Here is a 100,994-nt window from a genome sequence, read left to right on the forward strand (position 1 = left end):
TCAGAGTTTCAGCTCTTAAAAACTGAGACAATAGGGGTGTAGCTCCAATTGGCAGAGCAGCGGATTCCAAATCCGCGTGTTGGGAGTTCGAATCTCTCCACCCCTGCCATCTTTAAGAAGGCCTCAGCAGAAATGCTGAGGCCTTTTTCTATATCTATTGCTCATACTACCATTACGAATGGTAGCGGAGAGTGATTTATCCCATCAGCTCAAAGAGTGCGTTGATAATCGGCTCTTGATAGCGATTTTTCTTACAGCACAGACCTAGTTCAAATGGTCTTACGCTACCAATATTTAGCCTCTCAACTTTATCTTTGACTGGGCTGTTATCGATCACCACATCAGGTGCGATACCGACGCCAAACCCTAATGCAACCATGCTAACGATAGCCTCATGCCCTGCTACTTGCGCATAGATGTTGGGCTTTAATTTGTGGTACCGAAACCACTGCTCAACTCTTTCTCGTGCTGTCCCGGAATCAGGAACAATAAATGGCACCTCATCCCATTCTGCTACGGGTGCACTCAAACTTTTACTAAAACTGGTTGCTAATGTCGGTGTAATGATTGACAGAGGGACCTCTCCTATCCGTGTAAATGCCAGCTTATTCGGTAGCAAATCTGGTTTTGCAGCAATGGCTACATCCACTTCATCATTTAAAACTTTCTGGACTGCTTGTGCAGGGTCACCCGTTGAGAGTTTTATTTCAATTTGAGGGTAGTTGAGCCGAAATTGGCTAAGTACTGTTGGTAGGTGGCTATAACTGGCTGTCACCGAGCAAAACAAACTCACTTCACCCACCAGTAAGGCGTCATCATTATCGGACAGTGATTTTAGGTGCTGCCAATCTGACACCATGTTGACAGCAACGGGGTACATTTTTTTTGCTGCATTGGTCAGTTCGACACTGCGATTGTCTCGTATGAAAAGGGTTTGACCTATATCGGCTTCTAAGCGCTGAATAATTCGGCTTAAAGTCGAAGGGCTAACGTGATTCATTTGCGCTGTTTGATGGAAGCTTTTCGAGTCGCAGAGGTGAACAAAAAGCTGGAGATTTTTTATATTCATTATTGTCTTTTGCGTCATGTTGCATTTTTTGCAAGGTGTTGTTGATAATATATCACTTTAAGCAACAACTGACCTGATTTAGACTGTTTTTATCGGGTTAACACCTACATGGATTAAAAATCACGGAGAATGTCGAGATGGCAAATTACTTTAATACTTTGAATTTACGTGAGCAGCTTGCTCAGTTGGGTGTATGTCGCTTCATGGACAAAGCCGAATTTGCAAACGAAGCAGATTACCTGAAAGGAAAAAGTGTTGTCATTGTTGGCTGCGGCGCGCAAGGGCTAAACCAAGGCTTGAATATGCGTGACTCTGGCTTGACTATCTCTTATGCATTGCGTCAGGTGGCAATTGATGAAAAACGTCAATCATATCAAAACGCAGTAGATAATGGCTTTGCTGTCGGTAGCTATGAAGAGCTTATCCCTAGCGCTGACTTGGTGATCAACCTTACCCCTGACAAGCAGCACTCAAATGTTGTTGAAACCGTTATGCCGTTAATGAAAGAAGGGGCGGCGTTGGGGTACTCACACGGTTTTAATATCGTTGAAGTGGGTCAGCAGATCCGTAGTGATATTACCGTTGTCATGGTTGCGCCTAAGTGTCCTGGTACTGAAGTACGAGAAGAGTACAAGCGTGGTTTTGGCGTACCGACGTTACTAGCGGTTCACCCTGAAAATGATCCTCAAGAAGAAGGTTGGGATATCGCCAAGGCTTGGGCTGCAGGCACAGGTGGTCACCGTGCAGGTTGCTTAGAGTCTTCATTTGTAGCTGAAGTTAAATCCGATCTAATGGGTGAACAAACCATTTTATGCGGCATGTTACAGGCAGGCTCTATCGTTTGTTATGAGAAGATGATTGCTGAGGGCATTGATGCGGGTTATGCCGGAAAATTGCTGCAATACGGTTGGGAAACAATCACCGAAGCACTGAAGTTTGGTGGCATCACCCACATGATGGATCGCCTTACAAACCCTGCCAAAGTGAAAGCATTTGAGCTGGCTGAAGAGCTAAAAGATCTTCTACGCCCACTGTATAACAAACACATGGACGATATTATTGTTGGCGATTTCTCGGCAGGAATGATGGCAGACTGGGATAACGACGATGCTAACTTGCTGCGCTGGCGTGCAGAAACTGGTGATACGGCGTTTGAAAATTACCCAGATAGCGACATTGAAATCACGGAACAAGAGTATTTCGATAACGGTATTTTAATGGTTGCGATGGTAAAAGCGGGCGTAGAGCTGGCGTTTGAAGCCATGACTGACTCGGGCATCATTGAAGAGTCAGCGTACTACGAATCACTACATGAGCTGCCATTGATTGCTAACACCATTGCGCGTAAGCGTCTGTATGAGATGAACGTGGTTATCTCTGACACCGCTGAATATGGCAACTACCTATTTGCCAATGTCGCGACGCCATTACTGCGTGAAAAATTCATGCAAGATGTGGGTAGTGATGTGATTGGACAAGGGTTAGGTGAGCGCAGTAATCAGGTTGATAACAGCACACTGATTAATATCAATGACGCGATTCGTAATCACCCTGTTGAGTGGATTGGTGCTGAGTTGCGTGGTTATATGACTGACATGAAAGACATTGCGGTTGGCGGTTAAGTCCCGCTAAAGAATAAAAAACCGGCATGAAGCCGGTTTTTTTTGTCGTTCTACTGCTGGTCATCAGAATCAGTAGGGGCAAATCTCGACTCTAACGCCGATAGTTTACTCTCAAGCTCAGTCAATTTCTGCCTTGTGCGCAATAACACCTGAGTTTGCACATCAAATTCCTCACGGCTGACTACGTCAAGCTTGCCTAGTTGTGCCTGAATGACCTGCTTCACCTTGTTTTCAACATCATTGCCGAGCTCTTTTACTGGTTGCGGCATCGCGTCCTGGATTTGCTTGGCAAGAGATTCTAGTTTTTTTGGGTCGATCATTTTCTCACTCCTTGAATTTCGTTTCCCCATTGTAAGCAATGGTTCTCGGGATGTCCTGAGTAGACCGTACTTTGTGTAAAAAAGGCGACCAGCGCCGCCTTTCTCTTTTCATCAGCTCACGTTAGATTGAATCTTTAGCCTCTTCAAATACAGGTAAAGGTCTATGTTCCGAGGCGAGGAAGGTGTATATCACGGGCAAGACAAACAAGGTAAAGACAGTACCGATTGCCAAGCCAGAAACAATCACAATCCCAATACTAAATCGTTGTGCCGCTCCAGCACCAGTCGCGTGCATGAGTGGTATTAATCCGGCAATCATAGAGACGGTGGTCATCAAAATTGGCCGCAGACGTACCTTGGCAGCCTCTTTAACGGCAGCAAAGCGATCCATTTGATGGTGCAGTTGTTGCTCCTTGGCGACCTCACAGATAAGAATGCCGTGTTTGGTTATCAGTCCAATCAGCGTAATTAGGCCAATCTGAGAGTAGATGTTCATTGATGCCGCCCCCCAAGCAAGCGCAATCAGTGCCCCACTAACTGCTAAGGGAACCGAAACCAAGATAACTAAGGGATCGCGTAAGGATTCAAACTGAATCGCAAGGACGAGAAAAATGACGGCAAGCGCCAGCAAAAAGGTGGCATAGAGAGCATTACCTTCACTGACAAACTGTCGCGCTTCGCCCATAAAATCATATTGATAGCCAATGGGAAGAGTCTGAGCGCCTTCACGAGTAAACCAGTCAATCGCATCGCCCATCGCCACGCCTGGTGCTGGTACTGCGCCAATGCTGGCAGAGTTAAGTTGGTTGAAATGGGGCAGAGTTTTTGGTGCTGCAATAACATCGATAGTGATGAGGCTTCCTAATGGCACGACTTGCCCATCCGCGGCCCGTACATAGTAACCGTTAAGCTCCTCTGGGTTGAGACGAAATTGGCGCGCGACTTGTGGAATAACTTCATAAGATCGGCCAGCGATATCGATGCGGTTAACATAACCATCAGCCATCATGGTGCTAAGAGTGGTTCCAATCTCCTGCATTGTGATGCCGTACGCACCAGCTTTGTCCTTGTCGATATTGAGCTGCATCGTCGCCGAGTCATAGTTTAAATCGAGGGTTGAATAGACAAAATAAGGGCTACTTTGCACTTTGGTTAGCACTTCGCTGGCCACTTGAAATAAGCTTTCAAACGGGTTGGGCGTTGTGATGACAAATTGGATGGGCAATCCAGACCCCGCTCCGGGCAATTCAGCCATTTGGAAGGTGGTAACATTCATGGCCGGAACATCTCTGATTAAGCCCGACACACGATTGACCACATCAGATTGACTCGCTTCTCGTTCACTCCAAGGTACCATTGAAGCAATGCCAAAGGCCTGATTAGATACAGGCACGCCAGAAAAAACCTGTGCAAACTTCACTTCCGGCTGATCGCTTAGGACCTGATTGACATCATTCATACTGTTTTCAATGAAATCAAGGTTGGCATTTGCCGGCGCGGTTCCTATTAACATCATCACGCCTTTGTCTTCTGAAGGGGCCAGCTCGGTTGGAATAAAGCGAAACAGTATTGGTAGGCATGTAAATACAATCAGTGCAAAGAGGACGATTGCAGGGCGGCGTGCTAAGACACGATCTAACAGTCGAGCATAACCGTTGGTGATACTCTCCAGTAGGCGATGAACAAGGCTTTCAAAGCGGCTCGGCTGCTGATGGGCTTTTAGCAACTTAGAGCACATCATTGGCGAAAGGGTTAGCGCGATGATCCCAGAGACAAATACAGCGCCAGCTAATGTAAGAGCGAACTCTTTAAACAGTGATCCGGTGATGCCGCCCATGAGTGCAATGGGTGCATAAACCGCGGCTAGGGTAAGGGTCATTGAGATAACTGGTACGGCAATTTCGCGTGTACCAATAATCGCGGCCCGAAACGGAGTTTCGCCGAGTTTAATGTGTCGATCCACATTCTCCAGTACGACAATCGCATCATCGACCACCATGCCAATGGCCAATACCATGGCCAGCAGTGTCATCAAGTTCCATGAAAAGCCAAACATCTGCATTAAAACCGCGATACCAATCAGAGATAATGGAATCGTGACGATAGGAATGATAACGGCGCGGAAAGAACCTAAAAACAAGGTGATAGCGATCAAAACGATCAATGCGGCTTCAACAATCGTCTTAATGACCTCTTGAATTGACTCATTGATGGCCACCGTAGAGTCGTATAACACCGCCATCTTGATATTATCGGGCATATTCTCCGTTAATGCGGGCAGTAACGCATTAATGTCTTTTGCAATATTGATGGGATTGGCGCTTGGGGCGGCATTGATGGCTGCGACTACAGCCTCTTGACCGTTAGCAGACGCACGATACGTATCGTGGCTCTTCTCCAAAGATACTGTTGCAATATCGCCGATGCGGATGACTTGCCCGTCTCTCTCTGCGACAACCAATTGCGCAAGCTCTTCAGCGGTGCTGACTTGGGTATTGGCAGAACCGTTATAAAGCACAAACTCACCAATTGCTTGCCCTGTCGCCGATTGGTAATTATTGGCACTCAGGACATTAATCGTATCACTCGCAGTAAGGTTGTAAGCGGCCATTTTTGCTGGGTCTAACCAGATACGTAGGGCGTAGGCGATACCACCATAGAGGTCGATCTTGGATACCCCGTTGACCGTAAAGAGTTGCGGTTTGGTGACCCGCTCGAGGTAATCGGTGATTTGGCTTGCATCGAGCGCTGGGCTGGTAAAACCAATATACATCACTGCCGTGGTTGAACCGGTCGACATAGAGACAGAGGGATCTTGGGCCTCGCGTGGCAGTTGCGAACGCACTGAATTGGTTTTAGCTAAAATATCTGACAACGCGGCATTTGGGTCGGTGTTTAACGCCATTGTGACCGTAATAGTGGATAGCCCCATCACACTGGATGAGGTCATGAAGTCAATATTGTCAGCCTGTGCAATCGCCTGCTCTAAGGGTTGAGTAATAAAGCCCTGAATCAAATCGGCACTGGCGCCATAGTAACTGGTGGTAACGGTGACCACGGTATTGGTCATTTCAGGGTATTCGCGCACCTGCAGCTTAAAAATAGCTTGTAACCCAAGCAGAGCGATCAGAAAGCTGATTGCCATCGCCAGCACAGGACGACGAATAAAGGTGTCAGTAAATCGCATCATCTTATCCTGTTATAACTGTGGGGTTTGGGTTGGCGGTGTAAGGGCATTGTTTTCAACAATGCGTACCTTGGCACCATTGCTTAAGCGCACCTGCCCTGATGTGACAATTTTATCTCCCGACGCAACGCCAGCTAAAATATGTGCGACTGCGCCTTTTCGTTCACCGACACTGATCACTGATTGCGTTACTCGCTGTGTACCATCATCATCTTGCGCTACGATGTATACGTTACTGCCATAGAGATTGAAGCTAATTGCGGTTTGCGGCAATACGATCTGCTCCGCTAATGCAGGTAGAATGATGTGTGCACGGGCAAACATACCAGAGCGAAGCTGCCCATTACTGTTAGGGATGTCGGCTTGGACTTGAATCAAGCCGCTCTGATAATTGACCGCCGGTTCAATGGCGCTGATGGTGCCTTCAAAGGTCTGCTCGGGGTAGGCATCAACAAAAATCGCCATTTTTTGCTGCAGCGAAATGTCAGCCAATTGGGTTTGTGGGATAGTGAAACGCAGGCGCATAATGCTGATATCTTCTAAGCGCACAATGTCATCACCAGGCTGAAGGTATTGACCTAAAAAAACATTGCGTAAGCCGACAATCCCCGCAAAGGGCGCTTGAATAGAGCGGTGTTGAATGGTCTCTTGCAGTGATTTTATGTCAGCACGCAGGGCCAGAAAGTCAGCTTGAGCTTCATCAAGGGCCTCTTTGGCGACCGAGCCTTTTTTAAATAACCCTTGGTAACGCACATACTTAGCCTCAGCAGCGGGCAGACGTGCCGTGACGCTTTCTAAGTTGGCCTTTTGTACATCAGCATTGAGTGAGATCAGTGGCTGGCTCTTGATAACGTTTGCACCTGAGTCAAAGTCGATATTCTCGATAATGCCAGCCACTTCCGTCGTTAAGGTGACGCCTTGATTCGGTTCAATAAAACCAATAACTTCAATGATCGGCACCCAATCAGATAATGTTGCTTCTAGGGCGGTTACTGGAAACTCCGGCTCAGGCATACTCGCCATGTGATTGGCAATCATTTTCTGTTTATAGAGATTAAAGCCAATCACGCTACCAAATAGCAATACAGCTAGGCATAGCATGCCAAAAATCCATTTTTTCATTGTATCGAGTGCTCCAAAATAGAGGTAGAAATGGCGTCCCAACACGCTGCCGTGCAAAGGGAGATCGCATCATCATCGAGTTGGATTTGATGCGAATGATGTTTTTTTCCTAAACTGATGGCGGGTTCAAACCCCAGCATGAATAGTGCTGCGTTGGGGAGCGGTTTTAGGCTCTTGACCTGTTTGCCATGTTCAAAGAAAGCGGCAAGTAGCGGAAATATTAGCTCTTGCTCGTCACATTTAAAGGGACGAGGGAGGTGAGAAAATTGGCCATGATTGATGATCGGGGCTTGCGCGCTTTGGCTCATCTTCCATAGGTTTTGCCACATCGCTTGATGCTGTTGCTGCAAGGGAGTAGTGGTATCGATGTTTTTCTGCATATGTTCTGCAACACGCTGTAAAACATACTTATACAACTGGCTTAGCAGATCTTCTTTGTCGGCGAAGTAGGTGTAAATACTGCCTGCTGCGATATTGGCCTCTTTGGCGATCATTGCCATGGATAGACCAGCAAAGCCATATTGTGCTAGGAGCATTTCTGTGGCGATAAGAATCCGTTCTTTTTTGGTTGGCATGGCGTTGCCTAGATGTTGAATGAATGTTCATTTAGATTACATGGGCTAATGTTCAGCATGCAAGCATTAATTGTAGTGATTTTGTTGACCCGCGGAATTCGCTTCGAGATAGACATTGCAGCTCAGCCAACTACAATGCTGTTCACAACAACTGAAAGGTGTAATAACGATGAAACTAAATCCTGCCCAAAATGAAGCCGTGAAGTTTGTTTCCGGCCCATGCCTTGTTTTAGCGGGGGCGGGATCGGGGAAAACACGTGTTATTACCAATAAAATTGCTTATTTGGTGCAGCAGTGTGGATATAAACCGCGCCAGATAGCTGCTGTTACGTTTACCAATAAAGCCGCCCGAGAGATGAAAGAGCGGGTGGCGCAAACCCTTGGAAAGAAAGAGTCAAAAGGCTTGATGGTCTCGACCTTTCACACCATGGGGCTGGAGATCATTAAGCGCGAGTATAAGTTGTTGGGCTTAAAAAGCAGTTTTTCTCTGTTTGACGATCAAGATCAGATGGCGCTGTTAAAAGAGCTAACGGAAAAGCAGCTTGATAACGATAAAGATTTACTTAAGCAGTTGGTACATACCATCTCCAACTGGAAAAATGCCATGTTATTGCCTGAGCAGGCGAAGGCGCACGCAAAGGGTGAGCAAGAGCAGCTCTTTGCGTTTTGTTATGACATGTACCAAAAGCAGATGAAGGCGTACAACGCGCTAGATTTTGACGACCTCATTTTAATGCCCGTGTTGTTGATGCAACTTCATCCAGAGGTAAAAGAGCGTTGGCAGAGTCGCATTCGTTACTTATTGGTCGATGAATATCAAGATACCAACACCAGCCAGTACTTATTAGTGAAATTGCTCGTTGGTGAGCGGGCGCGCTTTACCGTGGTTGGCGATGATGACCAATCAATATATAGCTGGCGTGGTGCGCAGCCTGAAAACTTAGGCTTGCTGCAAACAGACTTTCCGGCCCTAAAAGTGATTAAGCTCGAGCAAAATTACCGTTCAACAAAACGTATTTTGAAAAGTGCCAATATCTTAATTGCGAATAACCCACACTTATTTGATAAGCGCCTGTTCTCGGAGTTGGCAGAAGGTGATGCATTAAAAGTACTCACAGCCAACAATGAAGAGCATGAAGCTGAGCGCGTTGTTGGTGAATTGATTGCGCACCGCTTTATGAATAACAATGATTATAAGGATTACTCTGTTCTGTATCGTGGTAATCACCAGTCTCGCTTAATTGAAAAAGCGATGATACAGAACCGTATCCCATACAAAATATCTGGCGGTACTTCCTTTTTCGCCCGCGCTGAAATCAAAGATATTATGGCGTATTTGCGCTTACTCACTAACCATGATGATGACAATGCATTTTTGCGCATTGTTAATACGCCGCGCCGTGAAATTGGCCCTGTCACTCTGGAGAAGCTTGGTACTTATGCCAATATGCGTGGTAAGAGCTTATTTGAGGCCAGCTTTGAACTCGGCTTAGAGCACCACCTGTCGGGGCGTGGACTGGATGCGCTGCGTAAGTTCACTGACTGGATTGTTCGTCTTGGTGATAATGCTGAGCGCGGTGATACGGTTGCTGCGGTACGTGCGCTGGTGCGCGATATTAATTACGAGGATTGGTTGTACGAAACATCGCCGAGCCCTAAAGCCGCTGAGATGCGGATGAAGAACGTCTCTGATCTCTATAGCTGGATTGTGGCTGATCTGGAAGGCGATAACTATGACCAACAAGAGCGCAGCCTAAAAGAGGTGGTACAACGTTTGACGCTACGTGACATGATGGAGCGAGGTGAGGATGACGATGATGCTGATCAGGTCCAGCTGATGACCCTGCATGCCTCCAAAGGTCTTGAGTTTCCATATGTTTACTTGATTGGGATGGAGGAGGGTATCTTGCCGCACCAAACAAGTATTGATGAAGATAATGTTGAGGAAGAGCGTCGCTTAGCTTACGTCGGGATCACCCGGGCACAGCGCGAGTTGACCTTTACCCTATGTAAAGAGCGACGTCAGTATGGTGAGTTACTCAAACCGGAACCCAGCCGTTTTCTTGATGAGTTGCCGCAAGATGATTTGCAATGGGAGCGCGATAAGCCGAAAGTAACGGCAGAAGAGCGCATGGAAAAAGGCCAAACGACCATTGCCAACCTAAGGGCGAGCCTGTTTAAAAAATAGTGGCAGTCAGTGTGTACTGACTGCCACTCAAGATAAGACAAGGCAAGAGATAACGTGTTTCGATGTTATCTAGTGAGAGGGCTGGTGGCTTGTGCCAACCATGCCTTATCTTCCTCGTTGAGTCGAGGCGATACGTCATCCCACACCCTTTGGTGGTAATCGTTTAACCAAGCCAGTTCGCGGCTGGTCATTAGTGAAACATCGATAAGACGTTGATCAATAGGAGCACGGGTCAGTGAGGCAAAACCAAGCACTGTCATATCACCCTCGGTTGGGATCTCGATAACCTGTTCAAGGTTTTCGATGCGGATACCAAAGGCATCAGCGCGGTAATACCCTGGTTCATTTGAAAACACCATCCCAGGTTGCAGTGCGATAGGGTTCGGTACTTTCGAGATCCGTCCTGGCCCTTCATGCACATTCAGGTAATGCCCTACACCGTGACCTGTGCCGTGATCATATTCATACCCCTGTGCCCATAGATGTTGTCGAGCTAGCGTATCAAGCTGGTTGCCTGTCGTGCCGTAAGGGAAGCGAGCTGAAGCCAGACTGATGTGTCCTTTTAGTACCAATGTGAAAGTACGTTTGATCTCATCGCTTGGGTTACCAATGGCCACCGTACGGGTGATGTCCGTCGTTCCATCAAGGTATTGTCCACCAGAATCAACCAGATAGACATTGTCCTCAACCAATTCTCCGGGCGCTGACGGGTCGTGTCGGTAGTGACACATTGCTGCATTACCGCCAGCCGCAGAGATAGTATGAAAGCTCATCTCTTTGCAGGTTTCATCTTCTTGACGCAAGGCCCATAACTTTTCAGCGAGTTGATGCTCATTTGGACGTTGTCCCGCTGTTAGCTCACGATCTATCCAAGCGAGAAAGCGCGAAACAGCGACGCCATCGCGCACATGGCTCGCCTGCATTCCTGCCAACTCAGTGCTGTTTTTACACGCTTTAGGGAGCAGGCAAGGATCGGCTTGTTCAACCACCGTCGCGCCAGCATCCACTAAGGTCACCTTAGTCCATGCATTTGCCGTGGCGGGGTCAACCAGCACGTGTTGGCCAGTCAAAGCGATGAGGCCAGCTTTTAGCTCAGCCGGTGCTCTTACTGTTACACCTTGGCCTACATGGTCAGCAAAGGCTGCTGGCAGGCGTGTTGCATCGATATAGAAGTCGAGGTGACCGTTGGCATGCAGGATGGCATGGCAGAGAAGGACGGGCAGACACTCGATATCGGTACCGCGGATATTCAATAACCAAGCAATGCTGTCGAGGCTGGTTATCACTGCGGCATCGGCATCTTGAGCGGTCAACGTTGCCGCGAGCTCAGTGCGCTTCTCAGCACAGGATTTGCCAACGCTTTCCATCGGCATTAACAGCGCATCAGAGAGAGTTGCTGCTGGTCTGTCGGCCCATAGAGTATCAATAGGGTTATTATCAATGGCGACCAAGGTTAGTTTGTCTGCATGCGTCGCGCATTGCGCTTCCCACCATGCGCCATTGTGCATGCGAATATCGACGGCGATTTTACTGCCAGCAGGCAAGGTATTTGCCGCCCAAGTCATTGGCGGCTCTTCAATTAAATGGCAGTAATCAAACAGCGTCTCAGGTGTTTGCTTGCGGACTTGAACGGTGTAGCGGCCATCGACAAAAATCGCCGCGCGCTCGCGCGTGATCACGGCTGCACCCGCCGAGCCAGTAAAGTCTGTTGCCCATAACAGGCGCTCGTTGTGAGCAGGGATATACTCGCCGAGAAACTCGTCCTCGTGAGGAATAATAATCGCATCCAGATCGTGTTGGATTAACCAGTCACGCAAAAGGCTGACTCGTTCTGTGAGAGGTGTATGCATCAGTTGTTCCTTCAATCGTTTTATGTCTTCACGACAGCGTTAAAGCTAGCGCGTTTGTTCTGTGGGTGCAAACGTTTAGCTTGAGATGCGCCGATCGCTTGTGATGTTTATAGCTGTGTCTTGGTCATTGTCATTAAAGATGCTTGCATCGCTCTATAATCAGAGAGCGCAACCAGCAGTGAGCCGGGTCAGATTCTTGGTCTTGGCCCCAAAACAGCGTATAGGCCATTGGTGGCAGTGGGTAAGGCAATGGCAATATCACCAAGTTGAGTTGTTTGGCGATCAAGGCACCAAAGTGGCTGGGTGAGGTAAAGACCAGATCAGTGTGTGTGGCGATGGAGGCGGCACTATTAAAATCCGCGACACAAATGGCGATATCACGATACTTGTCTTGCTCAGCCAGCTTAAAGTCGAGCAACCAACGATCATTGCCATCGACACCGCAACGCGCCTGAACATGGCGTTGATCAAGGTAAGCTTCTAAGTCCCAGTGCTTTTTTAACGCCGGGTGGTCGGGGCGAACTAAACAACACTGGTGATCTCGATACAGTTCATGTGAAGCAATGCCTTGTGGTGGAAGCATGGTTAATTTTGCATCGCTTGGGTGAATGTCCTTACCCGTAATCCCAAAATCAACCTCTCCATTCAGGATCTTTTGAAATGACTGTTTACCCCATTGCTCAGTATCGAGAGTCAATTGTGGGCCTAAGCTGAACATGTCACTAATAAAGTGCGGTAGCGCCAGAGGGTAGATACTTTCGACCAGTGCCATTTTGTAGTGCCGCGAGCTTAATTTGGGATCAAACTGTGGTGGTTGAGTTAACTTGTCGATATCCCCCAATATGCCCTGTAATGCCCCTTGCATGTGGCGAGCCCGAAAGGTGGGCTGTAGGCCGTGAGAGGTTCGAGAGAACAGGGGATCGTCGAACCACTCGCGCAGCTTAGCGAGGTTCTTACTGACAGCGGATTGACTGAGATGAAGTCGACTGGCTGTACGAGTAACACTTTGCTCTTCTAAAAGGACATGCAAGCAGATTAAAAGATTGAGGTCGACGCGCAGAAGTGTCTTTAAGGGCATAGTGATATTCCTATGGGTAAAAACATTTGTGACTATAAACCATTTTCAATCATAACGCCTCATCTCTACACTAGCGATAAATTTACAAGGAAGGGGGATTTATGGTCCATCACTCACCACAACGTACGATGTTGTTTCTGTTTTTCTTGGTGCTATTTAGTCCATTAGCCATTGATATCTACCTGCCAGCATTGCCCGCGATGGCGAACGAGTTTCAAGTGTCTGAGGTTCGTGTTCAAGATACGGTAACCTGGTTTATGCTCAGTTTTGGTTTGGGGCAGCTAGTGGCTGGCCCATTGGCCGATCGTTTCGGACGTCGCCCGATAGCGTTATTTGGTATTGCGCTTTATGGAGTGAGTTCATTGATGGCGTATCAAGCTGAGCAGCTCGATGGTTTATTGATTGCGCGCTTATTGCAAGGCATTGCTGCTTGTGCCACCTCGGTCGCGGCCTTTGCGTGTGTACGAGACAGCTTTGGTCCCGAAAAAAGCGGTAAGATGATTAGTTACCTTAATGGAGCCATCTGCTTTATTCCAGCCCTTGCTCCAATTCTAGGTAGTTATCTCACCATACAATATGGCTGGCGCAGCAACTTTACGTTTATGGCAGGATTTGCAGTGCTAGGCCTATTCATTACTGGCTTTGGCTTTCCTGAAACTCGGCCACCGTCGTCATCTCCGTCGGTGCTGTTTAGCTGGTCGCGATACCGTAGCGTTTTGAGTCATGGTCAGTTTTTGTTTAACGCGACCTTGTGCTTATTAGCCATGGCAGTGATTCTGGCCTATGTGACCACGGCGCCAATGTGGTTAATGAATGAATTAGGCATCAGTATGGAAGCCTTCACCGGTTGGTTTGGTATTAATGCGGCGTTGAATATCTTAGGAGGGTTCATTGTTGCGCCTGTTTTAATGGACCGCTTCGGAACACGAAAGGCACTCTACATTGGGCTTATGCTCATAATCTCTGGCGGATTTTTAATGTTGAACGGGGGCGTGACACCATGGTGGTTTATGTTGCCTATTTTCATCAACTCGGTAGGCTTTGCCATTGTACTGGGCGCAAGTGCAGGTAAAGCGTTAGCGCCATTTGGTGATAAAGCGGGAACGGCCGCGGCACTGTTAGGGCTGCTTCAAATGACAGGGGCTGGTGTCTTGGTGGGGGGCTTGCAGCGTTTAGATCTCAATGCGCCGCAGCTTTTGGTTATCCACATGTTTCTTATGGTCCCAGCGTTGTTGTTGCTGATGCTACCTGCAGGTCAGCGTTGGCATCCAGCGAGTCAAAATTAAATCATACACTCAGATTTGTGCTGCTCGATGAGGCATGACCCGCTTTTAGCGGGTCATTTTTTTATCTATTACTCAGCGCAATGCATTAAGAGGCGTGCTTTTTCATCGTGCTCTTGCGAGGTCGCCATTGTTGAATGAGCAGACCAGCCACAATTAGGATTAACCCAACCAGCGTAGAAGGGTGAATGGCTTCACCAATTATCGTCGCCAGCAGTAACAGTGAGATAAAAGGGGAGACAAAAATGAGATTGCTGATCCGGGCGGTATTGGCAGTGTACTTTAAGGCATTGAGCCATAAGACAAAGGTGATGCCCATTTCAAACAAGCCCACATAGCTAACTGCGGCCCAGCCTTGCCATGGCACCGCAGGTAATCCGCCTTGCCATATGCAAAGTGAGATTGAGAAAGGCAGCGAGAGTAAAAAGCTCAACAACACCCCCAACACTGGGTCGGCATCGTTTTTGGCATTTAAGATCCAATATGTTGCCCACAACAGGGTTGAGAGGATTGCCAATGCGACGCCGCTGGGGCTATCAAAGGCCATGCTAAAGAGGTTGCCTTGTGTTGCTATCACCAATACACCGATGTAGCCCAGCGCACAAGCCATCCAATCCTGGCGGCGAATTTTTTGCCCTAAAAAGAGTGCCGCCATTAACGTGAGGGTGATCGCCCAGCTGTAATTGATGGGTTGCGCTTGCGAAGCGGGTAATCGTTCGTATGCTTCAAACAAAACAATGTAGTAGATAAACGGATTCACTAAGCCTAACAGTAGGTAGTAACCCGGCTTGCTTGAGAAGGTAGAACGAAGTTGATTGAGCTTGCCTTGTACTTTCGCAATCAGCAAAAGGGCTAGCGTCGAGACCACGCTGGCGACGGCCAACATCGCAATGGGGGTGAAATAACTCAAGGTTATTTTGAACGCCGTGGCCACGGTTGACCATAACAGCACCGCACTAAGGCCATATATCAGCGCCAGCTTTTCATTTTTCACAATATGTCGTTCCATCGGGGCAATAAAGTTAGTTGATGATTATGCCGATAAAGCAACGTTGTGCCAAAAGAAAGGCAACGCATTGACAAGTAAAAGGTTTATGACTGGACATTCATCCAGTGCTCACTTAGCCTTATCAGATTGGTTGTATCAGAGAGATAGAGATGATCCCGTTCACGCTAGAGACTTGGGTAGCAATGGCTGCCAGCAGTGCATTTACAGGGGCTGTCGCGGCATGGATTGTAAATAATCGTGCCCGTCAGCGCGAGGCGTTATTAAAGCAAGAGCGAAATGCTGCCCAGGCGCTGGGTGATGAGCGTCGCAGTCAATTGCAGGCTCAGTTGCTGGCACGTCAAACCGAGCTGGATGAGATGGATGTGGTTGCCGATCGGCTCAATGGCGAATTACGCCAAATGCACGCTCGCTTGGCCAGTGCTGCAGAAAAGTTACGCCAACTGGAGAGCATTAAACAAGAGCGCCAGCACTATCACGATCAGTTGGATAATGCGCGCTCCGCGAATGCCGGATTGGAAGCGGATTTGCGTGAACAAGAAGCGCGGCACAGTGAAGAGCATAAAGCGATGCAGGAAAAACTGCACTTGCTCGAAAATGCCGAGCAACGCATGCGCGAGCAATTTGAGGCATTGGCCAATCAACTCTTTGAGCAAAAATCGCGCAGTGTCGATGAACAGAATAAACTTAGCCTCGAAGGGCTGCTTGGGCCACTGAAGAGTCAACTGGAAGGGTTCCGTAAGCAGGTAGACGATAGCTTTGGTCGTGAAGCGCAAGAGCGTCATACCTTAGTGCATGAAATCAATAACCTCAAGAAACTGAATGAGCAGATGGCGCAAGAAGCCATTAACCTGACCCAAGCGTTAAAAGGGGATAACAAAGCACAGGGTAATTGGGGGGAAGTGGTGTTAGCCAAGGTGCTGGAGAGCTGTGGCCTGCGTGAAGGCTACGAGTTTACCACCCAAACCAGCTTGACCAGTGTTGACGGCAAGCGCTATCAACCGGATGTAATTGTCAATTTACCCCAAGAGAAACAAGTAGTCGTGGATGCCAAAATGTCACTGGTGGCGTATGAACGTTATTACAATGCCGATACGTTCGCTGAACAAGAGTTGGCGTTGAGTGAACATGTTGCTTCATTGCGTGGCCACATGCGTGGACTCAGTAAAAAAGACTATCAGCAACTGCAAGGCATTCGCTCGCTCGATTACGTCTTGATGTTTGTGCCTGTTGAACCGGCCTTTCAAGTGGCAGTGGCGGCCGAGCCTGCATTGGTTAGCGAGGCGATGGAGCATAATATTATGTTGGTTAGCCCAACCACCTTGATGGTGGCACTGCGAACCATCGCCAACCTATGGCGCTACGAAAATCAGAACCAAAACGCCAAACAGATCGCCGATCGGGCTGCCAAGCTGTACGACAAACTCCGTCTTTTTGTTGATGATATGGAGCAGGTAGGGCAGAGCCTAGATCGTGCGACGCAAGGTTATCGAGGCGCAATGAACAAGCTGGTGGTTGGGCGTGGTAACTTGATTCGCCAGGCGGAAGGCTTTAAGGCCCTTGGCGTTGAAGTTAAACGCAACATTAGTCCTCAGTTGGTTGCTGAAAGTGAAGACAGTGAGTCGATCTAGACGCTTAGTACAGAGATGGAAAAACCGACCTAATTGAATAGAGCTCTGTAACACAATCGAGTAAGATGGCTCTATTGTTAAGAGGAGTTAACATGGTTGATACATCTCATCGGACAGAGCAGGAAACGACGCACTTTGGTTTCAAAACCATAGCCAAGGAAGAGAAAGCGAACAAGGTCGCTGAAGTTTTTCATTCAGTCGCTGCGAAATATGACATTATGAATGATCTGATGTCAGGCGGCATTCATCGCGCTTGGAAGCGCTTCACCATTGATTGTAGCGGTGTTAGGCCTGGGCAACGCATTCTCGATCTCGGTGGTGGTACGGGGGATCTGACTGCCAAATTTTCACGCATAGTGGGGGAGCGGGGTCAGGTCGTTTTGGCCGATATTAACGACTCCATGCTTCAAGTGGGGCGCAGTAAGTTGCGTGATACGGGCATTGTAGGCAACGTTGAATACGTACAGGCCAATGCAGAATCTCTTCCCTTCCCAGATGATTATTTCGATTGCATTACGATTAGCTTTTGTCTGCGCAATGTGACGGACAAAGACAAAGCATTGCGCTCGATGTTTCGAGTGCTTAAGCCTGGTGGACGCTTATTAGTGTTGGAGTTCTCTAAGCCGCTACTGGAGCCCTTATCCAAGGTTTATGATGCTTACTCTTTTCACCTCTTACCCAAAATGGGTCAACTGATTGCCAACGATAGCGAGAGCTACCGGTATTTGGCTGAATCGATACGCATGCACCCTGATCAAGCGACGCTTGAGCGGATGATGCAAAACGCAGGCTTTGAGCATACCAATTACTATAACTTGACGGGCGGTATTGTCGCTCTGCATCGTGGTTATAAATTTTGAGGTGGCGATGAAGACACTGTCGTTACCTACCCCAATAAAAGTGTTGTTGTGTGCGAGTCTAGAGAGTGCACTGAATCACCTTGCTACCGAAGCGAGCGACCCTGTGTTGCGCCGCTTGCGGGGACGTGTTCTGCAGATCACCTTGAATGAGTTATCCCTGACGCTGACCTTCGTCTTTAGTCAGCAAATTGATGTGCTCGGTGAGTATGAAGGCGAACCAGACTGCCACTTATTGCTTGATCTCGCTGTGTTACCACAATTGCAGCAGCAAGCGCGTATTACTCAATTGATTAAGCAAGGGCAGTTGGATGTACATGGCGATCTTGCCCTTGCTCAACAATTTGCCGAGCTACTTCAATTGCTGAAGCCTGACTGGGAAGAGTGGTTATCACAATATAGCGGGGACGTGCTAGCGCACTTACTGGTTTCAGGTGGTCAGCGTCGTGTGCAAGCGTTAAAGCGCTGGCATGGGGAGCAGCAGCGACACATCGCTGAAGTTATCACTGAGGAGTGGCGTTTAGCCCCTGGCCCACTTGAGGTTATGCATTTTTGCGATCAAGTCGATGACTTACGCAGCGCCCTCGCCCAGCTTGAAGTGCGTCTAGAAAGGCTCTGCGTCCAGAAAGGAGAGTCGTGATGACTGCAAAGGAATTACAACGGCTCTACCATATTCAACAGGTGTTACTGAGCTATGGGTTAGACGATCTACTGGCGGATATTCCTCAAGCCGAGAGGGCGCGCTGGTGGCGGCGAGGGCTGTTTTGGGTGCGAAACCAGCATGCTAACTTGCCGCTCGGCGAACGCTTACGCTTAGCACTGCAAACATTGGGGCCAGTTTGGATTAAGTTTGGGCAGATGATGTCAACCCGGCGAGATCTGTTTCCACCGCATATCGCCGACCCTCTAGCGTTACTGCAAGATCAGGTGGCGCCGTTTGATGGTGGCTTGGCCAAAGCGCGCATAGAGGCCGCTCTCGGTGGGCCGGTTGAGACGTGGTTTGATGATTTCGACCTAACACCATTGGCCTCAGCATCTGTGGCCCAAGTACATACCGCGACGCTGAAGCAGACAGGCCGAGAGGTGGTACTAAAAATCATTCGTCCGGATATTTTGCCGGTGATTCAGGTCGACATAAAATTGATGTATCGAATGGCACGTATGGTGGCGCGTTGGTTGCCCGACGCGCGCCGATTACGTCCTGTTGAAGTTGTCGCGGAATATGAAAAGACCCTGCTCGACGAACTGAACCTTATGCGTGAGGCAGCAAATGCCATTCAGTTGCGGCGCAACTTTGACGGCGAGCGCATCTTGTATGTTCCTGAAGTGATCACAGAGTATTGCTCTGAGCACTTGCTGGTCTCGGAACGCATTTATGGTATTCAGGTCTCTGATATCGAAGCGCTCAAAGCCAACGGCACCGACATGAAGCTACTGGCTGAGCGTGGCGTTGAAGTTTTCTTTACGCAAGTTTTTCGTGACAGCTTTTTCCATGCCGATATGCACCCTGGCAATGTCTTTGTCTCGTATGACAATCCACAGGACCCGCAATGGATAGGGTTAGATTGCGGTATCGTTGGGGTGTTGAATCGTGAAGATAAACGTTATCTAGCCGAAAATTTCTTGGCGTTCTTTAACCGCGATTACCGCAAAGTGGCTGAATTGCATGTCGATTCTGGCTGGGTACCCGTCGATACCAATGTGGATGAGTTTGAATTTGCGATCCGTACCGTGTGCGAACCCATTTTTGCTAAGCCACTGTGTGAAATCTCATTTGGGCATGTGCTACTCAATCTGTTTAATACGGCGCGACGCTTTAATATGGAAGTGCAACCGCAACTCGTGCTATTACAAAAAACGCTACTGTATGTTGAAGGTTTAGGTCGCCAGCTTTATCCGCAGTTGGATTTATGGGATACGGCTAAGCCCTATTTAGAGTCATGGATGGCACGACAAGTCGGGCCATTAGCGGTGATTGAAGCGCTAAAAGAGAAAGCGCCATTTTGGGCTGAAAAGTTGCCAGAATTGCCGGAGTTACTGTATGAAAACTTACAGCAAGCTAAGGTAATGAACAAAAAGATAGAGCGGTTATATCAAGATTTTGCTGAGAAAAAGCAGCAGGTTAGTCGTGCAAGGTATCAATTTGGTATGGGAACGACATTCTTGCTGTGTGCAGCATGGTTTTATAGCCATAATATAGATAATATGTCAGGAGCGGCAGCAGGACTTGGTATTTTGCTGTGGTGGCTTGGATGGCGAACACTACGCCGCAATGAATTGAATTAAATTAGAGGGATATTCCATGGGTGGAATCAGTATTTGGCAGCTTCTTATTATTGCACTAATTATTGTGTTGTTATTTGGTACTAAGAAGTTACGTGGCTTGGGTGGTGATTTAGGATCGGCCATCAAAGGGTTCAAAAATGCCATGGAGGACGATAAAACTAAAGATGCCGACTTTAATGACAACGCTGAACAACAAGCGATAGATGAGAAGCCAACCCAGCAGGCTGAGTCGGTGAAGAAGAACGATAAAGAGCAGGTTTAATCGTGTTTGATATCGGGTTTTGGGAACTAATCCTGATCTCGCTGGTTGGCCTGGTTGTGTTAGGGCCTGAGCGTCTGCCCGTGGCCATACGCAATGTTTCGCGTTGGGTACAGGCAGCACGTTCAATGGCGACGTCAGTACGCACGGAGCTAGAGCAGGAGCTAAAAATTCAGGAGTTACAGGAAAACCTGAAAAAGGCCGAGAAAATGAGCATGCAAAACTTGTCACCTGAGTTGCAGGAGTCGGTGGATGAGCTCAAACAAGCTGCAAAAGATGTGCAGCGCCCGTTTCAGGATGCGTCTGAACAGATAAAGCACAGTAATCAGGAAAAAAAATAGATGTCAGTGGATGATTCTCAGCCATTAATCCAGCACTTGGTCGAGTTGCGTGGACGTTTGCTGCGTGCACTCAGTGCCGTGATGGTGTTTTTTTTAGGTTTGGTATGGTTTGCGAACGATATTTATGCCTTTCTATCGGCCCCGCTGATCGCTCGCTTGCCTGAAGGGGCAACCATGATCGCGACGGATGTCGCTTCCCCCTTTTTTACGCCATTAAAGTTAACCTTGGTTGTCTCGGTGTTCCTCGCTGTTCCCGTTATTTTGTATCAAGTGTGGGCATTTGTGGCTCCCGGCTTGTATCAGCACGAGAAAAAATTGGTTAATCCGTTGCTGATATCGAGCTCATTGCTCTTTTATGCTGGGGTTGCGTTTGCCTACTATGTTGTCTTTCCGTTGGTGTTCAGTTTTTTTACTGCGACGACACCGGAAGGGGTGCAAATGGCCACCGATATCGCCAGTTATCTCGATTTTGTTCTGGCTATCTTTTTTGCCTTTGGTGTGGCGTTTGAAGTACCGATTGCGATTATTTTACTGTGTTGGACGGGAGCAACTGATCCGCAAACCCTAGCGAGCAAGCGGCCTTATATTATTGTTGCCAGCTTTGTCGTCGGAATGTTGTTAACGCCGCCAGATATGATATCGCAAACATTATTGGCCATTCCGATATGTATACTATTTGAGTTAGGGCTGTTTGTTTCTCGATTCTATTTGCCAAAGGACGACGAGCAGCCATCATAGAGGCGAGTAGGGCATGATTGATATAGGTGTGAACTTAACGAACTCCCGGTTTGATAAAGATCGCTCGGAGGTTATTTCTCGTGCACTGCAAGCGGGTGTTGAGCACTTGGTGATTACCGGGACCAATATCGTAGAGAGTTTGGATGCAGCACAGCTCTCTACATTGTGGCCGGATATTTGCGTGAGTACGGCGGGTGTGCATCCGCATGACGCAAAATCGGTGTCTGATTTGGCGTTGCCGCAAATCCGTGACTTAGCCCAGCTACCGCAGGTGAAGGCGATTGGCGAGTGCGGATTGGATTTTAATCGCGATTTTTCACCACGACCACAACAAGAAGCCGTCTTTGATGCTCAACTTGCGTTAGCGGCTGAAATGAGCATGCCGGTTTTTATGCACTGTCGTGATGCTTTTGAGCGATTTACTGCCTTGTTGTCGCCATGGCGAAAACAGCTTCCTGCTGCGGTATTGCATTGCTTTACCGGAAACCGAGCAGAACTTGAAGCTTGCCTTGCTCTGGACCTGTATATCGGGGTAACGGGCTGGGTATGTGACGAGCGTCGAGGTACTGAGTTGCGAGAACTCGTGCAGCATATTCCAGCTAATCGCTTGATGATCGAAACAGACAGCCCCTATTTGCTTCCTCGAGATATTCGCCCGAAACCAAAATCCAGCCGTAATGAACCGTGTTATCTACCGCATATTTTAAACACCGTGGCCCAGTGCCGTGGTGATGACCCCGATGTGTTGCAAGCACAGGTAACTCTGAACAGCCGAGCGTTTTTTAATTTGTAATGGTGAGCCCTGCTTATCACGCGCGTTGTTGCGTTATTCGTATTAATCAAGGAAGTGAATTGTGACTACCTCTATCAACCCGAGCTTTCCTGCTCATCGTCCGCGTCGCATACGAAAGTTCGAATTTAGCCGTCGCTTAATCGCGGAGAGTGCGCTGCAAAGCAGTGATCTTATTTACCCTATGTTTATTGTAATGGGTAAAAATCGCCGTGAAACCATTGAGTCGATGCCCGGCATTGAGCGTTTGTCGATTGACCTTATGCTACAAGAAGCGGATTACCTTGCTGCATTAGGTGTGCCTGCTATCGCACTGTTTCCCGTTATTAGCCAAGAGGTTAAATCAAATTGTGCCTCTGAGGCGTTTAATCCAGAAGGTTTAGTGCAACGTGCCGTACGTTTATTAAAAGAGCATGTTCCGCAGCTCGGGGTGATCACCGATATCGCACTGGACCCATTCACCGTCCATGGTCAAGATGGAATCATCGATGAGCAGGGGTATGTGCTAAATGAGGAAACAACCCGACTCTTAGTGAAACAAGCGTTGTCCCATGCTGAGGCGGGCGCTGACATTGTCGCGCCATCTGACATGATGGATGGACGAGTGGGGGCGATTCGCCAAGCGCTAGAGGCAGCCGGGTTTATAAATACCCAGATTATGGCGTACTCCGCTAAATATGCGTCGAACTATTATGGCCCATTCCGCGATGCCGTCGGCTCTGCCGCTAACTTGAAGGGCGCGGATAAAAAGACTTATCAGATGGATCCGGCCAATAGTGATGAAGCGTTGCGGGAGGTCGCGATGGACATCAATGAAGGGGCGGATATGGTGATGGTTAAGCCCGGCATGCCTTATCTCGATATTGTGCGCCGCGTGAAGAGCGAGTTACACGTACCGACATTTGCTTATCAAGTGAGTGGTGAGTATGCGATGCATAAAGCGGCGATTGCTAACGGTTGGCTAAAAGAGCGCGAGTGCGTGCTGGAGTCGCTGCTGTGCTTTAAGCGAGCCGGTGCCGACGGTATTTTGACCTACTTTGCCAAAGATGTGGCGGAGTGGTTAGCTGAGGAGCAGGCAGAAGCTGCCACCCACTTACGTCGCGAGTAAGTGTGGTTACCTAACGGAAAAGAAAAAGGCTTGCCCATGGCAAGCCTTTTTGCGGTTGATGCCGCAGATATATCTATTCGCCTTCAAGGGTCAAACACATTCCGGCATCACTTTGGCGGTGCGCCTCTTCATGCAGAAGTGAGGCGAGCAACGGATGTTGTACTTGCCACTGAGATGGTAGGATTAACTGCCATGACTCCGCTGCTTGGTGTAGTTTTGTCACCAGCAAGGCGCTAGGTTGGCGGCGATGGCATAGTACAATCGCCAGACGAATAATGCGCAATAACACTTGCGCAGCTTCATCATTGATGGCCTGTTGCTGTAACTGGTGCGGTAGCGGGCCCATGCTGTACTTGACGATATCGGCTAACAACTGTGACTGGGCACGTGTATAGCCCGGCAGCTCGATATTGTGGAGCAAATAGGCACTGTGTTCGCAAGCTTGCTTAAAGCCAAGGCTAATACCGATTTCATGCAGTGCACACGCGGCGTGCAATAATGGCGAGATCTCCCTGGCGTGCGAAGTCTGCAGTTGTGCGAGGAGCTCATTGGCGACTTGATTAACCAGCTGTGCTTGTGTTTTATCCAGCTGAAAGCGTGTCTGGATACTGCTCAGTGTGCGTTGGGAGATATTTTCTTGGCGTAAGCCGTCGATCATATCGTAAGCCAACCCTTCCCTTAATGCGCCGCCAGCCAGTGTCATTGCGTCGATCTCAAAGCTCTCAAAAATCGCGATTAGGATCGATAGACCACTGGGGAACACCAATGCACGTTCTAGTGTTAAGCCGGCAATATCGAGGTCTTCAAGCTGCTCATAGTTCATGGCTTGCTTTTGCAGGCGTTTGAGTTTTTTCAAGGTGATGACTTCACTCATTCCCTGCGCGAGCATGATCTCTTGCAGGGCTTGTACTGTGCCGCTGGCTCCGACACAGACATCCCAGCCTAATTGTGCATATTGTTCACGCATAGGGGCTAGAACAGCTTTCGCAGCCTGAATTGCTTGCGCGAAGTTATCAGCAGACAGGCAGCGATCAGAGAAGTACTGCTCAAGCCAAGTTACGCAGCCCATATGGAGACTCTGTAGTGCGATGGCATCGAATTGGCTACCGATAATTAACTCGGTGCTAGCGCCGCCAATATCAACCACTAAGCGACGACCACAGCCACCAGATGTATGCGCTACACCTTGGTAGATAATTCGAGCTTCTTCTTCACCCGGAATGATTTCAACCGCATGCCCCAAAATCTTCTCTGCTTGAACGAGAAAGTCATCTCGATTCACTGCTCGGCGGAGGGCTGCTGTACCCACGATACGAATATGGGCAGGTTTAATATCTTGCAGACGTTCAGCAAATAGCGCTAAACAGTCCCAGCCGCGTTGCATCGCTTCGTGACTTAAGCGTAATTGGTTATCTAATCCTGCGGCTAAACGAACTTTGCGTTTAACTTTTGCTAGCGTTTGGACACTGCCAGCATTATTGCGGATTAACCACATGTGAAAACTGTTTGAGCCTAAGTCAATAGCAGCATAAATGGGAGATACGGTTGTCGTCATAGGTTAACCCTGCTTAGTCGTAGGTCGACGGCGAGGGCGTGAACGGTGTGGTTGTCCCTGACGTTGCTGGGAACCCGTTCTGCGCTTAGTACTACTGTTAAAACGTTCTTTACGCTCTAGACGCAGTGGCGCTGGTAGATCTGTCAGCAGAGCGGCAGAGTTGTAGTTGGTCAGTGGAATGCTGTGTTCAATGTAGCTTTCAATCGCGGGTAGATTGATAGCATACTCTTCACAAGCAAAACTGATGGAATGACCGCTAGCGCCGGCACGACCGGTACGGCCAATGCGGTGAACATAGTCTTCTGCGTCATCAGGCAAGTCGTAGTTAAAGACGTGCGTTACCTGAGGAATATGCAGACCACGAGCAGCAACATCGGTAGCGACCAAGATATCAACACGCCCTTCAGTAAACTCTTTAAGGATGCGTTCACGCTTTTTCTGCGGTACATCGCCAGTTAAAAGACCAACGCGGTGTTCATCGGCAGCAAGGTGACCCCAAATATCTTCACAACGGTATTTGGTATTGGCAAAAATAATCGCACGCTCAGGCCAATCTTGTTCGATCAACGTTTGTAACAAGGCCATTTTTTCATCATTAGAAGGCTGGAATAGTTCTTCTTGGATGCGATGTCCGGTTTTTTGCGTAGGTTCAACCACAACGCTTTCTGGGCTATTCATGTGCTCAAAAGCGAGTTCTTTGACACGGTAAGACAGCGTGGCAGAGAACAACATGTTGCGGCGTTTTTCCGGTGCTGGCATGCGACGGAATAAAAAGCGAATGTCTTTAATAAAGCCCAAATCGAACATACGATCGGCTTCATCGAGCACAACAGCTTGAATATTTCGTAGATCGATCACACCGCGCTTATAAAAATCGATGATGCGACCACAGGTGCCGATCAGAATATCGACGCCGTCTTTTAGACGTTGCTCTTGTTTCTCATACGCCTCACCACCATATGCAAGACCTGCGGTTAAGCCAGTGCTTTCTATGAGAGGTTTAGCATCATTGTAGATCTGAATAGCCAGTTCTCGGGTTGGAGCTAGGATAATTGCCCGAGGTTGATTTTGACGGTGATCCTCTGGTTTCTCCGTTATTATCAAATGGTTAAAAGTAGCAGCGAGGAACGCAATGGTCTTTCCTGTACCGGTTTGCGCTTGTCCTGCAATGTCTTGGCCAGCGAGCACGACTGGCAATGCCAAGGCTTGAATTGGAGTGCAATGGGTGAACCCTTTGGACTCTAAACCTTGTATAACTTTCGGCTCTAAACCGAAGTCGGCAAATTTTTGCTCTGTGATGTGGGTCGTTTTCATGCGTATAGAATATCAGCTTAGGGTTGCAATACGAAACTGAATCAATTCAAATAGAGTATCGTTTTTGCTGGTTTGTTAAAATCAGCACTCTTATGTCAACCTCATGGAGTGGAAGATGAGCGACAAGATAGTGCAGTTAAGTGACGATAGCTTTGATAGTGATGTTATAAATGCTGCTGGCCCTGTCCTTGTAGATTTTTGGGCTGAATGGTGTGGTCCTTGCAAAATGATTGCCCCGATTCTTGATGAAATTGCTGAAGAATACGATGGCAAACTGACCATCGGTAAACTTAATATTGATAATAATTCAGCAACACCACCTAAGTTCGGTATTCGTGGTATCCCAACACTACTACTGTTCAAGGATGGTGCAGTTGCGGCAACCAAAGTGGGTGCATTATCAAAGACTCAGCTAAAAGAGTTCCTTGACGCTAATTTGTAACCACCTGGGCGGCAAACCGTGTATTAAGTCTTGAAAAAAGTCCTTATTCCACGGTTTGTTACTCTTTCTTTGCTAGACGCGCATTAACTTTAGTGCTAAGTTATTGCACGTAAATTATACTATTGTTCATACCTTGACCAGTTCCAACGGTCACCAATCCATTTTAGATTGCACAGAACCCCGATTTTGACAAACAAGAAACCCACCAATATGAATCTTACAGAACTAAAGAGCCGTCCTGTCTCTGAGCTAGTAACGCTTGGCGAAGGCATGGGATTAGAAAATCTGGCACGTCTTCGCAAGCAAGACATTATTTTCGCTATCCTCAAACAACATGCAAAAAGCGGTGAAGACATTTTTGGCGACGGGGTTCTCGAAATCCTCCAAGACGGATTTGGTTTCCTTCGTAGCGCAGATAGCTCATATCTAGCTGGCCCAGACGATATTTACGTTTCGCCAAGCCAGATTCGCCGTTTCAACTTGCGTACGGGTGATACTATCTCAGGTAAAATTCGTCCACCGAAAGATGGCGAGCGCTACTTTGCCCTGCTAAAAGTTAACCAAGTTAACCATGACCGCCCAGATAACGCGCGTAACAAAATCTTGTTTGAGAACCTAACCCCATTGCATGCCAATGAGCGCATGATCATGGAACGCGGTAACGGTTCAACAGAAGACATTACGGCTCGTATTTTGGATTTGGCTTCGCCGATTGGTAAAGGCCAGCGTGGCTTGATCGTGGCGCCGCCGAAAGCGGGTAAAACCATGTTGCTGCAAAACATCGCACAGAGCATCTCGTTTAATCACCCTGATTGTGAACTGATGGTCTTGTTGATCGATGAGCGTCCAGAAGAAGTCACCGAAATGCAACGCCTTGTTAAAGGCGAAGTTATTGCCTCGACTTTTGATGAGCCAGCAAACCGTCACGTACAAGTGGCAGAAATGGTGATTGAGAAAGCCAAGCGCTTGGTTGAACATAAGAAAGATGTGGTTATTCTTCTCGACTCAATCACGCGCCTAGCACGTGCTTATAACACCGTTGTACCTTCTTCTGGTAAGGTACTAACCGGTGGTGTCGATGCCCACGCACTACACCGTCCAAAGCGCTTCTTTGGTGCAGCCCGTAACGTAGAAGAAGGTGGTAGCCTGACTATCATCGCAACTGCACTGGTTGATACTGGCTCTAAAATGGACGAAGTGATCTATGAAGAGTTCAAAGGTACCGGTAACATGGAACTGCACTTATCGCGTAAGATTGCAGAAAAACGTGTTTTCCCTGCCATTGACTTTAACCGTTCTGGCACACGTCGCGAAGAGTTGCTAACGGCCAAAGATGAACTGCAGAAAATGTGGATTTTGCGTAAGATTGTTCACCCAATGGGTGAAATCGATGCGATGGAATTCTTGATTGGTAAGCTCGGAATGAGCAAAACCAACAATGAATTCTTCGATGCGATGCGTCGTCAATAATTGCGTCGAGAGTAGGCATGTTGTGCGACACCCGACATGAATGAATGGGTGTCGTCGAATGGGCTACTATTCGTCATCAGCGTAAAAATCGCTATACTAAAAGCGTCGGTTATCCGGCGCTTTTTGTTTTTTCCGTTCAGGGCCTCACTATGCAGCAAAGGATTTTGCGACAAAGATTGTGTGTGCTGCTTGTCAGCTTGCTGCTGTGTAGCGTATCACAAGCACGTATGCTGTCGGTGCAACAAGTGGATGCTGTGCTCGATAATGAGCAATTGGCAGATACTGAAATTGCATTGAGCTTTATCTTTAATCAGTCTGATACCTCACGTATTACCACAGAGCTTGCGACATATTCACCGCTCGTCCAAGAAGCGTTAAAACTGCGCTTGGTAGAATACGCTGCCACCTTACCCACACTGAGTGAACCGCAACTGACGTGGCTTCACACGTTAGCTGCAGAGCGCCCTCAATACCAAGTTAAACAGCGTGGACAAGGTTATTTGATGGCAATGCCCGCATTTAATTACAGTATGTTGGCGCATGGCGTGGTGATGGGAAATCATCGCCAGCAAGAGGCATTAGAGGCAATGGCAGCTTTCAATCAGGGTGAACTAACCTTGACCGATTGGCTCAACGTGCCGCTGCAGGAGTATTATCCGCGCCGTGATATTTTTATCAGTCACGCCCATGAACTGAACGAAGAAGCCTTGGCACGGCTTGTCGACGAGTTCGGCCCTAAGCGGGATCGCTTGCTTTGGTTGGCAGATAATGCAGTGATAGCCACGCTGGCAGCGCACAGCGCTAATGATGCGCTGTATGATCTGTTGTGGCGACGCCGTACCGATGCGTTTTCTGTTGCAGAGTTAGAACGTTTGGCGAATATCAGTGATGACACTACCGTATTGCAGTTGATCGCAGCGACAGGCAACCCTAGCTTGAAGCATCGCGCGTTTCAACATTTGGCTCGCCTGCAGCCGATGCCACTGGAAGTTCAGTACTTTTTGCTTGCCAAGCTCGATGAAGTCGAAGATGGCTCTTTGGTGGCGAGCCAGCTTGTCTTGCATGGTTATCGAGACTGGGTACAAGAGTTGGCATCGGGCGATAATGGCGCGGTGCGTGCACGTCATTTGCAACAAGCCTTATCAGCAGCAACACGATGATGTGAGTTAACGCAATGATTTGTTGTTCGTTGCGAGGGACAACAGCGTATAATGCAGGTTCAATGAGTGAAATTGGACGGCTATGAAATTTAAGGACTTGCGAGAGTTTATCGCGTACCTCGAGTCGCGCGGTGAATTGAAACGGATATCTCACCCGATAGATCCCCACTATGAAATGACCGAAATTGCCGATCGTACCTTACGAGCGAAAGGCCCCGCTTTACTGTTCGAAAACCCGAAAGGCTATGATATGCCAGTGTTGGCGAACCTGTTTGGTACCCCTGAACGTGTTGCTATGGGTATGGGACGCCAAACGGTGCATGACTTGCGTGAAGTGGGCGAATTGTTAGCCTATCTTAAAGAGCCTGAGCCACCGAAAGGGTTCCGTGAAGCGGTCGATAAATTGCCGCTGTTCAAGCAAGTGATGAACATGCCGGTTAAACGGCGACGCAAAGCGCCTTGCCAAGAGATCGTATGGCAGAATGACGAGGTTGATCTCGATCGTATTCCAGTGATGTCTTGTTGGCCTGGTGATGTTGCTCCTCTGCTCACGTGGGGATTGACGATTACCAAAGGGCCCAATAAAAAGCGGCAGAATCTTGGTATTTATCGCCAACAAAAGATTGCAAAGAATAAGATCATCATGCGCTGGTTGGCACATCGTGGTGGGGCGCTGGATCTGCGCGATTGGATGGAGACTCATCCTGGTGAGCCGTTCCCCGTTAGTGTGGCTTTTGGTGCCGATCCAGCGACCATTCTCGGCGCCGTTACCCCCGTACCAGACACCCTGTCTGAATATGCTTTTGCTGGCTTGCTACGCGGCAGTAAAACCGAGGTGGTGAAAAGTCTCTCCAATGATCTTGATGTGCCCGCCAGTGCGGAAATTGTCATGGAAGGCTATATTGACCCGACGGAATTTGCTGACGAAGGGCCGTATGGCGATCACACCGGTTATTACAATGAGGTTGAACGCCACCATGTCATGACAATTACCCATATCACCATGCGGCGTGAGCCTATCTATCACAGCACCTATACAGGGCGTCCGCCAGATGAGCCTGCTGTACTGGGTGTCGCACTAAATGAAGTGTTTGTCCCTATTCTACGTAAGCAGTTTCCTGAAATTGTCGATTTTTACCTGCCACCTGAAGGGTGCTCGTATCGTATGGCAGTGGTGACGATGAAGAAGCAGTACCCAGGGCATGCGAAGCGGGTGATGATGGGAGTGTGGTCGTTTTTGCGTCAATTTATGTACACCAAGTATGTCATTGTGTGTGATGATGATGTCAACGCAAGGGATTGGCAGGATGTGATATGGGCCATTACAACCCGTATGGATCCGGCTCGTGATACTTTACTGGTTGAAAATACCCCGATAGACTCATTGGACTTTGCTTCACCCGTTGCTGGGCTAGGCTCTAAAATGGGTATGGACGCGACAAATAAGTGGCCAGGAGAGACCGCGCGTGAATGGGGCACCCCCATTGAGCAAGACCCTAATGTGGTTGCGCGTGTTGATGCCTTATGGGATGAGCTCGCTATCCTTGAGCCAAAGGAGTGACGTAATGTACAAAATTCAGCTCTTGCCACAACAGCAGGCCTTTTATGCCGAGGGGCAGCAAACGGTGTTGGATGCCGCATTCAATGCTGAGGTCGCATTTCCTCATCGCTGCCAAGTGGGCGCGTGTGGCGCTTGCTTGTGTCGGATGGTAAAGGGAGAGGTTCGCTATACATTACCGCCGCTGTTGACCGAGCAAGAACAAGCCGAAGGCTGGATTTTTAGTTGCCTTGCGATACCGCAAAGCGATCTGATATTGGCGTTAGATTAGAGGTTAAAATGACCATCGAGTGTAAAGTAAAAGCCGTTGTTCCGTTAGCGCCACATACTTACAAAGTCGTGCTGCAGCCACCCAAGCCAATGGCATTCAAAGCAGGGCAATACATACAAGTTTGCCTATCAGAGCAGGATCAGCGTCCTTTTTCGATTGCGAACCGTCCTGGAGATCCCGACATTGAGTTGCATATCGGTGCAGCAGACGCCAACCCTTGGGCCTTGCAGGTGGTCGAGTATGCGACCACTCAAAAAGCCAATGATGGCGGCGTGGCCATTAGTTTGCCACAGGGAGAGGCCTACCTGCGGGAGTCGAGTGTCAGACCGATAGTGCTGGTGGCTGGGGGGACTGGATTTACTTATGTTCGCAGCATATTACTGCAGTTGTTACAACGACCACGAACAGAGCCAATTTTTGTCTATTGGGGGGCGCGTGATTTCGCGCAGCTGTATGCTGATGCTGAAATGCAAGCATTGGCGCAGCAGCATTCGCACCTCAGTTATGTGCCGATTGTTGAACAAGCAACAGCGGCGTGGAGCGGCAAAGTGGGTAATGTGTTGGACGTTGTGAGCGATGACTTTATTAGCCTGGAAGCCTATGATATTTATCTTTGCGGACGCTTTGAGATGGCAGGCGCTGCCAGAGAGCGGTTTAGCGCCGAAAAAGGGGCCCAGATAGCGCATATGTATGCAGACGCGTTTAGTTTTATCTAGCGAGCGATTGGATTTAGACACGCGCCTATTCATTTACGAGCCATCGCATGCTGGGCATTATTGCTGATGTTCTGACGATAGTGGTGAGGATTAGCTTTTAAGCTCCTCAACAGTGTGCCTATTGCTCGTCATTTTCTGGATTAGCTGATCGATTGAAATTAACCCTGCGCCCCAAAAGACATTAATCAGTAGCATCATTCCCCACAGCTGATGATCATAGAAACCTCTTTCCCACAGTAAGGGGTAGGAGATCACTGCGATGGCATTAAATGCAAAGAGTGCCAATGCCATTGGGCGAGTTAACAACCCTAATACTAAAAAGACCGGCAAAATAAGTTCAGCTGCAGTGCCGAGGTAGGCGGCGAGTTGCCAAGGTAGCAGCGGCACTTGATACTCATACTCAAACAGATATAACGTACTGTCCCATGAAGAATACTTCACCATCCCTGACTTGAAAAACACGATAGAGACCCAGATACGTGTGAAGAGCAGTAGCAGTGGGGTCAGTGGGGTGGTCAGTGTTTTCGTTAGTTGATTTGCTTTATTCAGTAAGGTGATCATGCGACTCCTCCATTAGAGAATAAGTTGAGAAAATCTGCTTTTGTATGAGCTCAGGCAATACCGCCAACATGGCATCGCTGGCTTGCGCGAGTGGTTTTCTTGCTAGCGCTAGCATTATTAATCCATGGCTAGGTTCATCAAGTGTTAATACTTCAATACCTTGTTGGCGTGATTGGACCCAACACACCTCATCTTGAGCTAATTCAAATGGCTCGACGGCATCTTGCTTGGCCATTTGCCACAGCGTCCCCACTGCATAGGAACTGGTAAACAGTTGACCATGCGGGATCAGAATAATGCGGGCTAAGCCCGCTTCTTGGTGAGATTCGACCCACTGGCTGAGGGCTTCAATGGGAAACGGTGCTTGCGTTGCCCCTGCTGCACTGACGCGATCAACGTGCCATTCCAGTGCGGCAAGATCAGGTAGATAAGGGACGGTGTCGATGATCGAAGGGTATTGCTTTAAGGTGTCGGCAAAGCCCGCGCCGTAGTCACTTACGTCACCACAACATAATGGGTGGGTGAGAACATGTTGTCGCGCCAATGGCTGAAAGCACTCAGTGCCGACAACAGCATCGCAAACGGGATAGGTGGCCGACATCACTTCAGTTAAGCTAATGATGAAGTTATTGCGATAGACCTGCAGGCGCTGCTCCACAGAGAAGGTGCCAGCCTGAATGTCCTCGTCAAGCTGGTGGTCTTGATAATGCTGCGCTAGCGCGAAAGATTGTTGCAGTTGTCGAAGTGATTTAGCCATTATGGACCTCGGCGATGATCGCTTGTGCCTTTTGGGCTTCACCCAACAGTGTTGCCAAGGGTGGAATATCCAAATCCCATTCAATTAAAGTTAACGGTATGCCGTGCTTGGCACTGTGCTGTTGCAGCCAGCGCCGATATAACGCCCAAACGGGATCAGACACGGGTTGGCTATGGGTATCAATCCACAGCTCGCCTTCTGGCAACTCCTTTACCGTAAAGCCGGCTAAATGAATCTCTTTCACCACGGCAGGATCAATCGCATCCATGTAATGGTGCGCATCAAAGCCATGATTAAAGGCACTGACATAGATATTGTTTAAATCCAGCAATAGGTGACAGTCTGTACGGCGTTGAACTTCGTTAAGAAACTCCCATTCGGTGTAATCGCCTTGCGCAAAGCTGAGGTAACTAGATGGGTTCTCGATCAATAGGCGCCGCTGCAATGTCTCTTGGGTTTGAGAGACATTGGCGCAAAAATTCAACAGCGCCTCATGGGTATATGGCAGCGGAAGCAAGTCGTTAAAGTGCTGCCCATTAATTGAACTCCAGCTGAGGTGCTCAGAGACAGCGATGGGGTTTACCCGTTCAACGAGCCGTTTTAGCTGCGCAAGATGTGTGGCACTGAGCTTATCCACTGAGCCGAGAGAGAGTCCCACACCATGACAGCTCACAGGATAATGCTCAGCTAACAGAGCAAGGTGCATGCTTGCGTCGCTGCGTGGGTTAAAGAAATTCTCGCTATGGATTTCAAGCCACCCAATGCTGGGCAATTGCTGCTGGAGGTCAAAAAAATGGGGGTGACGTAAGCCAACCCCCACTCTGTGATTAGAATGGCCTACTCGCATTATTCAGACTCAGTGCTGCCGCCTGCGAGACGATCACATAGCCCTTTCGGCACCATAATGAATGCATCGCCTTGACCATCTTCTGTTGAGGTTCCGGCACATGAACTGGTTTTGGTCGCGCAATCATTTTTTCCAGCTTTTGCTACCCCGTAGCATTTCTCTTTTTCTGCCGCCAGCGCTGAGGCGGAGAAGGTTGATGCCCCTAGAGCAATAAGACCAGTAACAGCAGTAGCTAGAGCAATGTTAGATTTTTTCATAACGTTTCCTTTTGGTTTAGCTGATTATTTTCGGCGCTTTTGCGCTCTCGGTATAAAAGAAAGGGTTGTGCAGAGAAATATTTCACAAACCAATAACTTTTTTTTAATCATAGCTCAGCTGATTGAAATGCAGTCAGTTTCTTATGGTCGGTTTTTATTTCAGGTAGGGCGACGTGGTGGGTTGAGGCTGGTATACTTTCGTTTATGTATAAATAACCAGTAATGAGCGATGGACGTTTCTTATCTTTTGGATGGTCTTAACGACAAGCAGCGCGAAGCCGTAGCGGCACCGCTTGGTAATCATTTAGTGCTTGCCGGGGCTGGCAGTGGCAAAACGCGGGTGCTGGTTCATCGTATTGCATGGTTAATGCTGATGGAGCAGGCGACACCGTTTCAGATCATGACGGTGACCTTCACCAACAAAGCAGCAGCAGAGATGCGAGGGCGGATTAACCAGTTGATTGATCACGGCACCGGCGGTATGTGGAATGGTACCTTCCATGGAATATGTCACCGTATATTACGTGCCCATTATCTCGATGCTCAACTTAATGAAGAGTTTCAGATTATTGATAGTGATGATCAACAACGTTTATTGCGTCGACTGATCAAAGCACAGAATTTGGACGAAAAGAACTGGCCGCCTCGTCAGGCTGCTTGGTATATCAATGGCAAGAAGGATGAAGGGCTCCGCCCGCGGCATATTCAAGCCTATAACGACCCGATAGAGCAACAGTGGTTGCAGATCTATACCGCTTACCAAGAAGCCTGCGATCGTGCTGGATTGGTCGATTTTGCTGAAATACTGTTGCGCTGCCATGAGCTATTACGCGACAAAGAACATATTCGTCATCACTATCAAGCGCGTTTCCGTCACATTCTTGTCGACGAGTTTCAAGATACCAACAGCATTCAGTATGCATGGTTGCGTATGATGGCGGGCCCAGAGTGCCATGTGATGATTGTCGGTGATGATGATCAGTCTATTTATGGCTGGCGTGGTGCCAAGGTAGAAAACATTCAGCGCTTTTTGCAGGATTTTTCTGGTGCAGAAACCATTCGCTTGGAGCAGAACTACCGTTCGACCGGCAATATTCTTAATGCCGCAAACCAGTTGATTGCTAACAATGCTGAGCGGATGGGCAAAAACTTGTGGACTGATGGTGCAGAAGGCGATCCCATCTCCATCTATTCAGCGTTTAATGAGTTAGACGAAGCACGCTTTGTGGTCGGTAAGATTAAAACCTGGCAAGAGCAAGGTGGGGCACTGCAAGAGAGTGCGATTTTATATCGTAGTAACGCACAGTCACGTGTATTGGAAGAGGCCTTGATTCAGCAAGGAATGCCATACCGTATTTATGGTGGCATGCGTTTCTTCGAGCGCCAAGAGATCAGAGATGCACTGAGCTATTTGCGTTTGATTGCCAACCGCAACGATGATGCAGCATTTGAGCGTATCGTCAATACGCCAACACGTGGCATTGGTGACCGTACGCTAGAAACCGTGCGCATGGCAGCCCGTGATCGTAATCAAACCATGTGGACAACTTGCCGTCAGTTAATTGATGAACAAGCCTTAGCGGGACGAGCAAAAGGGGCGTTGGCCCGTTTTCTGGAACTGATTGATGCGTTGGAAGATGATACGCGTGAAGATGGCCTGCATGAGCAGACCGATAAAGTGATTCGTCACTCTGGCTTACGCGCGATGTATGAGCAAGAGCGTGGTGAAAAAGCCCAAGCGCGGGTTGAAAACTTAGAAGAGCTGGTGACTGCGGCACGGCAATTTGAGCCACCGGAAGAAGCGGAAGAGATGCCAATTCTAACCGCTTTTCTTACTCATGCCGCGCTGGAGGCGGGGGAAGGGCAAGCGGATGAATTTAGCGATGCTGTACAGCTAATGACGTTGCACAGTGCCAAAGGTCTCGAATATCCGTTGGTCTTTATGGTTGGCGTTGAGGAGGGCATGTTCCCGAGTCAGCGTACGGTTGAAGAAGCTGGGCGATTAGAAGAAGAGCGCCGTCTCTGTTATGTTGGTATGACACGAGCGAAGCAGAAGCTCTATTTGACCTACGCAGAAATGCGCCGTTTATACGGGAAAGATCAATTTCACCGACCTTCGCGCTTTATCCGTGAAATCCCTGAAGAGTACGTTGAAGAAGTACGTATGAAGGCGAAAGTGACTCGTCCTGCTGCACAGGGGCGTTTTAGTGCGACCACCAGTAATGATAATTTTAACCAAACAGGCTTTACTTTAGGGCAGCGAGTCAAACACCCTAAATTTGGTGAAGGGACGATTATTAATTACGAAGGTAGTGGGGCGCAAAGCCGCGTGCAGGTTGCGTTTAATGGCGAAGGGATAAAATGGCTGGTGACGCAGTACGCGAAACTAGAAGCCATGTAATGACTAGCGACTAATCGCTTAAATAAAACAGAAAAGGAGGGGCACCATGCTCCTCCTTTTTTATGGGCTTGTTGCTGATTATAAGGCATCAATCATGTGATTGATGGCGGCGACGATCTCATCGTCGCTACAGTTCATGCACGTTCCCATCGCAGGCATGGCGTTAAAGCCATTAATGGCATGTTCGGTCATCGTGTCGATACCTTGGGCAATGCGCGGCTCCCAAGCGGCGGCATCCCCGGTCGCAGGAGCGCCTGCGATGCCAGCACCATGGCAAGCGACACAGAATGTGGCATAGACTTGATCACCACTACGTGGTTCAGCGGCGACAGCTTCTACCGGTGCATCACCTTCCAGATAGACGGAGCCAACCGGTTTGATGCGTTTTGCAATGGCAGAATCTGACATATCAGCAGCATGAGCTGCACTGAAAAAAAGCAGCACTGTTATGATAGAAAAGAAAATTTGGCGTATTGTTAGTTCCATTAGCTCACCTGTACGTCCGAGTCATTGATTCTATGTCACAAAGCAAAGGATTAATTTGCGAACAAGAAGAAAGTAAAAGGTTGATTTTTTGTAAAGATAAGGTAAGTATATCGCTTAAAATGCGATCGTGAAATATAAGAAAATTATTTGTATGAAGCGTATCATGGCCAATTTGCTCACAATTGCAGCGAAAGAATAAAATTTTGAAAAAAATGCTAGACGCGAGGCATGCTGATCCGTATTATTCAGCCTCGCCGATGGGGCATTGAGCGCCCGTAGCTCAGCTGGATAGAGCGTTGGCCTCCGGAGCCAAAGGTCTCAGGTTCGAATCCTGTCGGGCGCGCCATTTCCAATGGCACGGAAGTAAAGAAATAATGGTGGCTATAGCTCAGTTGGTAGAGCCCTGGATTGTGATTCCGGTTGTCGCGAGTTCGAGTCTCGTTAGCCACCCCATTTTTTAGGTTAATGATGTAGTTCATTACCCTTACGCATAGGAAACACCCTTTCGCGTAGAATACAGTCGGTGAATAGCGCAGCTTGGTAGCGCATCTGGTTTGGGACCAGAGGGTCGGGGGTTCGAATCCCTCTTCACCGACCACTATTTAAGTAAACGCAAATGCGCTTACAGAAAAAATCAGTGGTGGCTATAGCTCAGTTGGTAGAGCCCTGGATTGTGATTCCGGTTGTCGCGAGTTCAAGTCTCGTTAGCCACCCCATTATTTAGGTTGATGATATCTATCATCCCCTTACACCGAGAAGCTTATGCTTTGGTGTTAAACAGTTTTCGGTGAATAGCGCAGCTTGGTAGCGCATCTGGTTTGGGACCAGAGGGTCGGGGGTTCGAATCCCTCTTCACCGACCACTTAAGAAAGCCTCGTCAGAAATGACGAGGCTTTTTTGCATCTATTCCTTTCTATTCCATTTGCGATCTGTTCTTTGCCTGGCGCACAACACATTGCTTTCTACCCGCCGAAAATTGCCCTTACCATTGCAGCGCTTTTTAATTCCATTATGTTGAATGGTGAATTTTTGTACTGTTCATGTCTGTGTTCCTCTCTTACTACTATTTGGTTAAAAACGTCGCATAAGAACCTGTTTTCAGAGTTTCTCCCTGTTGCTTATCTTCTTTATACGCATGTTAATGAAATGTATCTGCGGTTTTATTGATAATCCTATTGCCACGGTATTTATATTTTATGGCTGTTTTCATGCATAATTTAGTGATTAATTTTGATGATGTGTATTATTTATGTGATCTGCATAGGTGCGGAATGAATATTATCTGCTATTTTGTGATGTGTATTAGTACTATCTTAGTGTTTCATATAATTAGACTGGCTGCGCAAATGATTCATAGTTAGTCACTCAAAGTGTGTATTTATTCGACTTTACAGTGTCTAAGTGGTTTTTTATCGCGTCATTGTTGATTTTCTGTGAATTTTTTGCCATTTTAAATACCACTTCTCTGACCAGCATAATTGCAGTTAGTGAATGGATTCAGTATTTCAGACTGGCACAGGAGTGCCTAGCAGTTAGGATCGGGATAATGGCTTTACTTGAAGTGAAGAACTTGCGGATTGAATATCCGTCTCGTCATGGTGTACATGCTGCCGTTAAGGCATTGAGTTTTGATATTCAGCGCGGAGAGATTGTTGGAGTTGTTGGCGAGTCTGGGGCTGGAAAATCAACAGTCGGTAATGCAGTAATTGATTTGCTAAGTCCCCCAGGACGTATCGCAAGTGGTGATGTTTATCTAGATGGTGAGTTGATTTCTAGCTTGTCACCTGCCGCTATGCGCAAGGTGCGCGGTTCAAAGATTGGCTTTATTTTCCAAGACCCAATGACCTCATTAAACCCTTTGTTCACTGTTGAACGCCAACTGACAGAAACCATACTGACAAATTTAGAGGTCACGCCCCAAGAAGCACTGCAGCGTGCTATCAGTCTCATGGAGCAGGTCGGTATTCCTGAGCCAGAACTTCGCATTAAACAGTACCCTCATCAATTTTCTGGTGGTATGCGCCAGCGCGTGGTGATTGCTATCGCGTTGGCAGGGGAACCGGATCTGATTATTGCCGATGAGCCGACAACGGCGTTGGACGTCTCGATTCAAGATCAAATTCTCACGCTGATCCGTGACCTTTGTATCCAGAGAAACGTCGGCTGTATGTTGGTGACCCATGATATGGGTGTGGTATCGAACGTCACCGATCGCATTGCCGTTATGTACCGTGGTGATTTGGTCGAATTTGGACCAACCAAAAAAGTGCTTGGCGAGCCAGAGCACCCCTATACGCATAGTTTAATCTCAGCCGTGCCTCGCTCAGACATCAAACTGGATCGCTTTCCGTTGGTGAACTACATCGAAGAAGCGGGGGAAATGAAGCAGTTGGATATCAAGCAGCATTGGCTGGGTCAAAGCCAGGATCAAAAGGCTTATACCGGTGCGCTATTACAGGTGAAAGAGATTAACTTGCGCTTTATTACCAAAGACTCGCTGTTTAAAAGTCGTCGCCAATATGTACAGGCATCAAATAACGTCAGTTTTGAGGTGATGGAAGGCGAGACATTTGGCTTGGTGGGAGAGTCGGGGTCAGGTAAATCGACCATTGCTCGCGTGATCGCTGGCTTATACCCACCAGATGACGGAACGGTGATTTTTGAAGGGGTTGATCTAACGCAACTTAAAGATGAAAAGGCTCGTCGTCCGATGCGTCGACAGATGCAGATGGTGTTCCAGAACCCTTACACCTCCATGAACCCTCGTATGAAAGTGCAAGACATTATTGCCGAGCCGATCCGCTTTCATCAGCTCACCGACAACGATCGTCAGACGCGACAGATTGTCGCAGATTTGCTCGATCATGTTGGTTTGGGCAGTGCTAGCGGGATTAAGTACCCACATGAGTTTTCTGGTGGTCAGCGTCAACGTATTTCGATTGCGCGGGCCTTGGCGACTCGCCCCCGTTTGCTCATTTGTGATGAGCCAACGTCGGCATTGGATGTGTCGGTACAAGCACAAATATTAAACCTGCTCAAAGATCTGCAGGATGAGCTTAACTTGACCATGCTGTTTATCAGTCATGACTTACCGGTGATTCGCCAAATGTGTGATCGCATTGGCGTGATGCAGAGTGGCACCTTGTTGGAAGTGGCTCCTACAGAGCAGCTATTTACTGCCCCACAGCACGAATATAGTCAGCACTTGATCTCGCTAATGCCTGAGTTTACTGGCATGCGAAATGACGCAGCGGCAGTTTCAGGCAACTAAGAATTAAATAAGACCCAACCACAACATGTAAAAATAAAAGGGAGTTTACTCCCAGCATAAAGGAGTTATGCAATGAAAACACTGAAGAGCAAACTGGCGGTTGCCGTAATGGCCGCTGGGCTATGTTTTGGCGCTGCGGCTGCCGAAATTAAGGTGGCTTATGATGCCGATCCGGTGTCTATGGATCCACATGAGCAGTTATCTGGCGGTACACTGCAGCTATCACATATGGTTTTTGACCCATTAGTGCGTTTTACTCAAGATTTGGATTTTGAGCCACGTTTGGCGACCAAGTGGGAGCGATTGGATGAGAACACGTTCCGTTTTCATTTGCGTGAAGGGGTGAAATTTCACTCAGGCAATGTGATGACGGCAGATGATGTGGTTTGGACATTTGAGCGCTTGAAAGACTCGCCAGATTTTAAAGCCATCTTTGACCCGTTCACCGGCATTGAAAAAGTGGATGCGCACACGGTTGATTTGAAGTCATCAGGCCCTTACCCATTGGTGCTGCAAACCGCGACCTACATTTTCCCAATGGACAGTGCTTTTTATAGCGGCATGACTGAGGACGGTAAAGACAAAGCAGCGATCATTAAACACGGCAGCTCATTTGCATCGACCAATATCTCAGGTACCGGTCCGTTTATCGTCACAGACCGTGAGCAAGGGGTAAAAGTTGAGTTTGAGCGTTTCGCGGACTACTGGGACGTAGAGTCTCCAGGTAACGTGGATAAAATCACCTTACAACCGATTAAAGAGAATGCGACCCGTGTTGCCGCACTGCTCTCTGGTGGCGTGGATATGATTGCACCGGTTGCACCGAACGACCATCGTCGTGTCGAGCAGACGGCAGGTGTTGAGCTGGTCACCATGGCAGGTACACGTCTTATCTCATTCCAGATGAACCAAAATGGTAACGAAGCACTGAAAGATGCACGTGTGCGTCAGGCGATTGTACATGCGGTTAACAATGAAGGCATCGTGAAGCGCATTATGCGTGACTTTGCTACCGCGACTGGACAGCAGAGCCCGAAAGGTTATGCCGGTTACAACGACGCGTTAGTACCACGTTTTGACCTAGATAAAGCAAAAGCACTGATGAAAGAAGCGGGTTATGAAGAGGGCTTTACCCTAACCATGATCGCGCCAAACAACCGTTATGTGAATGACGATAAGATCGCGCAAGCGGTCGCATCTATGCTGTCTCGTATCGGCATCAAAGTTGAACTGAAAACCATGCCGAAAGCACAATACTGGCCTGAGTTTGACCTTTGTGCGGCGGACATGCTGATGATTGGTTGGCACGCTGATACTGAAGATTCAGCTAACTTGACTGAATTCCTAACCATGACGCGTGATGAAGAGACAGGCCGTGGTCAGTACAACTGTGGTGGTTACTCGAATGCAGAAGTTGATCAGCTAATTGTTGATTCAAATGTTGAAACAGACCCTGCGACGCGTGCAGCACAACTACAGAAAGTAGAAGAGCTACTGTATGAAGATGCGGCATATGTTCCATTGCACTTCCAAAACCTAGCATGGGCGGCGAAGTCAAATGTGAAGATTGCACCGATTGTGAATGCAATGAACTTCCCATACTTTGGTGATTTGGTGGTGGAAGAGTAATCTCCATACCCTAAGTGTCAGGCCTGGAATGGCCTGACATATTTAGTTTAAAAGGGACTTTACAATGTTTACGTTTCTGATCAAACGCCTGTATCAGGCACTGATAGTGATGTTTGTGATCAGTCTTGTCGCGTTTGCGATTCAGGACAACCTTGGCGATCCTTTACGTGAGCTGGTAGGCCAATCGGTGTCTGAAGCTCAGCGTCAAGCATTGCGCGATGAGCTTGGCCTTAACGACCCGTTTATGGTCAAGTACGGTCGCTTTGTTACCAATGCGCTACAAGGGGATTTGGGTACTTCATATTTCTTTAAGCGTCCTGCCCTGGACGTGATCTTAGATAAGCTTGTAGCGACATTAGAGCTGGTGTTTGGCGCCGCATTAATTATTGTTGTGGTATCTATCCCCTTGGGGGTCTATTCCGCCATTAAGCCGAAAAGCTGGTTTACTAAAGTGATTATGGCCTTTAGTAGTATTGGTATTTCGGTTCCGGTCTTCTTGACCGCCATTGTCTTAATGTACGTCTTTTCCATTGAACTCGGTTGGCTGCCTTCTTTTGGGCGCGGGACGACGACCAGTCCGTTCGGCTGGCAATCGGGCTTATTCAATCTCGATGGCCTTGCTCATTTGGTTTTACCGTCAGTGGCGTTGGCATCGATTATGTTGCCGCTGTTTATCCGCTTAGTGCGCTCAGAAATGCTGGAAGTGCTGAGTTCGGAATACATTAAATTTGCCAAAGCCAAAGGCTTACCCATGAACAAAATTTACTATCAACATGCGTTAAAAAACACCATGTTGCCAGTGATTACCGTGGGTGGGGTACAGATAGGTACTATGGTGGCGTATACCATTCTTACCGAGACCGTTTTCCAATGGCCGGGTACTGGTTTTCTGTTTTTAGAGGCGATTAACCGCGTTGATACGCCGTTGATTACCGCCTATGTCATTTTCGTTGGCTTGATCTTTGTGGTCACCAATACCATCGTTGACCTCTTGTATGGTTTGATTAACCCAACGGTAAACCTGACAGGTAAAGGAGCTTAGTATGTCTACGAATCAATTGGCTGAGCCAAGTCGTTGGCAACGATTTTTAGCCTCTGATCTATTTTATCATTTCAAACGCGACAAAGTCGCCATGCTAAGTTTTGCCGTGTTTATGGTCTGCTTTCTTTGTGCGTTATTCGCCCCTGTGTTAGCGCCGTTCAACCCTTACGATCCGACCCTGATTGACATTATGGATGCTGAGTTAGCCCCAGTGTGGATGGACTATTCAGACCCACGTTTTCTGCTCGGCACAGACCCCCAAGGGCGAGATATTTTATCGACCATTCTTTATGGCATGCGAGTATCGCTAACCATCGGGATCCTTGCGGTTGGTATGCAGATGGTGCTCGGTATTGTGATTGGACTCAGTGCTGGCTACTTTGGTGGCCGTATTGATAGCTTTTTAATGCGCTTTGCCGATATTCAATTGTCATTTTCTACCATGATGGTGGCGATCATTGTCTCGGCCATCTTTCGTGCTGCGTTAGGGATGCAGTTCTATAGCCAGTATGCGGTGGTGATGTTGGTGGTAGTTATCGGTGTTGCTGAGTGGCCGCAATATGCACGGACAATTCGTGCGTCGGTATTGGCAGAAAAGAAGAAAGAGTATGTTGAAGCGGCTAAAGTGATGGGCTTTAAAGCGCCACGCATTATGTTCCGTCACATATTACCAAACTGTTTATCGCCAATATTGGTGATTTCGACGGTACAGGTGGCCAATGCGATTATGTCGGAAGCGGCGTTGTCGTTTCTAGGGCTGGGCTTGCCGGTCGACCAACCATCGCTCGGCGCTTTGATCAGTATTGGCTTTAACTACATCTTCTCGGGTTCATGGTGGATAACGGCCTTCCCTGGCATCGTGTTGGTTATTTTGGTCTTGGTGATCAACTTGCTCGGTGACTGGTTGCGGGATGTATTCAACCCCAAATTGTACAAAGGTTAAGCGAATCTAACCAAGAAAAGGCAGCACATCGCTGCCTTTTTTATTGCAGGAGAAGAAAAGATAATTATTGAGGTTGATGGTTTCTCTTGTTGTTATTTACGCAGTGAAAGGGTTGGTCGTAATTTACAACTTGTTACACTTGCTTGCTGAGATTAAGCAACTGTTTATTAAGTTCTTTTGTGACATGCCTCCATGTTTTCTTGTAACGCAGCGCAAGCCTCACGTACAATTTAACGGCTGTTATTTACTCATTAATAAAGAAAATCAAATGCTTAATAAAAATAAATTACAATTAGCACTGTCGGTTGTGGGCTTATCGGTCATTTCGACGCAGGCAGTGGCAGATGCACGTGGCTTTGCGATGGGTGGCGTGGGCGTTGCAACGTCAAACTATTTGGCAGCTCCAATGTATAACCCAGCCCTAGCGGCGAACTACGATCGTGAGCGTGACAACTTCGGTATGCTATTGCCGACGTTCTCAGCTGGCGTGCATGATGGCGATGATCTGTATAACAAGCTTGATGCCTTTGCGGACTTAACCGATGAGCTTGAATTTGGAGATGCCAACTCAGCAACAGCGGCAGAGTGGAAAAAGGCACTGCTGGACCTTGATGGTGGTAAAGGCGTGGTTGATGCCGAGCTGGGCTTAGTGATTGCGATCCCGAACCGTTTTGCCAGCATTAGCTTCTTTACTAAAGCTGAAGTGGCAATGATCGTGACACCAGATGTAGATAAGCGTGACCAAGACCTCGTCAATAATGATGGCACGATTAATAGTTGTGACGACGGTAAGAGCCTTGAAGAGTGTATGCAGTCTTCGGCACAAGGCCTTGGCGCGGTGATCGGTGAAGTCGGTTTGACTATCGCGGGTAGCAAGTTGCTGCAATTAGGAGATAAGGATTACCCGGTTTCGTTTGGTCTATCGCCAAAAGCGCAGCATCTTATGGCAATCAACTACACCACCAAGGCATCAGACTTTGATGATGATGAGTTTGGTGATGACTATACTGAGAAAACCGTTTTTAACGCCGATTTTGGTATGACCATTCAGCCCAATGCCCGTACAACGGTCGGTTTTGTGGCCAAGAACTTATTAAAGCAAGAACTTGAAACCAATAACAGTTCAGGCACTGATGTTATGTTGGTTGAACCACAATATGCAGTGGGTGTTGGCTACAACTACGGTTGGGTAACACTGGCCGCCGATGTCGACCTTAATGAACGCCAGTATTTCCGCGACCTAGATTACGCGACCCAGTTTGCGAGCATTGGCGCAGAAATTAACGCTTGGCGCTGGGCGCAAGTGCGTGTTGGCTACAAACATAGCATGACCGATCACAGCGAAGATGTTGTGTCTGCTGGCCTAGGTCTAACACCATTTGGACGCTTTGGCATGGACTTGTCAGCACAGTATGGCGATGACAGCCGCTACGGTGTGGCCGCACAGTTTATCTTTACGTTCTAATTCGCAAAGTCAGCGAGTATAAAAAAAGCGCCTTTTCGGCGCTTTTTTATTAGAACAAGGTAATTAACCGTTAGAAAATCAAGTGACCCATGAGAGCGATAACAGGCAATGTGACCAGGGTACGCAGAATGAAGATCACAAACAGCTCCCATGGTTTAACTGGAATTTTGCTACCGATCAGTAGGGCACCAATTTCAGACATGTAGATAAGCTGGGTTACTGACATCGCGGCAATCACAAAGCGGGTGAGCTCAGATTCAATGCCCGATGCCAGTATTGATGGCAGGAACATATCTGCAAAACCCACCACAATGGTCTTCGATGCTTCAGCTGCGTACGGGATCTGCAACAGCTCTAAGAACGGAATAAACGGCATGCCGAGAATATCAAACACCGGCGTGTTCTCTGCGATAACCAGTGCCACAGTACCGATCGCCATCACTACCGGCAGGACGCCAAAAATCATATCAACGGCGTTTTTAACCCCATCGTTAGCAATCGAACGCAGGCTTTTCACTTGCGCGGCTTTATTTAGCGCTTGCTCAAGACCAAACTGGATTACGCCTTGCCCCTCAGGAAGTGCTTCGAAATCTCTCTTTTGGGTTGAGTTGTCGATGTAGCAATCTTTCTTATTGCTCAGCGGCGGCAGTCTCGGCACAACAATTGCGGCAACAAAGCCGGCTAAACAGACGGTCAGGTAAAACGGGGCGAACAGATGCTCAAGGTTAACTTGGGCGATAACCACAAGGCTGAAGGTAATCGATACTGCAGAGAAGGTGGTACCAATTACCGCGGCTTCACGTTGCGTATATAGGCCATCTTCATATTGCTTACTGGTTAGTAGCACACCCACTGAACCGTCACCAAGCCATGAAGCGATACAGTTAACCGCACTACGACCCGGTAAACGGAAAATTGGTTGCATAATACGGGTGAATAGGGCGCCGACAAACTCGAGCAAACCAAAGTTCAACAGTAGAGGTAACAGCAGACCAGCAAATAGGAAAACCGAGAATAGAACGGGTAGCAGATCATGTAAAACAAGGCCGCCCGCATCTTCGTGCCAGATCATTGCCGGACCGACTTCAGCGTACGCCATTACCACGAAAATAGCGCCGAGTAACTGGACAAGGAACCATGTCGTTGAGGGGTTGAACAAGCCGCTTAGAAAAGAGTTATTTAGAACGAAACGGGGCTTAAGCAGCCGAGTGGCGATAGACATCGCTGCGGTAAAACTGATAATGCCAGTCACTAAGGTAGGTGCAAACCCTTCAAACAGTGATAGCACGGCTTTCGCAAGAACCGCAATGGGAATGGTGATAGCACCCTGATTAGAAATCGGCGCCATAAAGAGAAATACCCCGAGCAACGAGGGAAGAAGAAACATCAACCAGATATTCTTTGATTGTGTTTTGTTGAGTACTTGATCCTGCATACCTGACCTTACTACTTGATCTCAATAAGAAACATTGACTACTTTTTAGCCAATAAGAATAACTATTCACTGACTATCCTTGTTAAGGAGGAGGAATATTACAGTTTTTGATCAATAATTGGAATAGTCTAAATGAAGAAATGACTTAATATTCACTATATCAGGTTTGCTATGCGCGAACTGATAGGCAAGTGATTGTTTCTATTCTGTCAGTGCATGAGGGAGGTGGATAAAAAAGCCTGGTTGTTTTTTGAGCGCTATACCCTGTATGAATATTAAGGCTTGCATGTTGAATTGTTTTGCGTTCGCATTGGCATTGTACCGAAAAAGAAAAAGAGGAGCCTAGCTCCTCTTTGGTGTAGTGGGGTTATCAGATTTGGTTGGCTCAGCGCATGGTAACGAACTCTTCGCTACCCGTTGGGTGAATCGCCACTACAGCATCGAAATCGGCTTTGGTAGCGCCCATCTTCATGGCGACGGCAAAGCCCTGAATCATCTCATCCACAGTAAAGCCGATACCGTGCAAGCCGACCACGGTCTCTTCCTCTCCTGCGCACACCAGCTTCATCTTGCATGGTTGGCGGTGTTGGGTGACGGCGGTGTACATTGCGGTGAAGCCAGAGGTATACACTTTAATGTTCTCTGCACCGTATTTCTCTTCCGCTTCTTGGGTGGTTAGGCCAATCGTGCCGATCGGTGGGTGGCTGAAGACCACGGTTGGTACTAAGTTGTAATCCATCTTGGCATTGGTCTGGCCATTAAACAGACGCTCAGATAATTGACGGCCGGCTTTGACGGCAACCGGCGTTAACTCAATGCCGCCTTCCATGATGTCGCCGACGCAGTAGATGCCTTTGACATTGGTCTGCTGGTATTCATCCACCTTGATATAGCCACGCTCGGTCGTTTCAACGCCAGTGGCTTGTAGGTTTATTTTGTCGGTGGCGGGATGACGACCAATCGCCCAAATCAATTGATCAGTATTGTGGCTGTCGCCATTTTCAAAGTGTAGCGTTAGGGTTCCATCGGCCTCTTTGACCACCTCTTTCGGGATGCTATGGGTATGCAGCGTTGGCCCTTCCGCAGCCATTACCTCGACGAGGGTGTCGACAATCATCGGATCGAAGCTGCGCAGAGGCGAGGCTTTACGAACAAAAAGATGGGTGTCGGTACCTAGGGCGCTTAATACCCCGGCAATTTCAACGGCGATGTAGCCAGCACCAACGACAGCGGTGCGTTTAGGTTGCGTTTCGAGTGCAAAGAAGCCATTTGAATCAATGCCATGCTCTGCGCCAGGAATTGATGGAATTGTCGGTTCGCCGCCAACGGCAATAAGAATGTGGTCTGCGCTATAGTGTTCACCGTTCACTTCGACCGTGTTGGCATTAACGAACTTGGCAAAACCGCGGATAACCTCGATCTTATTTTTGCCGAGCACATTGTCGTAAGCGGTGTGAATACGGCTAATGTAGGCTTCGCGGCTTTCGACCAATTTAGCCCAATCAAAGCCATTGACCTGAAGGTCAAAGCCGTAGTCTTTGGCGTATAGATGAACCGCTTCGGCGATTTGCGCACCATGCCACATGACTTTTTTGGGCACACAACCCACATTGACACAGGTGCCACCTAGCGCATTGGCTTCGATTAGACCAACTTTTGCTCCGTACATTGCCGCACGGTTTGCTGAAGCAATACCGCCGCTTCCTCCTCCAATGCATAGGTAATCAAAATGGGTCGCCATTGTTTTTCTCCTCGTGATTTATTCCTTGCTGACTTTACCAGTGTATCGGCAGCTTGTGCGCAGAGAAAGAAAAAACGCACTGTATAACAGTGCGTTTAGTTACATCTTATCCTGAAACAGGTAAAGCCTATTCAGGCACAACCCAGCGCAGGGTGCTATGGCCATGGTTTGGGGCGATGTGTTTAACTAACCAAGGTAGAATGTCGCGCATTTGCGCTTCAAGCTTCCACGGCGGGTTAATCACAATCATGCCTGATGCAGTCATGCCGCGCTCTTCGCTATCAGGTGCGACGCCCAACTCGATTTGCAGCACCTTGCGGATCCCCTGCTTTTCCAGCCCTTGTAGGATTAAATCCACATTGTCGCGATAAACGACCGGATACCAAATCGCATAGGTTCCGGTGGCCCAGCGCTTATGTGCTTGCTGAATGGCATTGACCACATCTTGATACTCGTGCTTAAGCTCGTAAGGTGGGTCGATCAGTACCAAGCCTCGGCGTTCTTTGGGTGGCAGACTGGCTTTTAAACGGCTAAAACCATCTTCTTTATAGATTCTCACCTGACGATCACCGCGAAATTCTTGCAATAGCAATGGGAAATCAGCGGGATGAAGCTCGGTTAGCACCATGCGGTCTTGGTCACGCAATTGAGCGCGTGCCACGCGAGGTGAGCCGGGGTAATAACGCAGCTGTACGTCATCGTTCAAGGTGCGGATGGCGTCAAAGTAGTCTTCGACACCCGCAGGGAGATCGGTGTTATCCCAAATGCGTGCAATTCCTTCCTTAAACTCACCGGTCTTTTCTGCGCGCTCATCTTGCAAATCATAGCGACCAACACCGGAATGGGTGTCGTGGTAAACGAACGGTTTCTCTTTCTGCTTCAGTGCTTGCAGGATCAAGGTTTCAACAATGTGCTTGATGACATCGGCATGATTACCGGCATGAAAGCTGTGACGATAACTAAGCATAGGGCCACTCTTTGGGGTCAATAATTGGCGTTATTATGACTGATAGTGCGCCAACTTGCAGCCGCTAAGGCGTAAGTAGATTTTTTTTGTACTTGGTCGTTTTGTCGTTTGAGATGCTGCCTATGCTTAAGAAACGCGATACCGTTTAGGTCTGTTAGGCGTAACACAGAGAAATCTATTGAATTTAAGGGAATTAGAACCCATATCTCGAAGGTACTCATTACAGTTAAGGAAGCGTCCATGTCTAATCCATTACTCGAAATGACGGGGTTGCCGCCATTTTCAGCCATTAAGCCGGAACACATTGTTCCCGCTGTCGAGGAAGTGATCGCCCAATGCCGCACGAAAGTTGAAGCAGTACTGCAATCCCCTCCGAGCTGGGAGACGTTATGCGCTCCGTTAGAAGAGGTGGATGATCGCCTAGGTCGAATCTGGTCGCCTGTCGGACACTTAAATGGGGTGAAGAACAGCGCCGAGCTGCGTGAAGCCTATGAAGCGTGCCTACCACTGTTGTCTGATTACAGCACTTGGGTTGGGCAACACAAAGGGCTTTATGCGGCTTATAAGGGCTTAAAAGAGAGTGCAGAGTTTGCCACACTGAGCGTGGCGCAGCAAAAATCGATTACCGATGCGTTACGTGACTTTGAACTCTCTGGGATTGGACTTCCTGCGCAGGAGCAGCACCGTTATGGTGAGATCAGTAAGCGTCTGTCGGAGCTATCGTCTCAATTTAGTAATAACGTCTTGGATGCAACAATGGGCTGGACCCGTATTGTGCATGAGGATGCTGAATTGGCGGGGTTGCCAGACTCTGCACTGCAAGCAGCAAAAGCGTTGGCAGAATCGAAAGACGAGCAAGGATACCTCTTTACCCTTGATATCCCATCTTATCTGCCCGTGATGACCTATTGCGATAACCGTGATTTACGTCATGAGATGTATCAAGCCTTTACCACACGTGCCTCTGATCGCGGCCCAAATGCAGGGCAGTGGGATAACAGCGAAATTATGGCTGAAAAACTCAAGCTCTCGCATGAGCTAGCGCGACTATTGGGTTTCTTAACTTACTCTGAGAAGTCATTGGCGACAAAAATGGCTGAGAGCCCAGAGCAGGTCTTGGGTTTTTTACATGAACTCGCGCTAAAAGCCAAGCCACAAGGTGAACGTGATGTTGCCGAGTTACGCCAGTATGCCAAGGAGGAGTTTGGCGTAGAGGGGTTGGAACCGTGGGACTTTGCCTATTATGCTGAAAAACTTAAGCAGCATAAATACAGCATTTCAGATGAAGAGCTGCGCCCGTACTTCCCAGAACAAACCGTGATTAACGGTCTGTTTGAAGTCTTAAAGCGCGTGTTTGGCATGACAGTTCGCCCACGAGATGGGGTCGATGTGTGGCATGAAGACGTCAGCTTCTATGACATCTTTGATGCTGAAGGCCAGTTGCGTGGCAGCTTTTACTTTGACCTGTATGCCCGTGAGAATAAACGTGGTGGTGCGTGGATGGATGACTGTATTGGTCGTCGTATTACCGCCAGTGGAGAGCTGCAACACCCAGTTGCTTATTTGACGTGTAACTTTAATCGTCCAGTAGGCGGCAAACCGGCCCTGTTTACCCATAACGAAGTGGTCACCCTGTTTCATGAGTTTGGGCATGGCATTCATCATATGTTGACGCAAATTGATGTTGGAGCGGTGTCAGGCATTAATGGTGTACCATGGGATGCGGTTGAGTTGCCGAGTCAGTTCTTAGAGAACTGGTGTTGGGAAGAAGAGGCGTTATCGTTTATCTCGGGGCATTACGAAACCGGTGAAGCATTACCGAAAGCGATGCTAGAGAAGATGCTTGCGGCGAAGAACTACCAATCTGCGATGGCCATTTTGCGCCAGCTAGAGTTTGGTCTGTTCGATTTTACCTTGTATACCGAATATGACCCTGAAGTGGGGGCCCAAGTATTAGAAACGTTGCAGCGCATTAAGCAGGAAGTGGCGGTGGTGCCAAGTCCGGAATGGAATCGCTTCCCGCATAGCTTTAGTCATATTTTTGCTGGTGGTTATAGCGCGGGTTACTACAGCTACCTGTGGGCAGAAGTGTTGTCGGCGGATGCATTCTCGCGTTTTGAAGAGGAAGGCATTTTCAACCCAGAAACGGGACAGTCATTTTTGAACACGATTTTGAGTCGAGGCGGCAGTGAAGAACCGATGACACTCTTTAAGCGTTTCCGTGGTCGCGAGCCGCAAATTGATGCGCTATTGCGCCATTGTGGTATTCAAGGTTAGCCAATAATTCGTAACCCAAAGCCGATGCCTAGCATCGGCTTTTTTGTGTGTTGCTTATAATAATTAGGGTTTTACGTTTCGATTGATGGGGTTTTGCAGTGAAATTAACGTTTCTGTCGATTGAACCTCGTCAATTGCTTGTAATTTATCTATCAACACGTATTGTAATTCTTCAATCGAGCGACACATGAGCTTCACGAAAATATTGTACGCCCCAGTGGTGTAATAGGCCTCAACAACCTCATCGAGGGCATTCAGTTTTTCAAGGGCAGAGTGGTAATCTCGTGCCGCTTTGAGATTGATACCAATAAAGCAACAGACATCATACCCCAGCGCTTTGGGGTTAACGTTCACCTCCGTGCCGGTGATGATGTTTGCGGCTCGCATCTTCTCTACTCGGACATGGACGGTGGCAGGACTGACCTGAAATTGCTTTGCCATGTCAGCGTAGGTATGGCGGGCGTCATCCATTAGTGTGCTGAGAATTGCGCGGTCAAGATCGTCGAGTTTGGCGGTCATCATACTGGCTTAATATCGGGTAAATAAGGATTTAGTTTGCCATTTTTTCGTTGGGTTGTCGGTGTTTTGTTTCTATTTCCTGCGATTTCTTTGGCGCAGGATAGTGTATTGCTTTCGCTATGGCCGGCGTTATTCCTGCGTCAGGATTTGATGCTGACTTTAGGATTAATTGCAGTGCTGGTATTGGTTATTAGCATGCTGGTGGTAACGATTCGGCAAATGCGCCGTAGTGATGCACAATTAAACCGTAGCCAAGCGCTATTTGAAGGTGTGTTTGACCAGAGCTTTCAGCATATCGGTATTGTGGATGAGAATGGGCTTCTGGTCTCTGGTAATTTGGCGCTGCAGGGGATGATTGGTCACGGGCAGGTAAAATATGACCGCCCATTTTGGCGTTGGTCGTGCTGGCATACCGAGGGTGCGGAAACGCTACGTCAAGCGTTTGTACGCGCCAAGATGGGACAGATAACCAGCTTTGAAATTGAACTTAAAAGCTGTGAGCAAGGCATTCGTCTATTGGAAATCAGTTTTAAAGGCATCGATCGAGAAGATGCCGAGGCTGGGCGGCAGATTTTATTTGAAGCGCGTGATATTACCTCGAGACGGCAAACGGAAGAGAAGCTGCGCGACAGTGAAGTGGGCTACCGTTTATTGTATGAGAACCAGCCTGTTATGCTGTTGGCGGTGGATCAGCGCTCGCGTATACAATCTGTGAATCAGTTTGCTGCCGATCTCTTAGGGTACAGTAAGCGTGAGTTGCTGGGCCATAAAGTCACCGATTTTTATGATGGCGATGAAGTGCCACCGCAGCAAATCATGGCACAAAGTGAAGCCGCGGAAACACCTGTATCTCGGCGTGAGCTGCGTTACCGCACCGCTTCTGGTAAGCCGGTATGGATTCGAGAAACGATCCGAATAATGCCGTCTAACTTACAGATGCTGCTGGTGGGCGAGGACATCACGGATAATCAAGAGTTGCGTAGCAAGTTAGAGTATCAGGCCAGTCATGACTTCTTAACCCATCTATTTAATCGTAGCTATTTTGAGTCTGAATTGCAGCGCGTGCTTAAAGAAGTGGCATGCAAGGGTAACTCTTATGCAATGATCTATATCGATATTGATCAGTTTAAAGTGATTAATGATACCGCAGGGCATGAAGCGGGCGATGAGGCATTAAAGCAGGTGGCACTGTTATTGAGTGATATCGCGCCCGTTCGTTCAATTATTTCCCGTTTGGGTGGTGATGAATTTGCGATGTTAGTGCCAGACTGTGGCGAGGCACGAGCACAGGCATTGGGTGCACTTATTTTAGATACCCTTGATAGCAATGAGTTCTTTTGGCGAAATAATCGCTTCAGCTTTAGTGCGTCGCTTGGTATCCGCTTAATTGATCATACCGCAGGCTCACCACAGCAAGTTCACGCCCAAGCAGATACCGCCTGTCATGCTGCTAAAGATGAAGGACGAAATCGGTTACACATTTACCATCCTGATGACGAAGAGCTTAAGCGGCGAGAATTGGAGATGGTGTATGTTAACCGTATCCACGACGCCATTGATGAGCAGCGTTTCGAGCTCTATGCGCAGCAAATTTTACCGCTTGCGCTTGAAAGCAAGATGCATCATTACGAAATTCTTGTTCGCATGCGTGACACTAACGGCGAGATGGCCTCTCCGGGGGTCTTCTTACCAGCGGCGGAGCGCTATAATTTGGCACATTTGATTGACCGTTATGTGGTGGAGCACACTTTGCGTTGGTTGGCGAGTGCACCGCAAGCGTTGGCGCAACTAGAATTGTGCTCGATCAACTTATCGGGTCAGTCGATGGGTAATGATGAGTTTGTTGGCTTCCTTGAACACACCATCCGCTCTTCACCAGTTCCGCCGCAGAAATTGTGTTTGGAAATCACTGAAACGGCAGCGATAGGCAATATGAGCAAAGCAATCTCTCTCTTTTCGCGCTTAAAGAAAATTGGCTGTCAGATTGCCTTAGATGATTTCGGTTCGGGGCTCTCCTCCTTTGGTTACTTAAAGCGCATCCCTGTCGATATCATCAAGATTGACGGCATGTTTGTTCGTGACATTGCTCGGGATGAAATGGATCTTGCGATGGTGAAGGCAATCAATGATTTAGCTAAAACGATGGGCAAGAAAACGGTGGCGGAGTTTGTGGAAGGTGAAGAAATTCTGGCGCAACTAAAAGAGTTGAATGTGGACTATGCTCAGGGCTACTTAATCGGTAAGCCATGTCCGTTACCAGAGTTGGTGGCCAAGTTGTCGCAACAGCATTTACCCATAATACCCAATAATGAAGCAGAGATGGTATAATCGGCGGCTTTAGGTAAGCAAGAGAGCCGCCAGGTGCAGATACAACTACTGACAGAACAGCCTGCCGATGATGCGTCGTTGAGAGCGATAGCCGAACGTTGGGGATTAGAGCATAGCGACAAGGCACTATTTGCCTTAGTACTAACGCCCGAGCATCTTGAGCTGCGCAAAAACGATGAGCCTAAGCTCGGCGCCATTTTTGTCGATTTTGTCGGTGGGGCTGTTGCTCATCGGCGTAAATTTGGTGGTGGTCGAGGCCAGGCGATAGCGAAAGCGGTGGGGCTTAAGCAGGGTAAAACGCCATCAGTATTGGATGCCACGGCAGGACTAGGACGAGATGCCTTTGTGTTGGCTTCTTTAGGTTGTCGTGTGCAAATGGTCGAACGCCACCCGGTTGTGGCGGCACTGTTGGATGACGGTTTGCGCCGTGCCTATACCGATAGTGAGATTGGCCCATGGATGCAGCAGCGAATGACATTATTGCATGCGTCAAGCCAAGAGGCGTTGTCCGTGTTAGCTTCGCAAGCGGAATTTGTCGCGCCAGACGTGGTGTATCTTGATCCGATGTATCCACATAAGAAGAAATCTGCCTTAGTGAAAAAAGAGATGCGTGTTTTCCAGAGTTTGGTTGGTAGTGATGTTGATGCCGACGATTTGTTATCGCCAGCGCTGGCGTTAGCGACGCAGCGCGTCGTGGTGAAACGACCAGACTACGCTGAGCCATTGGATGGCGTTAAGCCGTCGATGATGATCGAGACCAAAAAGAACCGCTTTGATGTGTATGTGAAATCAGCAGGGGCGTAATCTCTTCTCTTTACAACAAAAAACCCGCCTCGTGGCGGGTTTTTTATTGCTTAAGATCTGCTGGGTTTAGCTTGGCAAAGCTAAATTTAGTCCCTGCTTGGCGACGCTTGCCGCTTCTTCAGGTTGCTCCAGTTGCTCCAGTATATCGGCAAGAAATGCAAAGTCAGTGACGCACGGCGCTAATGTAATGGCTTTCTCGAACTGCTGTTTTGCTTCGGCTGGCTTACTATCTCGCAAATAGAGCTGGCCGAGTGTACTAAACAAGACGGCATTCTCTGCATTATGTGATTGCAAGCTCTGCAGCTTCACAATCACCGGATGGTAATCGGCTAAATTCAACAGTGGTAAAAGGCGTAGTGTGCTGTCACTAACGGACTTTTTAAGCTGCTCTTTTAGTATGCTGTAGGCTTGATTGTCGGCTTGATGACTAACCATTAACTCCGTGAAACAACGCAAGATAGCGGCCGTTTGGCGGGTTTGTTTGTTGAGGTTGTGCCAGTGGCTCAGTAGCCCTTCGCTGCCTCGTTGAGCTGTGATGTGTTCCATCAGACCGCATTCAGCTTTAATGTATAACGCTTGATACTCTTCATCTTGGATCAAGCGGGCTTTTTTAAGTGCTGGAAGCAGTTTTAGTAACGGCTGCCAATCGCCAAGGGCTAAATAGCAGTGACGCAATAGATTGAGGATCACTGGATTATTGCCTTGCTGGCGTTGCAACAGTTGCAGTGCAGCCAGTGCCTCTTCATATTGTTTGTTTTCAAACTGTAATCGGGCACGGGTAAGATTGACAGCCAAACTGTTTTTGTCGCTTTTTTCTGCAGCGGCAAGGTGCTTATCACGTAATGCGATTTCACCACGGCTCTGCGCGGCTTCTGCTGCGGTTAGGTAGTTTAGCTGTGGCGCATCACTGTGAGAGGCCCCTTTTAGGGCGAGCTTCTCCGCCTGAATCCAGTCACCTTCGAGCAATTTTGTCTGCCCAGTGGCAGTCAGTGTTCTGGCTTTCTCTTTTTTGCGCCCTTTTACCCAACTTCTGGTACGGCGGAACGTAGAGAAGAGTAGCTTAATGATGTTCTCGACCAAAAAGAACGCTGCTAATAAGACCACCAGTAAAATCATCATGGTGGTTAAGCTCATTTCTAGCGTTTGATTGGCGAAAGAGATCAACACATAGCCTTGATTCCCGGCGATTTGAGGACCCACGATGGCACCGGCAACGAGGGCTGCAACCAGTAATATCAATCGGATCATGGCTTATACTCCTTCGGCGTTATTGATGGAGTTAACCTTTGTGCGTAGGCGCTCATTCATGATGTCAGTCACCATCGGCTGTGCTTGTAACGATGTTGGGTAGTCAACTTCAATGGTCTGCCCGATTAGCTGCTGTAAACGCTCTAGATAGCTTTGAACAGCAGCGTTATCGGTATCAAAGAAGGCTGCTGACCATTCGTGTGCCATCGTCAATGAGACACTGTATAGCTCGTTTTGCTCACGGTATACCGCTTTGATAGCCGTTTCTAGTTTCGACTTAATATTCTCTTTTAAGTAGAAATGCTGATCCGGTGCGAGTAGGGGAATAACGCTACCATCGCGCTTGCGGTAGGTAACAAAGTGCTCACTGAAACCACGTAGTGATGCTTTAAGGTTATCTTGCCAATCGTTTAGGTCGGCAGAGACAGACGTATCAGGTTGGGCATTCACTTCCGGAAGGACCGCATTGGCCAAGGGTAGCTGTTCGATCTGTTGTTGCAGGCTAGTTAATGCTAGAGCGATGCCGTCGCGATCGATGCGCTCAATCGATTTTAACGCGGTAATATCATCGGCTAACGCACGGCGTACTTTGGTGAGACTTGGGTCATTAAGCTCAGCGATGCGTACATCGGCAGATTGCACCAACAAGGTTGCGCTGTTGACATCGTGCTCCAACCACAGTTTACGTCCCGCCATTTTTAGTAGGTAATCGGCTTCAGCAAGCAGCCAATCATTCGGGCGACGGCCCTCTATATCTGCCATAGCGAGTTGCAGGCTAGATAGAGATTGCTCCTGCTGATTGATGCGTACATCAGTCAGTTGACGAATGTCGTCCATGCTGCCTTTTAGCTGGGTAGATAGCTGGCTAAAGCTGCTGACTTCGTTACTTAATGTGGTGGCTTGGCTATTAAGCTGTGCTTTAAGGGCGTCGATTTCGGCTTGTTGTTGTTCGGCTTGTAAGTGGCCGTGGTAGTAGAGTCCACCACCGAGCAATATCACCAAGGCAATGGCAACCATGCCGCTTTTACTGCCTTTATTTTTGGTTGGAGCTGGAGGTGCGACCGGTGGTGGCGTCGACTGGTTATCTTCACTCTTAGTGAGTGTCTCCGTCTTTTCTGTTGCTGCTTCTTTTTCAGGAGCCGTTGTCTCTTTTGGAGACCCTGCTTCCGTCGTCGCTGATTGCTCTGCAGGAGACGTCGGTTCTTTGTTTTCAACCTGGTCGGCTTTGTTGTTTTCTATCTCGCCCTTGCTGTCTTCAGGCGATTGATTCTTATTCGTTTTTTTGTCAGTCATCCGTTTGTCCCGTTCTGCTAATCAGGCTTAGGGTAGCAAACAGTGCGCAATTGGATGCACTGTTTACCGTAAAAACTGTGCGAAAGCCCAAAGTTTGAGCCCGCGTGGCAATACGTTGGCTGGGTACCCAAACGGGTAACGAGCGCAGCCATGTTATATCTTGTGGCGCCAGCCATTGCCAAAGCTTGTCGAGCTGAGCCTGGCTTGTGACGACGATTCCGCTGGTGTCTGGATACCAACGTTGAAAAAAGGCGTGGCTATCATCGACGAGCCATTGGCGCTGATAGGTTTCGCAATAGCTTACCTGTGCTCCCCGTTGCTGCAGGGTGCGATAGAGGGTTTCTCGTCCATCCTGGCCACGCAGGATAAGCACTTGTCGCCCCCCCACTTGCTGTAGCGCCGTTAAAGCTAATAAGCCTTCGCTATCTGCTTGCTGAGGAAAAGTAACCTTTTGGCCGGTTTCTGTCGTAAATAAAGCAGCACTACTGGCTCCAACTGCCATATAGTGCACTGTTTTTGGCCAATTTTCCTTGTGCGCGGTCATAATTTTTGCGGCAAAGGTCACAGCATTTTTACTTACCGCAATAACAATATCATCTGGTTGTAGTTGTTGCAGCTGTGAGACCAGCGTGTCTTCTCCTTGGCCGACTTGTGTGCCCATTATCGGCTCTGCTCTGGCAGGAATACCAGCCGACGCCAACTGCTGCGCCAGTTGCTCGCTATCGGGTGAAGGCCTAACAATGGCTAGCGTCATAAGCGGACTTTAATCTGCGTACAGGCGGTCGAGAATCGCTTTTGCCCCTTGATTCAACAATTGTTGCCCCAAGGTTCGCCCGAGCTGTTCGCCTTGCTCTCTAGGGCCGCGAATCTCTCCTCTAACGATGTGGCTGCCATCGGGTTCGCCGACCAATGCACGCAACCAAATTTGATCACCTTGCAACTCACTATATGAGCCAATTGGCACTTGGCATCCTCCTTGTAAATGGTTATTCATTGCTCGCTCTGTCAGTACACGGGTTGTTGTGTCTGCATCGCCCAAGGGAGCCAGTAAAGCTTTGACGCGCTCATCATCTAGGCGGCACTCAATGCCCACCGCGCCCTGACCAACCGCTGGGAGGCTCTGCTCTGCTGGAATTGCCTCGCGAATTCGGTCCGTCATATCGAGGCGATTTAGGCCCGCGCAAGCCAAAATAATTGCGTCATAGTCACCGTTGTCGAGCTTGCTGAGACGAGTATTAACATTGCCACGTAAGCTTTTGACGATGAGATCGGGACGCGCTTCGCGCAACTGGCACTCACGGCGTAAGCTAGAGGTGCCGACGACGGCGCCAGATGGCAGTTCGTTAAGGCTAGCATATTGATTGGAAACAAAGGCATCACGGGGATCATCACGCTGGCAAATTGTCACTAAGCCTAATCCTGGTGGAAACTCGACCGGGACATCTTTCATGGAGTGAACAGCAATATCGGCACGATCTTCTAGCATCGCATTTTCTAATTCTTTGACAAACAACCCTTTACCGCCCACCTTGGCCAGTGGTGTGTCCAGTATGATATCGCCTTTAGTTACCATTGGAACCAAGACAACGTTCAATAGTGGGTGAATTTTTTCCAGCTCTGCTTTAACATACTCTGCTTGCCATAATGCGAGGGCACTTTGGCGAGTGGCAATACGCAGTGGTTTGTCAGTCATACCTACATCCATTTATTGTGTGAATGTAGCGTATCGTATCACTGCTGTGAGTGCGTACAATTGCTAACTGGAGATTTGTTAAGAAAAAGGCCGTGTTAGCATTGCAATCCCGCGATTTTGTGATTGATGTCTCTTTGCGTTAAAAATGAATCTATAATTAAGCATCGATGATTGGTGTATTAGACAATAGATGCTTGATAACATGGATGATGATGTCTTTTAAAATGCTTGATTCGCATAGTGCATGAGATGGAAATATGTACAGAGAACTTTACCAGTAAAGGTTAAACTGTTATATTGATCACGTTTTTGCCTCGGAATCGCCTGAAATGTCACCCCTTTTGTGAAGGAGGTAGACATTGGCACAATGTGAGTTGGTCTAAAAGATCGCTCTTGGAAGAGTACGTTGCATACCTATATTGAATCATTAATTCGTCGCTATGACACGCATACCGCATTGCGCTTGCAGCGAGCGAAAGCAGCCATGAACCCTATTCAACAGCAGATCTTTGATCTGTTGCCAGTGCTGTTACAATTCAATCACCCCGCTATCCCCGGATATGTAAAGGCGGAGGTGCCTGTTGGTATAGCTGGTTTTCAGCTGACCAAATCTCAAACTCAATTTATTGAAGATTGCCTCCTTACTGTTGATGAGTCAATTGAATCACTGTTGTCTACGCCAGCAAATATAGATGGTCTTTACGCCATGGGGAGTACCTCCTCATTAGGGCAGAGTCAGACCAGCGACTTGGATCTGTGGGTCTGTGTTGATCATGAAATGGCGCAAACTCAACGCGAGCCGTTAGAGCAGAAGTGCAGTTGCATTTCCGAATGGGCGATGGCACAAGGCGTTGAAGCTAACTTTTTCCTGATTGACGAGCAACGCTTTCGTCAAAACTTCTCAGAGGCAATGACCGGTGATAACTGTGGCTCAAGTCAACATTTGTTGTTACTGGATGAATTTTATCGCTCTGCATTACGGTTGGCCGGTAAGCGCTTGCTATGGGTGATGGTGCCGCCAGAAATGGAAGAGTGTTACGACGAGTACGTTACCCAGCTTGAACAGGGGGGGTATTTGTCGCGCCGTGACTGGATCGATTTTGGTGGGTTGAGTCGAATCCCTGCTGAAGAGTATTTCGGTTCTAGCCTGTGGCAATTGTATAAAAGTATCGACTCCCCATATAAATCGGTACTGAAAGCGATTTTATTGGAAGCCTACTCCAGTGAGTTCCCGCATACTCAGCTACTTAGTGTCGACAGTAAGCGACGTTTTTTCGCGATTGATTACGATGACACGCAACTTAATTCTGCGTTTGGTCTAGATGCCTATTACCTGATGCTGGAGAAGGTGACCCGTTACCTTGAGCACATTGGTGATCATCGTCGCCTCGATTTAGTACGACGTTGTTTTTATCTGAAAACACACGAAAAGCTCACCAGAGAGACCTCTAATGGGTCGATGCCATGGCGACGCCGAGCGTTAGAGATGCTAACGCAACGTTGGGGATGGGGCTACACTGTGCTGCATGAGTTGGATAACCGTCGTCTATGGAAAGTAGAGCAGGTCAAGCCAGCGCACAACGAGTTACTTGATGCTTTGATGCTCAGCTACCGTAACTTGATCCGCTTCGCACGTAAAAACAGCATTACCGCGACGATCAGCCCAGAAGATATCAGCATTTTGGCGCGTAAGTTGTACGCGGCATTTGAAGTGTTGCCGGGTAAAGTTGATCTGTTAAATCAGCAGCTCTCTCCCGATATGCACGAAACGGATCTCAGTTTTATTGAAGTTGGCCCTAATCGCAGTATGCCGCAGGGTTGGTATCTGTATAAACAATCGCTGAGCCCTGTTGATATTATTGGTCGAGCACCGCTAGAAAGGAACAGTTACTTAAGTAAATTGGTGGCGTGGGCATTCTTTAATGGCTTGCTGACTGATACTACCCATCTGCACAGCGTCGTTCGTAACGCGAACCTTGATATTGATAAGCTGTATCAGATGGTTAGCGACATGCGAAACACCTTTTCATTACGTCGTGCTAAGCCGGGAATGCAAGCATTAGCGAGCCCGTGTGAAATTCGCCAGTTAGCGATGTTTATTAATCTCGAAAATGACCCTACGACTCGTTTGAGCAGTAAAGCGGTCAAGTTTGACTTTAAAAATACCGACATTTTCAGTTTTGGCGAACAGCAAGCCTGTTTGGTTGGCAGTGTCGACTTCGTTTATCGTAATTCGTGGAATGAAGTGCGTACCCTTCACTTTAGTGGCGAGAACGCCATGTTGGATGCATTGAAAACAGTGTTAGGTAAAATGCACCAAGATGCCATTCCTCCCGAGTCGGTGGATGTCTTCTGTTACAGCAAACACATGCGTGGTTTGATCCGGAATATTGTCTATCAACTACTCGCTGAGTGTATCGAAATGCGCTTACGCCCACTTGAACAAGACAAGCGGCGTCGTTTTAAAGCGATTCGCGTTGCAAATCAGACGCATGGGCTATTCTTTGAACGCCGTGGTGTTTCAGTGCAGAAACTGGAAAATTCCGTTGATTTTTATAGCACGATCTCTAGTACTAAGATTCGTGCTAATAGCGAAATGATGCTGAAGAAGGGCGATCCACGCCCACCAGAGATTGTTGATACGTTCGCAAGTGAGGGCTTAATTCAGTTCTTTTTTGAAGACTGCGACGAAGGGTATAACATCTATATTCTGGATGAAACTAATCGAATGGAAGTGTATCGCCAATGCAGTGGACATAAAGATGATATGGTGCATGGGGTTAGTCAATTCTATACCTCAGCACAAGAGCGTGTGAAACACAGCGCGAACTTTATCAACTTTAACCTACCGCAGTTTTATAGCATTGTTTGCGATGGCCAAGGGGTTGCGCAAATTTTGCCGTATAAAAGTGGCAAGCCTGACGGCGAGATGGCAGAACCGCCGGTTGAATTGCAGCAGGCACTTGGCCGTTAAAGGCAAAGAGAAAGGTCGACATGTTGTCGACCTTTTTTATACTTGATGGCTACCAATTAACAGCTTCAGCAGCATGTATCGTGCACTCTTTTTGTAGCATGGATATTAGTTCGAGACCACTGCGGCTGCAGATCCATGCATCGCCATTAAACTTGAAATGGTAACCGCCGCTTTTCGATGCCAACCAGATTTCACTCATCGCTTCTTGGCGGTTAATCACGATTTGACTGCGATCATCAAATTCCAGTGTTAGAACATTGCCACTGGTTTCGGTTTCAATGTCGGCCCCAGACTCATCAATGCCTTCTTCAATGGCATTAAACAACTCGTCCGCCAGGGCGTGAAATTCGCTGCTATTCATTCGTCTTACCCTATTGCTTTTCCTAGTGTGGGTGCGATTATAGAAGGCATTGGAATGATTATCACTCGATTGCGAAGTAAATAATGATGCAGAGACGATTTTTAGCTCTATTTTTATTGGTAACGCTGGTGATGGCGGGGTGTGGGCAGAGTGGCCCACTGTATATGCCCAAAGAAGATGCGCCAAAAGAACAGCAGTAAAGTAAACACTTAGACAGGGAAGAATAGCATTGGATTTTTTTAATTATCAGCCAGATGGACAGTTGTGGGGCGAGCAAGTGGCATTGGCATCGCTGGCCGAACAATATGGTACGCCACTTTATGTTTACTCTCGAGCGACGCTGGAGCGCCACTGGCAAGCCTTTGATCAGGCAGTCGCCACTCATCCACACTTGATCTGTTATGCAGTGAAAGCCAACTCGAACATCGGGTTACTGAATGTATTGGCCCGCCTTGGTTCTGGTTTTGACATCGTCTCACAAGGTGAGCTTGAACGGGTGATTGCGGCAGGCGGCGATCCGGCTAACGTGGTCTTTTCTGGTGTCGGCAAGACAGAGGCCGAAATGGCGCGTGCGCTGCTGTTGGGCATTAAGTGCTTTAATGTTGAATCCGAGCCTGAGCTATACCGTCTCAATGATGTCGCTGGACGCGTCGGTAAAATTGCGCCGATTTCTCTGCGGATTAATCCTGATGTCGACGCGAAGACTCACCCTTATATCTCTACCGGATTAAAAGACAATAAGTTTGGTATTGCTTTTGACCGCGCGCCAGAAGTGTACCGTTTAGCGGCACAACTTCCTCACTTGGAGATCAAAGGGATTGATTGCCATATTGGCTCGCAATTGACGGAATTGGCGCCTTTTATTGATGCGACTGATCGCTTGTTGGCCTTGATTGATGATTTGAAACATGAAGGTATCATCATTCAGCACTTGGATGTTGGTGGTGGACTTGGTGTGCGTTATAACGAAGAAGAGCCGCCATTACCTGCAGACTATGCGGCTGCCTTATTGGGGCGCTTAGCGTCGCATGCCGATATTGAATTGATTTTTGAACCAGGGCGTGCCATTGCTGCTAATGCAGGCGTGTTGCTAACCCGAGTGGAATACCTGAAGCCAACAGAGCATAAAAACTTCGCCATTGTGGATGCCGCAATGAATGACTTAATGCGCCCGGCGCTTTATTCAGCGTGGCAAAATATCGTTCCTGTGGTGCCACGCCAAGGTGAAGGGCTCGCTTATGATATCGTTGGGCCGGTGTGTGAAACCAGTGACTTTTTAGGCAAGGATCGGGTATTGAACTTGGTTGAAGGTGATTTGCTGGCGGTGCGTTCGGCAGGGGCTTATGGCTTCACTATGGCGTCAAACTATAACTCGCGCTGCCGTCCTGCTGAAGTCATGATCGATGGCGAACAGGTTCACGTCATACGTGAAAGAGAACAACTCGAACAATTGTGGCAAGCAGAGCACCTGCTGCCAGAACAATAAGGAGCATCATGCAGATTCAGTTTGCAAAAATGCATGGGCTGGGTAATGACTTTGCCGTTGTAGATTGTGTTACACAAAATGTCTTTTTTTCACCGGACGCAGTAAAGCGTTTAGCGGATAGGCATCGTGGCATTGGTTTTGATCAACTGTTGTTGGTGGAGCCCCCCTATGATCCAGAGTCAGACTTTCACTATCGGATTTTTAATGCTGATGGCAGTGAAGTGGAGCAGTGTGGCAACGGTGCGCGTTGCTTTGCCCGTTTTGTGCGTTTAAAAGGGTTAACCAATAAGTACACCATTGCTGTTAGTACACAGAAAGGCAAAATGCGGCTCAAAATAGAACATGATAATCAAGTCACTGTGAATATGGGGGTTCCACAATTTGAACCGGCAAAAATCCCTTTTCGAGCCAAAGCTAGAGAGAAAACCTATTTGCTTCGCGCTGGCGAGCGTACGTTGTTTTGTGGTGCGGTGAGTATGGGAAACCCCCACTGCGTGACGGTTGTGGATGACATTGATGCGTATGACGTCGAGCAGATTGGTCCATTAGTGGAGTCGCATGAGCGTTTTCCTGCGCGGGTAAACGCGGGCTTCATGCAAGTGGTATCACGTAACGAGATTAAACTGCGAGTTTATGAGCGTGGTGCTGGCGAAACACAAGCTTGTGGTAGTGGTGCGTGTGCTGCGGTAGCCGTGGGTCATCTTCAAGGGCTACTGGATGAAGAGGTGAAGGTAACGTTACCAGGAGGGGTGTTGCGGATTAAATGGGAAGGAGAAGGCAAGCCACTGTACATGACCGGCCCAGCTGAGCATGTCTATGATGGACAGTTTGTTTTATGAGTGAAACACATACGCTGAGTGAGGAAGAGCTAACTCAGCAACAGCGCGCTGCGGTGGCGGCTTATTTGCAATATGACCCGGATTTTTTCCATCATTACCCGGAGCTACTGGATAGTGTAAAAGTCTCCTGTGAAGCTCGTGGCACTGTCTCTTTGGTCGATATTCAGTTGCGTCGCCTACGAGAGCGAGTTGTTGAGTTGGAAGAAGAGATCACCGGCTTAATGGGGCATGCGCGCAATAATGAGAAAATTTTCCGTCAGTTTGCAGAGATAAATGTACGACTTTATCAGGTGGATAATATTACTCAGGCGCGCTGTGTGCTTAAGACCTTAGCGGAAGGTTTGGATTTAAGTGTTACGTTACGTTTGTTTGATGACCCATGTCCTCACCATGAGATAGATAAAGCATCATTAGGTGCGTCTCGTGTGGCGCAGCTCTCACAACAGCAGGTCTATTTGGGTCGTCTGCAACGCAAAGATGCTGAGCTGTTGTTTGATGTACCGCCGGAGCTGGGATCGTTTGCAGTGATGCCGATCGGACGTGATGCGCCAATAGGTATTCTCGCTTTTGCGAGCAGCGATGGTGGACATTTTCAACCCCAGATGGACACGTTATTTTTGCAACAGCTATCAGCGTTACTCTCCGCATTGATCCCTATTTGGTTAGTGGAGGAGGGGGAATGAGCACCCCCTCCGAACTGCCTGCCTCTCTCCATAAACCGTTAATCGCCTTTTACCAATACCTGCGCGGTGAAAAAGGCTATAGCCGTTACACTGAGCAAAGCTATCAGCAGCAGTTGACCCGCGTCGCACAGCAAATGGTGAAAATGGGGGTGACAGATTGGCGTAAATTGGATAGCCAATGGGTGCGTCAGATTGTAGCGGCAGCGAAGCGAGAAGGCTTAAAGCCAGGTAGCATCGCTTTACGTCTATCGGCCCTGCGCAGTTTTCTCGATTTCTTAGTACGACGACAACGTTTAAAGGCCAATGTTGCCAAAGGCGTGGCAGCCCCACGGCAGGACAAGCCCTTGCCGAAGAACCTCGATGTTGATGAAATTAATCAATTGCTTGCAGTAGATGGTGATGATGCCTTATCGGTGCGTGATAGAGCGATGATGGAGTTAATGTATGGCGCGGGATTGCGATTGGCAGAATTAGTGGGGCTGGATGTGGGCGATATTCGTCTATCTCGCGGTGAGTTGCGAGTGATAGGTAAAGGCGATAAAGAGCGCCAGGTTCCTTTCGCAGGACAGGCCCAAACATGGTTAGGTGAGTGGCTCAAGCGGCGAAAAGCGATAGCGGTAGCGGGTGAAAAGGCCGTTTTTGTCTCCCGTCACGGCACACGTATTTCGAACCGAAATGTGCAAAAACGTATGGCGGAGTGGGGACAGAAACAAGCAGTAAATAGCCATATTAACCCCCATAAGTTGCGCCATAGTTATGCCACTCATATGCTTGAATCGAGTGGGAATTTACGGGCAGTGCAGGAGTTGCTAGGCCACGCTAACTTATCGACGACTCAAATCTACACACATCTTGACTTTAAACACCTCGCGAAGGTGTATGATGAGGCGCATCCACGAGCCAGACGTGACGGTTCTCGTCTGGATGGTAAGCACTCGTCTGAATGAGAAGTAATAGTAATTAAGCGCTAAAATAGGAAGCCAATCATGCAGTTTTATCGTCGCCCAAAGCCCATTAAGGCGATCAGCTTCGATCTTGATGATACCTTATATGACAATGCCCCGGTGATTGCTCGGTTGGAAACAGAGCTGATGCAGTGGTTGTATCAACGCTTCCCGATCACGCAGCATGTTAGTGCAATGCAGTGGCAGCAATTGAAACAGCAGATCGCCCGCGCCTACCCTGAGTTAAGTGAGGATTTAGCGGCGCTGCGACGCGAGACGATTGTTGTTATGCTTAAGCAACTTGGCGTTTCTACGGTGGCGGTGGCGCAGGCTGCGCAAGAAGGGATGGCCTTAGTGGCTGTTATGCGAAATCAAATTGATGTTCCACATGAAACCCATCAGGTGTTAAAGCAGTTAGCGGCCCATTACCCGTTGGTGGCGATTACCAATGGTAACGCTGATATTGCCCAAATTGGTATTGATCAGTATTTTGAGTTTGCCCTACATGGTGGTGTCAATGGTGCCGCTAAGCCAGCCAGCGATCTCTTTGTCTTGGCGACAGAGCGGCTTGGTATTGACATGGGAGGATTGCTGCATGTTGGCGATCACCTCGACAGTGATGTCGCTGGTGCAAAAAAGGCCGGGGCGATGGCATGTTGGATCAATTTACACCATCGCCGTATGCGCTTACGTTCTGAAGGCTTGGCCTTGCCGGATTTAGAAATTACGGCGTTGTCGCAGTTGTTACCTTTGCTGCCAACTTCCGCTTAACCCAGCGTTCATTCCACCATACTGAAAACCCAATCACAGCCGAGCCGATGATGAGTTTAACTAAGTCGGCTTCGCGATTCCAAATCACAATATTCACGATCAGCCCGCAAGGCACTAGTGCATTGTTCATTACCGCTAGCAGCCCAGCATTGACCTGCGTGGCGCCTTTATTCCAGATAAAATAGCCCACGCCAGATGCAATCGTACCAAGGTATATGAGAACCCCCCATTGTGTCAGGGTGGTCGGTAAGGCATGGATGTTGCCTTTGAGCATAAATGCCGGTAAGGCAAAGCAAAGCGCACCGAGATAAAACCAGCCGAATAGGCGGTGTTGCGGCTGTGTAGGTTGAGTGCGTTCAATTAAGTGCTTGTAGCCAACCTGCCCAAGTGCAAAGCAGACATTGGCACCCTGAACAATGAAAAAGCCACGCCAGAACTGCTCGCTGATGCTGGCATATTGAATGATGGCGGTGCCAAGTACAGCCATTACGGCGCTAGAAAGATACCAAGGAGAAAAGCGCCCTTGTAATAGGTCATAGATCAAGGTGACGTATAGCGGCGTGAAGATAGTAAATAGCAAAACCTCGGGTACGCTGAGGTATAAGAAGGACTGGTAGTAAAAGCCGTACATTACGCCGAGTTGAATGCCGCCAAGCAGCATTAAAGGCAGTGCTAAACGGCGTTCAATGCCTCGCCATTGAGTGAGTGGAATAAAGACCATTAACGCGAGAGTGACACGGGTTAGAACTGAAAACCATGAGTCGACCTGCCCAGCCAGGTACACCCCGATTAAACTAAATGAAAATGCCCATAACAGGGTAATTGCTGACAGATATCCCACGTTGTTTACCTCACCTGCTTTAAAGACGACAGTGTATCATTATTCAATCCTGTGCCTTGCTGTATTGCCGGGTAATTATTGTGGTCTGCGCAGTAGACAGTAGTTTGTCACGGTATCGTTAATCGCAGTTTGGCGATAAAGTTCAAAACCAAAGTGTTGATAGAGCGAAATGTTGACGGGATTGAAGGTGTCGACACCACATATATGTTGCTGTTGGTCGCAACGCTGTAGCAGAGGGGTCAATAAGGTGCGCGCGACCCCTTGGCCGCGTAATGTCTTATCAACGTACAGTAGAGATAGGTAGAGGTCTGCTTCCTTTTGCATCTCGTGGATGTTGTGGTTCATGCGTTGTAGTTGATGTTGTACTGAGCGCAATGCTGGCAGGCACCCAGAGAACACCCAGCAGAGATTGAGCCATTCATCGATTAAGCGAGAGGAGCGGCGTGGCTGGGTTAAGTCTTGCCATAAGGCCAGACTGTCTAATGCCACTGAGTTAGCCAAGACAGTACGACGATGACGAGAGTCATTGAGAATCATCTTTCCCACTAAGCAGCAACCTTGATAACGCTGTTCGGGTTGATCTGAGAGCATGGCAAAGAAAGGGTCGTCAGAAAAGGCGTCACAGAGTTGGTTGAGTAACGCCTTGGTGTTGATGCGGTTAACGAGTATGGGGTGTTGCTTAGTTATCAAGCGGCACCATTAGGAGATCGACCGGGGTGACATTGATAAGTTGTTTTGCTGAAGAGAGAATCTTACTCCAAAAATCCTGATGGTGACCACATACGACCAAATCAATATCTTGCTCTTGAATGGCTTCGCAGATTTCATCGCTAAGATCGCCAGCACCAACCAAGCTTTGATGAATGGGGTAGTCGATCCGTTGCTCAAGTGCCTTAAGCTTTTGATGTGCATCGTCTGCCAAGCGCTGTTGAGCATTGGCGAGATTAATATCAATTAAGCCAGTATAGAGTTCGGCATAACTAATATCGATATGGATTAAGGAGAGCTTGGCATCTAACGCTTTGGCCAGTTTCTCCGCTTTTTCAAGTAACAGTTGACTGTCAGCTGTGAGATCGACCGCGACGAGAATGTGTTTATAGCTCATGTTGTTTCCCTCCTGAGTATCACCTTTATTGAGAATAGCACTGAGATGAGGCTAATTCTGTATATATAGTCTCACTTTTTTCTGTTGTCGGTTTACAGTTAAGAAGATTTGAACACGCGCACGGAATGATGCGCCATTGTTTCTGTGGTGTTTCGCGCTTGTGATACAGTTGAGAGTGATTTGCAGTGTGCATAAATTATGCAGAATCGCAGTTGCTTGATTACACTGATTATAGGGAGTAACAAAATGTTAACGCAGGCAATGGTAGATAAGCTCAACGAGCAGGTAAATTTGGAGTTCTTTTCTTCGAACCTTTACTTGCAAATGAGTGCTTGGTGTGAAGACAAAGGATTTGAGGGCGCAGCGCTGTTTTTACGTCGACATGCAGCTGAGGAGATGGAGCATATGCAGCGTCTCTTCACGTATGTTAGCGAAGCGGGCGCAATGCCAATTGTTGGTGCGATTGAAGCCCCGCAATACCGCTATGCCTCATTGGGGGATGTGTTTCGAGAAACGTATGAACATGAGCAGATGATCACTCAAAAAATCAATGCATTAGCTCATGCGGCGTTTACAACACAGGACTACTCAACGTTTAATTTCTTGCAGTGGTATGTCGCAGAGCAGCATGAAGAAGAGAAACTATTTAAGGGGGTCTTAGATAAAATTGAGTTAGTAGGCGAAGATGGTAAAGCCTTGTTCTTTATTGATAAAGATCTTGCTGAGATGGCCCGAAAAGGATCTCAGTCAATAATGGACACACCGGTAGCGTAGGACTCGAATTAATCAAGTAGTCGCTTGCCGGTCAATACAGTGAACCATTGTTTTGGGGGTGAGTATGGTCAGTAGCGATGCACTGATTCTGGCAGTATTTATAGTGGCTGCCGTGAACGTTTCCCGATATATCAGTACGCTTCGTACCTTGCTGGTGGTGATGCGGGATTGTGATCCCCTGCTGTATCAGCAGGTGGATGGACGTGGTTTCTTTTCATCACAGGGAAATGTGCAAAAGCAGATTCGACTATTTCACTATATTCGTAGTCATCGATATGACAATCATCATGATGAGGTGTTTATTGCTAAGTGCGACAAGGTACGTAAGCTTTTCGTTATAGCAAGTGTGTGGGTGTTGCTGTTTTTTGTCGCCATTTTTTTGGGACTATAATGGGAACGCCATCTCCCACAGAGTAGCGTAATGCGCTGAGAGGCTTGGGTACTGGTCGTGCTTGGGGTAGAATAGCACTGAAGATGTAAAAGGATGCCATTTAGCGGCATCCTTTTTTTTATGAAAAGAGCAGGGCAGGGTAAATGACAAAGCAAGTGGATGTAGTGATCATTGGGGCGGGGGCGGCAGGGTTGATGTGCGCAGCTCAAGCAGGTCAACGTGGGCGCTCAGTTCTCTTGGTGGACCATGGCAAAAAACCGGGTCGGAAAATCCTAATTTCGGGTGGTGGAAAATGTAATTTTACGAATTACGACGTGAGTGCCGCGAATTATGTGTGCCGCAACCCCCACTTTGTTAAATCAGCTTTGTCGCAATACACCAACTGGGACTTTATCGGCATGGTCGCTGAGCATGGTATCGCATACGAAGAGCGCGAACATGGTCAGCTGTTTTGTTTAGATTCAGCGAAACAGATTGTCGCTATGCTGCTACGAGAATGTGACCGGCCGACCGTCGAGCAGCGTTATCAATGTGACGTGTCTGAGATTAAGAAAACAGAAAATGGTTTTAGCTTACGCATCAATACCCAAACTGTTGAGTGCCAATCTTTGGTGGTGGCAACCGGAGGGCTATCGATGCCGAAACTGGGCGCAACGCCACTGGGCTATCAAATCGCGGAGCAGTTTGACCTATCACGCGTCCCGACCTGCGCCGGATTAGTGCCGTTTACGTTACATACTCAAGATAAAGCAAACTTTGAACCTCTGTCAGGTATCGCGATCCCTGTGCGAGCAGAAACAGAAGACGGTACCAGCTTCTCAGAAGCGTTGCTCTTTACCCACCGTGGTTTGTCGGGGCCGGTGGTGTTGCAGGTCTCGTCTTATTGGCAACCAGGACAAGCAGTAACCTTTGATTTAGTCCCAGATCAGGATGTGGCAAAGGTGCTAGGTGAGATGCGAGAAAAACACCCAAACCAAAGTTTGAAGAACTCATTGGCGCGCTTGTTGCCAAAACGTTTAGTGGAAGCACTGATAGCGCGAGGTGATGTGGATGATAAACCGCTTAAACAGCTCACGCCAAAACAGCTAACGGAAGTGGCAGAGCGCCTTCATCAGTGGCAGATACGTCCGAATGGAACCGAAGGTTACCGTACCGCAGAGGTAACAATGGGAGGCGTCGATACTGATGCGATCTCTTCAAAAACCTTAGAGTGTAAATCTGTGCCTGGGCTGTTCTTTATTGGCGAAGTGCTGGATGTAGCGGGTTGGTTGGGCGGCTACAATTTCCAATGGTGTTGGAGCAGTGGCTTCGCTGCCGGGCAGTATGTTTAGATCTGAGTCGAAACAATAGAGGTAAGACGATAAGAGCCTGTCAGTATGTCAGGCTCTTATCGATCATACGTAAATGCAGGTGATGCATACATAAGTGCTGGTCGTTGGCGATGAAAAATATGGGTGTTTGGCGTACAATTCGCACCAGATGACCGCATTTATGTCGGATAAAAAGCAGAGCAAAGTCCTTAAAGATATCAGGTGAGACAGATGACCCAACCCGTTCCTTTTTATAAAATGCATAACGTGATTCAGGATTATGCATGGGGAAGTAAAACATCAATCAATACGCTGTTTGGTATTGAGAACGCAACACAGAAGCCGCAAGCAGAAATTTGGATGGGTGCCCACCCAAATGGCTGCTCGCAGGTTGAGGTGGATGGAGAACGGGTTTCTTTGGCCGAGCTGGTCGCACAAGCGCCAGAGAAGATGATTGGGGGAAAGACGCAAGCTACGTATGGTGAATTGCCTTATCTGTTTAAGGTGCTAGCAGCCGAAAAAGCGTTATCGATTCAAGTACACCCTAGCAAAGCACAAGCGGAAGCTGGTTATGCCAGAGAAGAAGCGGCCAGCGTTGCGTTATCGGCGGCAAACCGCAATTACAAAGATCCTAACCATAAGCCCGAGCTTGTCTATGCGTTGACGTCGTATCAAGCGATGAATGGCTTTCGAGAGCTGGATGAAATGGTGGCGCTGTTTGAACAAGTGGCAGTGAGTGCTATTGCAGACTTAGTCGCGGCGTTGAAAGCGGGCGGTGATGGTCAAGCGCTGCAGGCGTTTTTTCATGCGATGCTATCGTTAAGCGGTGAGCGTAAAGATGCTGCGGTAGCGGCGTTGATGGCCTATGCTAAGGTCCAGCAGGCGCAGCCGTTATTTGCCCTGTTGGTTGACTTGGAGCAACAGTACCCTGGCGATATTGGTCTTTTTGCACCGCTGATGCTGAATGTTTTAACCTTACAGCCTGGCGAAGCAATGTTTCTTGATGCCTGTACACCACATGCTTATATCAAAGGGACAGCGCTGGAGATTATGGCGAACTCAGATAACGTACTTCGTGCTGGACTAACCCCGAAGTATATGGATGTCGAAGAGCTGGTGGCGTGCACGCGTTTTGAGTCAATGCCTGCAGACAGCTTATTAACACAACCTGTAGTTGAAGCCGGCATCGAGCATTTCCCTGTTCCGGTTGACGACTTTAAGATAAGCTTTTACCAAGGTGAGCATCAGCTTGAGGTCAGCAGTGCAGAGATCGTGCTTGCGGTTGATGCGCCATTAACCTTAACTTGTGGTGAGACCGTACTCTGTTTGCAAAAGGGCGAGTCCGCTTTTGTTCCTGCTGCGACAGGGCGTTATTCAGCGACCAGCACGGGACGCTACGCGCGCGCGTATAATTAATTGCGACGTGTTCGATAGCAAAAGCCACTTCAAGAAGAAGTGGCTTTTTTGATTCTTAGCGTAAACGCATCGATGTTAGCCTTGGCTGAGTGTGCTTATGCTTTCGGGCGTTTAAAGGCAGCCAATGGCTGATGCTCTCGCTCTGCCAAATAGACTTGTTGAAATTGCTCAAAGTAAGCGAGTATCCGTTTACTGTCATCGTAATTTCCCTGCATGGCAAGGATCGCGGCGCCTATCTCGCAAGTACATAAATACCCTGACTGCTGGTTGCGACGCAATTGATAGCGAGAGGGGGTGTCAAGGTGGATTTGCAAACGGGGTAAGCTTTGCAGCCATGGGCTTTTGCGGACAATCTTCCGTGCTTCTTGCCAAGTCGCATCAATAATTACAAACAGAGGTATCGTGTTAGGCATTGCTGAGTAATGACTAGCAGGGTGCTGTTCGTCTGCAGGAAAAACCAGCCATGGTGTGTAGGCGGGGTCTTGCAATTGGCGCAGTAGCGATGACGGCGGCGTGGTGCGAGACCACATTTCAACGCGACAATGAGGCAAGGTTTGTTGCAGTAATCTGCCAGTATTCGTGGCTTTGTTACTTTCACGGCTATGTTGTAATAATACAAAATGGGATTGCGCTTGCAGGTTTGGAATAACCTCGCATAGGCAGTGATAAGTAAACCCACATCGAGGGCACGGTAGAGGCACGACATTGACTCCGCTGGCAGTTGGTGAATGCCGCAAAATGATAACGTGCCTCTGGCTGGATTGCTATCTCAGTGACAAGCGATGATGCGCGTCAGCTGAAAAACCATGGCTAAATAGCGTGGCCAATGTTGCTTCTTTCGATATCTGTGCGAGCTGTTGCGTTGGGCGATAAGGGTAGCCTGTGATACCAAAACTCACTTGATAGATAGGTGACTCCGGTCTTGTCGTTGCTTTAGTCAGCAGATCGAGCCAATGGTGCTCAGGGTTTATTGCGACGCCAAAGGGCGCAGATATGTCAGTGATACGGCTGTTAAATCGCCATCCTTGCGACAGACCTTCAAACACGAGTAGAGTGCAGCCTTGCTGTTGGCACCAGTCCAGCATAATCAGTAGCTCAGGGTGTCCATCTTGGTTTAAGTCATAGGTGAGCCATTGGTAGTTCACTTCTGGCAGTGTGGTTTTGTGTACGATGAGGTAGCGACGCAAAAGCGCTTCGACTTCAGAATTTTTTTCTGCGACTGCCGTGATATCGCCACGCTGAGGCGCGTGTCGAGGTGGGGCTTGCTTTTCTGTAGTGGTATGGAGTGGGCCCGTCATTAGATCGAGGCGAATGCCGTTTGGTCCGAGGGCGTATCGCTGTTGATTGATGACCTCTTCATGGCTATTAAGTTGATAGCCTTTTCTCTTATATAGACGTTCGCTAATTTGCTGTTTATTTTCATCATGAGTCATGACGACGTGAGCGGTGTCCATACCAAAGGGTTGCCAGAACCCGTGTTCGACAATCAAGCTGTTATCAGCTGCATGATGATGGGTTGTCGTCGCGCTGTAGTCTGCATTCAGTGTTAATGTTGTTGTCAGCTGTAAATTTAAGTCTTGGCTTAAATAGTGCCCCTCCCAACTAGCGAGGGAGCTCGGCGTAGATACGCTAGCACAACCGTATTGCTGCTCGCCATTGTGTGTGTTTGTGACTGTGGCACGCCAGCCATATAGGGTGCGACTGGTCTCGGTATGACAGGACGCTTGTTGTAGGTGGATGGTGTAGTGCGAACTGAGGTAACGGCGAGTGTTGGCTTGCTGTTCGAACCCCTGCAACGCAAACGACTGATTGGGATGCCCGGTCTGATGTCGTGTTAACTGCCCCTTGCCAAGGGTAATGTGCCAGTCACCTTGATGAGCAACGATTTTGGTTGCGGGCTGAGGTTGGGCGCAACTATTCACACTGGTGTGTAACTGGTTGATATGCTCGACCACCAATTGTGCACGCGAGGTGGTTGATGGTGTCGATGCCGGGATTAAGTACCCTGTCATGTCTGCGTAGATCGGCGCAGCTAGAGAGACGGCGGACACCATCTGTTTAGCGTTAGGAGACTGGTTGAGATTAAGCTCATACCCTTGCTGTGCTCCACAAGGGATCAGAGTGTAATGGGTTTGATGGTCTAAAATCTGGCCCTGTAAATTAAATGGTTGATTGGGGTAGTAATTACTTAGATTCTGCGCTGTTGCTACGGTGTCGGAGTGAGTTGATGATGGCAACACCCACGAACTGTAGCTTACAAGGGCAAAAAAGGAGGCAAGAAGTGTTGTTTGATGAATACGCATGATTTCCCCTTTCCGCCGTATGAGATGTGCTGTGTCTGCGCGACAAGCTTAGGTTATTTGTCGGTGGAGAGTATCGCGTACCTAAAAGAGAAAACCGAGAGGTGGGCGTTGTAGGAGGTGGAGTTTGCGAGTGACTTCGAAAGTTGTGAGAGTCTTCTTGGTCAGTGTATTGCGCGTGAATACACTGACCTTGTGTAAATGATTAAGGCGTGATGTCAAATAGGTGCGTATTGAGATAATGTGCGACTGCTTCTTCACGGTTGCTGCCAATAACATCCAAGGTGGGTAGGGCTTGTTTGAGTTTGTCATGCGCCGTGCCCATGATCAGCCCTTTTCCTGCCATTTCAAGCATCTCTTTATCGTTCATGCCATCACCGAAGGCGATACAGTCTTTGAGAGTGTAGCCTTTTAGTGCCGCAACCGCGTCCAATGCCGCCCCTTTTGAGACGCCTTGGCCCATTACTTCAAGGCACCAAGGGGTAGAGAAGGCAATGCTGGCTTGATCCGTGAAGGCTGCGTTAAAACGGGATTCATATGTTGCTAAGTATTCGTGATCCGGGTAGGTAATAAATATTTTTGCAATGTCATTGGTCGGCGGGGTATTTATGTCAAATAGCTCGTAGCTAAAACCACTCTCTTTATGATAAGTACGAAGTTCTTCACTCTCTTTGCTAATCAGCCATTTATCACCTTGGTAAAGATGGATGAGCAGGTTGGGGTCGTCTTTTACCATTTCAATCAGTGACACAACGATCTCGGCATCCACATTGGCGGCGAAAATCAAATTATCGTTGGCGTCATGAACGCGAGCGCCGTTAGAGGTGATCATGTAGGCTGGGATGCCAACGTTCTCTCGGATACGTGCCACATCAAGGTGGTGACGACCAGTGGCAAAGACAAAGTGTTCACCGCGCTCATGAAGTTGGCACAAAATTTCACGGGAGTAGGGGGCGATTTCATGCTCAGGTGTGAGTAATGTGCCATCTAGATCCGATGCAATGATTTTATACATAGGCTACCTTTTTGCTACTGTGCCGAATGACACATCCAATGATGCTTCCATCATACGCTGGAAATGGGGATAAAAAAGGGTTAAATCAGTCGTTGCTTTGTTCCGCTTTTTTAAAGAAGGCAAAAATTTCATTGAGAGCCGCAGTACGAATAGGGTCGGACTCAAATAAAATTTCGTGTTTTGCATTCGCGACAGCCGTTAATTTAGCATCGAGCTGTTTAGCGACTTGTATTTGTATTTCATTGTCAACAATGGCCTCTTTGTCTGCTTGTAGAATGAGTAGAGGGGTGCCCAGTGGGGGCTTAATTTTGCGACATTGCTGAGCGGCTTTCGTGGCCTGAATCACCCATTGTCGACTTGCGCCACCCAAACGTAGCTGAGGATGAGATTGGTAGAGCTGTCTAAACCAGCGATAGCGAGTTTCACTGTGTGTGAGCACATTGTTCTCAAACGGTTTGTTGATGTAGGGGCCTTGTTTAGGGGCGAAACCGGGTTCGCCCTTCCACCAGTCGAGCAGCTGTAAGCATGGCCGAGCAATGCGCTTCATTATCGGAGAGAGAGCAATGCCATACATGGGAGCACAGAGGGCAGCACTGGTAAAGGCGTGCTGAGTCAATAATAAGGTAGCGATGGTGCCTCCCATTGAATGGGCAAGTAAATGGGAGTGTTGGTAACGTGCTGGCTTAACAATGGTGCGGAGAAAGGTGTGTGCATCATCAACAAAGTAATCAAAGCAATCAATATGGCCTAAATCTGCCTTTTCGCTTAAGCGAGGAGAGTGCCCTTGCCCGCGATGATCAAAGGTATAGACATCATAACCTTGTTGGAACAGGTCATAACAGATCTCTTGATACTTCCAACAGGTTTCAACGCGGCCATTAAGTACCACCACGACACCTTGGGCTTTGTGATGGGTAAAGCTCATCCAATAAAGAGGAAGGTTATGTTTACCCATAAAATGCCCTTCGCGCTTTTGTTGCCAAAAGGGGCGAAGTTGGTGGTTTAAAAAGTGCGGGTATGTGGATTCCCTGTCAGCAAATGCGACCATAAAAAATAGCGCTCAGTGGTTATTGACGTAATAAGAGAATAATACACGTTTTAATGGAGAGAATACGAGGGCAAGCTATCACTCTACAGGAGAGAGGTGTTTAGGGGGAAGGGTGAGCGCGCCTTATTTAACGCTTGTGGCCAGAGCGGTGTGGCTATTAGGCAAATGAAACAGAAAGCCTATGCGATAGGTGTCACATTAAGTGGTTGGAAACACAAATTTTTTGCGGAAAGAGAGGTAAACTGCCTTGTACGGCAGGCAAGGCATTTCTTGTCTTGCTTTTTGTGCTAGAGTTGCAATTGAAGTCGTATAAAAACGAGGTATCCATGTACTCTTACGTGGCGAGGCAGCCCATCTTAAACCGCCAACAGAAAACCGTAGGCTATGAACTGTTGTTTCGCGACGGTGAGAGAAATGCCTTCCCCAATGTGGATGTGGATACTGCAACTTGCCGTTTAATTGTCGAGAACTATTTTGCTGGGGGCCATAAGAGTAGCGTGCCACATGGACGTTGTTTCATTAACTTTCCTCAGCAGAGCATTGAACAATTGATCCCAACCATGCTACCCAAAGAGCAGGTTGTGATTGAAGTGCTGGAGACATGCCAACCTACCGATTCACTCTATCAAGCCATTCGCCATCTGCATCAACTTGGCTATGTGATTGCCTTGGATGATTTTGTACCGAGTTCGGACTGGTATCGCTTTTTGCCTTACGTGCATATCATTAAGCTGGATCTGTGCCAGATGTCTTTAGTTGAAGCCTGTGCATTTGTGACGGCTCATCAGGGGCGTAAGTTGAAGTTTTTAGCCGAGAAAGTTGAGACTCATCAGCAGTTTCAGCGCTGCTTGGCGGCTGGTTTTCATTTCTTCCAGGGTTATTATTTCTGCAAGCCTGAAATGGTCAAACAGAAACATATTCATGCGACACAATTAAACACGCTGCAAATTCTACAAGAGCTGTGTAAGCGCAGTGTCGATTTCAACACGATTGAGCGTTTAATCGCGAGCGATCTAACGCTGTCATATCTGTTATTGCGTTATGTTAATGCGAGTGTTCGTTATCGTGCCATAAAAGAGATCACATCGTTTAAGCAGGCGTTAATATACCTCGGAGAGGAGCGGCTTAAACAATTTGTTGGCTTAATGGCGACAGCGCACGCAGCGATTAATAAGCCAAGCGAACTCTACTTACAGTCAATTCTGCGCGCTAAAATGAGCGAAAACCTCGCTTTAGCCAAAGGGCACAAACAAATAACGCATCAAGCCTTTTTGTCAGGATTGTTTTCACGGCTCGACTGTTTACTGGATACATCGTTGGAAGAGCTCGTTGAGTTGTTGCCATTGTCGATGCCAGTGGAGCAAGCCTTGCTTAAAAAAGAGGGAGAGTTGGGAATGATGCTGGGCCTGTTAGATGCCTATGAACAAGCTGATTGGACTTCGGTGGATAACTATTGCCAGCAGTTACACATCTCTTCGCAACATGTTAGCCAGGCCTATCGTGATGCGTTGCATTGGGTGCAGGATTGTCAGCCAGTACCTTAACAGAATGATAGAAATGCACAGTAGCGCTGTGCGTGATATAAAAAAACCGGACGTCGCGTCCGGTTTTTTATTTGGCTTATCCGCCGAAGGTGTAGAAGGTGGCGGCACCTGGACCGACTGGAATGCCCAGAACAAAGACCCATACGTAGAACAGCATGCTCCAACCGACCATAAAGCAGACGGTGTACGGTAGCATGGTTGCGATCAGCGTACCGATACCTAGACGGTTAACATAACGCGTACCTACCGCCATGATTAGGCCAAAGTAGCTCATCATCGGTGTAATAAGGTTAGTGACTGAGTCGCCAATGCGGTATGCCGCTTGAATCGTTTCTGGTGCGTAGCCAACGAGCATTAGCATAGGAACGAATACGGGTGCAGTAATCGCCCATTGTGCTGACGCCGAACCTAGCGATAGGTTGATGATGCCACACATAATAATGAAGCCAAAGAACAGTGCTGGACCTGTAATGCCCATCGCTTCAAGAAAGCTTGCACCGCCCACCGCGATAATTTGACCGAAGTTTGTCCAAGCGAAGAAGGCAACGAATTGTGCCGCAAAGAAAACCAGAACAATGTACATGCCCATCGAGCTCATAGACTTAGACATTGCGTCAATAACATCACGGTCTGTCTTCATGGTGCCAACTACGCGGCCATAAACGTAGCCAGGGATAGCAAAGAACACAAAGATAAATGCAACGATACCACGTAAGAACGGTGAGCCCGCAACGGCACCAGTTTCAGGGTGACGTAGAATGCCCCACTCCGGCACAATGGTCAGTGCTAGCACAGCGGCGACCGCTAATGCAGCAACACCTGCCATTTTAAGGCCTTTGATTTCAAGAGGGGTGACTTCTGTTGCTTGGTCTAGGCTTAGATCTTCAGATGCTTCTTCTTGGTTATATTCACCCAGTTTTGGCTCAACGATTTTTTCAGTAACGTAAGTACCTGCCAGTGAAACAAAGAAGGTAGAGAACGCCATGAAGTACCAGTTTACTTCTGGACCCACCAAGTATTCAGGGTCAAGAATTTGCGCCGCTGTTTCAGTGATGCCTGACAACAGAGGGTCAACAGTACCGAGCAGGAGGTTAGCAGAGTATCCACCAGAAACCCCGGCAAACGCCGCAGCCAGACCCGCAAGTGGGTGGCGACCCAGTGAGTGGAAAATCATAGCGGCGAGTGGAATAAGTACCACATAGCCTAGCTCAGAGGCGGTGTTTGAAATAATACCAGCGAAGACAATGGTAAAGGTGACAAGGCGAGGTGAAGCGCCCATAACCAGTTTACGCATACCTGCTGACAGTAGGCCAGAGTATTCTGCAACCGCAACACCTAGCATTGCCACCAGTACGGTACCAAGAGGCGCAAAGCCTGTAAAGTTAGTCACAACACTCTGTACAATGCGTTGTAGGCCAGCGGCACTCATTAAGCTGACGACGCGAATCATGCCGTCTGCTGCACGACCGCTGGCGCCTTCAGGGCGTGGGTCGACAACCGCTAAGTCAAAATATCCAGCAACACCCGAAGCAAGAATGATGGCCACACAGAAGATGGCGAAAAGTGTAATAGGGTGTGGCAGGAGGTTTCCGAGCCATTCGACGCTGTCTAAGAAGCGAGTAAACAGATTTTTCTTCTGCTTATCGACGGAGATCGATGAAGTTGTTTGCATGTTTTGCTCCATTTTTATTTTATCCCGTCAATGGGAACTAGGTCGGGAGATTACGTCAAATTTGAAATTGTTAAAAAGATATAATTGTGTCTAAATGTGTCTGTTGTATATATTGTGTTTTGGGCTTGTAATGGGCTTGGTATGGTTTGGCTATCAAATTATAGCCAAATGGTGGGTGTAAGTGTTAAAGGCTTGGCTTTATAAGTTTATGATTTTTAAAGTGTATTTTTATTGCTCACTGAGGTCGTCGCACTTTTGAACGCAGGGTTTTTGTACTCTTTCAGTTGCGTAATATATTTTCTGCTGTTTATTAACAGGATTATAACGATTATTTTTGCAGAAAATGTGAATAGATAGCGAATGGTACTATTCGCTGGCAAGGCACTGTTGGTCAGTAGGGTGGTCGGTATATCATGCATAAAATGCTCGGAGGAAGAAAAGCAATGCAAAGAGAAAAAGTGGCTTATTTTGATTTAATGCGTGCAGTTGCTGCGATTGCCGTGGTCACAATTCATGTGCTGGGCCCTTATCGGCATCAATTGGGCATGGTTGCCGACTCCGAATGGCTCACGGCTATCGTCATTAATAGCGGCAGTCGTTGGGCAGTGCCGATGTTTATCATGATTAGTGGTGCGCTATTTTTAAGCGATACTCGCCCTTTTGATGGGGGCTATTATTTAAAGCGACGTGTCGGAAAGGTATTAGTACCTTTTTTGTGTTGGTCATTGCTTTATGCCGGATTGAGTGGCGTGACAATGACGGGATTTGATTTTGCAGAAGTGGCAGGACGCATTAAGGCTCTTCCGTATCATGAAACGTATTACCACTTAGGTTTCTTCTATTACTTTCTTCCGTTGTACCTAGTCGTGCCATTTTTACGCTACCTATGCCAAAACAAAGCCACAGTCATTGTGCCAACCATGCTGTTGCTATGGGGAGTGGCAGTGAGTGCGAATTTGTTGAAAATAGACGGCGTGTGGAGCCATGATATGCTCTTCTACAGCGGCTATCTCTTATTGGGATATTGGCTGTATCAGTCCCCTTCTGCGTCGTGGCGAACATGGGCAATGGTGGGAGGAGGGGTGATGATGGTGACAGCCGTAATGGTCATCATGCCGAGCCTAGCGTTAGGGCAATACACGGTTGGACGTTGGTTATCATATAAAACCATTAATACCGCTCTGATTGCAGCGGCCGTATTTGTCGTGTGTCAACACGGGTACGCTGGTTTATCTGCGAGCTGGAAGCGTAGAGCTAGTGAACTAAGCCGCTATAGCTTGGGCGTGTATCTATTGCATCCACTGGTACTGTGGCCAGTGAGAGAGTTTGATTTGTATTGGGGCCCTGCTTGGTTAGTGATTCCGTTTTGGACCATCGTCGCGGTTCTTTTGTCGTGGCAAGCAACACGATGGCTGGCAGGTCGTCCAGCCATCGCATGGTTGGTGCCATGAATTAGCGTTGTAAAGAGAAGTGGCAAAAACGGTTGCCCTGGTAGGTCAGCGTTCCTTTATCGCCAGGATTAACCGCATAATAGTAGTGGATACCAACTTCAAACTCGCGTTTAGGGCCGCCTTTTACCGGCTGCACATAGATCCAGAAGCGTTCGCTCTCTTCGCCGGGAAATGGGCGCTCGACTTCAATACATTGTTTATCTAGTATTTTAACTAGAATATCTTGCTCTTTTGCCCCAGAGCCAAATGAGTGTCGGTTCAGTGAGAACCATAGGTAGGCGCCGGAAAAAACAAAGAGAACAATCATGATCATAATGAAACTGACGGGCATAGATCCTCCTTTGATGCCTGAAGTGTAACGATATTTAGGGATAGACAACACGCGATAAGAAGAAAGTGTGAAGTCAGCCGAACTATGGCTACTTTTCAGTGAGGGGGCACGAATTTTATGTCATGCATGAGCTCGAAATATCAAAGATTGCCGTGAAGGGTTTGCATCTTATTGGACGCGGGGTAAAGTGAAGATGATGTACTTAGCGACTCATCAGCAACAAAGAGTAGTCTCAGGGAGGTGAGATGGCGGAAATAGATGGAGTAATCAAACGTTCAAGACGTATTGAGTCATTACTACGTCAGCATTATCACGCTGAGGGTAAGGGGCTTCACCAATTAATATCCAGTTGTGAAGAGCGCTTACCGCACGAGTTGATTCCTAAGTTACGCTATATTGCAACGATGCGTAATAAAGTGGTGCATGAAGATGGTTATCGGTTGAGCAACCGGGGAGATTTTATCCGTACATGCAAGTTGTGCGAAAAAATGTTAATGCCGCGTGGTAGCCGCTTCGTGTGGCGTTTAGCTCTCGCTTTGGTCTTTGGGCTAACTGCATCGGCGGCGCTGTTCTACTACCTCATTTGGGACAGGCTAAGCTTAGCACTGCTCTCTACTGTATCTTTGACTTTGTGTTGATCGCACAAGGCGTGCTCGCCTTATCGACGGTGGTCGTCACCGGATAAGAAGGGGATGAAATGAGTGAATGGGTTGTTTTGTATCGCGCCGCGCAACATATTGAAGCGCACATTCTGAAAGGACTACTCGAGCACAATGGCATACCTTGCCGTATTGAGGGCGAGGATCTGTCAGGCGCTGTGGGTGAGTTACCCACGGATGTGCGTGAAGTTCGCTTATTTGTACATCCACTGCAGCTGGCACGTGCACGCTTGCTAATTGAGCCGCCAATGGATAAGCCAGATTGGTACTGTACGCAGTGCGGAGAGTTAAATGAGGGGCAGTATGAACTATGCTGGCAATGTGGCCAGCCACAAAGTGAGTGAACCTTGTTTTGTATCAAACTAAATGGTGAACATGCTACGTATGATTACTGCCCTTAACATAATAGTAATGAATGTCTATAGAGGGTAACATGACTGAAAGCGTTTCTGTCCATGCTCATGCAGTGCTTGCAATGCTTAGCGAGAGTGATATTCCGTATACCGTCGCTGATTTTACTGATGAGGTGGTGCGCAATATGGGCAAAGAGGTAGTATTCCATACCTGTAAGCAACAAGACCTTTCTCTTGCTGAGTTATTGAGTTTTCTAATTTCGCGCGGAAAAGTAGTCCAAGACGGTGAGTTTATTACCGTTAATCAGGATAAAATCTGCCGTCACTAGCACACCTGTCTGCGAGTGAGCCAATCAGCATGTAACGATACAATGCTGATTGGCACCAGATCTCCACCCAGTCATGACATATGTTTATGGCGAATGTCTAATAAAGCGAAGACCCCAAAGAGCAATATTCCCCACTTCTCTCGACCGGAGAGAGAAAGCTTATCGCCAAAGGCTCCGAGAAATATCAGGGCTTGTAAGCCGTGCATCATGAATAGAAAGGCACTTAAAATATATAAGGCAATGGCAGCGTTTCCCGGAAATGGGGACAAGATATTAATCAATAGTATTAACCAAACACATCCCATCGCCAACTTGGCGGCCATTAATAGTCGTTTCATACTTCTTCCCTGTGATATAAGCGATAGCTGAGCTGTCCGGCCTGTTTCTCACGGTGTAAATGCCAAGAATCAGGAACAACGGGGTCTCCAAACTCCTTCTCTGCTTCAATATAGATGATGGCATTTGCAGTAAGCCAGCCTTTTTGCTCTAACTTTTCGATGCACGCGGGCAGTAGGTCTTGACGAAATGGCGGGTCAATAAAGACGATGTCGAAAGGCTGGGCTGGACCATCAAGGAAATTTAGTGCGTCGGTCTGGTTAACTTTTACATTATCAGCCTGTAATAGTTGGCAATTGGCACTGAGTTGATTGGCGGCGCTGCTATTAAGCTCTATCATTTCAACATGCGCCGCAAAGCGAGACAGAGCTTCAAAACTTAAACTACCACTGCCAGCAAAGAGATCGAGGCAGCGCGCTTGATGAATATCATTTGCCAGCCAATTAAACAGCGTCTCTTTTACGCGATCAGTGGTAGGACGTAAACCTTCACTGTCTTGAACAGGTAGCTTTCTACCACGCCAACGACCACTGATAATGCGTACTGAACCGGTTGGCTTGGTCGCATTTTTGCGACGGGATTGCGATGGGCGCTTTGACATAGATTTTTTTGACCGTATAGAAAGTGTTAGTATAACTCAGTTTTTGCACGTGTAAGGCGTGTACCCACTGTTAGGATATTGCCAATGGCAGAAAAAAAGAAACGCGGATTATTCTCGTGGCTTGGTTTTAACAATAATGACCCAGCTGAGCAAGAAAAACAGACTTCAATAGCGGCGGAGGTAGAACAAGAGGCAGATACAACGGCCAAGGATGTCGCTGAACCTGTTCTAGAAAGCGATAGTACTGAAAAAGATGTTGCACAACAAAATAACGATGAAGAAACTGTACTAGAAGCAGAAGCAGAAGCAGAAGCAGAAGCAGAAGCAGAAGCAGAAGCAGAAGCAGAAGCAGAAGCAGAAGCAGAAGCAGAAGCAGAAGCAGAAGCAGAAGCAGAAGCAGAAGCAGAAGCAGAAGCAGAAGTCGTTGTTGCGCATGTAGAACAAGACAAACCGCAACGCGAGGGCTTTTTTGCTCGCTTGATGAAAGGGCTGCAAAAAACCAAAGCCAACCTTGGTTTCGGCTTTTTAGGCCTATTCAAAGGCAAGCAGATCGATGATGAGCTGTTTGAGGAGCTTGAAGAGCAGTTATTGATTGCCGATGTCGGAATGGATACCACGGTTAAAATTATTGAGTCATTAACCGAGAAAGCCTCACGTCAACAGCTTAAAGATGGCGAAGCTCTCTATGGACTCTTAAAAGAAGAAATGGGTGCGATGTTGCAAGATGTCGAACAACCAATGTGTGTGGAAGCGCATAAACCTTATGTCATCTTAATGGTTGGCGTAAATGGTGTCGGGAAAACAACCACCATTGGTAAGTTAGCCAAGCAACTACAGTCTCAAGGCAAATCGGTAATGTTAGCGGCGGGAGATACTTTCCGTGCCGCAGCTGTAGAGCAACTGCAAGTCTGGGGTGAACGTAATCAAGTTCCTGTTGTGGCTCAGCACACCGGTGCTGACAGCGCGTCAGTTATTTATGATGCTGTGGAATCAGCGCGGGCGAAAGGGGTCGATGTAGTGATTGCCGATACCGCTGGTCGCTTACAAAACAAAGCTCATTTAATGGAAGAGCTGCGTAAAATTGTCCGCGTGATGAAAAAGTTGGATGACAGTGCACCGCATGAAATCATGTTAACACTGGATGCAGGTACTGGGCAGAACGCGATTAGTCAGGCCAAGCTGTTTAATGATGTAACACCATTAACGGGGATTACGTTGACCAAGCTCGACGGTACTGCCAAGGGCGGGGTCATTTTCGCAATTGCCGATCAGTTCTCTATCCCAATTCGTTATATTGGCGTGGGAGAAGGGATCGAAGATTTGCGCCCATTTAAAGCGGATGAATTTATTGAGGCGTTGTTTAGCTCGGAGGAGTAAGGCGTGATCCAGTTTCAACAAGTGAGTAAAGTATACCGTGGTGGACGGCAGGCTTTACAGAAAGTGAATTTCCATGTTCAACAGGGAGAGTTGGCGTTGCTAACCGGCCATTCTGGTGCCGGTAAAAGTACCTTGTTGAAGCTGATCTGTGCAATTGAGCGTCCCAGTGATGGGCATGTCATGTTTAATGGGCATGACATTAGTAGTTTACCTCGTTCTCAAGTGCCTTACTTACGTCGTCACTTAGGCATAATATTTCAAGATCATAAGCTTTTGATGGAAGCAACTGCGTTCGACAATGTGGCGATGCCGTTGCGGGCTGCCCATGTGAATGAGAGCGAAGTGAAGCGACGCGTGTCTGCTGCGCTGGATAAAGTGGGGTTGCTGGATAAAGCGCGCTGCTTACCGATGCAGTTATCTGGGGGGGAGCAGCAAAGGGTGGGAATCGCGCGCGCGGTGGTGAACCGCCCTTTGTTATTGCTGGCTGATGAACCCACAGGAAATTTGGATCAGGCGCTCTCACTGCAAATGATGCAACTGTTCGATGAATTTAACCGGGCAGGGGTCACGGTGTTATTGGCAACCCACGATACGGGACTAATTTCGCGCCATCAAGGACGGCATTATACGTTGCAGTCTGGCATTTTGAGTGAGGTGATACGTGGCAGTTAATTTACTTTCTCGGCATAAAAACGATGCTAAGCAAGCGTTGCGTCAGCTGCGAATTCGTCCTCTAGGTAATGTACTGACTGTTGCGGTGATAGCCTTTGCACTGACTTTGCCAAGTTGTCTGTTTGTGTTGGTGAAAAACGTGATGCAAGTACATGCCCAATTACCCCACTCATCGCAAATTTCTGTGTATATGCAAGGTGAGCCTACCGCAGCGGAAAGGGAGCGCTTATTGAAAGCGTGGACAACGTGGGAAGAAGTGAGTGGTGTCAGTTATATTTCTCCGGAGCAAGGCATCGTCGAGTTTTCAGAGTATCAAGGGTTTGCGCAGGCGCTGCCTTTGTTAGATGGAAATCCGCTTCCGGGCGTATTTGTTGTGCAGCCTGTGAGTGATGTTTTGGACGAAGTGTTGCTGCTGGCGCAGCGATTTGCAGCGGAGAACCGTGTGGCTGATGTGCGACTGGATAGTGATTGGATAGAGCGTTTTTCGGCTATTCAGCAGTTGTTGGTTGTTTTGGCAATGGTTTTCTCTGGGTTAATGTTGCTGGTGGTCTTTTTGGTCATAGGGAACAGCTTGCGCCTTCAAGTCGCGAATGAAAAAGCACGGATCCAAATCATGAAATTGGTCGGTGCCACGGATCGCGATATACTGCGTCCTTATCTCTATACTGGCGTCTGGTATGGTGTGGTTGGTGCTACAATGGCTTGGTTACTGGCGTTTGGCACCGTATTACTGGTTGAGAAAAGTGTCAATGCATTAGCCATGGTTTATGGTGCGACATTTTCTTTGCACGGGCTTGGTTTGGAAGAGTCAATGTGGCTGCTTATTAGCGCAGCATTGCTGGGTGTGATAGCGGCACAATTATCAGCTCGGCGCCATTTGCGAGAAATTGAACCTGTATAGTGTTTTTTGGTCAAAATTTTCGGTATGATGCCAAGTTCGCCTAAATACTGTTCATGTTTTATTCATACAGAATGGTTATACTGGTGTATTGAGAGAAGAGAATTGATTACGAGGTTGCAATGACACAAAAGCTGTATCCAATGGCCGTTGTCTCCGCGGATAGTCTAGACGGGTACATTTCATCAGTAAATCGTCACCCAATGCTATCTGCAGATGAAGAGCGTGAGTTGGCAGAGCGTCTGCATTATGAGGGAGATATCGAGGCTGCGAAAGGCTTGATCATGTCTCACTTGCGTTTTGTTGTGCATGTCGCCCGTGGTTATTCAGGCTATGGTTTGCCTATTGCTGATTTGATTCAGGAAGGTAACATCGGTCTGATGAAGGCAGTAAAACGCTTTAACCCTGAGGTTGGCGTGCGTCTGGTCTCTTTTGCGGTGCATTGGATTAAAGCTGAAATCCATGAATATGTGCTGCGCAATTGGCGTATCGTTAAAGTCGCGACGACAAAAGCACAACGCAAATTGTTTTTTAATTTGCGCAAAGCGAAGAAGCGTTTGGGCTGGTTTAGTCACGATGAAGTTAACATGGTCGCTGAACAACTTGGTGTAGAGACGTCAGAAGTGATGGAGATGGAAGCCCGTCTTGCTGCGCAAGATGCGACTTTTGAAGCCCCAAGTGAAGATGACGATAATGGCAGCGCATATACTGCGCCAGTTTTTTATCTGGAAGATAAAAGCTCGGATGTTGCTCAGCACTTTGAAGAAAACAACTGGGAGCGTCATGCTCATGATCGTTTGGCCAATGCATTATCTACACTGGATGAACGAAGCCAGCATATCGTGAAAGCGCGCTGGTTAGATGAAGATAAAGCAACATTGCAGGATCTTGCTGATCATTATGGTGTTTCTGCTGAACGGATCCGTCAGCTAGAAAAAAATGCCATGAAAAAATTAAAGCTAGCAGTGGGCGAGAGCCTTTAAATAGAGCGTTTTAAAAAGAAACCGGCTGAGGCCGGTTTTTTTGTGCCTTTGATCTAGGAATGATCGTTTTGAGAGTGATCCAAGAATGATCAGATCATTCAAAGAGTTGTAAACAGACCGAATGATGGGCTAAGTCGGCTTTCTACCTAGAGCGAACGTCTGTTGCGAATTAATCATTCACAGACTTATCCACAGAATTATTGGATCACCACTACATATTGTGGATCCAAGTGCTTATAACCCCTTTATCAACGCAATCCACAACTTTACCCACAAGTGGTGATAAAGTGATCAGGGTACTTGGCGAAATGTTGATTAAGTGTTAATTAAGGTACGATAGTGATATTACTTTGCGGTACACTGGAATTGATATTGGGTTGAGAGGCTATTTTATGGAACATTTTCAACAAATTAATGTTGTTGATGCTCGGCAGTTACAACAACAGTTAGGCGCCGTGTTGGTCGACATTCGAGATGCGCAGTCATTTCTCCATGCACATGCGGTATCTGCGTTTCATCTAACCAATGATACATTAGTAACTTTGATGCAAGACGTCGATTTCGACACGCCAATTATGGTGATGTGCTATCACGGAATTAGCAGCCAGGGAGCCGCGCAATACTTATTCAATCAAGGCTTTGAAGCAGTTTATAGTATCGAAGGTGGTTTTGATGCTTGGCAGCGAGAACAGTTGCCTGTTGAGAGTTTTGCTTAAGCATGTCTAGGGAGGCGGGGAACGGTATGCTGAAACTGTATGTAATGCGTCATGCACGGCAAGCACAAGCATTTATTGATTATTGTGATAGTCGTGGTTTAGCGCTTACGTTAGCGCCGGATGTGGAGGGAGCCATTGCGATTTGGGTGGTGAACGAAGATCATTGGACAGAAGCTGAGGCTGAGCTGCGTTACTTTCTACAGCACCCTTATGATGCAAAGTACCAAGCGGCGTCATGGCAAATGGCGGATAGCCGTACGGCTAAGTTCAGCTATGCGAGCCCAAACCTCATGCAGTTGTTGCAACAAGGAGCGGGGCCATTCACTTTGCTCGTCTTGCTGATGTCAGTGACGGTTTATCTGTTGTGGTGGTTAGGGTTTCAAAATGCGCTTTTTCGGTGGTTACACTTTCCTGTTGATGCCACGCAATATAGTAGTCTCTGGCGTTGGGTGACGCATGCCATTATGCATTTTTCTGTTCTTCATCTTGCGTTTAATTGCCTTTGGTGGTGGTTGCTGGGGGGAGAAATAGAGCGAAAGTTTGGGGCAAAGAAATTGATCTTATTGTTTATATGCGCATCGGTTATGTCAGGGGTGGGGCAGTTCTGGGTGAGCGGGGTCAATTTTGGTGGTTTATCTGGGGTCGTTTATGCCTTATTGGGTTATTGTTGGTGGATGGGATGGTTAGCGCCACAGCGCGGGCTTTTCTTACCTAAGCCCTATATTGGCTTTATGTTGGTGTGGCTGGTGATGGGATATGTGATGCCAATGTTCAATATTGCAAATACTGCCCATCTTGTTGGGTTAATTACTGGCTGCCTAGTGGCATTTATTGATAGTCAGCGCGGCGGTGAGGCCACGCGATAGCCTGCTATTGATAAAGGTATTTAGTAAAGAGAAGCTCAGTAATGAGCTTTTCGCCAGTCTCAATCAGCAAGAGCTGATTTACTTTATCAAGGCAAGCAAGGCGCAGCTCTTCTCTGCCGGCCAGTGATTTTATCGTTGCGGCACTTTCTTTACCAATAATGTCGATAAGGGCGTCTCTAATCAAAGGATCGTGGCGTTCGACTTTAGCGATTAGACTGGGATCAAGTACCATGAGATCAACTTGTAAACGGAGATAGCCAAGAGCACTACCTTGAGTGATATAGTTAGTTGTAATATCAGGAGAGAGCGTATAATAGGTATAATTTGGCCCTGCTGGTGTCGCACCACGGGCTTGCAATGTGGGCATGAAAAAGAGGCCTAGTAGCAAGACAAAATGTGGTATTAGTATGCGCTGTTGCATTAGCACTATCCATTTTTAAGAAAAAGCAGTTAAGATGATCGACGTTTTTCCAGTAAAGTTAATATTGGAACAACATCAGTAATCAAAAATTGAACCCGTTGAGACTTTTCGTGTTTATTGCTGCATTCATATCGAGTCTTGGCCCGGTTCATTTATGGTAATAGAATAATTAGGGTCTACCAACACTTATGTTGACAATGGTAGATAAATACATGGAAAGATGTCGAATTTAAAGCGGTTGTATAAGCCTTTATTGGAACAGGCTATGTGGTCTCCGCCGACAAAGGTAAGGATTACCTCGGAAAAATCAGCTAGCTGGCTTCTTGAGGCAACATCCCTATCTCGTCGACTTCAACTGCATTGCCAAACTTTACGCGTCGAATTAGTCGAGCAGGGTCATTTGCCTAGCGCTGCGTTAAGTCAGAGTGAGTGTGCGCTCATTGGAAAAACGCCGTGCCTAGAACGCAAGGTGGTACTCTATGGTGATGATGTGCCATGGTTGCTGGGCCGCACATTGATACCGGAAACCACGTTAACCGGGAAAGAGCGCGATGTGGCTCAATTAGGCGAAGTACCTCTCGGGGTTTGGGTTTTTAATCATAAACATGCGTGGCGGGATCGGTTGCAGCTTGCACAGGTTATCGGAGATACATCAGGGCAGCCATTGTGGGCACGACGTTCTCGGTTATGGGTGAATGATAAACCGTTACTAGTTTCGGAAGTGTTTTTAGTGGATGCACCGTTATATCAGGAGTAAGGATACGTGGAGATAGCGAAAGCACAAGCACTATGGGCATTGACTCGAATGGATCGGCCAATAGGCAGCTTGCTGCTGCTATGGCCGACATTGTGGGCCCTTTTTTTGGCGGCTGACGGGTGGCCAGACATTGATGTGGCGTTGGTTTTTATCTTGGGTGTGGTGTTGATGCGCTCTGCGGGGTGCGTGATTAATGACTTTGCTGATCGCCACGTTGATGGTCATGTTAAGCGAACCTGTCAGCGCCCGTTGCCTTCGGGAAGAGTAACGGAAAAAGAAGCCCTTGCTGTCTTTATCGTGTTAGCACTTACGGCATTCTTCTTAGTCCTAACCATGAACCGACTAACGGTACAGCTCTCTTTTGTTGGTATCGCTTTGGCATCGATTTACCCTTTCATGAAACGTTACACTCACTTTCCTCAAGTGATACTAGGTATGGCGTTTGGTTGGTCCATTCCTATGGCGTTTGCCGCCCAATTGGGATATATACCTCTTCAGGCGTGGTTGTTATTTGTCGCCAATGTGCTTTGGACGGTAGCGTACGATACTCAATATGCCATGGTCGATAGGGATGACGATATTAAGATTGGCGTTAAGTCGACCGCCGTTTTGTTTGGGCGCTATGATAAACGCATGGTGGCGATATTGCAGTTACTGGCGCTGGGTGGGTTAGTGTGGCTGGGTTATTGGTCGAACATGAACGTGCCCTTTTATGTTGGGCTATTAGCAGCCAGTGCGTTGTTTGTTTATCAGCAATATTTAATGAAGCACCGACAGCGAGATAAGTGCTTTCAAGCATTTCTTAATAATAATTATGTTGGAATGGTGGTTTTTATCGGCGTGTTACTCAGCATTGTTCTTTAAGTTGTAGGGGCCGCGTGGCCCCTTGTGATTAAAAGAGTCGATTGATCCCATTTAGTGCCGCGACCCGATAAGCCTCCGCCATGGTCGGATAGTTAAATGTAGTGTTGATGAAATAATCGATATTATTTCCGTTGCCATCTTGTTCCATAATGGCTTGGCCAATATGAATAATTTCTGCTGCCCGCTCCCCGAAACAATGAATCCCCAGAATTTGGCGGGTATCGCGATGAAAGAGAATTTTTAAACTGCCAACATCCATGCCCGCGATTTGTGCTCGAGCTAAGTGTTTGAACTGTGCCCGTCCAACTTCGTAGGGTACTTTTTCTGCGGTTAGCTCTTGTTCGGTTTTACCGACGGAGCTAATTTCAGGAATGGTGTAAATGCCGGTAGGAATATGATCAATTAATTGGCCACTTTCGCCACGGCTGATGGCTTGCGCGACATGACGACCTTGGTCGTAGGCTGCGCTGGCTAAGCTGGGATAACCAATGACATCACCCACGGCATAGATATGAGGAATTTCTGTTTGGTAGAGGGCATTTTTGAGTAATTGCCCACGACTATCGGGGATCAATCCAATCGCTTCTAGATTTAACGCATCAGTATTACCAGTGCGTCCATTGGCATACAGAAGGCAGTCAGCACGCATTTTCTTTCCTGACTGTAAGTGAACGACAACGCCATCCTCGGTACTCTCAATTTTTTTATACGCCTCATCATTTCTAATCATTACGCCACTATCAGATAGGTGGTATGACAGTGAATCACTGATCTCATTATCTAAAAATGACAGTAAGCGATCTCGTGTGTTGATTAAGTCAACTTTCACACCTAACCCTCTAAATATCGATGCATATTCACTGCCGATAACCCCTGCACCATAGATAATAATATGGCGTGGATCGTGTTTTAAACGCAGAATAGAGTCGGAGTCATAAATACGTGAATGGCTGAAATCAACGTCCTGAGGGTGGTAGGGACGAGAACCCGTTGCAATGACAAATTTGTCAGCGCTGTACAGCTCTTCAGAGCCGTCAGGTTTTTTAACCGCGATGGTGTGGGAGGTCGTGAAGTAAGCTTCGCCAAATATCAGTGTGCAGTGGTTACGGTCGTAAAAACCTTGGCGCATTTTGGTCTGCTTATCGACGACACTTCGAGCATGATCGAGAATTTGGCTAAATGTGCAGTGTAAGTTTGGTTGATTCTTTGAATATAGTGGGTTGTGATTGTATTCGATGATCCGGCTAACGGCATGACGAAGTGCTTTGGATGGAATGGTGCCCCAATGCGTGCACCCACCCCCAACACTCACTTCTCGCTCGATAATGGCGACACGATAGCCTTCTTTGGTCAGCCCCATCGCTGCGCCTTCTCCACCGGGGCCGCTGCCGATCACAATAGCATCGAAATGATTATTTTGTTTATTCTTCATTGGTGGGCTTTCCTTAGCATTGACGCAACATATTTGGTACCTTATTGTAAACTTTCTTTTGGATAGGTAAATTTTGTTTATAGAATTGCAAGCGGAGGATCACGGAACTTATTCGTTTTTTACTTTTTGCAGTGAACAAGCTTTGTACCTGATTCTTTAATGAAAATTGCGTATAGTGATGGTTATTGTGATAGAGAGTGATATGAATCGGCATGGGAATTCGAGCACAGCAAAAAGAGAAGACACGTCGCAACCTTATTGATGCAGCATTTAATCAGCTTAGTGCTGAACGCAGTTTTTCTAATTTGAGTTTACGTGAGGTAGCAAGAGAGGGCGGTATTGCTCCCACCTCTTTCTATCGTCACTTTAAAGATATGGACGAGCTTGGGTTAACAATGGTCGATGAGGGCGGGCTACTGTTAAGGCAACTAATGCGCCAAGCTCGGCAACGTATCGCTACGGAAGGCAGTGTTATTCGAACATCTGTAGATACGTTTATGGAGTTCTTAGAAAGCAGTCCTAACGTATTTCGCTTGTTGTTACGAGAGCGTTCTGGCACATCGCCTGCTTTTCGGGCTGCCGTTGTGCGGGAAATTCACCACTTTGTTGCTGAGCTCACCGAATATTTGGAAGCGAAAACAGCAATTAGTTATGAAGAAGCTTATGCACAGGCTGAAGCTTCTGTGACGATGGTTTTCAGTGCCGGCGCTGAGGCACTAGATTTAGATCCGGTGCAACGTGCAGAGCTGGCAGAGCGTTTAGTTATGCAGTTGCGTATGATTGCAACGGGCGCGTATTGGTATCGAAAAGAGCGTGAGCGTCAAGCGTTGAAGCGGAGCTCGCCAAACTAATAAAAGGGAAGGGTTAACAATGAGCGGCACACAATTAAGTTCACACCGTAGTATTTTGCTTTTTTCATTTCTTGTTGGCTTAGCGGCCAATGCCAGTATAACTGGGTTGATAAACAGTATTGTGCCGTTTACTGTTTTTAGTTGGTTGACGCTGGGGCTTGCGCTGTACTGCTTGTATACCCTTTACAGCAAAGTGCAGCGGGGAACGGAGAGCCAAATGTTAGCCATGTGTTTGGTGGGCATTTTTGGTTATACCGTAGGATTGAGAACGATCTATCCTGAATTGGGCTCTAACTTTTTTGCTTTGATGTTAACGCTAGGTTTGCTCTTTTGGCTTAGCCACCGCTCTGGTGTTTGGCTTCGAGAACCTAAGTCGTAAAGAAAAAATGGGCCAATGGCCCATTTTTTTATTGTTGTTTGCGCTCAAGAAACACACCCGCTTCCATGTGGTGCGTGTATGGAAACTGATCAAACAAGGCAAATCGAGTTATGTGATGGGTTTGGCTTAGGATTGCTAGGTTGTCCTTCAGCGTCTCAGGATTGCAAGAGATGTACATGATATTGTCATACCCTTGAACCATTTTACATGTCTCTTCATCCATACCCGAGCGTGGTGGGTCGACAAAGATGGTATTGCAATTGTATGTCTTTAAATCGACATTCGCAGCCTGCAGGCGACGAAACTCTCGCTTGCCGTTCATCGCATCGGTAAAGTCTTCGGCAGACATGCGAATGATTTGCACGTTGTCTATCTGATTGGCAGCAATGTTGTATTGCGCTGCCTCAACGGATGGTTTCGCTAATTCTGTTGCGAGCACACGGTCAAAATTTTGCGCCAAGGCAAGGGAAAAGTTACCGTTGCCACAGTAGAGCTCGAGCAGATCTCCTTCGCTATCTCGCGTCGCATCAATTGCCCACTCCAGCATTTTCTGCGCAACCTCACCGTTTGGTTGCGTAAAGCTGTTTTCAACTTGCTTGTAGGTTAGAGTTTTGTCGAAAGCGGTTAGCTTCTCAATGACAAACTCCTGATCTAGTACAATTTTTTGCTTTCTTGCCCGGCCAATGATGTTGAGGTTAAATCCTTCATTATTAAGGCGTTGTTTGAGCGCTTTAGCATCATTCGTCCACGCGTCATCAAGTTGACGATGGTAAAGCAGTGAAATAAGTATTTCGCCGCTCAAGGTCGATAGAAAATCGACTTGGAATAATTTATGGCGAAGGCTTTGGCTTGACTTGACGGCATCGATGAGCAATGGCATTAAGTCGTTGATCAGTCGACTAGCTTGTGGGAATTGATCGACACGATACTTCTGTTTGGTCTTCTGATCGAACATGATGTAGTAGAGGTCATCACCCTCATGCCATACCCGAAACTCAGCACGCATACGGTAGTGCTGGGCGGGAGAGGAATATACATCCAGCGTCGGTGTATCAAAATCGGCAAACATCGCGTCGAGGCGAACAGCCTTGTCATCGAGTTGATTTTGATACTGGCTGATATCAATCTGAGTGTTGCTCATACAGCGAGACCTACTTCTTCACAAAAAGGAGCGCAAATTGTATGAAGCTAAGTGGTTTTGTCCAGTCTTTTTGCTGACTTTTTCACCATCAACAAATCTGTATGGTGGCGGAAGGGGAGTAAGCGTATTTAGAGAATAAATGTTGATAAGAGTAAGAAGTAGAAATGAACTTTAGAAAACCAAGGAATATTAAAGAGCTATGCTATCCGTTTGTGTACGAAGCGGAGATGACGTGTGACTATGAAATTCATGTGGATGAGCTATGTAGTCAGGTAGGGCTGGTTTTAGCCTATTTGCCAGAATCATTCGCTGAAATAAGAGATGACCTAAATAAGTTACAAGAGCTGATATATCACTTGAATGGTTCAGTTCGTGGCAAAAATGGCATATTTGAAGAGGATATTGTTTGGTTAATTGCCCGTTACGACGATTATAATCAGCGCACCAAGGGGCGAATCACCCGCTTTGTATTGCCACAGGGGCCAATGCCTGTCCCTGCTCTGCACCTGTGTCGCACCCATGCAAAGAAAACCGTTCGTTTACTGCATCGCCTAGATGAGTCTGGAATTCACTTTGAACCGACACTGCCACGTTTTGCAAATGTTCTCGCAAATTTCTTTTTTGTGTTAACGGTGTACATAAAGATGGAACTAAACGTCGAAGAGCGGGAGTATGTCAGTATAAATTACTAGCCCTCACTGTGTTAATAACTAAGTGATTTGTATATAATTGCGTCGCTTAAATCTCAGCTGGGAATCCGGTGAAAATCCGGAACTGACGCGCAACGGTGATAGGAAGGAAAAGCTGCGGAACTCAAATTAAAATCATTGGGCGAATTTTGCCTCTTTGATGAATGAGTCGTGGTTGTTTTTATTTTCTTAAGTCCGGATATCAGCTGGTTCACAATATGGTATCAGGATTTCCTGACATCATTCGATTCACGCGTTTATGGATCTAATATGTCTAAAACAATATGGGTAGCCGGATTGCTGCCAATGGCTGCGCTTGCGCAGCAACCCTCTTCTACTATCTCTTCTGATGAAACAATGGTGGTTACCGCCTCTCGTTTTGAACAGTCAATAGATAACGTCATTGCACCTGTTTCAGTGGTTACAAAGCAGGATATTGAACAGTCACAAGCCAAAACGTTAACGGATGTGTTGCGTCGCCTCCCTGGCGTTGAAGTTTCCGTTGATGGTGGTATTGGTCAACGAGCATCACTTTTCTTACGCGGCACGAATTCTAATCATACTCTGGTGTTGATCGATGGCGTTCGTATGAATGATTCGATTACGAGTGGTACTAACCTTAATCGAATCCCTATTACTCAGATTGAGCGTGTGGAATTGATTCGTGGAGCTGGGGCTGCAATGTATGGATCTGATGCGATTGGTGGTGTGTTAAATATCATTACTCGCTCTCAGCGTGGCAGTGAAAGCCGCTCTATTTCGTTAGGTGGTGGTAGTAATGCCTATGCAGAGGCCAGTTTTTCTTCAACAACAGATGTATCGGACAACGGCCACTTAAAAGTGGCGGCAGGCTTTCAACAAACCGATGGCTTTAATGTTAACCCACAACCTGGCTTGAACGATGATGACCGGCATGGCTTTGAAGGCAGCCAAGGGATGATTAATTATGAGCACCAACTTTCTGAGCAGTGGACAGCGTTTAGTTCATTGCGTTGGTTTGACAACACGGCTCAGTATAATCATTGCAAAACTTATGATGATTTTTGGGTTGATTGTATTGAAACAGTCATCGCTGACAATGATAGCCAATCGTTGAATATTGCTGGCCGTGCAGAGTATCAATCGGACAAGTATCGTACGTCGATACTCGCAAGCTATCAGCGTAGCGAGAATGTCGATACGTATAATGGTGGTGCCGTGACTGTCTCGCATCTTGATGTTGAACAAACCAATCTGCAGTGGATTAATCAATACCAAGTCAACTCAAATGTGATCATCAATGGTGGTGTTGACTGGCGAAGAGAGGTGTTAGGTGATGACGCTTTGAGTTGGGGGGGGCCTCATAGTGCCGCAGGTGAAAAGCGTGATGTCACCGGTATCTATGGCGCTACAACTTATACGCTTGCTGCGCTAACCGTCCAAGCGAGTGCACGAGTTGACCAGCATGATGAGTACGATACGTATAATACATGGTCATTAGGGGCGGCCTATCAGTTAAATGCGGCTCATCAAGTGACCGCGTCTATTGGTACCGCTTTCAAAGCGCCGTCATTTACGTCATTGGCGAGCAATCCTGATCTCAAACCAGAAGAGTCACTGAACAAAGAGATTGGTGTGACGGGCTACTATCCGCTATTTGACTGGTCGCTAGCACTTTACGACAATAAAGTAGACAACCTACAGATTTATTATGTTGACCAATGGACACCACACAACCTTGATGCGCGTATTAAGGGTGCGGAGTTGGGGGTTAACTTCAATACCGGTATTGTTCGTCATGCCGTGAATGCTGAATATAAAAAACATGAAGATACAAAGGGTGTACAACTTGCCCGTCGTGCTAGAGATAACTATAAGTGGTTAAGTGAGGTATCTCTGGGGGAATTAGACCTATCATTATCATATGTTTATACTGGTTCTCGTTCGAATTTGCCGACCGATGATCTCAGTCAACTTACAACCTTGTCGAGCTATGGCTTATGGGATTTGGGAGCGGCATATTGGGCAACGCCTGCCTTAGTTATTCGTGGACGAGTCGATAATTTAACGAATGAAAAGTACGAAACCTCAGGAGGCTATCCTTCTCCAGAGCGTGCTTATTACTTATCGATAGATTATCAATTTTAAAATGAACCGCCTGCGGGCGGTTTTTTTGACCCTTTCATCTTTTATTCACTGAGCTTATCATAGCGCCCTATTTGATCCTTGAAGGTGTTGTTCCGTGAAGATCGTTATCTTTGACTCTGGTGTCGGAGGCTTGTCCATATTCCATGAAGTATACAAACGCTTACCAGAAGCAGAGTATATCTATGTGTTCGATAATGAAGCTTATCCTTATGGTGAACTAGATGATGCAATCTTAATATCTAGAACAACGACGATTGTATCCACGTTGGTTGAACAGTATTCAGCTAATATTGTGGTCATCGCGTGCAATACCGCAAGTACGATAGTATTGCCCGTATTGCGTTCTATGCTGACGATTCCTGTTGTTGGCGTTGTTCCTGCCATAAAGCCAGCTGCTCAGCAAAGTGTAAAACGTAAAGTGGGCTTACTGGCTACGCCTGCGACAATAGGACGGCCCTATATTGATGCACTGATTAAAGATTACGCCATGGACTGTGATGTGATTCGGTATGGCTCGACGACACTGGTTCAAATGGCGGAAGATAAACTGAGAGGGCGAGCAATTGACAAGGCAGTATTAAAGGACATATTAGCCCCTTTTGCTGGCGTTGATCAGTTAGTGCTTGGTTGTACTCATTTTCCATTGCTCAAAGAGGAAATCGTTCGGGTACTAGGCGATTCAGTGACAACAGCAGATTCGGGTAAAGCGATTGCTTTGCGAGTTGAGACGTTATTGAAAGGAAGAAAAAAGCCAATCAGCAAAAAGAGAGGATTGGCTTTTTGTACTCGTTTAGACGCCTCAGCAAAAGAGCTTGAGGCGTATTTTAATTTAAACGGATTTGCGGGACTTCAACCACTAAATGCCGCTATTCTTCTTGATGCTTAGGCTCATTAGCCTCTCTGACTTTTAGCTTTCTTCCTTCAAAGTCGGATTCGTTTAACGTCTGAATGGTATGGTCTGCACTAGCATTGCTAACGACAACGAATCCAAACCCTCTTCGTTTTCCTGTGCGTTTGTCTTTCATGAGTCGAACGGCGTAGACTTCTCCATGCTGTTCAAACAGTGCTTTTACGTCACTCTCATTGGCGCGATATGGAAGATTTCCAACATATAAGGTACGACTACTAGCATTGGAATCGTTCTCTAATGGGGGAACAACTTTAGGTATCGTCTTGTTGTTAAATGAAATAAACAACCCTGAGGCAATTGCACCTAAGGAGAAGGCTAACCAACCGGACAGTGCCAAACCTGAGAAAAACAATAAGGCAGCGCCAATAACAGCAGTGAGAGCTGAAGTAATAAGATAAGATGATTTCATAGATTCAATTACGTTTAGTTATATGAACACAAAGTAACGGCCTTAACTGCTCCGCTACATTTATCTTACGTATATTATTGATTAATTTCCAATCGGTAGTCGTTTTGTGTGTATAAATCGCAAAATTGACGGTGATATCGGCACCTTGGTGCTTAATTGGTCAAACGAGTAAGTTATTTAAATAAAAAGGTTGCCAGCAGTAAATTGA

The 100,994-nt window shown here is 47.6% G+C and carries 94 protein-coding genes, 6 tRNA genes, 1 pseudogene and 1 riboswitch; of the genes and pseudogenes, 62 read left to right on the top strand and 39 right to left on the bottom strand.

Features of this window, described 5'->3' with window-relative positions; all coding sequences use genetic code 11:
• The first annotated feature begins 32 nt into the window (after positions 1-32).
• Positions 33-109: transfer RNA gene (locus tag ACKLNH_RS14675), tRNA-Trp, on the top strand.
• Between the two features lie 87 nt (positions 110-196).
• Here the strand turns inward: ACKLNH_RS14675 and ilvY are convergent.
• The gene (gene ilvY, locus ACKLNH_RS14680; RefSeq protein WP_413113012.1) at positions 197-1,069 is read right to left on the bottom strand and encodes an HTH-type transcriptional activator IlvY; all 873 of its coding nucleotides are present in this window, start codon (positions 1,067-1,069) and stop codon (positions 197-199) included.
• 137 nt (positions 1,070-1,206) lie between these two features.
• Between ilvY and ilvC the strand changes: the two genes are divergently transcribed.
• Complete coding sequence (gene ilvC, locus ACKLNH_RS14685; protein WP_413113013.1) at positions 1,207-2,691, top strand: ketol-acid reductoisomerase; 1,485 nt, start codon at positions 1,207-1,209, stop codon at positions 2,689-2,691.
• A 50-nt stretch (positions 2,692-2,741) separates the two neighbouring features.
• Here ilvC and ubiK read toward each other — a convergent pair whose 3' ends face one another.
• From ubiK to ACKLNH_RS14705, 4 genes are all read right to left on the bottom strand, one after another.
• Complete coding sequence (ubiK, locus tag ACKLNH_RS14690; protein WP_413113014.1) at positions 2,742-3,011, bottom strand: ubiquinone biosynthesis accessory factor UbiK; 270 nt, start codon at positions 3,009-3,011, stop codon at positions 2,742-2,744.
• A gap of 121 nt (positions 3,012-3,132) precedes the next feature.
• The gene (locus tag ACKLNH_RS14695) at positions 3,133-6,198 is read right to left on the bottom strand and encodes a multidrug efflux RND transporter permease subunit (protein ID WP_413113105.1); all 3,066 of its coding nucleotides are present in this window, start codon (positions 6,196-6,198) and stop codon (positions 3,133-3,135) included.
• Positions 6,199-6,210: 12 nt separating this feature from the next.
• Entirely contained in the window at positions 6,211-7,320 is a 1,110-nt protein-coding gene (locus ACKLNH_RS14700) for an efflux RND transporter periplasmic adaptor subunit (protein WP_413113015.1), read from the bottom strand.
• Positions 7,317-7,895: a TetR/AcrR family transcriptional regulator gene (locus tag ACKLNH_RS14705; RefSeq protein ID WP_413113016.1), complete on the bottom strand. Its 579-nt coding sequence runs from the start codon at positions 7,893-7,895 to the stop codon at positions 7,317-7,319. The genes ACKLNH_RS14700 and ACKLNH_RS14705 overlap by 4 nt, the downstream gene beginning before the upstream one ends.
• Positions 7,896-8,064: 169 nt before the next feature.
• Between ACKLNH_RS14705 and rep the strand changes: the two genes are divergently transcribed.
• Positions 8,065-10,083 carry a DNA helicase Rep gene (gene rep / locus ACKLNH_RS14710; protein ID WP_413113017.1) on the top strand — a complete coding sequence of 673 codons (2,019 nt, stop codon included), beginning with the start codon at positions 8,065-8,067 and terminating at the stop codon, positions 10,081-10,083.
• 65 nt (positions 10,084-10,148) lie between these two features.
• Here rep and ACKLNH_RS14715 read toward each other — a convergent pair whose 3' ends face one another.
• Positions 10,149-11,933: a M24 family metallopeptidase gene (locus ACKLNH_RS14715; protein ID WP_413113018.1), complete on the bottom strand. Its 1,785-nt coding sequence runs from the start codon at positions 11,931-11,933 to the stop codon at positions 10,149-10,151.
• A gap of 133 nt (positions 11,934-12,066) precedes the next feature.
• The gene (locus tag ACKLNH_RS14720) at positions 12,067-13,011 is read right to left on the bottom strand and encodes a LysR substrate-binding domain-containing protein (protein WP_413113019.1); all 945 of its coding nucleotides are present in this window, start codon (positions 13,009-13,011) and stop codon (positions 12,067-12,069) included.
• Between the two features lie 101 nt (positions 13,012-13,112).
• On the opposite strand from ACKLNH_RS14720, the gene ACKLNH_RS14725 reads away from it, so the two are divergent.
• Positions 13,113-14,297 (top strand): multidrug effflux MFS transporter, encoded by a 1,185-nt coding sequence (locus ACKLNH_RS14725; protein WP_413113020.1) that lies wholly within the window; start codon positions 13,113-13,115, stop codon positions 14,295-14,297.
• Between the two features lie 85 nt (positions 14,298-14,382).
• On the opposite strand, the gene ACKLNH_RS14730 is transcribed toward ACKLNH_RS14725, so the two are convergent.
• Positions 14,383-15,288: a DMT family transporter gene (locus ACKLNH_RS14730; protein ID WP_413113021.1), complete on the bottom strand. Its 906-nt coding sequence runs from the start codon at positions 15,286-15,288 to the stop codon at positions 14,383-14,385.
• A 164-nt stretch (positions 15,289-15,452) separates the two neighbouring features.
• Here ACKLNH_RS14730 and rmuC point away from each other — a divergent pair, with 164 nt between their 5' ends.
• The 9 genes from rmuC (at position 15,453) to hemB (ending at position 23,310) form a co-directional block, all read left to right on the top strand.
• The gene (gene rmuC, locus ACKLNH_RS14735) at positions 15,453-16,931 is read left to right on the top strand and encodes a DNA recombination protein RmuC (RefSeq protein WP_413113022.1); all 1,479 of its coding nucleotides are present in this window, start codon (positions 15,453-15,455) and stop codon (positions 16,929-16,931) included.
• A gap of 92 nt (positions 16,932-17,023) precedes the next feature.
• Positions 17,024-17,791, top strand: a complete 768-nt coding sequence (gene ubiE, locus ACKLNH_RS14740; protein ID WP_413113023.1) for a bifunctional demethylmenaquinone methyltransferase/2-methoxy-6-polyprenyl-1,4-benzoquinol methylase UbiE — start codon at positions 17,024-17,026, stop codon at positions 17,789-17,791.
• A gap of 7 nt (positions 17,792-17,798) precedes the next feature.
• On the top strand, positions 17,799-18,428 hold the full coding sequence (locus ACKLNH_RS14745; RefSeq protein WP_413113024.1) for a ubiquinone biosynthesis accessory factor UbiJ: 630 nt from the start codon (positions 17,799-17,801) through the stop codon (positions 18,426-18,428).
• Positions 18,428-20,074, top strand: a complete 1,647-nt coding sequence (ubiB, locus tag ACKLNH_RS14750; RefSeq protein ID WP_413113025.1) for a ubiquinone biosynthesis regulatory protein kinase UbiB — start codon at positions 18,428-18,430, stop codon at positions 20,072-20,074. Before ACKLNH_RS14745 ends, ubiB begins: the two co-directional genes overlap by 1 nt.
• Before the next feature lie 16 nt (positions 20,075-20,090).
• On the top strand, positions 20,091-20,336 hold the full coding sequence (gene tatA / locus ACKLNH_RS14755; protein WP_413113026.1) for a Sec-independent protein translocase subunit TatA: 246 nt from the start codon (positions 20,091-20,093) through the stop codon (positions 20,334-20,336).
• 2 nt (positions 20,337-20,338) lie between these two features.
• The gene (tatB, locus tag ACKLNH_RS14760) at positions 20,339-20,674 is read left to right on the top strand and encodes a Sec-independent protein translocase protein TatB (RefSeq protein ID WP_413113027.1); all 336 of its coding nucleotides are present in this window, start codon (positions 20,339-20,341) and stop codon (positions 20,672-20,674) included.
• A complete protein-coding gene (gene tatC / locus ACKLNH_RS14765) occupies positions 20,675-21,412 on the top strand; it encodes a twin-arginine translocase subunit TatC (RefSeq protein ID WP_413113028.1) in 738 nt (245 codons plus the stop codon).
• 13 nt (positions 21,413-21,425) lie between these two features.
• Complete coding sequence (gene tatD / locus ACKLNH_RS14770; protein ID WP_413113029.1) at positions 21,426-22,205, top strand: 3'-5' ssDNA/RNA exonuclease TatD; 780 nt, start codon at positions 21,426-21,428, stop codon at positions 22,203-22,205.
• A gap of 61 nt (positions 22,206-22,266) precedes the next feature.
• Positions 22,267-23,310, top strand: a complete 1,044-nt coding sequence (gene hemB / locus ACKLNH_RS14775) for a porphobilinogen synthase (protein ID WP_413113030.1) — start codon at positions 22,267-22,269, stop codon at positions 23,308-23,310.
• A 73-nt stretch (positions 23,311-23,383) separates the two neighbouring features.
• Here hemB and gppA read toward each other — a convergent pair whose 3' ends face one another.
• Both gppA and rhlB read right to left on the bottom strand, forming a co-directional pair.
• Entirely contained in the window at positions 23,384-24,865 is a 1,482-nt protein-coding gene (gene gppA, locus ACKLNH_RS14780) for a guanosine-5'-triphosphate,3'-diphosphate diphosphatase (protein ID WP_413113031.1), read from the bottom strand.
• A gap of 3 nt (positions 24,866-24,868) precedes the next feature.
• Positions 24,869-26,179 (bottom strand): ATP-dependent RNA helicase RhlB, encoded by a 1,311-nt coding sequence (gene rhlB, locus ACKLNH_RS14785; protein ID WP_413113032.1) that lies wholly within the window; start codon positions 26,177-26,179, stop codon positions 24,869-24,871.
• A 115-nt stretch (positions 26,180-26,294) separates the two neighbouring features.
• On the opposite strand from rhlB, the gene trxA reads away from it, so the two are divergent.
• The 6 genes and pseudogenes from trxA to fre all read left to right on the top strand — a co-directional run bounded on the left by trxA (position 26,295) and on the right by fre (position 31,796).
• Positions 26,295-26,621, top strand: a complete 327-nt coding sequence (trxA, locus tag ACKLNH_RS14790) for a thioredoxin TrxA (RefSeq protein ID WP_413113033.1) — start codon at positions 26,295-26,297, stop codon at positions 26,619-26,621.
• A gap of 210 nt (positions 26,622-26,831) precedes the next feature.
• On the top strand, positions 26,832-28,091 hold the full coding sequence (gene rho, locus ACKLNH_RS14795) for a transcription termination factor Rho (protein ID WP_413113034.1): 1,260 nt from the start codon (positions 26,832-26,834) through the stop codon (positions 28,089-28,091).
• 149 nt (positions 28,092-28,240) lie between these two features.
• Positions 28,241-29,251: a hypothetical protein gene (locus tag ACKLNH_RS14800; RefSeq protein ID WP_413113035.1), complete on the top strand. Its 1,011-nt coding sequence runs from the start codon at positions 28,241-28,243 to the stop codon at positions 29,249-29,251.
• Positions 29,252-29,333: 82 nt separating this feature from the next.
• Positions 29,334-30,782: pseudogene (gene ubiD / locus ACKLNH_RS14805) on the top strand (4-hydroxy-3-polyprenylbenzoate decarboxylase); the annotation flags it as partial.
• Positions 30,783-30,816: 34 nt separating this feature from the next.
• A complete protein-coding gene (locus tag ACKLNH_RS14810) occupies positions 30,817-31,080 on the top strand; it encodes a 2Fe-2S iron-sulfur cluster-binding protein (RefSeq protein ID WP_413113037.1) in 264 nt (87 codons plus the stop codon).
• Positions 31,081-31,088: 8 nt separating this feature from the next.
• Entirely contained in the window at positions 31,089-31,796 is a 708-nt protein-coding gene (gene fre / locus ACKLNH_RS14815) for an NAD(P)H-flavin reductase (protein ID WP_413113038.1), read from the top strand.
• 90 nt (positions 31,797-31,886) lie between these two features.
• On the opposite strand, the gene ACKLNH_RS14820 is transcribed toward fre, so the two are convergent.
• From ACKLNH_RS14820 to ACKLNH_RS14835, 4 genes are read right to left on the bottom strand one after another with little or no spacing between them, the layout of a single operon-like run.
• The gene (locus ACKLNH_RS14820; RefSeq protein ID WP_413113039.1) at positions 31,887-32,357 is read right to left on the bottom strand and encodes a DoxX family protein; all 471 of its coding nucleotides are present in this window, start codon (positions 32,355-32,357) and stop codon (positions 31,887-31,889) included.
• On the bottom strand, positions 32,338-33,114 hold the full coding sequence (locus tag ACKLNH_RS14825; RefSeq protein WP_413113040.1) for an HvfC/BufC N-terminal domain-containing protein: 777 nt from the start codon (positions 33,112-33,114) through the stop codon (positions 32,338-32,340). The genes ACKLNH_RS14820 and ACKLNH_RS14825 overlap by 20 nt, the downstream gene beginning before the upstream one ends.
• Entirely contained in the window at positions 33,107-33,961 is an 855-nt protein-coding gene (gene bufB / locus ACKLNH_RS14830; RefSeq protein ID WP_413113041.1) for an MNIO family bufferin maturase, read from the bottom strand. The genes ACKLNH_RS14825 and bufB overlap by 8 nt, the downstream gene beginning before the upstream one ends.
• The gene (locus ACKLNH_RS14835) at positions 33,961-34,218 is read right to left on the bottom strand and encodes a BufA1 family periplasmic bufferin-type metallophore (protein WP_413113042.1); all 258 of its coding nucleotides are present in this window, start codon (positions 34,216-34,218) and stop codon (positions 33,961-33,963) included. The genes bufB and ACKLNH_RS14835 overlap by 1 nt, the downstream gene beginning before the upstream one ends.
• Before the next feature lie 229 nt (positions 34,219-34,447).
• Here ACKLNH_RS14835 and uvrD point away from each other — a divergent pair, with 229 nt between their 5' ends.
• Complete coding sequence (gene uvrD, locus ACKLNH_RS14840; protein ID WP_413113043.1) at positions 34,448-36,619, top strand: DNA helicase II; 2,172 nt, start codon at positions 34,448-34,450, stop codon at positions 36,617-36,619.
• Between the two features lie 78 nt (positions 36,620-36,697).
• Here uvrD and ACKLNH_RS14845 read toward each other — a convergent pair whose 3' ends face one another.
• Complete coding sequence (locus ACKLNH_RS14845) at positions 36,698-37,105, bottom strand: c-type cytochrome (protein ID WP_413113044.1); 408 nt, start codon at positions 37,103-37,105, stop codon at positions 36,698-36,700.
• A 269-nt stretch (positions 37,106-37,374) separates the two neighbouring features.
• Between ACKLNH_RS14845 and ACKLNH_RS14850 the strand changes: the two genes are divergently transcribed.
• From ACKLNH_RS14850 to traF, 10 genes are all read left to right on the top strand, one after another.
• Positions 37,375-37,451: transfer RNA gene (locus tag ACKLNH_RS14850), tRNA-Arg, on the top strand.
• A gap of 31 nt (positions 37,452-37,482) precedes the next feature.
• Positions 37,483-37,558 (top strand) — tRNA-His (locus ACKLNH_RS14855).
• Positions 37,559-37,626: 68 nt separating this feature from the next.
• Positions 37,627-37,703, top strand: a tRNA-Pro gene (locus ACKLNH_RS14860).
• A 42-nt stretch (positions 37,704-37,745) separates the two neighbouring features.
• A tRNA-His gene (locus ACKLNH_RS14865) sits at positions 37,746-37,821 on the top strand.
• A 69-nt stretch (positions 37,822-37,890) separates the two neighbouring features.
• Positions 37,891-37,967: transfer RNA gene (locus tag ACKLNH_RS14870), tRNA-Pro, on the top strand.
• Positions 37,968-38,651: 684 nt separating this feature from the next.
• Positions 38,652-40,376 (top strand): dipeptide ABC transporter ATP-binding protein, encoded by a 1,725-nt coding sequence (locus ACKLNH_RS14875; protein WP_413113045.1) that lies wholly within the window; start codon positions 38,652-38,654, stop codon positions 40,374-40,376.
• 72 nt (positions 40,377-40,448) lie between these two features.
• Positions 40,449-42,005: an ABC transporter substrate-binding protein gene (locus tag ACKLNH_RS14880; protein WP_413113046.1), complete on the top strand. Its 1,557-nt coding sequence runs from the start codon at positions 40,449-40,451 to the stop codon at positions 42,003-42,005.
• A gap of 64 nt (positions 42,006-42,069) precedes the next feature.
• Positions 42,070-43,047 carry an ABC transporter permease gene (locus ACKLNH_RS14885; protein ID WP_413113047.1) on the top strand — a complete coding sequence of 326 codons (978 nt, stop codon included), beginning with the start codon at positions 42,070-42,072 and terminating at the stop codon, positions 43,045-43,047.
• 1 nt (position 43,048) lies between these two features.
• On the top strand, positions 43,049-43,990 hold the full coding sequence (locus ACKLNH_RS14890) for an ABC transporter permease (RefSeq protein WP_413113048.1): 942 nt from the start codon (positions 43,049-43,051) through the stop codon (positions 43,988-43,990).
• A gap of 268 nt (positions 43,991-44,258) precedes the next feature.
• A complete protein-coding gene (gene traF / locus ACKLNH_RS14895; RefSeq protein WP_413113049.1) occupies positions 44,259-45,455 on the top strand; it encodes a conjugal transfer protein TraF in 1,197 nt (398 codons plus the stop codon).
• Positions 45,456-45,525: 70 nt separating this feature from the next.
• On the opposite strand, the gene ACKLNH_RS14900 is transcribed toward traF, so the two are convergent.
• From ACKLNH_RS14900 to ACKLNH_RS14910, 3 genes are all read right to left on the bottom strand, one after another.
• Entirely contained in the window at positions 45,526-46,890 is a 1,365-nt protein-coding gene (locus tag ACKLNH_RS14900) for a YjiH family protein (RefSeq protein WP_413113050.1), read from the bottom strand.
• Between the two features lie 385 nt (positions 46,891-47,275).
• Positions 47,276-48,631, bottom strand: a complete 1,356-nt coding sequence (gorA, locus tag ACKLNH_RS14905; protein ID WP_413113051.1) for a glutathione-disulfide reductase — start codon at positions 48,629-48,631, stop codon at positions 47,276-47,278.
• 127 nt (positions 48,632-48,758) lie between these two features.
• A complete protein-coding gene (locus ACKLNH_RS14910) occupies positions 48,759-49,598 on the bottom strand; it encodes a 23S rRNA (adenine(2030)-N(6))-methyltransferase RlmJ (RefSeq protein ID WP_413113052.1) in 840 nt (279 codons plus the stop codon).
• A 240-nt stretch (positions 49,599-49,838) separates the two neighbouring features.
• Between ACKLNH_RS14910 and prlC the strand changes: the two genes are divergently transcribed.
• Complete coding sequence (gene prlC / locus ACKLNH_RS14915; protein ID WP_413113053.1) at positions 49,839-51,875, top strand: oligopeptidase A; 2,037 nt, start codon at positions 49,839-49,841, stop codon at positions 51,873-51,875.
• 63 nt (positions 51,876-51,938) lie between these two features.
• Here the strand turns inward: prlC and asnC are convergent, their stop codons facing one another.
• Positions 51,939-52,397 carry a transcriptional regulator AsnC gene (gene asnC / locus ACKLNH_RS14920; RefSeq protein ID WP_413113054.1) on the bottom strand — a complete coding sequence of 153 codons (459 nt, stop codon included), beginning with the start codon at positions 52,395-52,397 and terminating at the stop codon, positions 51,939-51,941.
• 33 nt (positions 52,398-52,430) lie between these two features.
• On the opposite strand from asnC, the gene ACKLNH_RS14925 reads away from it, so the two are divergent.
• Positions 52,431-54,722: a putative bifunctional diguanylate cyclase/phosphodiesterase gene (locus tag ACKLNH_RS14925; protein WP_413113055.1), complete on the top strand. Its 2,292-nt coding sequence runs from the start codon at positions 52,431-52,433 to the stop codon at positions 54,720-54,722.
• 33 nt (positions 54,723-54,755) lie between these two features.
• Positions 54,756-55,526 (top strand): class I SAM-dependent methyltransferase, encoded by a 771-nt coding sequence (locus ACKLNH_RS14930; protein WP_413113056.1) that lies wholly within the window; start codon positions 54,756-54,758, stop codon positions 55,524-55,526.
• A gap of 66 nt (positions 55,527-55,592) precedes the next feature.
• Here ACKLNH_RS14930 and ACKLNH_RS14935 read toward each other — a convergent pair whose 3' ends face one another.
• Genes ACKLNH_RS14935 through hemC form a run of 4 tightly spaced genes read right to left on the bottom strand, consistent with a single transcriptional unit; the run spans position 55,593 to position 59,760 of the window.
• Entirely contained in the window at positions 55,593-56,774 is a 1,182-nt protein-coding gene (locus ACKLNH_RS14935; RefSeq protein WP_413113057.1) for a heme biosynthesis HemY N-terminal domain-containing protein, read from the bottom strand.
• 3 nt (positions 56,775-56,777) lie between these two features.
• On the bottom strand, positions 56,778-58,067 hold the full coding sequence (locus ACKLNH_RS14940; RefSeq protein ID WP_413113058.1) for a uroporphyrinogen-III C-methyltransferase: 1,290 nt from the start codon (positions 58,065-58,067) through the stop codon (positions 56,778-56,780).
• The gene (locus ACKLNH_RS14945) at positions 58,060-58,821 is read right to left on the bottom strand and encodes a uroporphyrinogen-III synthase (protein WP_413113059.1); all 762 of its coding nucleotides are present in this window, start codon (positions 58,819-58,821) and stop codon (positions 58,060-58,062) included. Before ACKLNH_RS14945 ends, ACKLNH_RS14940 begins: the two co-directional genes overlap by 8 nt.
• A gap of 9 nt (positions 58,822-58,830) precedes the next feature.
• Positions 58,831-59,760, bottom strand: a complete 930-nt coding sequence (hemC, locus tag ACKLNH_RS14950) for a hydroxymethylbilane synthase (protein WP_413113060.1) — start codon at positions 59,758-59,760, stop codon at positions 58,831-58,833.
• Between the two features lie 406 nt (positions 59,761-60,166).
• Between hemC and ACKLNH_RS14955 the strand changes: the two genes are divergently transcribed.
• On the top strand, positions 60,167-62,734 hold the full coding sequence (locus ACKLNH_RS14955) for a class I adenylate cyclase (protein ID WP_413113061.1): 2,568 nt from the start codon (positions 60,167-60,169) through the stop codon (positions 62,732-62,734).
• A 49-nt stretch (positions 62,735-62,783) separates the two neighbouring features.
• Here the strand turns inward: ACKLNH_RS14955 and cyaY are convergent, their stop codons facing one another.
• On the bottom strand, positions 62,784-63,095 hold the full coding sequence (gene cyaY, locus ACKLNH_RS14960; protein WP_413113062.1) for an iron donor protein CyaY: 312 nt from the start codon (positions 63,093-63,095) through the stop codon (positions 62,784-62,786).
• A gap of 86 nt (positions 63,096-63,181) precedes the next feature.
• Here cyaY and lptM point away from each other — a divergent pair, with 86 nt between their 5' ends.
• From lptM to yigB, 6 genes are read left to right on the top strand one after another with little or no spacing between them, the layout of a single operon-like run.
• Positions 63,182-63,295 (top strand): LPS translocon maturation chaperone LptM, encoded by a 114-nt coding sequence (lptM, locus tag ACKLNH_RS14965; protein WP_413113106.1) that lies wholly within the window; start codon positions 63,182-63,184, stop codon positions 63,293-63,295.
• 29 nt (positions 63,296-63,324) lie between these two features.
• On the top strand, positions 63,325-64,581 hold the full coding sequence (lysA, locus tag ACKLNH_RS14970) for a diaminopimelate decarboxylase (protein ID WP_413113063.1): 1,257 nt from the start codon (positions 63,325-63,327) through the stop codon (positions 64,579-64,581).
• 8 nt (positions 64,582-64,589) lie between these two features.
• Positions 64,590-65,420 (top strand): diaminopimelate epimerase, encoded by an 831-nt coding sequence (gene dapF / locus ACKLNH_RS14975; protein WP_413113064.1) that lies wholly within the window; start codon positions 64,590-64,592, stop codon positions 65,418-65,420.
• Complete coding sequence (locus ACKLNH_RS14980) at positions 65,417-66,103, top strand: DUF484 family protein (RefSeq protein WP_413113065.1); 687 nt, start codon at positions 65,417-65,419, stop codon at positions 66,101-66,103. The genes dapF and ACKLNH_RS14980 overlap by 4 nt, the downstream gene beginning before the upstream one ends.
• On the top strand, positions 66,100-67,050 hold the full coding sequence (xerC, locus tag ACKLNH_RS14985; RefSeq protein ID WP_413113066.1) for a tyrosine recombinase XerC: 951 nt from the start codon (positions 66,100-66,102) through the stop codon (positions 67,048-67,050). The genes ACKLNH_RS14980 and xerC overlap by 4 nt, the downstream gene beginning before the upstream one ends.
• 39 nt (positions 67,051-67,089) lie before the next feature.
• Positions 67,090-67,818, top strand: coding sequence for a 5-amino-6-(5-phospho-D-ribitylamino)uracil phosphatase YigB (yigB, locus tag ACKLNH_RS14990; RefSeq protein WP_413113067.1), 729 nt, complete (start codon positions 67,090-67,092; stop codon positions 67,816-67,818).
• Here yigB and ACKLNH_RS14995 read toward each other — a convergent pair.
• The 3 genes from ACKLNH_RS14995 to ACKLNH_RS15005 all read right to left on the bottom strand — a co-directional run bounded on the left by ACKLNH_RS14995 (position 67,772) and on the right by ACKLNH_RS15005 (position 69,764).
• Positions 67,772-68,659, bottom strand: coding sequence for a carboxylate/amino acid/amine transporter (locus ACKLNH_RS14995; RefSeq protein WP_413113068.1), 888 nt, complete (start codon positions 68,657-68,659; stop codon positions 67,772-67,774). The two genes, yigB and ACKLNH_RS14995, sit on opposite strands and share 47 nt — an antisense overlap.
• 75 nt (positions 68,660-68,734) lie before the next feature.
• Entirely contained in the window at positions 68,735-69,349 is a 615-nt protein-coding gene (locus ACKLNH_RS15000; protein WP_413113069.1) for a GNAT family N-acetyltransferase, read from the bottom strand.
• Positions 69,339-69,764, bottom strand: coding sequence for a universal stress protein (locus ACKLNH_RS15005; protein WP_413113070.1), 426 nt, complete (start codon positions 69,762-69,764; stop codon positions 69,339-69,341). Before ACKLNH_RS15005 ends, ACKLNH_RS15000 begins: the two co-directional genes overlap by 11 nt.
• A 246-nt stretch (positions 69,765-70,010) precedes the next feature.
• Here ACKLNH_RS15005 and ftnA point away from each other — a divergent pair, with 246 nt between their 5' ends.
• The 4 genes from ftnA (at position 70,011) to manA (ending at position 73,655) form a co-directional block, all read left to right on the top strand.
• Positions 70,011-70,538, top strand: a complete 528-nt coding sequence (ftnA, locus tag ACKLNH_RS15010) for a non-heme ferritin (RefSeq protein ID WP_413113071.1) — start codon at positions 70,011-70,013, stop codon at positions 70,536-70,538.
• Between the two features lie 64 nt (positions 70,539-70,602).
• Positions 70,603-70,929: a universal stress protein UspB gene (gene uspB / locus ACKLNH_RS15015; protein WP_413113072.1), complete on the top strand. Its 327-nt coding sequence runs from the start codon at positions 70,603-70,605 to the stop codon at positions 70,927-70,929.
• Between the two features lie 143 nt (positions 70,930-71,072).
• Positions 71,073-72,260: a BaiN/RdsA family NAD(P)/FAD-dependent oxidoreductase gene (locus ACKLNH_RS15020; protein ID WP_413113073.1), complete on the top strand. Its 1,188-nt coding sequence runs from the start codon at positions 71,073-71,075 to the stop codon at positions 72,258-72,260.
• A gap of 210 nt (positions 72,261-72,470) precedes the next feature.
• Complete coding sequence (gene manA / locus ACKLNH_RS15025; protein WP_413113074.1) at positions 72,471-73,655, top strand: mannose-6-phosphate isomerase, class I; 1,185 nt, start codon at positions 72,471-72,473, stop codon at positions 73,653-73,655.
• 95 nt (positions 73,656-73,750) lie between these two features.
• On the opposite strand, the gene ACKLNH_RS15030 is transcribed toward manA, so the two are convergent.
• From ACKLNH_RS15030 to ACKLNH_RS15045, 4 genes are all read right to left on the bottom strand, one after another.
• Positions 73,751-74,356 carry a tRNA-uridine aminocarboxypropyltransferase gene (locus ACKLNH_RS15030; RefSeq protein ID WP_413113075.1) on the bottom strand — a complete coding sequence of 202 codons (606 nt, stop codon included), beginning with the start codon at positions 74,354-74,356 and terminating at the stop codon, positions 73,751-73,753.
• A 63-nt stretch (positions 74,357-74,419) separates the two neighbouring features.
• Positions 74,420-75,958: a hypothetical protein gene (locus ACKLNH_RS15035; RefSeq protein WP_413113076.1), complete on the bottom strand. Its 1,539-nt coding sequence runs from the start codon at positions 75,956-75,958 to the stop codon at positions 74,420-74,422.
• Positions 75,959-76,160: 202 nt separating this feature from the next.
• Positions 76,161-76,970: a Cof-type HAD-IIB family hydrolase gene (locus tag ACKLNH_RS15040; RefSeq protein WP_413113077.1), complete on the bottom strand. Its 810-nt coding sequence runs from the start codon at positions 76,968-76,970 to the stop codon at positions 76,161-76,163.
• An 85-nt stretch (positions 76,971-77,055) separates the two neighbouring features.
• Positions 77,056-77,925, bottom strand: a complete 870-nt coding sequence (locus ACKLNH_RS15045) for an alpha/beta fold hydrolase (RefSeq protein WP_413113078.1) — start codon at positions 77,923-77,925, stop codon at positions 77,056-77,058.
• Between the two features lie 419 nt (positions 77,926-78,344).
• On the opposite strand from ACKLNH_RS15045, the gene ACKLNH_RS15050 reads away from it, so the two are divergent.
• Entirely contained in the window at positions 78,345-79,562 is a 1,218-nt protein-coding gene (locus tag ACKLNH_RS15050) for an EAL and HDOD domain-containing protein (RefSeq protein WP_413113079.1), read from the top strand.
• Between the two features lie 76 nt (positions 79,563-79,638).
• Here ACKLNH_RS15050 and ACKLNH_RS15055 read toward each other — a convergent pair whose 3' ends face one another.
• Positions 79,639-81,234: an AbgT family transporter gene (locus tag ACKLNH_RS15055; RefSeq protein WP_413113080.1), complete on the bottom strand. Its 1,596-nt coding sequence runs from the start codon at positions 81,232-81,234 to the stop codon at positions 79,639-79,641.
• Between the two features lie 413 nt (positions 81,235-81,647).
• Here ACKLNH_RS15055 and ACKLNH_RS15060 point away from each other — a divergent pair, with 413 nt between their 5' ends.
• Positions 81,648-82,685: an acyltransferase gene (locus tag ACKLNH_RS15060; protein ID WP_413113081.1), complete on the top strand. Its 1,038-nt coding sequence runs from the start codon at positions 81,648-81,650 to the stop codon at positions 82,683-82,685.
• A gap of 1 nt (position 82,686) precedes the next feature.
• Here ACKLNH_RS15060 and ACKLNH_RS15065 read toward each other — a convergent pair whose 3' ends face one another.
• Positions 82,687-83,016, bottom strand: coding sequence for a DUF2500 domain-containing protein (locus ACKLNH_RS15065; RefSeq protein WP_413113082.1), 330 nt, complete (start codon positions 83,014-83,016; stop codon positions 82,687-82,689).
• A 245-nt stretch (positions 83,017-83,261) separates the two neighbouring features.
• Between ACKLNH_RS15065 and ACKLNH_RS15070 the strand changes: the two genes are divergently transcribed.
• The 3 genes from ACKLNH_RS15070 to ACKLNH_RS15080 all read left to right on the top strand — a co-directional run bounded on the left by ACKLNH_RS15070 (position 83,262) and on the right by ACKLNH_RS15080 (position 84,357).
• Positions 83,262-83,654 carry a DUF4145 domain-containing protein gene (locus ACKLNH_RS15070; protein WP_413113083.1) on the top strand — a complete coding sequence of 131 codons (393 nt, stop codon included), beginning with the start codon at positions 83,262-83,264 and terminating at the stop codon, positions 83,652-83,654.
• A 59-nt stretch (positions 83,655-83,713) separates the two neighbouring features.
• Entirely contained in the window at positions 83,714-84,019 is a 306-nt protein-coding gene (locus tag ACKLNH_RS15075; RefSeq protein ID WP_413113084.1) for a putative signal transducing protein, read from the top strand.
• Between the two features lie 89 nt (positions 84,020-84,108).
• The gene (locus ACKLNH_RS15080) at positions 84,109-84,357 is read left to right on the top strand and encodes a YecH family metal-binding protein (protein ID WP_413113085.1); all 249 of its coding nucleotides are present in this window, start codon (positions 84,109-84,111) and stop codon (positions 84,355-84,357) included.
• A gap of 71 nt (positions 84,358-84,428) precedes the next feature.
• On the opposite strand, the gene ACKLNH_RS15085 is transcribed toward ACKLNH_RS15080, so the two are convergent.
• Together ACKLNH_RS15085 and rsmD are read right to left on the bottom strand one after the other, a co-directional pair.
• Positions 84,429-84,695, bottom strand: coding sequence for a DUF1145 domain-containing protein (locus ACKLNH_RS15085; RefSeq protein ID WP_413113086.1), 267 nt, complete (start codon positions 84,693-84,695; stop codon positions 84,429-84,431).
• Complete coding sequence (gene rsmD / locus ACKLNH_RS15090; RefSeq protein ID WP_413113087.1) at positions 84,692-85,294, bottom strand: 16S rRNA (guanine(966)-N(2))-methyltransferase RsmD; 603 nt, start codon at positions 85,292-85,294, stop codon at positions 84,692-84,694. The genes ACKLNH_RS15085 and rsmD overlap by 4 nt, the downstream gene beginning before the upstream one ends.
• Before the next feature lie 84 nt (positions 85,295-85,378).
• Between rsmD and ftsY the strand changes: the two genes are divergently transcribed.
• The 6 genes from ftsY (at position 85,379) to glpG (ending at position 90,806) form a co-directional block, all read left to right on the top strand.
• Positions 85,379-86,671 (top strand): signal recognition particle-docking protein FtsY, encoded by a 1,293-nt coding sequence (ftsY, locus tag ACKLNH_RS15095; RefSeq protein WP_413113088.1) that lies wholly within the window; start codon positions 85,379-85,381, stop codon positions 86,669-86,671.
• A gap of 3 nt (positions 86,672-86,674) precedes the next feature.
• Entirely contained in the window at positions 86,675-87,343 is a 669-nt protein-coding gene (gene ftsE / locus ACKLNH_RS15100; protein WP_413113089.1) for a cell division ATP-binding protein FtsE, read from the top strand.
• A complete protein-coding gene (gene ftsX, locus ACKLNH_RS15105; protein ID WP_413113090.1) occupies positions 87,333-88,244 on the top strand; it encodes a permease-like cell division protein FtsX in 912 nt (303 codons plus the stop codon). The genes ftsE and ftsX overlap by 11 nt, the downstream gene beginning before the upstream one ends.
• A 119-nt stretch (positions 88,245-88,363) precedes the next feature.
• Complete coding sequence (gene rpoH / locus ACKLNH_RS15110) at positions 88,364-89,224, top strand: RNA polymerase sigma factor RpoH (protein ID WP_413113091.1); 861 nt, start codon at positions 88,364-88,366, stop codon at positions 89,222-89,224.
• Between the two features lie 392 nt (positions 89,225-89,616).
• Positions 89,617-89,940 (top strand): thiosulfate sulfurtransferase GlpE, encoded by a 324-nt coding sequence (glpE, locus tag ACKLNH_RS15115; protein ID WP_413113092.1) that lies wholly within the window; start codon positions 89,617-89,619, stop codon positions 89,938-89,940.
• A gap of 26 nt (positions 89,941-89,966) precedes the next feature.
• Entirely contained in the window at positions 89,967-90,806 is an 840-nt protein-coding gene (gene glpG / locus ACKLNH_RS15120; protein ID WP_413113093.1) for a rhomboid family intramembrane serine protease GlpG, read from the top strand.
• 4 nt (positions 90,807-90,810) lie between these two features.
• On the opposite strand, the gene ACKLNH_RS15125 is transcribed toward glpG, so the two are convergent.
• Positions 90,811-91,227 (bottom strand): flagellar basal body-associated protein FliL, encoded by a 417-nt coding sequence (locus ACKLNH_RS15125; protein ID WP_413113094.1) that lies wholly within the window; start codon positions 91,225-91,227, stop codon positions 90,811-90,813.
• Positions 91,228-91,447: 220 nt separating this feature from the next.
• Between ACKLNH_RS15125 and ACKLNH_RS15130 the strand changes: the two genes are divergently transcribed.
• Entirely contained in the window at positions 91,448-91,984 is a 537-nt protein-coding gene (locus ACKLNH_RS15130) for a chorismate lyase (protein ID WP_413113095.1), read from the top strand.
• 6 nt (positions 91,985-91,990) lie between these two features.
• The gene (gene ubiA, locus ACKLNH_RS15135; protein WP_413113096.1) at positions 91,991-92,848 is read left to right on the top strand and encodes a 4-hydroxybenzoate octaprenyltransferase; all 858 of its coding nucleotides are present in this window, start codon (positions 91,991-91,993) and stop codon (positions 92,846-92,848) included.
• 28 nt (positions 92,849-92,876) lie between these two features.
• Here ubiA and sthA read toward each other — a convergent pair whose 3' ends face one another.
• On the bottom strand, positions 92,877-94,280 hold the full coding sequence (gene sthA, locus ACKLNH_RS15140) for a Si-specific NAD(P)(+) transhydrogenase (protein WP_413113097.1): 1,404 nt from the start codon (positions 94,278-94,280) through the stop codon (positions 92,877-92,879).
• 212 nt (positions 94,281-94,492) lie between these two features.
• Between sthA and fabR the strand changes: the two genes are divergently transcribed.
• Entirely contained in the window at positions 94,493-95,131 is a 639-nt protein-coding gene (fabR, locus tag ACKLNH_RS15145; RefSeq protein ID WP_413113098.1) for an HTH-type transcriptional repressor FabR, read from the top strand.
• A 19-nt stretch (positions 95,132-95,150) separates the two neighbouring features.
• Complete coding sequence (locus tag ACKLNH_RS15150; RefSeq protein ID WP_413113099.1) at positions 95,151-95,510, top strand: DUF1422 family protein; 360 nt, start codon at positions 95,151-95,153, stop codon at positions 95,508-95,510.
• A gap of 28 nt (positions 95,511-95,538) precedes the next feature.
• Here the strand turns inward: ACKLNH_RS15150 and trmA are convergent, their stop codons facing one another.
• The gene (trmA, locus tag ACKLNH_RS15155) at positions 95,539-96,651 is read right to left on the bottom strand and encodes a tRNA (uridine(54)-C5)-methyltransferase TrmA (RefSeq protein ID WP_413113100.1); all 1,113 of its coding nucleotides are present in this window, start codon (positions 96,649-96,651) and stop codon (positions 95,539-95,541) included.
• 164 nt (positions 96,652-96,815) lie between these two features.
• On the opposite strand from trmA, the gene ACKLNH_RS15160 reads away from it, so the two are divergent.
• From ACKLNH_RS15160 to murI, 3 genes are all read left to right on the top strand, one after another.
• Positions 96,816-97,343, top strand: a complete 528-nt coding sequence (locus tag ACKLNH_RS15160; RefSeq protein WP_413113101.1) for an ATP--cob(I)alamin adenosyltransferase — start codon at positions 96,816-96,818, stop codon at positions 97,341-97,343.
• Between the two features lie 3 nt (positions 97,344-97,346).
• Positions 97,347-97,564: riboswitch (cobalamin riboswitch) on the top strand.
• Positions 97,565-97,610: 46 nt separating this feature from the next.
• Positions 97,611-99,467, top strand: a complete 1,857-nt coding sequence (locus tag ACKLNH_RS15165; RefSeq protein ID WP_413113102.1) for a TonB-dependent receptor domain-containing protein — start codon at positions 97,611-97,613, stop codon at positions 99,465-99,467.
• Between the two features lie 94 nt (positions 99,468-99,561).
• Positions 99,562-100,353: a glutamate racemase gene (gene murI / locus ACKLNH_RS15170; protein ID WP_413113103.1), complete on the top strand. Its 792-nt coding sequence runs from the start codon at positions 99,562-99,564 to the stop codon at positions 100,351-100,353.
• On the opposite strand, the gene ACKLNH_RS15175 is transcribed toward murI, so the two are convergent.
• A complete protein-coding gene (locus tag ACKLNH_RS15175; protein WP_413113104.1) occupies positions 100,334-100,786 on the bottom strand; it encodes an RNA recognition motif domain-containing protein in 453 nt (150 codons plus the stop codon). The genes murI and ACKLNH_RS15175 overlap by 20 nt on opposite strands.
• Between the last annotated feature and the right edge of the window lie 208 nt (positions 100,787-100,994).

Origin of the sequence: Thaumasiovibrio clandestinus (assembly GCF_047250365.1) — a bacterium.
Classification (GTDB): domain Bacteria; phylum Pseudomonadota; class Gammaproteobacteria; order Enterobacterales; family Vibrionaceae; genus Thaumasiovibrio.

Excerpts from the sequence above, each read along its gene's own strand:
- ACKLNH_RS14885 (WP_413113047.1), top strand. The coding sequence starts at position 42,070 with ATGTTTACGTTTCTGATCAAACGCCTGTATCAGGCACTGATAGTGATG.
- ACKLNH_RS15075 (WP_413113084.1), top strand. The coding sequence starts at position 83,714 with ATGAGTGAATGGGTTGTTTTGTATCGCGCCGCGCAACATATTGAAGCG.
- ACKLNH_RS14845 (WP_413113044.1), bottom strand. The coding sequence starts at position 37,105 with ATGGAACTAACAATACGCCAAATTTTCTTTTCTATCATAACAGTGCTG.
- ACKLNH_RS14875 (WP_413113045.1), top strand. The coding sequence starts at position 38,652 with ATGGCTTTACTTGAAGTGAAGAACTTGCGGATTGAATATCCGTCTCGT.
- rpoH (WP_413113091.1), top strand. The coding sequence starts at position 88,364 with ATGACACAAAAGCTGTATCCAATGGCCGTTGTCTCCGCGGATAGTCTA.
- rep (WP_413113017.1), top strand. The coding sequence starts at position 8,065 with ATGAAACTAAATCCTGCCCAAAATGAAGCCGTGAAGTTTGTTTCCGGC.
- ilvC (WP_413113013.1), top strand. The coding sequence starts at position 1,207 with ATGGCAAATTACTTTAATACTTTGAATTTACGTGAGCAGCTTGCTCAG.
- ACKLNH_RS15005 (WP_413113070.1), bottom strand. The coding sequence starts at position 69,764 with ATGAGCTATAAACACATTCTCGTCGCGGTCGATCTCACAGCTGACAGT.
- ACKLNH_RS15125 (WP_413113094.1), bottom strand. The coding sequence starts at position 91,227 with ATGCAACAGCGCATACTAATACCACATTTTGTCTTGCTACTAGGCCTC.
- ACKLNH_RS15130 (WP_413113095.1), top strand. The coding sequence starts at position 91,448 with ATGTCGAATTTAAAGCGGTTGTATAAGCCTTTATTGGAACAGGCTATG.
- ACKLNH_RS14825 (WP_413113040.1), bottom strand. The coding sequence starts at position 33,114 with ATGGCTAAATCACTTCGACAACTGCAACAATCTTTCGCGCTAGCGCAG.
- fabR (WP_413113098.1), top strand. The coding sequence starts at position 94,493 with ATGGGAATTCGAGCACAGCAAAAAGAGAAGACACGTCGCAACCTTATT.
- ACKLNH_RS15085 (WP_413113086.1), bottom strand. The coding sequence starts at position 84,695 with ATGAAACGACTATTAATGGCCGCCAAGTTGGCGATGGGATGTGTTTGG.
- ACKLNH_RS14745 (WP_413113024.1), top strand. The coding sequence starts at position 17,799 with ATGAAGACACTGTCGTTACCTACCCCAATAAAAGTGTTGTTGTGTGCG.
- ftsY (WP_413113088.1), top strand. The coding sequence starts at position 85,379 with ATGGCAGAAAAAAAGAAACGCGGATTATTCTCGTGGCTTGGTTTTAAC.
- ACKLNH_RS14800 (WP_413113035.1), top strand. The coding sequence starts at position 28,241 with ATGCAGCAAAGGATTTTGCGACAAAGATTGTGTGTGCTGCTTGTCAGC.
- ACKLNH_RS15020 (WP_413113073.1), top strand. The coding sequence starts at position 71,073 with ATGACAAAGCAAGTGGATGTAGTGATCATTGGGGCGGGGGCGGCAGGG.
- rho (WP_413113034.1), top strand. The coding sequence starts at position 26,832 with ATGAATCTTACAGAACTAAAGAGCCGTCCTGTCTCTGAGCTAGTAACG.
- gppA (WP_413113031.1), bottom strand. The coding sequence starts at position 24,865 with ATGACGACAACCGTATCTCCCATTTATGCTGCTATTGACTTAGGCTCA.
- fre (WP_413113038.1), top strand. The coding sequence starts at position 31,089 with ATGACCATCGAGTGTAAAGTAAAAGCCGTTGTTCCGTTAGCGCCACAT.
- rhlB (WP_413113032.1), bottom strand. The coding sequence starts at position 26,179 with ATGAAAACGACCCACATCACAGAGCAAAAATTTGCCGACTTCGGTTTA.
- trxA (WP_413113033.1), top strand. The coding sequence starts at position 26,295 with ATGAGCGACAAGATAGTGCAGTTAAGTGACGATAGCTTTGATAGTGAT.
- rmuC (WP_413113022.1), top strand. The coding sequence starts at position 15,453 with ATGATCCCGTTCACGCTAGAGACTTGGGTAGCAATGGCTGCCAGCAGT.
- ACKLNH_RS14695 (WP_413113105.1), bottom strand. The coding sequence starts at position 6,198 with ATGCGATTTACTGACACCTTTATTCGTCGTCCTGTGCTGGCGATGGCA.
- ACKLNH_RS15055 (WP_413113080.1), bottom strand. The coding sequence starts at position 81,234 with ATGCAAACAACTTCATCGATCTCCGTCGATAAGCAGAAGAAAAATCTG.
- ilvY (WP_413113012.1), bottom strand. The coding sequence starts at position 1,069 with ATGAATATAAAAAATCTCCAGCTTTTTGTTCACCTCTGCGACTCGAAA.
- uspB (WP_413113072.1), top strand. The coding sequence starts at position 70,603 with ATGGTCAGTAGCGATGCACTGATTCTGGCAGTATTTATAGTGGCTGCC.
- ACKLNH_RS14880 (WP_413113046.1), top strand. The coding sequence starts at position 40,449 with ATGAAAACACTGAAGAGCAAACTGGCGGTTGCCGTAATGGCCGCTGGG.
- ACKLNH_RS15040 (WP_413113077.1), bottom strand. The coding sequence starts at position 76,970 with ATGTATAAAATCATTGCATCGGATCTAGATGGCACATTACTCACACCT.
- trmA (WP_413113100.1), bottom strand. The coding sequence starts at position 96,651 with ATGAGCAACACTCAGATTGATATCAGCCAGTATCAAAATCAACTCGAT.
- ACKLNH_RS15150 (WP_413113099.1), top strand. The coding sequence starts at position 95,151 with ATGAGCGGCACACAATTAAGTTCACACCGTAGTATTTTGCTTTTTTCA.
- manA (WP_413113074.1), top strand. The coding sequence starts at position 72,471 with ATGACCCAACCCGTTCCTTTTTATAAAATGCATAACGTGATTCAGGAT.
- ftnA (WP_413113071.1), top strand. The coding sequence starts at position 70,011 with ATGTTAACGCAGGCAATGGTAGATAAGCTCAACGAGCAGGTAAATTTG.
- glpE (WP_413113092.1), top strand. The coding sequence starts at position 89,617 with ATGGAACATTTTCAACAAATTAATGTTGTTGATGCTCGGCAGTTACAA.
- rsmD (WP_413113087.1), bottom strand. The coding sequence starts at position 85,294 with ATGTCAAAGCGCCCATCGCAATCCCGTCGCAAAAATGCGACCAAGCCA.
- ubiB (WP_413113025.1), top strand. The coding sequence starts at position 18,428 with ATGACTGCAAAGGAATTACAACGGCTCTACCATATTCAACAGGTGTTA.
- prlC (WP_413113053.1), top strand. The coding sequence starts at position 49,839 with ATGTCTAATCCATTACTCGAAATGACGGGGTTGCCGCCATTTTCAGCC.
- tatD (WP_413113029.1), top strand. The coding sequence starts at position 21,426 with ATGATTGATATAGGTGTGAACTTAACGAACTCCCGGTTTGATAAAGAT.
- ACKLNH_RS15035 (WP_413113076.1), bottom strand. The coding sequence starts at position 75,958 with ATGCGTATTCATCAAACAACACTTCTTGCCTCCTTTTTTGCCCTTGTA.
- ACKLNH_RS14980 (WP_413113065.1), top strand. The coding sequence starts at position 65,417 with ATGAGTGAAACACATACGCTGAGTGAGGAAGAGCTAACTCAGCAACAG.
- ACKLNH_RS15160 (WP_413113101.1), top strand. The coding sequence starts at position 96,816 with ATGAACTTTAGAAAACCAAGGAATATTAAAGAGCTATGCTATCCGTTT.
- ACKLNH_RS15050 (WP_413113079.1), top strand. The coding sequence starts at position 78,345 with ATGTACTCTTACGTGGCGAGGCAGCCCATCTTAAACCGCCAACAGAAA.
- bufB (WP_413113041.1), bottom strand. The coding sequence starts at position 33,961 with ATGCGAGTAGGCCATTCTAATCACAGAGTGGGGGTTGGCTTACGTCAC.
- ACKLNH_RS14835 (WP_413113042.1), bottom strand. The coding sequence starts at position 34,218 with ATGAAAAAATCTAACATTGCTCTAGCTACTGCTGTTACTGGTCTTATT.
- ACKLNH_RS14725 (WP_413113020.1), top strand. The coding sequence starts at position 13,113 with ATGGTCCATCACTCACCACAACGTACGATGTTGTTTCTGTTTTTCTTG.
- ACKLNH_RS15070 (WP_413113083.1), top strand. The coding sequence starts at position 83,262 with ATGGCGGAAATAGATGGAGTAATCAAACGTTCAAGACGTATTGAGTCA.
- ACKLNH_RS14945 (WP_413113059.1), bottom strand. The coding sequence starts at position 58,821 with ATGACGCTAGCCATTGTTAGGCCTTCACCCGATAGCGAGCAACTGGCG.
- ACKLNH_RS15165 (WP_413113102.1), top strand. The coding sequence starts at position 97,611 with ATGTCTAAAACAATATGGGTAGCCGGATTGCTGCCAATGGCTGCGCTT.
- ACKLNH_RS15060 (WP_413113081.1), top strand. The coding sequence starts at position 81,648 with ATGCATAAAATGCTCGGAGGAAGAAAAGCAATGCAAAGAGAAAAAGTG.
- ubiK (WP_413113014.1), bottom strand. The coding sequence starts at position 3,011 with ATGATCGACCCAAAAAAACTAGAATCTCTTGCCAAGCAAATCCAGGAC.
- ACKLNH_RS15175 (WP_413113104.1), bottom strand. The coding sequence starts at position 100,786 with ATGAAATCATCTTATCTTATTACTTCAGCTCTCACTGCTGTTATTGGC.
- ACKLNH_RS14820 (WP_413113039.1), bottom strand. The coding sequence starts at position 32,357 with ATGATCACCTTACTGAATAAAGCAAATCAACTAACGAAAACACTGACC.
- ACKLNH_RS14900 (WP_413113050.1), bottom strand. The coding sequence starts at position 46,890 with ATGCAGGATCAAGTACTCAACAAAACACAATCAAAGAATATCTGGTTG.
- ACKLNH_RS14705 (WP_413113016.1), bottom strand. The coding sequence starts at position 7,895 with ATGCCAACCAAAAAAGAACGGATTCTTATCGCCACAGAAATGCTCCTA.
- ACKLNH_RS14910 (WP_413113052.1), bottom strand. The coding sequence starts at position 49,598 with ATGCTTAGTTATCGTCACAGCTTTCATGCCGGTAATCATGCCGATGTC.
- ACKLNH_RS14810 (WP_413113037.1), top strand. The coding sequence starts at position 30,817 with ATGTACAAAATTCAGCTCTTGCCACAACAGCAGGCCTTTTATGCCGAG.
- ACKLNH_RS14720 (WP_413113019.1), bottom strand. The coding sequence starts at position 13,011 with ATGCCCTTAAAGACACTTCTGCGCGTCGACCTCAATCTTTTAATCTGC.
- lptM (WP_413113106.1), top strand. The coding sequence starts at position 63,182 with ATGCAGAGACGATTTTTAGCTCTATTTTTATTGGTAACGCTGGTGATG.
- ACKLNH_RS14700 (WP_413113015.1), bottom strand. The coding sequence starts at position 7,320 with ATGAAAAAATGGATTTTTGGCATGCTATGCCTAGCTGTATTGCTATTT.
- ACKLNH_RS15065 (WP_413113082.1), bottom strand. The coding sequence starts at position 83,016 with ATGCCCGTCAGTTTCATTATGATCATGATTGTTCTCTTTGTTTTTTCC.
- ACKLNH_RS15045 (WP_413113078.1), bottom strand. The coding sequence starts at position 77,925 with ATGGGTAAACATAACCTTCCTCTTTATTGGATGAGCTTTACCCATCAC.
- ubiE (WP_413113023.1), top strand. The coding sequence starts at position 17,024 with ATGGTTGATACATCTCATCGGACAGAGCAGGAAACGACGCACTTTGGT.
- ACKLNH_RS14935 (WP_413113057.1), bottom strand. The coding sequence starts at position 56,774 with ATGATCCGATTGATATTACTGGTTGCAGCCCTCGTTGCCGGTGCCATC.
- cyaY (WP_413113062.1), bottom strand. The coding sequence starts at position 63,095 with ATGAATAGCAGCGAATTTCACGCCCTGGCGGACGAGTTGTTTAATGCC.
- yigB (WP_413113067.1), top strand. The coding sequence starts at position 67,090 with ATGCAGTTTTATCGTCGCCCAAAGCCCATTAAGGCGATCAGCTTCGAT.
- sthA (WP_413113097.1), bottom strand. The coding sequence starts at position 94,280 with ATGAAGAATAAACAAAATAATCATTTCGATGCTATTGTGATCGGCAGC.
- asnC (WP_413113054.1), bottom strand. The coding sequence starts at position 52,397 with ATGATGACCGCCAAACTCGACGATCTTGACCGCGCAATTCTCAGCACA.
- traF (WP_413113049.1), top strand. The coding sequence starts at position 44,259 with ATGCTTAATAAAAATAAATTACAATTAGCACTGTCGGTTGTGGGCTTA.
- gorA (WP_413113051.1), bottom strand. The coding sequence starts at position 48,631 with ATGGCGACCCATTTTGATTACCTATGCATTGGAGGAGGAAGCGGCGGT.
- dapF (WP_413113064.1), top strand. The coding sequence starts at position 64,590 with ATGCAGATTCAGTTTGCAAAAATGCATGGGCTGGGTAATGACTTTGCC.
- hemC (WP_413113060.1), bottom strand. The coding sequence starts at position 59,760 with ATGACTGACAAACCACTGCGTATTGCCACTCGCCAAAGTGCCCTCGCA.
- uvrD (WP_413113043.1), top strand. The coding sequence starts at position 34,448 with ATGGACGTTTCTTATCTTTTGGATGGTCTTAACGACAAGCAGCGCGAA.
- glpG (WP_413113093.1), top strand. The coding sequence starts at position 89,967 with ATGCTGAAACTGTATGTAATGCGTCATGCACGGCAAGCACAAGCATTT.
- ACKLNH_RS15080 (WP_413113085.1), top strand. The coding sequence starts at position 84,109 with ATGACTGAAAGCGTTTCTGTCCATGCTCATGCAGTGCTTGCAATGCTT.
- xerC (WP_413113066.1), top strand. The coding sequence starts at position 66,100 with ATGAGCACCCCCTCCGAACTGCCTGCCTCTCTCCATAAACCGTTAATC.
- tatA (WP_413113026.1), top strand. The coding sequence starts at position 20,091 with ATGGGTGGAATCAGTATTTGGCAGCTTCTTATTATTGCACTAATTATT.
- tatC (WP_413113028.1), top strand. The coding sequence starts at position 20,675 with ATGTCAGTGGATGATTCTCAGCCATTAATCCAGCACTTGGTCGAGTTG.
- ACKLNH_RS14890 (WP_413113048.1), top strand. The coding sequence starts at position 43,049 with ATGTCTACGAATCAATTGGCTGAGCCAAGTCGTTGGCAACGATTTTTA.
- ACKLNH_RS14715 (WP_413113018.1), bottom strand. The coding sequence starts at position 11,933 with ATGCATACACCTCTCACAGAACGAGTCAGCCTTTTGCGTGACTGGTTA.
- ACKLNH_RS14940 (WP_413113058.1), bottom strand. The coding sequence starts at position 58,067 with ATGACTGACAAAAAAACGAATAAGAATCAATCGCCTGAAGACAGCAAG.